107 protein-coding genes, 1 tRNA gene and 1 pseudogene (1 of these 109 only partly in view) are annotated in these 114,128 nt (G+C 68.1%); 62 read left to right on the forward strand and 47 right to left on the reverse strand.

Features of this window, described 5'->3' with window-relative positions; genetic code table 11:
* Window positions 1–126 precede the first annotated feature (126 nt).
* The 6 genes from M3330_RS11020 to M3330_RS11045 all read left to right on the forward strand — a co-directional run bounded on the left by M3330_RS11020 (window position 127) and on the right by M3330_RS11045 (window position 5,243).
* Complete coding sequence (locus M3330_RS11020; protein ID WP_024102643.1) at window positions 127–660, forward strand: hypothetical protein; 534 nt, start codon at window positions 127–129, stop codon at window positions 658–660.
* Window positions 661–924: 264 nt separating this feature from the next.
* The gene (locus M3330_RS11025) at window positions 925–1,623 is read left to right on the forward strand and encodes a TMEM165/GDT1 family protein (protein ID WP_255028734.1); all 699 of its coding nucleotides are present in this window, start codon (window positions 925–927) and stop codon (window positions 1,621–1,623) included.
* A gap of 78 nt (window positions 1,624–1,701) precedes the next feature.
* Entirely contained in the window at window positions 1,702–2,205 is a 504-nt protein-coding gene (locus M3330_RS11030; protein WP_255028735.1) for a MarR family winged helix-turn-helix transcriptional regulator, read from the forward strand.
* Entirely contained in the window at window positions 2,202–3,449 is a 1,248-nt protein-coding gene (locus M3330_RS11035; RefSeq protein WP_219129781.1) for an MFS transporter, read from the forward strand. The genes M3330_RS11030 and M3330_RS11035 overlap by 4 nt, the downstream gene beginning before the upstream one ends.
* A gap of 130 nt (window positions 3,450–3,579) precedes the next feature.
* A complete protein-coding gene (locus M3330_RS11040) occupies window positions 3,580–4,347 on the forward strand; it encodes an SDR family NAD(P)-dependent oxidoreductase (RefSeq protein ID WP_006553390.1) in 768 nt (255 codons plus the stop codon).
* 86 nt (window positions 4,348–4,433) lie between these two features.
* Window positions 4,434–5,243, forward strand: a complete 810-nt coding sequence (locus M3330_RS11045) for an alpha/beta hydrolase (protein ID WP_255028736.1) — start codon at window positions 4,434–4,436, stop codon at window positions 5,241–5,243.
* Here M3330_RS11045 and M3330_RS11050 read toward each other — a convergent pair.
* Window positions 5,227–5,547 carry an IclR family transcriptional regulator C-terminal domain-containing protein gene (locus M3330_RS11050; RefSeq protein ID WP_255028737.1) on the reverse strand — a complete coding sequence of 107 codons (321 nt, stop codon included), beginning with the start codon at window positions 5,545–5,547 and terminating at the stop codon, window positions 5,227–5,229. The two genes, M3330_RS11045 and M3330_RS11050, sit on opposite strands and share 17 nt — an antisense overlap.
* 19 nt (window positions 5,548–5,566) lie before the next feature.
* The gene (locus M3330_RS11055; RefSeq protein ID WP_219130411.1) at window positions 5,567–7,144 is read right to left on the reverse strand and encodes a TM0106 family RecB-like putative nuclease; all 1,578 of its coding nucleotides are present in this window, start codon (window positions 7,142–7,144) and stop codon (window positions 5,567–5,569) included.
* Window positions 7,145–7,293: 149 nt separating this feature from the next.
* On the opposite strand from M3330_RS11055, the gene M3330_RS11060 reads away from it, so the two are divergent.
* The 5 genes from M3330_RS11060 to M3330_RS11080 are packed head-to-tail and all read left to right on the forward strand — an operon-like array spanning window position 7,294 to window position 10,684.
* Window positions 7,294–7,977 (forward strand): DUF6474 family protein, encoded by a 684-nt coding sequence (locus tag M3330_RS11060; RefSeq protein ID WP_219129779.1) that lies wholly within the window; start codon window positions 7,294–7,296, stop codon window positions 7,975–7,977.
* Window positions 7,978–8,012: 35 nt separating this feature from the next.
* Window positions 8,013–8,504 (forward strand): hypothetical protein, encoded by a 492-nt coding sequence (locus M3330_RS11065; protein ID WP_024102630.1) that lies wholly within the window; start codon window positions 8,013–8,015, stop codon window positions 8,502–8,504.
* 34 nt (window positions 8,505–8,538) lie between these two features.
* Window positions 8,539–9,210, forward strand: coding sequence for a YcnI family protein (locus M3330_RS11070; protein WP_006553374.1), 672 nt, complete (start codon window positions 8,539–8,541; stop codon window positions 9,208–9,210).
* Window positions 9,207–9,740 (forward strand): copper resistance CopC family protein, encoded by a 534-nt coding sequence (locus M3330_RS11075; RefSeq protein WP_064256882.1) that lies wholly within the window; start codon window positions 9,207–9,209, stop codon window positions 9,738–9,740. The genes M3330_RS11070 and M3330_RS11075 overlap by 4 nt, the downstream gene beginning before the upstream one ends.
* 5 nt (window positions 9,741–9,745) lie before the next feature.
* Complete coding sequence (locus M3330_RS11080; RefSeq protein WP_064060569.1) at window positions 9,746–10,684, forward strand: copper resistance D family protein; 939 nt, start codon at window positions 9,746–9,748, stop codon at window positions 10,682–10,684.
* 4 nt (window positions 10,685–10,688) lie between these two features.
* On the opposite strand, the gene M3330_RS11085 is transcribed toward M3330_RS11080, so the two are convergent.
* The 7 genes from M3330_RS11085 to M3330_RS11115 all read right to left on the reverse strand — a co-directional run bounded on the left by M3330_RS11085 (window position 10,689) and on the right by M3330_RS11115 (window position 18,737).
* Window positions 10,689–11,327, reverse strand: coding sequence for a UdgX family uracil-DNA binding protein (locus M3330_RS11085; protein WP_255028738.1), 639 nt, complete (start codon window positions 11,325–11,327; stop codon window positions 10,689–10,691).
* Between the two features lie 19 nt (window positions 11,328–11,346).
* Window positions 11,347–14,529 (reverse strand): carboxyl transferase domain-containing protein, encoded by a 3,183-nt coding sequence (locus M3330_RS11090; RefSeq protein ID WP_255028739.1) that lies wholly within the window; start codon window positions 14,527–14,529, stop codon window positions 11,347–11,349.
* 72 nt (window positions 14,530–14,601) lie between these two features.
* The gene (locus M3330_RS11095) at window positions 14,602–15,354 is read right to left on the reverse strand and encodes an ABC transporter permease (RefSeq protein WP_255028740.1); all 753 of its coding nucleotides are present in this window, start codon (window positions 15,352–15,354) and stop codon (window positions 14,602–14,604) included.
* A gap of 37 nt (window positions 15,355–15,391) precedes the next feature.
* Window positions 15,392–15,976, reverse strand: a complete 585-nt coding sequence (gene idi, locus M3330_RS11100) for an isopentenyl-diphosphate Delta-isomerase (protein WP_255028741.1) — start codon at window positions 15,974–15,976, stop codon at window positions 15,392–15,394.
* A gap of 52 nt (window positions 15,977–16,028) precedes the next feature.
* Entirely contained in the window at window positions 16,029–16,997 is a 969-nt protein-coding gene (locus M3330_RS11105) for a phytoene/squalene synthase family protein (protein ID WP_255028742.1), read from the reverse strand.
* Window positions 16,990–18,609 carry a phytoene desaturase family protein gene (crtI, locus tag M3330_RS11110; protein WP_231781315.1) on the reverse strand — a complete coding sequence of 540 codons (1,620 nt, stop codon included), beginning with the start codon at window positions 18,607–18,609 and terminating at the stop codon, window positions 16,990–16,992. The genes M3330_RS11105 and crtI overlap by 8 nt, the downstream gene beginning before the upstream one ends.
* The gene (locus M3330_RS11115) at window positions 18,606–18,737 is read right to left on the reverse strand and encodes a hypothetical protein (RefSeq protein ID WP_255028743.1); all 132 of its coding nucleotides are present in this window, start codon (window positions 18,735–18,737) and stop codon (window positions 18,606–18,608) included. Before M3330_RS11115 ends, crtI begins: the two co-directional genes overlap by 4 nt.
* 177 nt (window positions 18,738–18,914) lie before the next feature.
* On the opposite strand from M3330_RS11115, the gene M3330_RS11120 reads away from it, so the two are divergent.
* Window positions 18,915–19,688, forward strand: coding sequence for a DUF427 domain-containing protein (locus M3330_RS11120; protein WP_019290393.1), 774 nt, complete (start codon window positions 18,915–18,917; stop codon window positions 19,686–19,688).
* The gene (locus M3330_RS11125) at window positions 19,685–21,106 is read left to right on the forward strand and encodes a DHA2 family efflux MFS transporter permease subunit (RefSeq protein WP_064256889.1); all 1,422 of its coding nucleotides are present in this window, start codon (window positions 19,685–19,687) and stop codon (window positions 21,104–21,106) included. Before M3330_RS11120 ends, M3330_RS11125 begins: the two co-directional genes overlap by 4 nt.
* A gap of 7 nt (window positions 21,107–21,113) precedes the next feature.
* Here the strand turns inward: M3330_RS11125 and M3330_RS11130 are convergent, their stop codons facing one another.
* Both M3330_RS11130 and M3330_RS11135 read right to left on the reverse strand, forming a co-directional pair.
* Window positions 21,114–23,654 carry a bifunctional lysylphosphatidylglycerol flippase/synthetase MprF gene (locus M3330_RS11130; protein ID WP_255028744.1) on the reverse strand — a complete coding sequence of 847 codons (2,541 nt, stop codon included), beginning with the start codon at window positions 23,652–23,654 and terminating at the stop codon, window positions 21,114–21,116.
* Window positions 23,621–24,940 carry an alpha/beta hydrolase family protein gene (locus M3330_RS11135; RefSeq protein WP_255028745.1) on the reverse strand — a complete coding sequence of 440 codons (1,320 nt, stop codon included), beginning with the start codon at window positions 24,938–24,940 and terminating at the stop codon, window positions 23,621–23,623. Before M3330_RS11135 ends, M3330_RS11130 begins: the two co-directional genes overlap by 34 nt.
* Before the next feature lie 166 nt (window positions 24,941–25,106).
* Here M3330_RS11135 and M3330_RS11140 point away from each other — a divergent pair, with 166 nt between their 5' ends.
* Window positions 25,107–25,247, forward strand: a complete 141-nt coding sequence (locus tag M3330_RS11140; RefSeq protein ID WP_255028746.1) for a hypothetical protein — start codon at window positions 25,107–25,109, stop codon at window positions 25,245–25,247.
* A gap of 7 nt (window positions 25,248–25,254) precedes the next feature.
* The gene (locus M3330_RS11145; RefSeq protein ID WP_024102617.1) at window positions 25,255–25,398 is read left to right on the forward strand and encodes a hypothetical protein; all 144 of its coding nucleotides are present in this window, start codon (window positions 25,255–25,257) and stop codon (window positions 25,396–25,398) included.
* On the opposite strand, the gene M3330_RS11150 is transcribed toward M3330_RS11145, so the two are convergent.
* The 3 genes from M3330_RS11150 to M3330_RS11160 all read right to left on the reverse strand — a co-directional run bounded on the left by M3330_RS11150 (window position 25,367) and on the right by M3330_RS11160 (window position 28,146).
* Window positions 25,367–26,920 carry a succinic semialdehyde dehydrogenase gene (locus M3330_RS11150; RefSeq protein ID WP_255028747.1) on the reverse strand — a complete coding sequence of 518 codons (1,554 nt, stop codon included), beginning with the start codon at window positions 26,918–26,920 and terminating at the stop codon, window positions 25,367–25,369. The genes M3330_RS11145 and M3330_RS11150 overlap by 32 nt on opposite strands.
* Window positions 26,921–26,985: 65 nt before the next feature.
* Entirely contained in the window at window positions 26,986–27,717 is a 732-nt protein-coding gene (locus M3330_RS11155; protein WP_255028748.1) for a GAF and ANTAR domain-containing protein, read from the reverse strand.
* A gap of 159 nt (window positions 27,718–27,876) precedes the next feature.
* The gene (locus M3330_RS11160; RefSeq protein ID WP_033097880.1) at window positions 27,877–28,146 is read right to left on the reverse strand and encodes a hypothetical protein; all 270 of its coding nucleotides are present in this window, start codon (window positions 28,144–28,146) and stop codon (window positions 27,877–27,879) included.
* 43 nt (window positions 28,147–28,189) lie between these two features.
* Here M3330_RS11160 and M3330_RS11165 point away from each other — a divergent pair, with 43 nt between their 5' ends.
* Window positions 28,190–28,327, forward strand: a complete 138-nt coding sequence (locus M3330_RS11165) for a hypothetical protein (protein ID WP_198162542.1) — start codon at window positions 28,190–28,192, stop codon at window positions 28,325–28,327.
* Between the two features lie 33 nt (window positions 28,328–28,360).
* Here M3330_RS11165 and M3330_RS11170 read toward each other — a convergent pair whose 3' ends face one another.
* On the reverse strand, window positions 28,361–28,987 hold the full coding sequence (locus M3330_RS11170; protein WP_255028749.1) for an SRPBCC family protein: 627 nt from the start codon (window positions 28,985–28,987) through the stop codon (window positions 28,361–28,363).
* Complete coding sequence (locus M3330_RS11175; protein ID WP_006553358.1) at window positions 28,984–29,367, reverse strand: helix-turn-helix transcriptional regulator; 384 nt, start codon at window positions 29,365–29,367, stop codon at window positions 28,984–28,986. The genes M3330_RS11170 and M3330_RS11175 overlap by 4 nt, the downstream gene beginning before the upstream one ends.
* Before the next feature lie 67 nt (window positions 29,368–29,434).
* On the opposite strand from M3330_RS11175, the gene M3330_RS11180 reads away from it, so the two are divergent.
* From M3330_RS11180 to rraA, 3 genes are read left to right on the forward strand one after another with little or no spacing between them, the layout of a single operon-like run.
* A complete protein-coding gene (locus tag M3330_RS11180; protein ID WP_006553357.1) occupies window positions 29,435–31,279 on the forward strand; it encodes a long-chain fatty acid--CoA ligase in 1,845 nt (614 codons plus the stop codon).
* Window positions 31,280–31,297: 18 nt separating this feature from the next.
* Window positions 31,298–31,681 carry a DUF5313 family protein gene (locus M3330_RS11185; RefSeq protein WP_006553356.1) on the forward strand — a complete coding sequence of 128 codons (384 nt, stop codon included), beginning with the start codon at window positions 31,298–31,300 and terminating at the stop codon, window positions 31,679–31,681.
* A gap of 47 nt (window positions 31,682–31,728) precedes the next feature.
* The gene (gene rraA / locus M3330_RS11190) at window positions 31,729–32,217 is read left to right on the forward strand and encodes a ribonuclease E activity regulator RraA (protein WP_006553355.1); all 489 of its coding nucleotides are present in this window, start codon (window positions 31,729–31,731) and stop codon (window positions 32,215–32,217) included.
* A gap of 25 nt (window positions 32,218–32,242) precedes the next feature.
* On the opposite strand, the gene M3330_RS11195 is transcribed toward rraA, so the two are convergent.
* On the reverse strand, window positions 32,243–32,464 hold the full coding sequence (locus tag M3330_RS11195; RefSeq protein WP_006553353.1) for an RNA-binding S4 domain-containing protein: 222 nt from the start codon (window positions 32,462–32,464) through the stop codon (window positions 32,243–32,245).
* 28 nt (window positions 32,465–32,492) lie between these two features.
* Here M3330_RS11195 and M3330_RS11200 point away from each other — a divergent pair, with 28 nt between their 5' ends.
* The 5 genes from M3330_RS11200 to M3330_RS11220 all read left to right on the forward strand — a co-directional run bounded on the left by M3330_RS11200 (window position 32,493) and on the right by M3330_RS11220 (window position 38,556).
* Window positions 32,493–33,848 carry a deoxyribodipyrimidine photo-lyase gene (locus M3330_RS11200; RefSeq protein WP_039583606.1) on the forward strand — a complete coding sequence of 452 codons (1,356 nt, stop codon included), beginning with the start codon at window positions 32,493–32,495 and terminating at the stop codon, window positions 33,846–33,848.
* Window positions 33,849–34,156: 308 nt separating this feature from the next.
* Complete coding sequence (locus M3330_RS11205) at window positions 34,157–35,521, forward strand: TIGR01777 family oxidoreductase (protein WP_006553351.1); 1,365 nt, start codon at window positions 34,157–34,159, stop codon at window positions 35,519–35,521.
* Window positions 35,518–36,981, forward strand: a complete 1,464-nt coding sequence (locus M3330_RS11210) for an SDR family oxidoreductase (RefSeq protein ID WP_064853056.1) — start codon at window positions 35,518–35,520, stop codon at window positions 36,979–36,981. Before M3330_RS11205 ends, M3330_RS11210 begins: the two co-directional genes overlap by 4 nt.
* Before the next feature lie 100 nt (window positions 36,982–37,081).
* Window positions 37,082–37,537 carry a hypothetical protein gene (locus M3330_RS11215; RefSeq protein WP_039583527.1) on the forward strand — a complete coding sequence of 152 codons (456 nt, stop codon included), beginning with the start codon at window positions 37,082–37,084 and terminating at the stop codon, window positions 37,535–37,537.
* On the forward strand, window positions 37,510–38,556 hold the full coding sequence (locus tag M3330_RS11220; RefSeq protein WP_219129769.1) for a DDE-type integrase/transposase/recombinase: 1,047 nt from the start codon (window positions 37,510–37,512) through the stop codon (window positions 38,554–38,556). Before M3330_RS11215 ends, M3330_RS11220 begins: the two co-directional genes overlap by 28 nt.
* Before the next feature lie 118 nt (window positions 38,557–38,674).
* Here the strand turns inward: M3330_RS11220 and M3330_RS11225 are convergent, their stop codons facing one another.
* Both M3330_RS11225 and M3330_RS11230 read right to left on the reverse strand, forming a co-directional pair.
* A complete protein-coding gene (locus M3330_RS11225) occupies window positions 38,675–39,265 on the reverse strand; it encodes a lipocalin family protein (RefSeq protein WP_019290406.1) in 591 nt (196 codons plus the stop codon).
* Window positions 39,266–39,295: 30 nt separating this feature from the next.
* Complete coding sequence (locus M3330_RS11230) at window positions 39,296–39,967, reverse strand: fasciclin domain-containing protein (RefSeq protein ID WP_019290407.1); 672 nt, start codon at window positions 39,965–39,967, stop codon at window positions 39,296–39,298.
* 482 nt (window positions 39,968–40,449) lie between these two features.
* Here M3330_RS11230 and M3330_RS11235 point away from each other — a divergent pair, with 482 nt between their 5' ends.
* From M3330_RS11235 to M3330_RS11245, 3 genes are all read left to right on the forward strand, one after another.
* The gene (locus tag M3330_RS11235) at window positions 40,450–41,073 is read left to right on the forward strand and encodes a DUF1365 family protein (RefSeq protein WP_006553346.1); all 624 of its coding nucleotides are present in this window, start codon (window positions 40,450–40,452) and stop codon (window positions 41,071–41,073) included.
* 77 nt (window positions 41,074–41,150) lie between these two features.
* Complete coding sequence (locus M3330_RS11240; protein WP_024102602.1) at window positions 41,151–41,723, forward strand: sigma-70 family RNA polymerase sigma factor; 573 nt, start codon at window positions 41,151–41,153, stop codon at window positions 41,721–41,723.
* The gene (locus tag M3330_RS11245; protein ID WP_255028750.1) at window positions 41,716–42,534 is read left to right on the forward strand and encodes an anti-sigma factor; all 819 of its coding nucleotides are present in this window, start codon (window positions 41,716–41,718) and stop codon (window positions 42,532–42,534) included. Before M3330_RS11240 ends, M3330_RS11245 begins: the two co-directional genes overlap by 8 nt.
* A gap of 22 nt (window positions 42,535–42,556) precedes the next feature.
* Here M3330_RS11245 and M3330_RS11250 read toward each other — a convergent pair whose 3' ends face one another.
* Complete coding sequence (locus M3330_RS11250; protein ID WP_255028751.1) at window positions 42,557–43,333, reverse strand: putative protein N(5)-glutamine methyltransferase; 777 nt, start codon at window positions 43,331–43,333, stop codon at window positions 42,557–42,559.
* 292 nt (window positions 43,334–43,625) lie between these two features.
* Between M3330_RS11250 and M3330_RS11255 the strand changes: the two genes are divergently transcribed.
* From M3330_RS11255 to M3330_RS11265, 3 genes are all read left to right on the forward strand, one after another.
* Window positions 43,626–45,740 carry an MMPL family transporter gene (locus tag M3330_RS11255; RefSeq protein WP_197481820.1) on the forward strand — a complete coding sequence of 705 codons (2,115 nt, stop codon included), beginning with the start codon at window positions 43,626–43,628 and terminating at the stop codon, window positions 45,738–45,740.
* Between the two features lie 172 nt (window positions 45,741–45,912).
* Window positions 45,913–49,203, forward strand: a complete 3,291-nt coding sequence (gene lysX, locus M3330_RS11260) for a bifunctional lysylphosphatidylglycerol synthetase/lysine--tRNA ligase LysX (RefSeq protein ID WP_247849663.1) — start codon at window positions 45,913–45,915, stop codon at window positions 49,201–49,203.
* 44 nt (window positions 49,204–49,247) lie between these two features.
* Window positions 49,248–49,847 carry a histidine phosphatase family protein gene (locus tag M3330_RS11265; RefSeq protein ID WP_019290415.1) on the forward strand — a complete coding sequence of 200 codons (600 nt, stop codon included), beginning with the start codon at window positions 49,248–49,250 and terminating at the stop codon, window positions 49,845–49,847.
* A gap of 56 nt (window positions 49,848–49,903) precedes the next feature.
* Here the strand turns inward: M3330_RS11265 and M3330_RS11270 are convergent, their stop codons facing one another.
* Entirely contained in the window at window positions 49,904–50,386 is a 483-nt protein-coding gene (locus M3330_RS11270) for a nuclear transport factor 2 family protein (protein ID WP_033098119.1), read from the reverse strand.
* 179 nt (window positions 50,387–50,565) lie between these two features.
* On the opposite strand from M3330_RS11270, the gene M3330_RS11275 reads away from it, so the two are divergent.
* On the forward strand, window positions 50,566–51,207 hold the full coding sequence (locus M3330_RS11275; protein WP_255028752.1) for an MSMEG_1061 family FMN-dependent PPOX-type flavoprotein: 642 nt from the start codon (window positions 50,566–50,568) through the stop codon (window positions 51,205–51,207).
* Between the two features lie 36 nt (window positions 51,208–51,243).
* Window positions 51,244–52,155 (forward strand): SDR family NAD(P)-dependent oxidoreductase, encoded by a 912-nt coding sequence (locus tag M3330_RS11280; protein WP_255028753.1) that lies wholly within the window; start codon window positions 51,244–51,246, stop codon window positions 52,153–52,155.
* Window positions 52,156–52,158: 3 nt separating this feature from the next.
* On the opposite strand, the gene M3330_RS11285 is transcribed toward M3330_RS11280, so the two are convergent.
* Window positions 52,159–52,947: a cutinase family protein gene (locus M3330_RS11285; protein WP_232333418.1), complete on the reverse strand. Its 789-nt coding sequence runs from the start codon at window positions 52,945–52,947 to the stop codon at window positions 52,159–52,161.
* A 254-nt stretch (window positions 52,948–53,201) separates the two neighbouring features.
* Window positions 53,202–53,972 (reverse strand): hypothetical protein, encoded by a 771-nt coding sequence (locus M3330_RS11290; RefSeq protein ID WP_231913191.1) that lies wholly within the window; start codon window positions 53,970–53,972, stop codon window positions 53,202–53,204.
* A 189-nt stretch (window positions 53,973–54,161) separates the two neighbouring features.
* Here M3330_RS11290 and M3330_RS11295 point away from each other — a divergent pair, with 189 nt between their 5' ends.
* A complete protein-coding gene (locus M3330_RS11295; protein WP_255028897.1) occupies window positions 54,162–54,644 on the forward strand; it encodes a DoxX family protein in 483 nt (160 codons plus the stop codon).
* 78 nt (window positions 54,645–54,722) lie between these two features.
* Here M3330_RS11295 and M3330_RS11300 read toward each other — a convergent pair whose 3' ends face one another.
* From M3330_RS11300 to M3330_RS11310, 3 genes are all read right to left on the reverse strand, one after another.
* Complete coding sequence (locus tag M3330_RS11300) at window positions 54,723–56,174, reverse strand: glutamate synthase subunit beta (protein ID WP_024102591.1); 1,452 nt, start codon at window positions 56,172–56,174, stop codon at window positions 54,723–54,725.
* Window positions 56,167–60,762, reverse strand: coding sequence for a glutamate synthase large subunit (gene gltB / locus M3330_RS11305; RefSeq protein ID WP_255028754.1), 4,596 nt, complete (start codon window positions 60,760–60,762; stop codon window positions 56,167–56,169). The genes M3330_RS11300 and gltB overlap by 8 nt, the downstream gene beginning before the upstream one ends.
* Before the next feature lie 300 nt (window positions 60,763–61,062).
* On the reverse strand, window positions 61,063–61,623 hold the full coding sequence (locus M3330_RS11310; protein ID WP_006553330.1) for a TetR/AcrR family transcriptional regulator: 561 nt from the start codon (window positions 61,621–61,623) through the stop codon (window positions 61,063–61,065).
* A 68-nt stretch (window positions 61,624–61,691) separates the two neighbouring features.
* Here M3330_RS11310 and M3330_RS11315 point away from each other — a divergent pair, with 68 nt between their 5' ends.
* From M3330_RS11315 to M3330_RS11340, 6 genes are all read left to right on the forward strand, one after another.
* On the forward strand, window positions 61,692–62,720 hold the full coding sequence (locus M3330_RS11315; RefSeq protein ID WP_200359146.1) for an FAD-dependent monooxygenase: 1,029 nt from the start codon (window positions 61,692–61,694) through the stop codon (window positions 62,718–62,720).
* Between the two features lie 94 nt (window positions 62,721–62,814).
* Complete coding sequence (locus M3330_RS11320) at window positions 62,815–63,132, forward strand: type VII secretion target (RefSeq protein WP_255028755.1); 318 nt, start codon at window positions 62,815–62,817, stop codon at window positions 63,130–63,132.
* The gene (locus M3330_RS11325) at window positions 63,133–65,499 is read left to right on the forward strand and encodes a hypothetical protein (protein ID WP_255028756.1); all 2,367 of its coding nucleotides are present in this window, start codon (window positions 63,133–63,135) and stop codon (window positions 65,497–65,499) included.
* A 53-nt stretch (window positions 65,500–65,552) separates the two neighbouring features.
* Complete coding sequence (locus tag M3330_RS11330; protein ID WP_024102586.1) at window positions 65,553–66,299, forward strand: hypothetical protein; 747 nt, start codon at window positions 65,553–65,555, stop codon at window positions 66,297–66,299.
* A 157-nt stretch (window positions 66,300–66,456) separates the two neighbouring features.
* Window positions 66,457–67,098, forward strand: coding sequence for a hypothetical protein (locus M3330_RS11335; protein ID WP_024102585.1), 642 nt, complete (start codon window positions 66,457–66,459; stop codon window positions 67,096–67,098).
* A gap of 13 nt (window positions 67,099–67,111) precedes the next feature.
* Window positions 67,112–67,411 carry a YbaB/EbfC family nucleoid-associated protein gene (locus tag M3330_RS11340; RefSeq protein WP_255028757.1) on the forward strand — a complete coding sequence of 100 codons (300 nt, stop codon included), beginning with the start codon at window positions 67,112–67,114 and terminating at the stop codon, window positions 67,409–67,411.
* A 122-nt stretch (window positions 67,412–67,533) separates the two neighbouring features.
* Here the strand turns inward: M3330_RS11340 and M3330_RS11345 are convergent, their stop codons facing one another.
* From M3330_RS11345 to M3330_RS11360, 4 genes are all read right to left on the reverse strand, one after another.
* Window positions 67,534–69,651, reverse strand: coding sequence for a catalase (locus M3330_RS11345; RefSeq protein ID WP_019290428.1), 2,118 nt, complete (start codon window positions 69,649–69,651; stop codon window positions 67,534–67,536).
* A gap of 97 nt (window positions 69,652–69,748) precedes the next feature.
* Window positions 69,749–70,405, reverse strand: coding sequence for a superoxide dismutase family protein (locus M3330_RS11350; RefSeq protein ID WP_024102583.1), 657 nt, complete (start codon window positions 70,403–70,405; stop codon window positions 69,749–69,751).
* Window positions 70,406–70,491: 86 nt separating this feature from the next.
* Window positions 70,492–71,238 carry a Clp protease N-terminal domain-containing protein gene (locus M3330_RS11355; RefSeq protein WP_024102582.1) on the reverse strand — a complete coding sequence of 249 codons (747 nt, stop codon included), beginning with the start codon at window positions 71,236–71,238 and terminating at the stop codon, window positions 70,492–70,494.
* A gap of 49 nt (window positions 71,239–71,287) precedes the next feature.
* Complete coding sequence (locus M3330_RS11360) at window positions 71,288–72,709, reverse strand: wax ester/triacylglycerol synthase domain-containing protein (protein ID WP_041803930.1); 1,422 nt, start codon at window positions 72,707–72,709, stop codon at window positions 71,288–71,290.
* Between the two features lie 219 nt (window positions 72,710–72,928).
* Here M3330_RS11360 and M3330_RS11365 point away from each other — a divergent pair, with 219 nt between their 5' ends.
* The 7 genes from M3330_RS11365 (at window position 72,929) to M3330_RS11395 (ending at window position 81,012) form a co-directional block, all read left to right on the forward strand.
* Window positions 72,929–73,984, forward strand: coding sequence for an ABC transporter substrate-binding protein (locus M3330_RS11365; RefSeq protein WP_024102580.1), 1,056 nt, complete (start codon window positions 72,929–72,931; stop codon window positions 73,982–73,984).
* Window positions 73,985–74,004: 20 nt separating this feature from the next.
* Window positions 74,005–75,408 (forward strand): LLM class flavin-dependent oxidoreductase, encoded by a 1,404-nt coding sequence (locus M3330_RS11370; protein ID WP_024102579.1) that lies wholly within the window; start codon window positions 74,005–74,007, stop codon window positions 75,406–75,408.
* A gap of 25 nt (window positions 75,409–75,433) precedes the next feature.
* Window positions 75,434–76,321, forward strand: a complete 888-nt coding sequence (locus M3330_RS11375) for an ABC transporter permease (RefSeq protein WP_024102578.1) — start codon at window positions 75,434–75,436, stop codon at window positions 76,319–76,321.
* Complete coding sequence (locus tag M3330_RS11380; protein ID WP_019290435.1) at window positions 76,297–77,019, forward strand: ABC transporter ATP-binding protein; 723 nt, start codon at window positions 76,297–76,299, stop codon at window positions 77,017–77,019. Before M3330_RS11375 ends, M3330_RS11380 begins: the two co-directional genes overlap by 25 nt.
* A gap of 123 nt (window positions 77,020–77,142) precedes the next feature.
* The gene (locus M3330_RS11385; RefSeq protein ID WP_019290436.1) at window positions 77,143–77,859 is read left to right on the forward strand and encodes an SOS response-associated peptidase; all 717 of its coding nucleotides are present in this window, start codon (window positions 77,143–77,145) and stop codon (window positions 77,857–77,859) included.
* A gap of 67 nt (window positions 77,860–77,926) precedes the next feature.
* Window positions 77,927–79,186, forward strand: coding sequence for a glycosyltransferase 87 family protein (locus tag M3330_RS11390; protein WP_255028758.1), 1,260 nt, complete (start codon window positions 77,927–77,929; stop codon window positions 79,184–79,186).
* 164 nt (window positions 79,187–79,350) lie between these two features.
* The gene (locus tag M3330_RS11395; RefSeq protein WP_255028759.1) at window positions 79,351–81,012 is read left to right on the forward strand and encodes a catalase; all 1,662 of its coding nucleotides are present in this window, start codon (window positions 79,351–79,353) and stop codon (window positions 81,010–81,012) included.
* A 74-nt stretch (window positions 81,013–81,086) separates the two neighbouring features.
* Here the strand turns inward: M3330_RS11395 and M3330_RS11400 are convergent, their stop codons facing one another.
* From M3330_RS11400 to M3330_RS11435, 8 genes and pseudogenes are all read right to left on the reverse strand, one after another.
* A complete protein-coding gene (locus tag M3330_RS11400) occupies window positions 81,087–82,085 on the reverse strand; it encodes an MDR family oxidoreductase (RefSeq protein WP_019290439.1) in 999 nt (332 codons plus the stop codon).
* Between the two features lie 45 nt (window positions 82,086–82,130).
* Window positions 82,131–84,413: a cation-translocating P-type ATPase gene (locus M3330_RS11405; RefSeq protein WP_200359132.1), complete on the reverse strand. Its 2,283-nt coding sequence runs from the start codon at window positions 84,411–84,413 to the stop codon at window positions 82,131–82,133.
* A gap of 26 nt (window positions 84,414–84,439) precedes the next feature.
* Window positions 84,440–85,417 (reverse strand): hypothetical protein, encoded by a 978-nt coding sequence (locus M3330_RS11410; protein ID WP_255028760.1) that lies wholly within the window; start codon window positions 85,415–85,417, stop codon window positions 84,440–84,442.
* Entirely contained in the window at window positions 85,414–85,620 is a 207-nt protein-coding gene (locus M3330_RS11415) for a heavy-metal-associated domain-containing protein (protein ID WP_016691112.1), read from the reverse strand. Before M3330_RS11415 ends, M3330_RS11410 begins: the two co-directional genes overlap by 4 nt.
* Window positions 85,621–85,660: 40 nt before the next feature.
* Window positions 85,661–86,008, reverse strand: a complete 348-nt coding sequence (locus M3330_RS11420) for a metal-sensitive transcriptional regulator (RefSeq protein WP_006553308.1) — start codon at window positions 86,006–86,008, stop codon at window positions 85,661–85,663.
* Window positions 86,009–86,255: 247 nt separating this feature from the next.
* Window positions 86,256–86,461: pseudogene (locus tag M3330_RS11425) on the reverse strand (hypothetical protein).
* A 185-nt stretch (window positions 86,462–86,646) separates the two neighbouring features.
* Window positions 86,647–87,351 (reverse strand): methyltransferase domain-containing protein, encoded by a 705-nt coding sequence (locus M3330_RS11430; protein ID WP_255028761.1) that lies wholly within the window; start codon window positions 87,349–87,351, stop codon window positions 86,647–86,649.
* A 129-nt stretch (window positions 87,352–87,480) separates the two neighbouring features.
* Window positions 87,481–87,563 (reverse strand) — tRNA-Leu (locus tag M3330_RS11435).
* A gap of 202 nt (window positions 87,564–87,765) precedes the next feature.
* Here M3330_RS11435 and M3330_RS11440 point away from each other — a divergent pair.
* From M3330_RS11440 to pknB, 7 genes are all read left to right on the forward strand, one after another.
* Entirely contained in the window at window positions 87,766–89,088 is a 1,323-nt protein-coding gene (locus M3330_RS11440; RefSeq protein ID WP_217579338.1) for a DUF3662 and FHA domain-containing protein, read from the forward strand.
* Between the two features lie 154 nt (window positions 89,089–89,242).
* Window positions 89,243–89,704 carry an FHA domain-containing protein gene (locus M3330_RS11445; RefSeq protein WP_006550946.1) on the forward strand — a complete coding sequence of 154 codons (462 nt, stop codon included), beginning with the start codon at window positions 89,243–89,245 and terminating at the stop codon, window positions 89,702–89,704.
* Entirely contained in the window at window positions 89,701–91,230 is a 1,530-nt protein-coding gene (locus tag M3330_RS11450) for a PP2C family serine/threonine-protein phosphatase (protein ID WP_006550945.1), read from the forward strand. Before M3330_RS11445 ends, M3330_RS11450 begins: the two co-directional genes overlap by 4 nt.
* A complete protein-coding gene (locus M3330_RS11455; RefSeq protein WP_006550944.1) occupies window positions 91,230–92,678 on the forward strand; it encodes an FtsW/RodA/SpoVE family cell cycle protein in 1,449 nt (482 codons plus the stop codon). The genes M3330_RS11450 and M3330_RS11455 overlap by 1 nt, the downstream gene beginning before the upstream one ends.
* Window positions 92,675–94,159, forward strand: a complete 1,485-nt coding sequence (locus M3330_RS11460) for a penicillin-binding protein 2 (protein ID WP_006550943.1) — start codon at window positions 92,675–92,677, stop codon at window positions 94,157–94,159. The genes M3330_RS11455 and M3330_RS11460 overlap by 4 nt, the downstream gene beginning before the upstream one ends.
* 1 nt (window position 94,160) lies before the next feature.
* Window positions 94,161–95,726, forward strand: coding sequence for a serine/threonine-protein kinase (locus tag M3330_RS11465; RefSeq protein WP_024102565.1), 1,566 nt, complete (start codon window positions 94,161–94,163; stop codon window positions 95,724–95,726).
* The gene (gene pknB, locus M3330_RS11470) at window positions 95,723–97,627 is read left to right on the forward strand and encodes a Stk1 family PASTA domain-containing Ser/Thr kinase (RefSeq protein WP_231412465.1); all 1,905 of its coding nucleotides are present in this window, start codon (window positions 95,723–95,725) and stop codon (window positions 97,625–97,627) included. The genes M3330_RS11465 and pknB overlap by 4 nt, the downstream gene beginning before the upstream one ends.
* A 66-nt stretch (window positions 97,628–97,693) precedes the next feature.
* Here pknB and M3330_RS11475 read toward each other — a convergent pair whose 3' ends face one another.
* Window positions 97,694–98,356 carry an aminodeoxychorismate/anthranilate synthase component II gene (locus tag M3330_RS11475; protein ID WP_006550940.1) on the reverse strand — a complete coding sequence of 221 codons (663 nt, stop codon included), beginning with the start codon at window positions 98,354–98,356 and terminating at the stop codon, window positions 97,694–97,696.
* A gap of 232 nt (window positions 98,357–98,588) precedes the next feature.
* Window positions 98,589–99,314 carry a DUF881 domain-containing protein gene (locus tag M3330_RS11480; RefSeq protein ID WP_039584449.1) on the reverse strand — a complete coding sequence of 242 codons (726 nt, stop codon included), beginning with the start codon at window positions 99,312–99,314 and terminating at the stop codon, window positions 98,589–98,591.
* 103 nt (window positions 99,315–99,417) lie between these two features.
* On the opposite strand from M3330_RS11480, the gene crgA reads away from it, so the two are divergent.
* Together crgA and M3330_RS11490 are read left to right on the forward strand one after the other, a co-directional pair.
* Entirely contained in the window at window positions 99,418–99,681 is a 264-nt protein-coding gene (gene crgA / locus M3330_RS11485; RefSeq protein ID WP_006550938.1) for a cell division protein CrgA, read from the forward strand.
* Window positions 99,682–99,787: 106 nt separating this feature from the next.
* Window positions 99,788–100,246 carry a PH domain-containing protein gene (locus M3330_RS11490; RefSeq protein WP_039584447.1) on the forward strand — a complete coding sequence of 153 codons (459 nt, stop codon included), beginning with the start codon at window positions 99,788–99,790 and terminating at the stop codon, window positions 100,244–100,246.
* On the opposite strand, the gene M3330_RS11495 is transcribed toward M3330_RS11490, so the two are convergent.
* Entirely contained in the window at window positions 100,231–101,157 is a 927-nt protein-coding gene (locus M3330_RS11495; RefSeq protein WP_006550936.1) for a rhomboid family intramembrane serine protease, read from the reverse strand. The genes M3330_RS11490 and M3330_RS11495 overlap by 16 nt on opposite strands.
* A 10-nt stretch (window positions 101,158–101,167) precedes the next feature.
* Window positions 101,168–101,695, reverse strand: coding sequence for a peptidylprolyl isomerase (locus M3330_RS11500; RefSeq protein ID WP_024102562.1), 528 nt, complete (start codon window positions 101,693–101,695; stop codon window positions 101,168–101,170).
* Between the two features lie 101 nt (window positions 101,696–101,796).
* Here M3330_RS11500 and M3330_RS11505 point away from each other — a divergent pair, with 101 nt between their 5' ends.
* Entirely contained in the window at window positions 101,797–102,261 is a 465-nt protein-coding gene (locus M3330_RS11505; RefSeq protein ID WP_006550934.1) for a hypothetical protein, read from the forward strand.
* Between the two features lie 354 nt (window positions 102,262–102,615).
* On the forward strand, window positions 102,616–104,571 hold the full coding sequence (locus M3330_RS11510) for an acyl-CoA dehydrogenase family protein (RefSeq protein WP_255028762.1): 1,956 nt from the start codon (window positions 102,616–102,618) through the stop codon (window positions 104,569–104,571).
* A 73-nt stretch (window positions 104,572–104,644) separates the two neighbouring features.
* Here the strand turns inward: M3330_RS11510 and M3330_RS11515 are convergent, their stop codons facing one another.
* Window positions 104,645–105,937: a lipase family protein gene (locus M3330_RS11515; RefSeq protein ID WP_039584445.1), complete on the reverse strand. Its 1,293-nt coding sequence runs from the start codon at window positions 105,935–105,937 to the stop codon at window positions 104,645–104,647.
* Between the two features lie 215 nt (window positions 105,938–106,152).
* Here M3330_RS11515 and M3330_RS11520 point away from each other — a divergent pair, with 215 nt between their 5' ends.
* Window positions 106,153–107,259: a hypothetical protein gene (locus tag M3330_RS11520; protein WP_006550931.1), complete on the forward strand. Its 1,107-nt coding sequence runs from the start codon at window positions 106,153–106,155 to the stop codon at window positions 107,257–107,259.
* A gap of 28 nt (window positions 107,260–107,287) precedes the next feature.
* Here the strand turns inward: M3330_RS11520 and M3330_RS11525 are convergent, their stop codons facing one another.
* From M3330_RS11525 to M3330_RS11540, 4 genes are all read right to left on the reverse strand, one after another.
* Entirely contained in the window at window positions 107,288–108,265 is a 978-nt protein-coding gene (locus M3330_RS11525; protein WP_006550930.1) for a R2-like ligand-binding oxidase, read from the reverse strand.
* A 45-nt stretch (window positions 108,266–108,310) separates the two neighbouring features.
* Window positions 108,311–109,486 carry a Dyp-type peroxidase gene (locus M3330_RS11530; RefSeq protein ID WP_019290457.1) on the reverse strand — a complete coding sequence of 392 codons (1,176 nt, stop codon included), beginning with the start codon at window positions 109,484–109,486 and terminating at the stop codon, window positions 108,311–108,313.
* The gene (locus tag M3330_RS11535) at window positions 109,479–109,985 is read right to left on the reverse strand and encodes a copper chaperone PCu(A)C (RefSeq protein ID WP_019290458.1); all 507 of its coding nucleotides are present in this window, start codon (window positions 109,983–109,985) and stop codon (window positions 109,479–109,481) included. Before M3330_RS11535 ends, M3330_RS11530 begins: the two co-directional genes overlap by 8 nt.
* A 77-nt stretch (window positions 109,986–110,062) precedes the next feature.
* Window positions 110,063–110,563: a hypothetical protein gene (locus M3330_RS11540; RefSeq protein WP_019290459.1), complete on the reverse strand. Its 501-nt coding sequence runs from the start codon at window positions 110,561–110,563 to the stop codon at window positions 110,063–110,065.
* 142 nt (window positions 110,564–110,705) lie between these two features.
* On the opposite strand from M3330_RS11540, the gene M3330_RS11545 reads away from it, so the two are divergent.
* The 4 genes from M3330_RS11545 to M3330_RS11560 form a co-directional block, all read left to right on the forward strand.
* Window positions 110,706–111,836: an FtsX-like permease family protein gene (locus M3330_RS11545; protein ID WP_255028763.1), complete on the forward strand. Its 1,131-nt coding sequence runs from the start codon at window positions 110,706–110,708 to the stop codon at window positions 111,834–111,836.
* Window positions 111,833–112,513, forward strand: a complete 681-nt coding sequence (locus M3330_RS11550; protein ID WP_006550926.1) for an ABC transporter ATP-binding protein — start codon at window positions 111,833–111,835, stop codon at window positions 112,511–112,513. The genes M3330_RS11545 and M3330_RS11550 overlap by 4 nt, the downstream gene beginning before the upstream one ends.
* Window positions 112,514–112,544: 31 nt before the next feature.
* Entirely contained in the window at window positions 112,545–113,117 is a 573-nt protein-coding gene (locus tag M3330_RS11555; protein ID WP_006550925.1) for a TetR/AcrR family transcriptional regulator, read from the forward strand.
* 350 nt (window positions 113,118–113,467) lie between these two features.
* On the forward strand, window positions 113,468–114,128 hold the 5' portion of the coding sequence (locus M3330_RS11560) for an IS256-like element IS1164 family transposase (RefSeq protein ID WP_255026428.1). The gene runs 584 nt beyond the window's last position; 661 of the gene's 1,245 nt are visible here — the first part of the coding sequence; its start codon is at window positions 113,468–113,470; its stop codon lies off the right edge, out of view.

Below are 114,128 nucleotides of genomic sequence, written 5' to 3' on the forward strand. Positions count from 1 at the left end.
ATCCGCCGCAGCAATTGCCGAGGCGGATAGCAAGAGGTGTAGCGGCAGTGCTGGCACTCGACACCTCTTGTGTGCCGACGAAGAAAACGGGCATTCTCCCCTTACCGACCGAGAGGGAGGAGTGGGATGAACGCCGAGGAACACAGCCGCATCGAGCTGTCCGCATTCCAGTCCGCCGGGTCGCTTCGAGGTTTCGTCGTCTCGGGCAGATGGCCCGCGACCACCCGCGAATGGGCCCAGGTGCTGGCGATGACGGTGCGGATCGCGTCGCTGCCGGGACTGCTGCCCACCTCGACGGTCTTCGGGGTCAAAGAAGAACTGCCCGACGACCCCGAGCCCGGAACCGTGGGCCTCGTGGTCGCCGAAGGTCCGGTGCTCGGCGAGCGTGCCGTGCAGCCCGGACGGTTCGCCGAGCATCAGCCGCCGGCACTGATCATGCTGCATCCGCCGTCGGAGACGACGCCGTCACTGCCGGAGAACGCCGGCGCCGCCTCGGGCTGCGTGCTGCTCCCCGGGATCCCACATCTCGGGCTCGAGCATCGCGCCGCGTGGGTCGAGGCCGAACCGGACGGCACGGTGACGGCACTGGTCAGCAAGGTGGGAGTGGATCCGGGCAACGACCCCGACACCGCGATTCTGGCTATGCTGCTCGCTTCGTGAGGGCGCCCTGAAAACGAGAGTTCGGTTCTCCGAAAGTTAGCATTGCCTTTACAGAATTCGGTTCGCCGGGCTAACGTTGTCGTCGGCGAAGGGGAGTAGCCCCCAATCGCAGGGTCGACATACTGGCGGCGCCCGACAACGGCACTGCCCGGCCCCGCGGACCGGATCATCCTCCGGTGGGCGAGACCTTCGGCCGCTGGTCGCACCGTGCGTCCGGCGTCCGGAGGAAGCCCCGTTTCCTCCATACGAAAGGAGGAAACGCATATGTGGTCCGCGCTCGTCCTGTCCTTCGCAGTCGTCTTCGTCGCCGAACTCGGCGACAAATCCCAGCTCATGGCGATGACCTTCGCCCTGCGGTATCGCTGGTGGGTCGTCCTGTCGGGGATCCTGTTCGCGACCACCGCGGTGCACCTCGTGTCAGTGGCTGTCGGGCACTATCTGGGTGTCGCGATCCCCGCGACCGCCATCTCCATCGTCGGCGGCATCGCCTTCCTGATCTTCGGCGCGTGGACGCTGCGCGGCGACTCCCTCGACGACGACGAGCAGTCCAAGGCCGGACGCGTGGCGCGCTCCGCCTTCCTCGCCGTGACCTCCGCGTTCCTCCTCGCCGAGCTCGGCGACAAGACGATGCTCGCGACCATCACGCTCGCGACCGACAACAACTGGGCCGGGGTGTGGATCGGGTCCACCGTCGGCATGGTCGCCGCCGACGCGCTGGCCATCGTCATCGGTGCCGTGCTCGGCCGGCACCTTCCCGACAACGCCATCCGTTACGGCGCCGCCGCGTTGTTCTTCGGCTTCGGCGCGTGGATGCTCGGCGACGGCCTGTTCCCGGCGACCGGCGTCGTCGGACCGATCGCCGGCGCGGTGGCCCTGCTGCTGTCCGTCGCCGCGATGGTGGTCGTCCGCCGGCGCGCCCGCCGTGTCACGGAGGACGAGGCCCCGGCGCTCATGCGTCCCTGATCACCGTTCCGAACAGTGTCTTTCCACTCTGCACAGGAGTATGCTTGCCGATAGGCAAATAAATTCGGAGGTGGTTCCATGTCTGAACTCACGGACAGCACCCCTCGATCCGAAACTCCTCCGTTCGACGCGGAAGACGTCCATCGTCTGCGTATCGCGATCGGACGGATCTCCCGCCGCATGGGCATGTTCGCCTCGGAGGAAGGGCTGACGCGTTCGCAGTCGACCCTCCTCACGACCGTCGCCCGCCACGCGACGATCGGAGTCCGCGACCTCGCGGAGATCGAAGGGCTCAACCCCACCATGTGTTCGCGCATGGTGGGCAAACTCGAAGACGCCGGGTTGCTCACCCGGTCCCCCGACACCGACGACAAGCGTGTCGTCCGCGTCCACATCACTCCCGCCGGTGCCGCACTCTCGGCGGAACTGCGCGACCGCCGCACCGCCCTGTTCGCCCGTCACCTCACCGAACTGAGCGACCGGCACCTCGAAGCTCTGCACGACGCACTGCCCGCCCTCGAGGCACTCTCGCAGCGCGTCGCCGATTCACCGCGCCCCTCCGCCGGGAGGGGTCGCCCGTGACAATGCTCGCCGACATCAGAGGACAGACCTTCGCCGCCCTGCGCGGCCCCAACTTCCGCCTCTACATCAGCGGCCAGGCCGTCTCGCTCATCGGCACGTGGATGCAGACGGTCGCGCAGTCGTGGCTCGTCCTGCAGCTCACCGGCTCCGCGACCGCCATCGGCATCGTGCTCGCACTGCAGACCGTGCCGATGCTGCTGCTCGGCCCCTACGGCGGCGTGGTCGCCGACCGCTCCGACAAACGCCGGCTCATGATCGGGTTGCAGACCCTCATGGGTGTGCAGGCCCTGATCCTGGGGCTGCTCGTCGTCACCGACACGATCGCCCTGTGGCACGTCTACGTCCTGGCGGTCGCGCTCGGCCTCAACCAGTGCTTCGAGAACCCCACCCGACAGTCGTTCATGCTCGAACTGGTCGGTCCGGAGGATCTGCGGAACGCCGTGAGCCTGCAGTCGGTCCTCGCCTCGTGCTCCCGCATGATCGGCCCGGCCGTCGCCGGCCTGGTCATCGCCGCGGGCGGACTCGGCGTGTGCTTCCTGCTCAACGCCGCGAGCTTCGTTGCCGTCGTCACCTCCTTGCTGCGACTCGACGTCTCCCGGCTCCAGCGCTCCCCCGCCGCCGCCCGCGCGAAGGGACAGCTGCGTGAGGGTTTCGCCTACGTCCGCAGCACGCCCGACCTGGCCGTCCCGCTGTCGATGATGGCGCTCGTCGGATGTCTGGCCTTCGAGTTCCAGGTGGTTCTGCCGGTCTTGGCCGACCACACCTTCGCTGCCGGTGCCGGGGCCTACGGCTTCCTCACCGCCGCGATGGGCGCCGGATCGGTGGTGGGGGGCCTCGCCGTCGCCACCTGGGGTCGCACCGGAACCCGGCCGCTGATCCTCACCTCCCTCGCGTTCGGCATCGCCATGGCGGTCGCCGCCGCGGCCCCGAACCTGACCACGCTCATCGTGCTCATGGTGATCGTGGGCGCACTGAGCGTGACGTTCACGTCCACCACCAACAGTTCGCTGCAACTCGCCTCCGCGCCGACGATGCGCGGACGGGTGATGGCCCTGTGGTCGGTCGCCTTCCTCGGCTCCACGGCCATCGGCGGTCCCATCGCCGGATGGGTCTGCGAGCAGTGGGGTGGCCGGGCCGGATTGCTGCTCGGTGCCGTCGCGTGTCTCGTCGCCGCGGCGATGGGAGTCGTCGCACTGCGCCGCCGGACCGCGACCCCCGCGGAACCCGCGGCCGTGACCGGTTAGGGTTCGTGACGAACGACACTCACACGCCGTAGGGCTCTGTGAGAGAACCCGACGGAGTCGGACTCGGTGCCAACGAGCCCGAACCCGTCGGGTTCACGCAGCCCTCGGCTCGGGACAGGAGATACGAACAGTGGAGATTCAGGGATCCGCCGCACTGGTGACCGGCGCCGCATCCGGTCTCGGCGCCGCAACCGCACGCCGTCTCGCCGACGCCGGAGCCACCGTCTTCGGCCTCGACCTGCAGCAGTCCATCGACCGCGTCGGCGATGCCGCACCCGCGGGTGTCACGCTCCTCGCCACCGACGTGACCAGCGGCGACGAGGTGCAGGCCGCCGTCGACCGCATCGTCGAGTCGGGTGTTCCGCTGCGCATCGTCGTCAACTGCGCCGGTGTCGGCTGGGCCGGCCGCATCCTGTCGAAGAACGGCCCGCACGACCTCGAGCTGTTCCGCACGGTCATCACCGTCAACCTGCTCGGCACCTTCAACGTCATGCGCCTCGCGGCCGACGCGATCTCCAAGACCGAGACGGTCGACGAGTCGGGTCAGCGCGGCGTCGTCATCAACACCGCCTCGGTGGCGGCGTTCGAGGGCCAGATCGGTCAGATCGCGTACTCCGCGTCGAAGGGTGGCGTGCACGGCATGACCGTCCCCGCCGCACGCGACCTCGCGCAGTTCGGCATCCGCGTCAACACCATCGCCCCCGGCATCGTCGACACCCCGATGCTCGCCGGTGTCACCGAGGAGTACCGCAAGGGCCTCGAGGCCGGTGTGCCGTTCCCGTCGCGGCTCGCCCAGCCCGCCGAGTACGCGCAGCTCGCGCAGATGATCGTCGAGCACGACTACCTCAACGGTGAGACCATCCGCATGGACGGCGCGCTGCGCATGGCGCCGCGGTAACCCTTCCTCCGGTAACCCCGCCTCTTCCGTGCGCGTTTCCGGCAGTTCCGGCTGCCGGGAACGCGCACATGCGTTAGACCGGACCCATGCGGATCGTTCTCGCCGTGGTGCTCGTCGTCGCGCTCGTCGGCGTCGCCGGGTGGGCGCTGCAACGACGCCTGATCTACCTGCCCGACAGCTCCACTCCCCCGCCCGCCGCGACCGTCCTGCCCGGTGCCGAGGACGTCGTGCTCACCACCGACGACGGTCTCGAACTCGAGGCCTGGTTCGTGCCCGGTCGCGCCCCCGACGGCCCCGGAGCCGACTTCACCGTTCTCCTCGCTCCAGGTAACGGCGGCAACCGACTCGGCCGCGTCGACACCGCCGCCGACCTCGCCGCGGCGGGTTTCTCGACGCTCCTGTTCGACTACCGCGGGTACGGCGGCAATCCCGGCTCCCCCACTGAGGAGGGTCTCGCCGCCGACGCCCGCGCGGCCCTCGAGCATCTCCGTTCACGCGGCGACGTCGACCCCGCCCGGGTGCTGTACTTCGGGGAGAGCCTCGGCTGCGCCGTGGTCACCGCGCTCGCCGTCGACGAACCTCCCGCCGGGATGCTGCTGCGCTCGCCGTTCACCGATCTCGCCGCCGTGGCCCGGCACCACTATCCCTTCGTGCCCGCCGCACTGTTGAAGGACGAGTTCCCCGTCGCCGAACTCGTCGGCCACATCGACGTGCCGATCACGGTCGTCTACGGCACCGCCGACAGCATCGTCCCGCCGGCCCAGAGCTCGGCAGTCGCCGATGCCGCCCGATGGCTGCACGAGCGGGTCGAGCTCGACGGTCTCGAACACAACGATCCGCCGATGTTCGGCGCGCCCGTGGTGGACGCACTGATCCGGCTCAGAGCAGGCCTGTGAGCCTGGCGGAGCCGTCGACGAGGAATCTCACCAGATCGGGATCGGGTTGCACCTTCGCGGCCGACCCGTGCAGGTACAGGCCGCCGACGACGAAGGACGACGAGTCGCGGATCGGGACGGCCAGCGCCGCCCTGCCCAGCCGGGTCTCCTGGCACTCCTTCGCGTAACCGGACGAGATGATGTCGCGCAGCTCCCGCGCCAGCGACTCGCGCTCGCACATCGTGAACTCGGTGAGCCGGCGAAACTCGGCGTCCGGTGCCGCCCCCGGGGCATGTGTGCCGGCATCAGCTTGCCGCCGAACCACGCGCGTGTCACGACCTGCGCTACAGGTCCTCGATGAACGGGATGTCGAGCACCGCGCGATCACTCATCCACTCGCGCAGGACCTTCGTGGCGATCACGTCGTCCTCGTTGTACTCGAGCAACCGCACACGCTGCGCCGGATCGGGCTCGCCCGCCATGCCCACGGCCTCGCGGTACCAGCTCATCGACGCCTCACCCCCGGCCTCGGCGTCACGCCAGTGATGCCCCGCGATCGGTGCGATCTTCTTCAGCCCCTTGCCGTTCGGACACACGAACTGGTCGGTGACGGCCTGGAAGATGTCGACCCACTCGTTCGAACCGATGAACGCCTTGACCTCCGCGAGCTCCGGCACACCCGGGAAGCCGTGGAACCGCCGCGCCGACGACAGCAACCACTTGTCCTCCGCCGACCGCGAATAGCAGTAGGCCGCAAAAGTCTTCCCACGACGTTCGGCCGCGCGCCGCTGGTCCGACAGCCAGCGCCAGAACTCGGCGAACGAGCGTGCCTCGTCGTCGGTCGGCACGGGCTCCCACGTCGCGAACGGGATGTACTCGGAGGACGATCTCGAATTGAGCAGCGTGCCCCACAGATAGGCGCCGTGCTCGTGGTAGCTCTCCATGTCGATGTCGACCTCGACGTCGGCGCGGTGGACGTGCACGTGCCGGTAGCGACGCACGAGCGGCGCACCGGCGATCCACGCCCGCGCCGTGACGATCGCGTCCTCGAACGAACCCTGCGGCCACGCTTCCGGTTCCCCGCCCTCCCACCGGGCGAGGCCGTCGATGGTGTGCACCTCGAGTTCGCGCAGCACGGCGGCACGTTGCCCCGGCGCGACGAGCGACACATCCCGGGTGACGGTGAGTTGGGCGCGGCAGCGGTCCCACCACGGGCAGGTCTTGCACTCACCGATCTGCGACGGCGCCGTCGGAGTGAGACCCCGCGCGATCTCGAGTCGGTCCGCCAGGCGGGCGTCGTAGTCGTCGAGGATCTGGTCGAGATCGTGCACGAGGATGCAGTCGCCGCCGTAGCCGATCGCGCCGGCGACCTTCGCGGGGCTCGCGAGTCCGTGACGTTCGAGCATCCGGTACAGGTGCGCGAGGCGCATCTGGTCGCGCACCTGACTGCGCACCTTGCGGGTCTCGTCGACAGCGGGTGCCCACGCGAACAGATCGGTGGTGAGCGCGCCGTGTCCGGGATCGGTGACCTTGTGGTTGACGACGATCACCGGGATGTAGCCGCCGTGTTCGGCGTCGCGCAGCAGGATCTCCGAGCGGCCGCGGCGTCCGGTGTCGGGTTCGCTCGGCAGCACCGCACCCCAGATGCGGTCGGCGCCCGCGCGGCACGCGTCGAGTGTGCGCTCGGCGCGCTGCGACATCGGTCCTTCGGGGGCGACGGGCACCCACCCGTCCGGGTCGGCGTCGAACAGCGTCTGGCGGATCGCCTCGCGATGCGCAGCCGCCGCCTCCTGGCGTTGCCGCGCACCCGGATTCTCGGGTGCATCTGCGAGTTCGTCGGGGAAGGTGGCGTCGAGATAGACCCGGTGGCGGCACCTCGTCAGCGCAGCGGCCTCGAGGGAGACGGCTGTGCGCTGTGACACTCCGCGTCGGGGCCGCGGTAGTTCTCCGGTTGCGTCCACGACATTCCAGGGTATTCCCTGCACAGGCGACGGCTCGCAGCAGCACCGTCACGTTAGGCTGACGCGGGGCGCCGGAGCGTCGTGTCGTACCGAATGGAGGGTGCTGTTCGATGGGGTTGTTCACACGGAAGCGTCGCGCGACTCGCAGGGCGGAAGCGAAGGCGCTGAGGACCAAGGCGAAGATCGAGGCCAGACTGGTCGCGAAGAATCGGCTCGAGAACGACCGGCGGGCAGCGAAGGCCAAGGCGAAGATCGACAAGAAACTCGCGAAGTCGCAGGTCAAGCTCGACCAGGAACTCGCGAGGTCGCAAGCCAAGGTCGAGAAGGAACAGATCGCGACCCTCAAGGCACAGAAGAAGGCCGCCGAGAACCAGGGGCTCACTGCGGCGAAGGTGCGCCGTTATCTCGGCGTCGCGCGTCTGCTCGCGCCGGTGCTCGTCCCGATCGTCTACCAGGCCGTGACGGCGCTGCGCGGTCAGCTCGACTCGCGTCGCGCGCAGCAGCTCGGGGTGCCGATCGAGGAACTGGGTTCGTTCACCGGTCACGGTGCCCGGCTCAGTGCCCGCATCGCGGGTGCGGAGCAGTCGCTCGCGAAGGTCGAGCAGCGCAACCCCAAGGACGCGGAGACGCAGAAGTTCGCCACCGCGACCCGCGAACGCCTCACCGATCTGACCGCCGCCGTGCAGACGGCCGAGCAGATGCCGGCCGCGCGCCGGAAGTCGGCACACACGGCGATCTCGTCGGAACTCGACGGCATCGAAGCGGATCTGCTCGCGCGCCTCGGCGTGCGCTGACACGGCCTGCACATCAGGAACGAGCACGACCGACAGTGACCAGGTATCCGACCGTTCTCGGCACCACCGCGGGCATCGCCACCGCGGTGCTGGCGGTGGCCGCCCACGGCGCCGCCGGCGGTGGTGTGCCGACGGGACCGGTCGCGGTACTGCTGGTCGCGGTCGCGGCGATCGTCGGGATCCTCGGCGCGCACCAGCCGTCGCTGTCCCCGCTCGTGCTCCTCGCCGGTGGGCAGGCGGCCACGCACGTCGCGCTCACCGTGCTGGTGCCCGGTCACGAACACCTGTCGGTGTCCATGCTGGGCGCCCACATGCTCGCCGTCGCCGTGTGCGCGGTGCTGCTCACCGCCGCGGCCCACGTGTACGCGGCGTGCGGCACCGCGCTGCGGGTCGTGCTGCTGCGCGGCCCCCGGGTCGCCGCGCCCGCCGTGCTCGCCCCGACCTCGTCGACCGACCGGCTCGTGTGGGGACGTGCACCCCCGGCCATCTCGCGGAGAGGACCACCGCTCGCCACGGCTGCGCTGTGACGATCGATCCTCCAACCACGAGAAAGACCCATACATGTTCGAGTTCTCCCGTCGCGCCCTCGTGGGCGCGACAGCAACCGCTGCGCTGATGGTCGCGGGCGCCGGCATCGCTTCGGCCCACGTCACCGTCGTCGCACCCGGAGCCGAGCAGGGCGGTTACACCGTCCTGACCTTCCGGGTCCCCACCGAGTCCGAGACCGCCGGCACGACCGCCCTCACCGTCGAGCTTCCGGGGCTGCGCTCGGCGCGCACCGAGCCGCTGCCCGGCTGGACGGCGACCGTCGAGAAGGATCCCGAGTCGCAGCTCGCGACCTCCGTGACGTGGACCGCCGAACCGGACGTGCAGGTCGGGCCGGGACAGTTCCAGCAGTTCGTCCTGTCCGTCGGGCCGCTGCCCGAGGAGGACGAGATCGCCTTCCCCGCGATCCAGACCTACAGCGACGGCGAGGTCGTGGCGTGGGACGAGATCACGACCGGCGACGAGGAACCCGAACGTCCTGCCCCCAGCCTGACCCTCGCGGCGAGCAGCGGCGACGGGCACGGCGGCAGTGGTGACGCCCACGCCACCGAGACCGAGCAGACCGCCGGCGCGTCGGAGGACACCACCGACAGCACCGCGCGGTGGCTCGGCGGTATCGGCCTGGTGCTCGGTGCGCTCGGCGCCGCACTCGGCCTCGGCGCCGTGATCCGGGGGCGGCGAGCATGAAGCGCATCCTCGTTCTCCTCACCGCGTTGATCGCGGCGCTGACCCTGTCCGTCGGTTCCGCAGCCGCCCACTCGGTGGTGCTGTCGAGCTCGCCCGAGGACGGCGAGCAGATCGCCGAGGCACCCGATCGGGTGACCGTGACGTTCAACGAGAACCTGCAGGAGCAGTTCGCGGCTCTGACCGTCGTCGGGCCGGACGGCAACCTGTGGTCGAAGAGCGACCCGATCATCGAGGGTGCGAACGCATCCGTCGAACTAGACGGTCTCGGCCCCGTGGGCGAGTACACGATCGCCTACCGGGTGACCTCCGCCGACGGACATCCCATCAGCGGAACCCGCACCTTCACGCTCACCCAGGAGGGAACCGGCACGCCCGGTGAAGCGGCGTCCGGTGACACCGCGACCGGCGAGACCGGCGCGGAGTCGGGTGAGAGCGACAGCAGCGGACCTGCCGTGTGGTGGTTCGTCGTCGCAGGTGTCGTCGTGGTCGCCGCAGGTCTCGCCTTCGCGCTGCGCAAGCCGAAGGCCTGACCCGCATGATCCCGGAACGCCGGCAGTGGCTCGTCGTGGCCGCTGCCGGCGTTGCCTTCGGAACCGTCGCGGGCATCGCCGTGGCCGGTTCCCTCGCCCTGCCCGCCCCCTCGAGTTCGGTGCGGGCGATCGGGCTGTGTGTCGGCTCGACCGTGCTCGGACTCGCGGTCCTGGCCGTGATGGTGCAGCGGCAACGCCGTCCCGCGGTTTCCTCCGACACGCTGTGGCGGACGATCGCCACGCTCGGCGGTGTCTGGCTCGTGCTCGCGAGCATCGACCTCGCCTGGGCCGCGTCCACCGCGGCCGATGTTCCCGCCGCGGACCTGGACGTGGGGCGGTTCGGGCAGTTCGTCGGCACCACCACGGGACGCGTGGATGCGGCGGCATGGGTGTGCATCGCCGCGATCGTCGTCGTCGCCGCTGTGGCGTACCGCCGGTCGGCGGCGTGGTCCACCCTGCCGGTGCTCGTCGCCGCGGCGCTCGCGTTGATCGCCCGGCCAGTCACCGGCCACATGGCGCAGCAACCGCTGGGGTCGCTGTTCAACGCCGTGCATGTGCTCGCGGCCGCGGTGTGGTTCGGGGTGCTCGTGGCGCTGGCCGTCACCGTGCGGGGCCGCGGAGCGTGGGCGGAACTGCTGCCGCGCTACTCGCAGCTGGCCCTGCGGTGCGTGGTGGCGTTGGTGATCACGGGCGTGGTCGACGCGGCGGTACGGCTCGGCTCGGTCTCCGCGCTGCTGGGCACCGGCTACGGACGCGTCGTGCTCGCGAAGGCAATCGTGCTGTGCGCCCTGCTGGGGCTCGCGTGGAACTGGCGGCGCAACTGGCTCCCCGCTGCCGCGTCCCACCGTCTCCCGGAGGAGGAGTCGCTGCGCAACGCCGTCCTCGAGGTGTGCGCGATGTCGGTGGCGCTCGGGCTCGCGGCCGGATTGGCGACCACCGGCTGAGCCGTCACAACGTGGCCGCTCGTTCCAGGTCCTGCACGAACGAGCGGAACATGTCGTCGCGCTGCGATTTCGCCCGCAACACCGCCGACGGGTGCACGGTGACGACCACCGCCGGATCGCACGACCCGCACAGCTCCTCGGGCAGGTGCAGGACCTCCCCGCGGTGCTGTGTGAGCTTGAAGTCCTTACCGAGCAGCGACTGCGCGGCCGTGGCTCCGAGGCACACCACCACGTCGGGGCGGACGGCGTCGAGTTCGGCCTCGAGCCACGGCCGGCACGCCGCGACCTGCCCACCCGACGGTTTCTTGTGGATGCGTCTGCGGCCGTTGGCGGACCGGTCGAAGCGGAAATGCTTGACGGCGTTGGTCACGTACACCGTCCCGCGATCGATGCCCGCGCGTTCGAGGGCCTTGTCGAACAGGTGCCCCGAGGGCCCGACGAACGGTTCTCCCGCGAGGTCCTCCTCGTTGCCCGGTTGTTCGCCGACGAAGAGCATGCGTGCGTCGCGCACCCCTGCCCCGAAGACCGTCCGCTCGGCGGCCTTGTAGAGATCGCATCCCCGGCATCCCGCGGACGCGGCGGCGAGTTCGGCGAGGTCGCGGCTGTCGGGTACGTACTCCTGTGCGCCGGGATAGGTCACCATGGCTGTCGCATACCCGGCTTCACCGAGGTTGCACCAGTCGCTCGATCCAGGCGCGGCTGTCGGCGGGGTCGATGACGTCGTCGAGTTCGAAGCTCGTCGCCGCTTGCAGGGCCTTGCCCTGCTGGTAGGCGAGGGCGACGAGCCGGCCGAACAGTTCCTCGCGCTCCCGGGGTGTCTCCGCGGCGTCGAGTTCCTTGCGGAATCCGAGACGCACGGCCCCTTCGAGTCCCATTCCGCCGATCTCCCCCGTCGGCCACGCGACGGTGAATTCGGGTGCGTGGAAAGATCCGCCGGCCATCGCCATCGCGCCGAGGCCGTAGCCCTTGCGGAGGATGATCATGCCGAACGGGACCGTCAGGCGTGCGCCGGCGACGAAGAAGCGCCCGAAGCGGCGCACGGTGGCGTCCTTCTCCGATTCCGGTCCGACCATGAATCCCGGTGTGTCGCACAGACTCACCACGGGCAGCCGGTGCGATTCGCACAGTTCCAGGAAGTCCGTGGCCTTGTCGGCGGCCTCGGCATCGATCGCCCCACCGAGGTGGGCGCTGCTGTTGGCGAGCACGCCGTAGGAGGCGCCTTCGACGCGCATCAGAGCGGTGACGATGCCGACGCCGTAGTCCGGGCGCAGTTCGAGCACCGATCCGAGGTCGGCGATCGCGTCGATCGCCGACCGCACGTCGTAGGCGCGGAGACGGTTCTCCGGCACCACATGTCGCGCGAGACGCGGATCGGGTGCCTGCCGGTCCTCGTGCGGCGCGGTGAAGTACGCGAGATATCGCCGGGCGACGTCCACGGCGTGCGCCTCGTCGCGCGCCGCGACGTGCACGACGCCGTTGCGGCGTTGCACGTCGATCGGCCCGATGTCCTCGGGGCGGTGCACGCCGAGTCCTCCGCCCTCGATCATCGCGGGGCCGCCCATGCCGATGTTGGCGTCGGGGGTCGCGATGAGCACGTCGCACACCCCGGCGAGCGCGGCGTTGCCCGCGAAGCAGCGGCCGGAGACGACCGCGACGGTGGGCACGCGTCCGCGCAGCGACGCCATCGAGCGGAAGGTGGGCAGGTCGAGGCCCGCACCGGAACCGGCGTCGACGTCCCCGGGTCGCCCGCCACCCCCCTCGGCGAACAGCACGAGCGGCACCCGCCGCCGGGCGGCGAGTTCGAGCAGCCGATCGGTCTTGCGGTGGTTGTTGCGGCCCTGGGTACCTGCGAGGACGGTGTAGTCGTAGGACATCACGACCACCTCGGCCCCGCCGATCCGTGCGGTGCCACCGACAAGTCCGTCCGCCGGGGTGTTCGCGATCAGGTCCTCCTCGCTGCGGCGGCCGCGCTGGGCGGCGAGGACGAGCGGTCCGTATTCGACGAAGCTACCGTCATCGACGAGGTCGGCGATGTTCTCGCGCGCCGTGCGCCGGCCCCGCCCGTGCCGCTTCGCCACGATCTCGGGCCGCGCCGCATCGGTGGTGACCTCGTGCCTGCGGCGGATCTCGTCGAGGTCGGCACGGTCGGCGTCGAGGTCGGCCGCGGCGATGTCGTCCGTCGCGGTGTCCGTGTCGAGCACGCGGACCACCGCGAGCACGGTGCCCGGCTCGACGGTGCGTCCCGGCTCGACGAGCACACGTTCGACCACGGCACTGCCCGGTGCCCGGATCTCGTGCTGCATCTTCATCGCATCGAGCACGGCGAGCGGCGCACCGGCCGGAACGGTGTCGCCCGCGCGAGCGATCTCCACGACCGTGCCGACCATCTCGGCGTGCACCGCCTGTTCGTCGGCGCGCAGATCCGTGTACTCCACCGGTGCGGTCGGGGCGGTGTCGACGAAATCCGCGAGCCGCTCCCCCAGCCACGTAGTGCGGACATTGCCGGACCGGAACTCCTTGTCGTCCAGTATCTTCTGCAGGAGGTCGCGGTTGGTGCCGACACCGTCGACGATGAACTCGCCGAGTGCCGTCGACGCCTTGCGCAGCACGGCCGCGCGATCGCCGGAACGCACGTACGCGACGACCTTGGCGAGCAGCGAGTCGTAACGTCCGGTCACCTCGAGGCCGGGCCGGCCGTGGGTGTCGACGCGGATGCCCGGTCCGGTGGGTGGCGTGAACGCGGTGAGCGTCCCGGCTGTGGGCAGGGCGATCCCGTCGGCGCGCGGCGTCTCGGCGTTGACGCGCACCTGCACCGCGATGCCCTGCGCCGCCGCAGGACGTCCGCCGATCTTCTTGCCGTCGAAAGTGATTCCTTTCGGGAGACCGAGTTCGTCGAATCCCGTCCCGCGAGCGACCGCGAGCTGGGTCGCCACGAGGTCGACTCCGGTCACCTCCTCGGTGACGGTGTGCTCCACCTGGATCCGGGGGTTGACCTCGAGAAACACGAAACCGTCGTCGTGGACGAGGAATTCGACGGTGGACAGCCCGTGGCACCCGACCTGCCCGATCAGCCGGACCGCCGCGCCGTGCAGCGCCTCCCGCAGGGCGTCGGACAGGTCGGGCGCGGGTGCGATCTCCACGAGCTTCTGGTGCCGGCGCTGCACGCTGCAGTCGCGATCGCCCAACGCCACCGCGCGGGTACCCGACCCCGACTCGGCGGCCACGACCTGCACCTCGACGTGGCGGGCACGCTCGACGAGCACCTCGGCGTACAGCCGGTCGTCGTCGAAGGCGGCGTGTGCTTCGGCGGCGGCGAGCCGGAGCGCCTCGTCGAGATCGGCGGCATCGCGGACCACGCGCATGCCGCGACCCCCACCACCCGACAGTGCCTTGACGACGATCCCGCCCGGACGGTCGCGCAGGAAGGCCCGCACGGACTCCGGATCCGTCGTCTCGACGGCAGCGGTCACCGGGATGCCGAGTTCCTCCGCCACCGAGCGGGCGGCCCGCTTGTCGCCGAGGACGCGCAGTGCTTCCGGGGACGGCCCGACGAAGGTGAGCCCGGCGTCCGCGCAGGCCTGCGCGAAGGCGGCGTTCTCGCTGAGGAATCCGTAACCGGGATGCACGAGCGTGCATCCGGTCGCTCGGGCGACCCCGATGATCGCCCCGGGGTCGAGATAGGCCGAGGGACCGGACTCCGGTAGGGCCTCGGCTCGCGTGGCGGCGCGGACGTGCGGAGCGTCGGCGTCGTCCGCGGCGTGGACGGCGACGGTGTCGAGTCCGAGGTCCCCGGCCGTGCGGACGACACGCAACGCGATCTCACCCCGGTTGGCTACGAGCAACATCGACGATCCTTCCCTCGGCAGCGGTTGTATCAACTCCTACTCCGGTCGGCACCCGCACCGCAGACCGCCGTCTCACGCAACGACCACGGGACGGTGGCGCAGGGCGCGACCGAGACCGAGCGCCATCAGCACGGACGTGATCGACGCCGTCGCCATGATCGCGGCGAGCACGACCACCTGGAACCGTCCGGCCTCCACCGGCGACAACCCGCCGAAGATCGCGCCGACGAACGCCCCGGGCAGCGTCACCAGACCGGTCGTCTTCGTCTGGTCGGTCGACGGGATCATCGCCGCGTGCACGGCGAAGCGTGCGGGTGAGAGTGTCGCCTGCCGCATCGTCGCGCCGAGTGCGAGCCAGCCCTCCACCTCGGGCCAATGGCCGTCGACGGTTTCGTGGAAGCGGCGACCGGCGAGGGCCGCGACCGTCATCGTGTTGCCGATGATGATGCCGCCGAGCGCGAGCGCGTAACGCGGGGTGGCCTCCACCGCGCCGGTCGCGAAGACGACACCCGCCGAGACGAGCACGCCGGTCAGCATCGCGGCGGCCGTCACCCCGCGCACGACGGCCTCGCTCCCGATGCGTCGGCAGGCCGTCCACCACGCGACGGTGAACATCACGACGAGCACCACCGCGACCCACCGGGCGTCGGTGATGACGCCGGAGAGCACGACGCTGATGAGCGCGAGTTGCACCGCGCCGCGGGCGATGGCACCGACGGGCGCGAATCGGTGCGGTACCCGGAACGCCCACAGCACCGCCGACGAGATCACGGCGAGGGCGAGGATGCCGATGATCGTGGGGATCAGGACGGTCGGGTCGATCACAGGGTCGACGTTAACGTCCCGGTCGCCGGGTGAGGCCCTATCGTCGCTCGGGCGCGGCGTGCGGCAGATCCGCGGTGGACGCCACGGGCCAGTGCAGCGGATCGGGGCCGAGCGTGCGGAGCTGCTCCACCTGCTCGCGGCACCACACCGACACCTCACGGCGTCCCTCGACGACGTCCTCGGAGAACTCCGTCCAGTCGGCCCATTCGGTGTCGTGCACCTCCGACGGTTCGGGGATGGGCGCCGGCCCGTCGTAGAGCACGCGGAAGACCGGGCAGATCTCGTTCTCGACGATGCCGTTGTCCATCACCGCCCGGTAGCGGAAGGACGGCAGGACGACCTCGATGTCGTGCACGTCGAGCCCGAGTTCCTGACGCAGCCGGCGGCGCACGGCCTCGATGAGCGGCTCGTCGGGCGCCGGATGACCGCAGCAGCTGTTCGTCAGGACACCGGGGAAGGTCGACTTGTCCAGGGCGCGCCGGGTGAGCAGAACGTTGCCGTGGTGGTCGAAGACGTACGACGAGAAGGCGAGGTGCAGCGGGGTGTCGGTGGTGTGCACCGTGGCCTTCGGCTCGATCCCGACCGCGCGGCCTGCGTCGTCGAGCAGCACGACCTGTTCCATGTGATGTCCTGTTCTGTATTCGTGTCCGAATGCCGGCTCGGCCGGTCGGGCCTCACCGGCCGAGCGGCGCGGTGGGCATCCCCAGTCTCGACCGTGAACGCAGCGTGGTCCAACCGGCCGAGGCCAGCCGCGGTGCCGCCACCGACAACCGCCGGCGCCGCGACACGCGTGCGCGCTGGTGGAGTACCCGGTATCCGCTCTCCTCGACCACCCGCAGGATGTCGCCGTAGAGGACGAAGGCGGTCCGCATCGCGGGACGCACCTTCGGGTCGAGCAGGTCGATGCCCGGTTCGGCCACACGGTAGATCGAGCGGGTGTGCGCGATCAGGTGCGCGAGGGCGCGTTCGAACCGCACGTCGCGCTGTCCGGTCCGGCGGCAGTGCCACAGCAGGTCCTCGTCCACGTCGAAGGCGGCGAGGATGTCGGTGGGCAGGTAGATGCGGTCGCGGTCGAGGTCCTCACCCATGTCGCGGATGAAGTTGGTGAGCTGGAAGGCCTCACCGAGTGCGGCGGCGGGAGCCTCGGCCTGTTCGCGTTCGCCCTCGATCCCGAGGATGGGCAGCATCTGCAGCCCGATGACGGCGGCCGAGCCGTACATGTACTCCGACAGTTCGTCCATCGTGCGGTACCGCGACCGGAACAGTTCGGTGCCGGGGATGTCCATCCGCATCGACCGCAGGAAGGCGTAGTAGTACTCGTGCGGGATGTCGTACCGCTGCGTGGTGTCGACGAGGGCCCGCAGCACGAGACCGAATTCGTCGTAGGTCGGCGGCCTGCCCCCGAGCGCGTCGGACAGACGGCGTTCGAGCGCGTCGAGAACCGGTGCCGCGTCGACCGGTTTCACGTCGACGATGTCGTCGACCATCCGCGCGAAACCGTAGAGGGCGTGCACCCCGGCCCGTTTGGACGCCGGGAAGATGCGGGTCGCGAGGAAGTAGGTCTTGCCATGGCGCCGGTTGAGCTCACGGCACAGTCGATACGCCTCGTGCAGATCGGGATCGATCCCGTCGAGTTCACCCATGGGCAACCGCACCTGCTTCCATCGGAATCGACATCGTCGTGAGCCCGGCAGTCGCGCCACCGGAGATACGTTCTGCGGCAAGACGTCCGGAGATGATCACGGTCGGGACGCCGACACCCGGCGTGGTACCCGACCCGGCGAGGACGACATTGTCGACGCCGTGCACGAGGTTCGGGCGGCGGAAGGGCCCTGTCTGCCGGAACAGGTGCGCCGCCGAGAAGGGGCTGCCGTCGAGCATGCCCTTGTCGGCCCAGGTCCGCGGGGTGTCGATGTGGTCGACTCGCATCGAACTCGCGAGTCCCCGATAGCCGCGTTGCTCGAGGACCTGCTGGATCTCCCGCATGTACGGCCTGCCGAGTCGGCCCCAATCGAGGGGTGCGGCAGCGAGATTCGGGCACGGCGCCAGCACCGAGACCGGTTCGCACTCGACACCGCCGCGCACGACCCGCAGGGACGGATCGGTCACGGCAGGTCGCGTGATGAGCAGGGACGGATCGGCCATCAACCGGCCGCGGCCGCGCGGGGCGGTGATCCGCGCGAAGGTCTCCGCCCACTCCTCACCGAAATCGATGGTGTGGTGGGACTCCGGCCAGGCCTGCGTCACCTCGGTGGGTACCGTGCCGTGGAAGACGACGGCCGAGGGCGACGCGACGGTGGCGCTGCGGGCGCGGCGGCGCGGCGGGACCCCGGCGCGCAGCAGCAGGTCGTCGACCACGGGCAGGTCCACGGTGAGGACGACGGCGTCGGCGGCGAACTCCCGGCCGTCCGCGGAACGCACGCTCTTCGCGCGGCCGCCGTCGACGCGGAGTTCCGACACCTCGACCCCGGTGTGCACGGTGCCGCCGTTGCGGACGAGCGCATCGACCATCGCGGCGGCGATGGTGGACATGCCGCCCTTCGGAAAGTAGACGCCGAGCGAGGTGTCCATGTGGGCGATGGCGCCGTAGACCGCCAGGGCCGTCGACGGTGCGGTGCCCGCGTACAGGGCCTGGAAGGTGAAGATTCGCCGGAGCCGGTCGTCCCGGATGAACGACCCGACGCGCGATCCGAGCCGGCCGAAGCCGCCGAGCCGGACGAGGTTGGCGGTGTCGCGCAGCGCCGCGGGTGTCGACACGAGGTCGAGCGGCGAATCGAAGTTGGAGTCGATGTAGCGGTCGAACTCGGCGTCGAAGATCGACGCGAGCCAGCGGCGCAGCCGCCGATATCCGCCGGCCTCCTCGGAACCGCACACGCGCGCGATCTCGGCGGTCATCTCGTCCGGATCGGAGTACACGTTCAGGGCGGTGCCGTCGGCGAAGCGCGCGTGGTAGCCGGGTGCGAGCGGGGTGAGGTCGAGCGCCGGGATGGTCGAGTCGAAGGATTCCCCGACTGCCGCGAGCGCGTCGGCGATGAGGTTCGGCATCGTCAGCACACTGGCGCCGTTGTCGATGTCGTAGAGATGCCGCCCGTCCTCGAACACCGGGTACGTTCCCACGCGACCACCGACCGTGTTCTCGCGTTCGAGGACGGTGACGCGCTTGCCGGCACCGGTGAGGTGGAGCGCCGCGGACAGTCCCGCGAGGCCCGCACCCACCACGACGACGGACTCGACGGAGCCGCCGACCGACCTCACGCCTTGCCTACCTGCGTGCGCGGGGTCGTCTGCTCGGTGCGCGTGCGCGCTTCCATGAACAGCTGGAGGAAACCCACGGACGGGTGCGGGTGCCGATTCTCGTTCTGCCGGGCTTCGTAGTTGGGCATGATCGGTCTTCCTCTGGTCGTCGCCTGAGCGGCGTGGGCGTGCGTAGTGGTTCGTGTCGGTCGGTTCGGGTGACGGCCCTCACGCCGTCTCTCCCCGTATTCGGAGCCCGTCGTCGAGCGGATGGGTCGGGTCTGCGGATTCGTCCCGGCCCTGGACGGGCGCGATACGGTCGAGGTATGGCTGCCCGCAAGACCGCTGTGCTCCGACGGCCGTCGGAGACCGACGACTACCTCTACGAACCCGTCGATCGCAGGATCAGAGGTGAGTGGTTCGGCCGGACGGTGGTCGACAGCACCCGGGCCGTGCTGGTGTGGGCACCCGGCAAGCCCGTTCCGTTCTATGCCTTCCCCCGCGAGGACGTCCGGCTCGACCTGATCGCGGCCTCCCTGTCACCGAGCCGCTCCCGGCAGGATGTCTGGCAGTGGTACGACATCGTCGTCCGCGACCATCGGGCCTATTCACCGGTCTGCCAGCTCGACGTCGACGGTCTCGACGACCGTCTCGTCTTCCAGTGGTTCCGGTGGGGCGAGACCGGGCCGGGCGACGACGTCGACGAGGGCGAACGGTGGTTCGAGGAGGAGACCGAAGTGTTCACCCATCCACGCGATCCCTATCACCGCGTCGACGCCCTGCGCAGCTCCCGGCACGTGCGGGTGACCATCGGCGACGTCGTGGTCGCCGAGACCCGCAACCCCGTACTCGTGTTCGAGACCGGCCTCCCGACCCGCTACTACCTCCCTCCCGAGGACGTCGACTTCTCGGTGCTCGAGGAATCCGAGTGGCGGACGAGCTGCCCCTACAAGGGCGTCGCCCGATACTGGTCGTTCTCCGGCACACCGCCTGCCGAGAACGTCGCATGGTCGTATCCCGAGCCGTTCCCCGGCATGGAGCCCATCGAGGGATACGTGTGCTTCTACGACGACGCCGCGGAGATCACGGTCGAGGAGTGAGTGCGTCGGCTGCGGGACGCAGCGCTGCCCCGATCCCCGAGCCGCGGGCCTGGCGCGCACTGGCGGCCCTGTGCGTGGGTCTGTTCATCACCCTGCTCGACCAATCGCTCGTCGCGGTGTCGCTGCCGCGTATCCGCGAGGATCTGGACGCGAGCATCAACCAGGTGGTGTGGGTGTCGGCGGCCTATCTGCTGACCTTCGCGGTGCCGCTGCTGGTCACCGGTCGTCTCGGCGACCGTTTCGGTCAGCGCAACGTCTACCTGGTGGGCATGGCGATCTTCACGGCCGCGGCCTTCGCGTGCTCGATGGCTCCGACGATCGAGTGGCTGATCGCGCTGCGTGCGGTGCAGGGGCTCGGCGGGTCGCTGATCAACCCGCAACCGCTGAGCATCATCCACCGGATCTTCGCGCACGACCGGCGCGGTGCGGCCACCGGTGTGTGGAGCGCGGTGGCCAGCTCGGCGGGTCTGTTCGGGCCCGTCCTCGGTGGGGTGCTCGTCGGTACCGGTGGGTGGCGGTGGGTCTTCTTCGTCTACATCCCGCTGGGCCTGATCTCTCTGGTGATGGTCGCGCGGTACGTGCCGAAACTGCCGACCGGGGCGCGTCGCATCGACGTGCTGAGCGCCGTCGTCTCGCTGGTCGCGGTCACCGGCGTGATCTTCTCCCTGCAGCAGGGTCCCGATGTCGGCTGGACCGTGTGGGTGTGGGTCGTCCTCGGTATCGGGATCGTGGCGTTCGGGATGTTCGTGCGTCTGCAGCGGACCGCGGTGGCCCGCGGCACCGAGGCGCTGGCCCCGCTCGGGTTGTTTACCCGCCGCAACTTCACCCTCGGGGTGACCGCCGTGGCGACGCTGGGTTTCACGGTCTACGCCGTGAACCTGCCGATCATGCTCTACCTGCAGGTGGGTCAGGGACTGTCCGCGCAGGTCGCAGGTCTGATGCTGGTACCGATGGGCGTGATCTCGGTGATCATGGCGCCCTTGATCGGGCGGGTCACCGATCGGGTCGCGCCGGGCCGGATCTCCCGGATCGGTTTCTCCGCGATGATCGCGGCGATGCTGTCGTTCGGTGTGGCGATGCATCTCGAGGCCACCGTCGGCTGGCTCCTGATCCCGATCGTGCTGCTCGGTTTCGCGAACTCGTTGTGCTGGGCCCCGAACTCGACGATCGCGTTGCGCGACCTGCCCGGTGACCTCGTAGGCGCCGGATCGGGTGTGTACAACACCGCCCGGCAGGTCGGTGCGGTACTCGGTGCGGCCGCCCTCGGTGCGGTGATGCAGATGGGTGAGGGGACGCTCGGGTTCGGTGCCGCGATGGGCAATGCGGTGTTGCTCCCGGTGGTCTTCCTCCTGGTGGGACTGGTGGCGGTCTCCCGTTTCCGAGAGAGTTCCACCGTCACCAGCGCAACGGGTGCGTGAGCAACCGTCATCGGCGCAGCAGGTGCGTGACCAGGCGTCCGCCTTCCTCCAGGGACATGTGGGGAAGATAGGCACGACCGACCGCGATCCCGATGGTCGGCAGCGCCGCCGGGTCCGGGAACACCATGTACAGCGGGCGGTAACGGGGCTGGAACTTCGCCTTGAACGCCAGCAGCGAGCGGAATCCGTATACCGGTTCGAGCGTGCGGCCGAGCAGATCGAGCAGGGCGTCGAGGGCTCCTCGGTCGAGTCCGGACCCACCGTCCATACTCGCGAGGGGCGCCCCCGACAAGCTCAGGAATTCGAGGCCCTCGTCGGCGGCGGACCGTGCCGCGGACGCGATGAGGAATTCCATGGCCGGCCGGAAGCCGTCCGAACGTCGCCACATGAAGTCCAGCGTCAGCCCGACCACCTTCCCGTCCCGGTGGACCGGCATCCACGACGTGATCGCATGGACGTGGTCGTTCGCGTCGACCGCGAGAAGCAACCGGACTTCGGGATCGCGCAGTTCGGCGACTCCTCCGAGCGTGAACCCCATCTCGGGCAGTCCCTTGTCGGCCACCCATTCCTCGGAGATGTCGACGATCTGCTCGGTCACCGACAGGGGCGCGGCGGCGAAGGTCGTCCATCGCGCTTCGATCCCGTCCTTGGCAGCACGGTTGAGGGCGGTGCGGACGTCCTGGAACTTCTTGCCCTTGAAGGCGAGGTCCGCGAGATCGACGACGGTCTCCTCACCCACCTGCAAACAGGTCCAACCGTGGTCCCGGGCGATCGTCGCCGTCTCCTCGCCCACCGAGTACAGGCACGGTGTCCATCCGTTGCCGAGGCAGTACGCCGCGAACTCGTCGATCGTCTCGGTCATCGAGGCGCGCTCACCGATCGGATCCGTCGCCGTCAGGGCGACACCCGAGTGGACCCGATACGCCACGGCGTGCCTGCCGTCGGTGCCGAACCAGTACCGATTCCCCGCCCAGGTGGTCATCCACGACATCGATCCGCCGCCCGGGTCGTGCAGGAGTTCTCGCACCCGCTGCTCGTCGCCGAGGTCGACCCCGGCAGGGGGCACGAGGAAGCTGCGCCACAGGAGCACGCAGAAGGCGACCCAGACGATCACGCCGATCCACTCGAACAACAGGGTGGCGGCGGTGTCGAGGGGCATCACGGGAGGCTCGAAGAGCTGGAGGTAGACCGGTGGAAGGAGCCGGCGCGGCGCGTCGCGGAGCAAGGTGCCGATGCCGGGATCACGATCGAACCCGTCCGCCACCAGCGTGCCCACCACCACGTACGTCACGAGCGCGATGCCTGCGGCGGCTGCGGTTCCGGCCCATACCCGGCGATAGGTTCCCTGCGGTGCACGGACATCGAACAGGGTGCGGGTCAGCAGTAACAGGGCGAGCACGGAGACCAGCGCGAGGAGTGGCGCGAGTTCCATGGATACGGAGCTGTGCCGGTGGATTCCGTACAACAGGGAGCGGGTCTCGTCCTGTTCGGTCACGCGGACGATCGTGCTCGCGGCGGCCACGACGATCAGCACGATGTGTCCTCCGACCGAGAGGAACCATGCTGCCCGCCGCCCTCGACGCAGCCCTTCGGCACCGATCAGCAGCAGTACCGACGGCATGAGATTCGCGACGAGCGGACCTGCACCGGAGAGCCGAAGGGCCTGTTGCCCTTTCCGGCACTCGTCGTGCAGCGCGGGATCGGCACACACCTCGACGAGTTCTCGCGGGGTGTAGGGAACCTGCTCGAACAGCTCGCGTAGCGCGGACAGCGGTCCGATCGAGTGTGGGGAGAGCGCCGCGAAGATCGGGCCGAGCACGCTCGCTGCGACCACGAGCGCGACGAGCGTGCGGCGCTCCCGGATGGTGCCGCCGAGCACAGGACGGCGCACACCGCGTCCGAACAGGAGCGGGCCGGCGAGCAACCCGGCCAGCGCGACGGTCACCCTGTTCACGTCCTGCAGGTGTCCGGCGAACAAGGCTGCGGTCACCAGGAAAACCAGCAGGAGTGTCCGGATGCGGCGACGCCACAGGGTGCCCATCGCGGTGGTGGAGGCGAGCAGGACGCCGAGCACCCACGCCAGCGGGTCCTCGGTGAGGTGGGTGTGCAGCTCCCTGCCCCACAGGTTCGGCACCAGGGAGGCGACCTGAGCAACGAGCAATGCGAGTGCCGCGCCCAGGCCCTGTGAGACGAGCGCGGCGAGCGTGAACTTGCGACTGCCGATGCGACGTTCGACCGGCACCGCGACGGCGAGGATCGCAATGCTTCCGAGCACATACTCACCGGGACCGGAGGCGAACAACCCTGAAGTCCACAGTGTCCACAGGTGGCCGTCGGTGATATTCGGGATCCCGAGCGACATCTCGGATGCCGTTGCGTGCGACGGCCCGTTCCTCACAGAACCGGTGACGACCGCCAGGAACCAGGTCAGCACGAGCAGTCCGCACGAGACGGGCGCCCGGAGCACCACCGTCCCGGTGCGGGACATCAGCACCCCCGCCCCTGTGCGGCGCATCAGTTGCCGAGCCCGAGCCGTTGTGCGAGCCATGGCAACTCCTTCTCGAGCCCTGCGGACCACAGGGCGAAGCTGTGTGTGCCCGGCAGTTCGGTGAGGTGGACGTCCATCCCCGCGCTCCGAGCCAACGAAGCGAGTTGTTCCACCCCGGCACGGTATTCGGAATCGTCGAGTCCCACCACGAAAGCACCGGCGGAATCGGGATACCGATTGCGTGCGAGCAGGTCGGCAGGATTGTTGCGCGCGAATGCTTCCGCATCACCACCGAACACGTCCCGGATCGTCGACGCCCGGTCACCGATGGTCGGCTCGGCCTGTCCCGACATGTCCAGAAAGGTCGGGTAGACATCTGGCCGGGTGGTCGCGAGTTGCAGTGCGCACGTTCCGCCGTACGAGAGTCCGCCCACGGCCCGTGCCCGTGGGTCGTCGTCGACCTGCAGGTCGTCCCGTACCCACGCCGGAACGTCGACGGCCAGATAGGTCGCCACGTTGCCGAGATGCGAGTCGGCGCACAACGGGTTGTCGAACTGACCTCCGGTGCCGTCCGCGAGCACGACGACCGGCGCCAGGCCGTGATGCTGCGCGGCATAGGCGTCCATGGTGGACGGGAGATGTCCGCCCACGAGCCAGTCCTCCGGACTGCCGGGCTGTCCGGCGAGCAGTACCAGCACCGGCAGTTCCGGTCGTGGATCCGAGAAGTAGGCCGGCGGGAGGTAGACGCGGGCTTCCCGCGCCCGGAATCCGGAGACTGTTCCGGGAATCGTCACAGAGGTGACCGCACCGGTCGCAGGCAGATCGTCCGACGCCGACCAGTCCTCCACCGGCACGGTCTGCGATGCCCGGAGGGAGGGGTCGTCGAAGGGGACGGTCCGGTAGTCGCTGATTCCGAGAACAGTCCGAACGGTGGGATAGGCGTCGTAGACCGCGTCGATCCGGCCCGCGGCGGAGATCACGACGAGTACCGCAGACACCACGAGTGCCGTCGCGACGAGTGGTCGGGCCCGGTCGCGACGTCGCACGAACCATCGTCCGATCAATAGGGAGACGGCGAGCAGTGCCGTTGCCGCCCACCCGTACACCGCCCACGGCAGACGATCCGGGAACGGTTTCCACACCTTCTCGATCAGGAGCGCGGCTACCACCGTCGAGCCGAAGGCGGCGGTTACTGCGAGGGGTACTCCGTGTGCGAACCACACCCGGTAGCGGCGGAGGAGCAACACGATCAGACCGATGACCGTGAGGATCGCGAACACCGCGGTCGCCGTGGGGGTGGTGAGCGGTATTCCCAGCACTCCGTTCACCATCCTGGTCGAGGACATGGCGATCAGTATGCGCGGCCTTACACCCACCTGTCCGACATCACCGTCGAGACCATCGCAGAACAAGCGGAGGTTTCTCCACGCACGCGCTGATCGCCGCTACGGCGGCCGGTGCGGTGCTGTTCGTCGCGGTGGAACGACGCGTCGCCGAACCCGCGATCGGCTGGTGCTCCTGTCGACCTTCGGCGCGGACACCCCGATCTGGGTGCTGGGCTGCTGGTTCGCCGTGCTCGGCATCGGATTCGGCACGTCCATGCAGCTTCTCGTGCTGATCGTGCAGAATTCCGGTTCTCGAGGCGTAGAATGACGCGCTCGTGCCGATCTACCTGTACATCGCGCCGCTCGTGGTGGTCGCCGGGGTCCTGCTGTGCCTCGTCGTCGAGAAACCCCTCGCGACCACCATCGCGTGGAAGAGCGATCCGGCTCCTAGCGACCCGGCAGCCACTGCATCGACTTGACGAAGGGGGCGAGCACCTTCGCCCACACCCGCCGCGGAAGTCCGCGCGGGCCGTCGAGATTGAGCAGGCGCGTCGTCGCGATCGTCTGCGCCTCGGTGTACTTGTACAGGCCCTCCGCGCCGTGGCGGCGTCCCATGCCGGAGATGCCCATACCGCCCATCGGTGCGTCGGTGCTGCCCCATGCCGGGGCGTATCCCTCGTCGACGTTCACCGTGCCGGCACGCACCCGCGCGGCGATGGCCTCGCCCTGCGCCTTCGTCGCGCCCCACACCGATGCGTTGAGCCCGTACTCGGTGTCGTTGGCCTCGCGGATCGCTTCTTCGACATTCTCCACCGGATAGATCGACACCACCGGGCCGAACGTCTCGTTCCGGTAGCACTCGGCGTCCTCGGGCACGTCGGTGAGCACGGTGGGTTCGAAGAACAGCGGTCCGAGGTCGGGCCGCGTCTTCCCGCCTGCGACGACGGTCGCGCCCTTGGCGACGGCGTCCTCGATGTGCCGGGTCACCGTCTTGATCTGGCTCTCGCTGATGAGGCAGCCCATCTCGGTACCGAAGTCGTAGTCGGGACCGAGCGACATCTCGCGCACCCGTGCCCCGAACATCCGGATGAACTCGGGGGCGATCGACTTCTCGACGTAGATCCGCTCGATCGAGATGCACAGCTGCCCGGAGTTCGAGAAGCATGCCCGCACGGCGGCGTCGGTGACCTCGCGCAGGTTCACCCCGGAGGTGACGATCATGGGGTTCTTGCCGCCGAGTTCGGCGGAGAACCCGATCAGGCGCCGGCCGGCCTGCTCGGCGAGCAGACGTCCCGTCTCCGACGAACCCGTGAACATCAGGTAGTCGGTGCTCTCGACGATCGCGGTGCCCACCACGGTGCCGGGACCGGTGACCACGGCGAAGACGTCGCGGGGGACCCCGGCCTCGTAGAGGAGTTCGACGACGGCGAGCGCGCAGTAGGGCGTCTGGCTGTCGGGCTTGAGCACCACGCTGTTGCCGGCGAGCAGGGCGGGGATCGCGTCGGAGACGGCCAGCGTCATCGGGTAGTTCCACGGCGCGATCACGCCGACGACGCCCTTGGGATGGTGCAGGACGGTGGTCTTCGTCAGGACCGGCAGCATGCCCGTGGCCTTGCGGGGGCGCAGGAGCTTCGGTGCGACGCGCGCGTAGAACCGCGCGGTCATCGAGATGTCGAGCACCTCTTCCTGCGCGGAGACACGGGACTTGCCGGTCTCGGCCTGCGCCATGTCCATGAGCTGCTCGCGTCGGGACAGCACGAGCTCGCGGTAGCGGTGCATGATCGCGGCGCGCTTCTCGACGGGCAGCTTCGCCCACGCGACCTGCGCGGTGCGGGCCCGGTCGATCGCGGCCTTCGCGTCATCGGCCGTGCCGACCGGCACGGTGGCCAGCTCCCGGCCGGTGAACGCCTCGACGACGGGGCGGGTGGTCCGCTCGGCGGCGTCGGGGATCGCGATGAGGTCGGCAAGACGCTGGAAGGTCGCAGCGCTCGGAGCTGGCATGTTGCACCCCTACCGGTGAGTAGTACTTGCAGTTTCACTAAACCTACCCGGGTGCGTGTGTGCTGTCACACAGGCGTGGAATCGAGGCCCGTCTCCCGATCGTCGCGTCGCTCGGGACCTGCTTCGACGATCCCCTGAGCGACCTCCGCGAGAGGGACGTTGCTGTCCTGCGAGAGCCGGCGCAACAGTTCGAAGGCCGCAACGGCATCGATACCGAAACGCTCCATGATCATGCCCTTGGCCTGCCCGATGATGTCGCGGGTCGCCAGGGCGGACGCGAACTGTCCCCGACTGCGCGCCGCGCTCATCGCCATCGCGGCATGAGCGGCCAGGACCTCGGCGGTCGCCTCCGCCGGAGGACCGAACGCCTCGGCTTTCGCAGAGAACATGTTCAGCGCTCCCATGCTCTCCTGATCGAGATACAGCTGGAACGACAAGGCACTGAGCACACCCGCGTCCACCGCGGCCTTCGCGAAACGCGGCCAGCGGGTCTCCGTCCGCAGGTCTTCGGAGCGCACCACGAGATATTTGAAGCTCGCATCGAGGCACGGACCTTCCCCGAACTGTTCCTGGACGTCGTCGAGATGCTCGGCGAGTTCCGACGTCGCGGCGAGAGAGCGGAAATGCTTCCTTCCGGTCACGATGAGGACGTCGGCGCAGTCGGCCCCCTCCACCAGTTCGACCGCGGCCGCGGTCACGCCGCGCAGGGTCTCGTCGAGATCGGCCGGATGGTAGAAGCCGCGAGCGAGCTGGGCCATACGCCGCCCGAGATCGCCCGCTTCCGACGCACGTGTCATGGGTTCATCCCTTCTCCATCGAGTTCGTAACCCCGCGGATCCGCCGACCGTATTGCCCGACTCAGCGAGCTCTACACCGCCGTCCTCCTCATCGGAACACGACCTCTTCCATTTCTACCCCGATAGTCTGGACTGATGGATCCGCCGGTGACCCGGTATCTACCCCGCGATGGTCACAATCCGGCCTACGGGGTGGCCGGAACCGGCCCCACCGACGTCGTGTGGTTCTTCGAGGTCCAGATGCGTCTGGACCTGTTGTGGACCGATCCGTACATGCACTCGCTCTTCGAACGCCTCGCCACCTGTTCGCGCGCCGTCTGTTTCCAGCGCCGCGGTTTCGGGCTCTCCGATCCCGTCGACCACGTGCCCACGATCGAACAGCAGGCCGAGGACGTCCTCGCCGTCATGGACGCCGAGCAGATCCGGCACGCCACCCTCATCGAGGATCGGCCCGATCGCCCAGGAAGCCGGCGTGGGAACCCTGGTGCTCTCGCACATGGTCCCGGGCAATCGGCCCGATTCCACCTGGGAAGGATGCGGCGCCGGATTCGCCGGGCGCCTCGTCATCGGCCACGACCTCGACGTGATCGGCGTCGGAGCCCCGGCCTGACCCCGTGCGTCGGAGACGCAGCGTGAGCCCGTTCTATTCGCCCGTGTAGAACGCACTCGTCCGCTCGGCGGCTGCGCGTGCCTGTTCGGGGTCCTCGCCCGCGGCGATGTCGGCCTCGCACCAGCCTTCGCTGCTGTCGCGGACGAACTGCAGACCTTCCTCGGACATCGACCAGGTCTCGAATTCCTTCGGGTCCACCGTTTCTCCCGATTCGATGTGCAGTCCGAGTCCGAGAAGCGCCTGGTCCCAGCCGATACCGACTGCGCCCGGACCGTACTGCTCCCAGTGCTCGTCGGGGTGGGCGATGTGCGTCAGTTCCAGGCGCGCCCGGTCTCCCGGTTCGGGCAGGACCGACACCTCGATCCAGCTCACGTGACCAGCGAATTCCCAGGTGGCCCTGAACGTCCGGGGCGGTTCGCAGGTGAGGACCTCACCGCCGGCGTTGCCCTGGAGCTGGTACCGGCCACCGACCTCGAGGTTGCCCTCGACGGGCAGGAACCAGCGGGGGATGCGCTGCGGGTCGGTGCACGCCTCCCACAGGTCCTCGGCGCTCGTGCGGTAGCTGCGCGAGATCGTGACAACCTTGGCCTCGTGGCCCTCGACGGTGCGACGACCGACCGTGCGGCGACTCGTCTCGTTGCTCGTGATCACGTTCTTCATGAGGATTTCCTTCTCTCGTCGGAAGCAGGGAGCGCGGGCGGGACGGCGTCGCGGCTCCGCCGCTCACGCTTGCCGCGCGCGATCTCGGTCTCCAGGGCGTCCAGCGCCGCGAATACCGGCGTATGCAGACCCGCGAGCCAGTCCTCGAGTTCGACGAGGACCTCGGGATCGAGTTCGTAGTAGCGGCGGGTGCCGTCCTTGTGGACGGCGGCGAACCGCTGGTCGCGCAGGATCTTGAGATGTTGCGAGACCGCCGGCTGGGAGATCGAGAACTCCCGGCCGATCGCCGCGACGATTTCACCGGCCACCTGCGGACCGCCCGCGAGCAGTTCGAGAATGCGGCGGCGAACCGGATCTGCGAGGACCTCGAACCCGTGCATGAACCAATTATATAAGTTCCTACTTATATTCACCAGAAGGACGGTTCCGCTACCTAGACTTCGACATATGACGACAACGACGCGCGTCTCCGAGGAAAAGGTCGACCGAGCGGTCATCGACGAACGGGCCCCCTCGGTCGCCCGCCTGTTGCTCGATCGAGTGGCCGCCACACCCGACGCCGAGGCCTTCCGCTACCCCGACGGGAAGGACGGCTGGACGTCGGTCACCTGGGAACAGACCGGGGATCGGGTACGACTGCTCGCGGCCGGCTTGATCTCCCTGGGTATCGAGGCCGAGGACCGCGTGGCCCTCGCGTCGTCCACCCGCTACGAATGGGTGCTCGGCGACCTCGCCGTCATGTGCGCGGGCGCCGCGACCACCACCGTCTACCCCACCACCCACGCCGACGACGTCGCGTTCATCGTCGCCGACTCCGGCAGCCGGATCGTCATCGCCGAGGACGCCGGGCAGGTCGAGAAGCTCGTGAGCCACCGCAGCGATCTGCCCGAGGTGGCGAAGGTCGTGGTCGTCGAGGGCACCGGCGACGGTGATTGGGTCATCAATTTCGACGAGCTCGCCGACCTGGGCCGTGGCCTGCTCGCCGAGGACTCCGGAGCGGTGCTCAACCGCATCCACAGCATCAGGGCCGAGCACCTGGCCACCCTCATCTACACCTCGGGTACCACCGGCAAGCCGAAGGGCGTGCGCCTGCCGCACTCGGCGTGGACCTACGAGGCCGCCGCCATCGACGCGCTGCACATGCTCAGCTCCGACGACCTGCAGTATCTGTGGCTGCCGCTGTCGCACGTCTTCGGCAAGGTGCTGCTCACCCTCCCTCTGCAGATCGGCTTCCCCACCGCGGTGGACGGACGTGTCGACAAGATCGTCGAGAACCTCGCGGTGGTCCGCCCGACCTTCATGGGTGCGGCCCCGCGCATCTTCGAGAAGGCCCACGCGCGCGTCGAGGGAATGATGGAGGAGGAAGGCGGCGCCAAGAAGAAGATCTTCGACTGGGCCGTAGGCGTGGGCCGGAAGGTGTCGAAGGCGAAGCAGGCCGGCAGGTCGCCCGGACTGCTGGACAAACTGCAGCACGGCCTCGCCGACAAGCTGGTCTTCTCCACCATCCGCGAACGCTTCGGCGGTCACCTGCGGTTCTTCATCTCCGGTTCGGCGGCGCTCAACCCCGAGGTCGGCGAATGGTTCGACGCCGTCGGCATCCCCGTCCTCGAGGGTTACGGACTCACCGAGACCTCTGCCGCGACGTTCGTCAACCGTCCCTACGCCAACCGCATCGGCACGGTCGGCTGGCCCGTCCCGGGCACGGAGGTCCGCATCGCGGAGGACGGCGAGGTGCTCGTCCGCGGCCCCGGTGTGATGACCGGCTACCACAACCGGCCCGACGCGACCGCCGAGTCGCTCTCCGACGACGGATGGTTCCACACCGGCGACATCGGCAGCCTCGACGACGAGGGCTACCTGCGCATCACCGACCGCAAGAAGGACATGTTCAAGACGTCGCAGGGCAAGTACGTCGCCCCGTCGTCGCTGGCAGCGACCTTCAAAGGCATGTGCCCGTACGCGTCGGAGATCGTCGTCTACGGCGAGGGCAAGCCCTACTGCGTGGCGCTGGTGGCGCTCGATCCGGAATCCGTCGGCGAGTGGGCGAACAAGAACGGTGTGAGCGGATCGTTCGAGGACATCGCACGGCACGACAAGACCCACGATCTGATCTCCGGATACATCGACGAGCTGAACCTGCAGCTCAACCGGTGGGAGCAGATCAAGAAGTTCACGATCATCGAGCGTGAACTGTCGGTCGAATCGGGTGATCTGACGCCGAGCATGAAGCTGCGCAGGAAGGTCGTCGTCGACAACTTCGCCGACAGGCTGGCAGGCCTCTACGAAAGGTGACGGCCTATCCTGGGTCTCATGATGAGTAGTGCACGACCGAATTTCCTGCAGCGGATCGGCTACATGTTCGGTCGCGCGCTACCGCCCGAGATGCGGGAGTGGGTACGCGACGACGTCCTGGGCCCCGGCGGAACACGCCGCTACCTGCTGCGATGGAACCTGCCGATCATCCCGCTGCTCCTGCTGTTCCTGCTGATCCCGGGGCCGGTGTGGATCCCGATCGCGATGATGCTGTTGCTGCTGCTGCCATGGGTCTACTTCTCGGTGGCGTTGATGCCCATCTGGCAGCGGCACCGCCTCCAGCAGCACGGTCTCGATCCGGAACTGCTCAGCGCGAAGGCACGCGCCCGCGCCGCCCGCGAACGAGAGGACTACGAACGCCGTTTCGGTCGCGCGTCCTGACCGGACCTCCCACGGTGCGGGGCAGCGTGTCCGCTTATCCTCGCACCATGAGTGACACCCCTGCCTTCACAGCCACAGCAGACCTCGCCGACGAGATCGGCCCGGACATCCGCAGCTGCGACACGCAGTTCATCCAGTTCGGCGGCCGCACCGAGTTCGTCGGCCCCATCACCACCATCCGCTGCTTCCAGGACAACCTGCTCGTCAAGCAGACCCTCTCCGAGCCGGGCAACGGCGGCGTGCTCGTCGTCGACGGCGGTGGCAGCATCCACACCGCGCTCGTCGGTGACATCATCGCCGGTCGCGGTGTCGACAACGGCTGGGCCGGGGTCATCGTCAACGGCGCGGTCCGCGACTCCGCCATCCTGCGCACACTCGACATCGGCATCAAGGCCCTCGGCACCAACCCGCGCAAGAGCACCCAGACCGGCTCCGGCGAGAAGAACGTGCCCGTCGAGATCGGCGGCGTGACGTTCAACCCGGGCGAGATCGTCTACAGCGACTCCGACGGCGTCGTCGTCCGCGTCGAGAACTGATCAGCCGAGCGCGCGGGTCGACCCGCTATTCGTGCGCGACCCGCGCGCTCGCCCCGGCGATCTCCACCACGTCGCCCACCTTCAGCTGACGGCCGCGACGCACCTCCACCTCACCGTTGACCGACACCAGGCCGTCGGCGATCACTTCCTTGGCCTCCGCACCCGACTCGATGAGGCTTGCGAGCTTGAGGAACTGACCGAGCCGGATCGACTCGTCACGGATCGGTACATCGAATGCGTCGGACATGGCACCCATTGTCCCCGACACTGGATCCATGGCCCGCCCCAGCATCATCTGGTTCCGTCGTGATCTCCGACTGAACGATCTGCCCACCCTGCTCTCGGCCACCGAGGCCGCCGACGACGTCCTCGCCCTGTTCGTCCTCGACGACGCACTGCTCCGCCCGTCCGGTGCCCGCCGGCGCGACTTCCTCATGGGATGCCTGCAAGCCCTCGACCGGGATCTCGGCGGGCGCCTGCTCGTCGTCCAGGGAGACCCGATGATGCTGGTGCCGCAAGTCGCCGCCGAGTTCGATGCGGCCGCGGTCCACATCAGTTCCGACCACGGTCCCTACGGCACGCGACGCGACCGAGCAGTCGCCGAAGCGCTCGGCGACGTCCCACTGGTGGCCACCGGCTCGCCGTATGCCGTCACGCCGGGCCGCATAACGAAACCCGACGGCACTGCATACAAGGTGTTCTCGGCCTTCCGCCGCGCCTGGAACGACCACGGATGGCACACACCCGCGGCAACCGGACCGGACACCGCCGACTGGGTCGACCCGAGCGGCTGCTCCACACGCGTGCCGATTCCCGAAGCCGGCGACGAACCCACACCTCCCCCCGGAGAGGCGGCCGCACTGGAGCGATGGCGCGAATTCCTCGACGACGGTCTCGAACGGTACGCCACCGACCGTGACCGGCCGGCCTACGACGGCACGAGCGGCCTGTCGCCCTATCTGAAGTTCGGCTGCATCCATCCGCGGACCCTGCTGCACGACATGAGGAACCGGTCGGACGAGGGGGCCGTCACCTTCCGCAGCGAACTGGCGTGGCGCGACTTCTACGCCGACGTCCTGTTCCAGCGGCCCGAGACCGCCCGGACCAACTACAACAGCGACTTCGACGCCATCACCTACGATTCCGGACCCGACGCCGACGCCCTGTTCGCCGCGTGGTGCGAGGGCCGCACGGGATTCCCGATCGTGGACGCCGGGATGCGGCAGCTCCTCGCAGAGGGCGTCATGCACAACCGGGTGCGGATGATCGTCGCGTCGTTCCTGACGAAGGACCTGCACCTGCCGTGGTGGCGTGGGGCGCGACATTTCATGAAGCATCTGGTGGACGGCGATCTGGCCTCCAACCAACACAATTGGCAGTGGACGGCGGGCAGCGGCACCGACGCCGCTCCCTACTTCCGGGTGTTCAATCCGACCCGGCAGGGCGAGAAGTTCGATCCGACGGGTGAATACGTACGCAGATGGGTACCCGAACTGCGGAGCATCGACGGTGCTCGTGTGCACAGCCTGCCCGACGGCCCTCCGGACGGATACCCGGAACCGGTCGTCGATCACGCACACGAACGCCGCGTCGCTCTGGACAGATACGAGCGGATTCGCTCACCCCGATGAAGAAGACGGCGAAACGACCCATCCGGTCGTGGCGGTGCTCCGAACAACTTCTGGACGGACAACCTGTTCGCCGTACACCCAACGAAAGGACATCGCAGTGCGCGCTCTCGTCGAGGCAGCTTTCATGGCCATCCACAACCCGCTCGTCGACGCATACACCTTTCTGATCAGCGTCCTTCCTGCTTGAGTGGATACGGTGCAGGAGTCCGCCCCGGCGCCGTCACCACCGGGCGCCCCGGCGCCGTCACCACCGGGCGCCCCGGCGCCGTCACCACCGGGTGAGCATCACTGCAAACAGGAGGTAGGGCATGGGCATCGAATTCTCGAGCGTCGTCGACGCACCGCGTGACGAGGTGTTCGACTGGCACTCCCGGCCCGGCGCCATCCTCCGCCTGATCCCGCCCTGGCAGCCGATGAACGTCGTCGCCGAGGCCGACTCCCTCGAATCCGGTACGGCCGTCCTCGGTCTCCCCGGCGGTCTGCGCTGGATCTCCCGGCACAGACCCGAGGATTACGACCCGCCAGCACGTTTCGTGGACGAACTCTCCCACGACGGCCTGTTGTCGCGCCCCGCCACCGTCATCGGCTCGTGGCGCCACGAACACCGCTTCGACGTCGTCGACGAATTCCGCACCCGCGTCACCGATCGCGTCGACACGCCGGTACCGGGCTGTTTCCTCACCCAGACCTTCCGTTACCGGCACCGCCAGCTCGCCGACGATCTCGCGAGCCACCGCTGGTCGCACGCGCAGGGCATCCGACCCGGGACGGTCGCGGTGACCGGATCGAGCGGACTCGTGGGTACTGCCCTGACGGCCTTCCTGTCCACGGGTGGCTACCAGGTAGTCCGCCTGGTGCGCCGGAAACCGCAGCGCACCGACGAACGATGCTGGGACCCTCAGGATCCGGCGCCCGACCTACTCGAAGGCGTCGACGCCGTCGTCCACCTCGCGGGCGCGTCGATCGCGGGACGGTTCACCGACTCCCACAAGGCCGCGATCCGCGACAGCCGCATCGAACCGACACGCCGACTCGCCGAACTCGCCGCGACCACACCCAACGGTCCCGCAACCTTCGTCTCCGCGTCCGCGATCGGCCTCTACGGTTACGACCGAGGAGACACACCGCTCGACGAGAACGCATCACGTGGAACGGGTTTCCTCGCCGACGTCGTCTCCGATTGGGAGGCCGCGGCACATCCCGCGGAGAAGAAGGGCATGCGGGTCGTGCACGTGCGCACCGGCATCGTCCAGACACCCCGCGGCGGAACGCTCCAGTTGATGCGGCCGCTGTTCGCGAGCGGTCTCGGTGGCCGGATCGGCGACGGCCGGCAGTGGTTCTCCTGGATCGACATCGACGACCTCCTCGAGGTCTACCACCGTGCCCTCACCGACCCCGGCCTGACCGGACCGGTGAACGCCGTTGCACCGCAGCCGGTGCGCAACGAGGAGTACACCCGGGTACTGGCGTCGGTGCTGCACCGGCCCGCGCTGCTGCCCGTCCCCGGTTTCGGCCCCCGGTTGCTGCTCGGCGACGAGGGTGCACGCGAGGTCGCCCAGGCCGATCAGTTCGTCGTCCCGAAGGCGCTGATCGACGCCGGGCACCGGTTCCGGCGTCCCGATCTCGAAGCGTCGCTGCGCCACCAACTCGGCCACATCCTGGAGGAACCGTGAGCGGAAAGCGTGTCCTGGTCACCGGAGCGACCGGCTACATCGGTGGCCGGCTCGCTCCGCGCCTGCTCGAGGCGGGTTACCGGGTACGGGTGCTCGCGCGCAGCCCCGACAAATTGCGCGACGTGCCGTGGGCCGACGACGTCGAGATCGTCCGTGGCGACCTCGACGACGCCGAATCGCTGCGCGCGGCATGCCGCGACATCGACGTCGTGTACTACCTGGTGCATTCGATGGGTGGTCGCGACGAGTTCGTCGACGCGGAGAAGCGAGCGGCGCAGAACGTCGCCGACGCGGCACGCGACCACGGCGTCTCCCGCATCGTGTACCTCGGTGGGCTGCACCCGGAGTCGGGTGATCTCTCACCGCACCTGTATTCACGGGCCCAGGTCGGACGTATCCTGACGGATTCCGGTGTTCCGACGCTCGTGCTGCAGGCCGGCGTCGTGATCGGTTCGGGTTCGGCGTCGTTCGAGATGATCCGGCATCTGAGCAACCGGCTCCCCGTCATGACGACCCCACGCTGGGTGAACAACCGGATCCAGCCCATCGCGGTGCGCGACGTCCTGCACTATCTGCTCGCTGCCGCAGATGCACCCCTCCCCCGCAGTGGCACCTACGACATCGGTGGGCCCGACGTCCTGCGGTACGGCGAGATGATGCAGCAGTACTCGGAGGTCGCCGGTCTGACGAAACGCCGGATCCTCGTCCTGCCCGTCCTCACACCGAAGCTCGCCGGTTTGTGGATCGGTCTGGTCACGCCGATTCCTCCGCCTCTCGGTCGCGCGCTCCTCGAATCGCTGTCGACCGACGCGGTAATGCGCAACCATGACGTCGACTCGATCATCCCCCCACCGGAATCCGGCCTCACCGGCTACCGCGACGCGGTCCGGCTCGCCCTCGGCCGTATCGAACGGGGAGAGGTCGAGACGACGTGGACGAACGCATCACCGGTCGGCGCACCCGCCGATCCGCTTCCGTCCGACCCGGACTGGGCCGGCGAGGTCGTCTTCACCGACGAGCGGTCACTCGAGTCGGATTCATCCCAGGAGAAGGTGTTCGCCGTCGTCGAGAGCATCGGCGGCGAGAACGGTTGGTATTCCTTCCCGTTGGCGTGGACCATCCGCGGCTGGCTCGACCGGTTCGTCGGCGGCGTCGGACTCCACCGCGGTCGCCGCGACCCGAAAACCCTGCATACCGGTGACGCCCTGGACTTCTGGCGCGTCGAACGGATCGAACGTCCGACGCTGCTGCGCCTGCGCGCGGAGATGCGGGCACCCGGCGGAGCGTGGCTCGAGTGGCGGGTCGATCCGCTGGAGTCGGGCCGGTCGCGCGTGCACCAGCGGGCGATCTTCTTCCCGCGCGGAGTCGCCGGTCGTCTCTACTGGTACGCGCTGGTTCCCTTCCACGGCATCATCTTCCGCGGCATGCTCGAGAACATCGCGGGCACCGCCGGCCGCTAGAGCGATCCGCTACGTTGTTCGCCATCCGCTGCAGCAATTCGCTGGTTGTCAGGATGTTCGTGAGACACCTGGCAATCAGCGCGGGGATCGGAGCACACCAATGATCGACATCCCTGTTGGGCGGACCCGCACCGGCAAACGCGCGTTCTCCATCGCCTACAAGATCGAGTTCCTACGGCAGTGGGACCAATGCATCGAAGTCGGTGCCAAGACCCGCCTACTGCGCGAGACCAACCTCGACTACGCCACCATCGCACGTTGGATCCACGCCCGGGATTCGGGAGACTTGGAAGCGTCGATGGTGACCGCAGCAGACAAGTCGAGGGACCGAGTGGACAGTCGAGACCGTGCGGAGCTGGCCAAACTCCGCAAAGAGAACGAACGCCTCCGCGAGAAGGTCGCCCAGGGCGACGCCGCCGTGGAAATCCTGGGAAAAGCATTCGAGCTCTTGCAAGGGATCACCAAGAGCTCGACCGACGAGGACCCGCAGATCCCGCCGTCGTTGATGAGTGCCCGCGAGTACGCGCAATGGCTCGAACGCCGAGGACTGTCCTGACCGACACCGTCACCGCGTTGGCCGCAGCCGGCGTGCCGATCGTGCGTGGCTGCGCATTGCTGGGGATCCCCCGGGCCCGCTACTACCGGGAGGTGCGCGGGTATCGGCACTATCGGCCGGTGTCCGATCCGATCCGGCAGCGGGACCGGCACCAGCCGGCCGCGTTGTCACCGGCCGAGAAGGACACCATCGTCGAGGTGATCCTCGCCGAGGGGAACACCCATCTGTCTGTGTGCCAACTGTATTGGCGGTCCTTCGATGAAGGGCTGGTGGAGTGTTCCCAGTCGAGTTTCTATCGAGTGGCGCACTCGCAGAACCTGGTCGGGGACCGACGCCGCAGCCGCAGCGGCGGCCCGGGATCGGGGATCAGCCGCCGCAAACCGGTCGTTCCGGCTCCGGCGGTGGGCACATTGTGGTCGTGGGACATCACTGTGCTCAAGGGGCCACGCACCCAGGACCGGTATCTGCTGTATCTGGTGATCGATGTGTATTCGCGGTTCCCGGTGGCCTGGCGCATCGAGTACGCCGAGACCGCCGCTGCGGCGGTGGAAATGTTCACCGAAGCGTTCACCGCGTTCGGGGCACCGACGGTGCTGCACGCCGACAACGGGGCCTCGATGCGCTCGACCGCACTGCTCGATGCGCTCGACGAGCAGCAGGTCCTGCCCTCGTACTCACGGCCGCGGGTCAGTGACGACAATCCGTTTTCCGAGTCGTTGTTCAAAACCATCAAGTACGACCTGTCGTGTCCGCACCGGTTCGACAGCATCGACCATGCCCGGCGGTGGACCGAGGAATTCATGACCCGATACGCCCTCGAACACCGCCACAGTGGGTTGGGTCGACACACCCCCGCGTCGGTGTTCCTCGGCACCGCCGTCGAGGAACACCGACGCCGGCAGGACCGACTCGACCGGATCCATGCCCGGCACCCGCAGCGGTTCCAGCGCCGGCCGCTGGCACCACCACTACCTCGACCGACCGGAATCAACATCACCCATCTGTCTCAGACAGGTTGACAACTTCCGAATTGCTGTAGCGGATGGCGAACTCGCGAGCGGATGTTTTCGGGACGACGGATCTGGGTGGTGTGCGGATCTTCCTCGGGATCCGCACACCACCACGATCGACCGAGAGTTACACGGCGCAGAGCGGTTTGATGTCCTGCAGTCCCTCGGTGGTGGGCGAGGTGAGCATCAGGCACGAGTTGTACCCGCTCGCCTCGACGACGTTCCGGATCTCGCGCCACGCGTCGTCGCTGACGACGGGCGAACGCGACAGCACGAATCCGGAGATGCGCGTCGGGTCACCGACGACTGCCCACGAGTAATCGTTCGCGAGGTACGTGACGATGTAGTTGCTCGGTCCGTCGAGCGAATCCTGGAAGGGTACCCCCGGAAAAGACACATGCAGTGCGGCAGTGTCGTTCACGCGGGCGTTCCCGATGATCCCGCGACGATCGCCGGTGAACGTGGTGCACGAGTTCTCCACGCGCACGTTGCGTTCGTCGAGCAGCGTGTAGAACGCCGTCGTGTCGCGAGCGCAGTCGATGTTGTAGGGAGCCGGATTGGCGGCGAGCTGATACCACTGCCCCACATACCGGTTCACGTCGAGCTCGGGAACCGGAGTGAGCGGCGCTGCGGCGGCGGGCGTGGCGAACAGGAGCGCGCCTGCGGCGGCGATGAACGCCGCCGCAAGCCCCCGAACGCCGTGTCGGGATCTACGCATGCCTTCTACCTTTCCGTCGTCCGGTATCGGTTACTGCTGGGGCATGAGAACGCCGTCGATCAGGTACACGGTGGCGTTCTCGGTCTCGATGCCACCGCAGATCACGTTGGCGTCGTTGACGGTCCACATCTCACCCTCGCCGGCGACCTCGACGGTGCCGCCCTGGACGGTGGTCTGCGTGCCGGCGATATCGGCCGGGGTCAGCTCACCGGGAACCACGTGGTAGGTGAGGATGTCGGTCAGTAGAGCCGAATCCGTCTGCAGCGTCTGGACGGTCTCCGGCGGCAGAGCGGCGAACGCGTCGTCGACCGGCGCGAAGACGGTGAACTCGCCATCGTTGAGCGTCTCGACCAGGTTGACGTCGGGGTTGAGCTGGCCGGACAGGGCCTGCGTGAGAGTGGTCAGGATCGGCACGTTTCCGGCGGCCTCGGCGACAGGCTGGTTCGCGAGTTCCTCGACGGACGACGGGCCGGTAGGGTTCGCGGCGACATAATCGGCGCAGCCCGGTCCGACGGGGCCGGCAGCGGGGGTTGCGGTACCGGTTGCAGCCGTAGTGGTTTCCTGCATTGTCTCCTGGGTGGTCTCCATCGTGGTGGTGTCGGTGGTGTCCGTGCCCGAATCATCCGAACACGCCGCGACACCCAGCAGGGACATCGCACCGATTCCGACGACGGCCAGGCTCTTGCGCGCAGTGATGTTCATGACTGTGGTTCCCTTCGTAGGCCGTGGCCGGAAACGGCCACGTCGATCAGGTGTGTCACCGGTCATTCGAACCTCGGGTCGGCCCGGATGGGTCGGATCGAGAGATTTTTTTTCGGATCGGTATCCGGTGTTCGACCCATCCGTATTGCGGTCGGCTCCGAATGCAGGTCATGGACGACGTCGAGGATCTCCGACCGGCTCACGTATTCGTGTTGCCCGGTGGGCGTCCGGTCGGCACCACACCGCTGCGTCCGTGGCATCTGTCGCAGTTGCACATGCGTCGGAGGACACCCGGACCGATCCGCGGATGGCGCAGAGCCGGACGACGGCGGCGGGAGACCGGGGCGTGAACACGCGCTGGCATCCCCTGCCCGGAGCCGGGCACTTCCTCCTCACCGACCCGCGCTGGTGGGCCGACACCACAGCCGATTTCCTCACGTGCACACTGTCGGGGAAACCGACCCCGTGCCCCGGAGACGACCATGCATCCTGACCTTCCCCGCGCAGTCGCGATGATCGGCGACGACGTCGAGTTCCCGGGTGGCCGGGAGGCGGTCGTGCCGGCGATCTACCGGACCTTCGTCCGCCACGCGCAGGGCTCGGCCGAGCGCCCCTCGCTCGAGTACCGCGGCTTCAGCTGGGTCATGGATGTCGACGAATCGATGCCTTCGTCCTGGTGGTTGCGCACGCTGATGCGGTTCGAGCCGTGGGACCACTTCGTCGCGAGCGATTCGGACACCTTCCGCGGGCGGGTCGAGGATCAGCTCGTGGCCGACGGGGTGCGGGTTCCGGTCGGGCGCATCACTGCGCTGCTGAACATCCGGCGCCTCGGTCTCGGATCGGATCCGCTGAACCTGTTCTGGTGTCACGATCCGAGCGGTTCCCTGGCCTGCGTGGTCGCGGAGATCCATTCGCGCCGGAACGGACGGCACTGTTACACGCTGCGCTCGGACGAGATCGACATCATCACCCGGGCCGGCGACACGTTCGCGGTCTCGGTCGCCCTGCGGCGACCCGGCGTCCCGGTGTTCACCGCGACCGTCAGCGGCGAACGGCTGCCGGCCGATCTCACGACTGTTCTACGTGCTCGGATGTGGATGGGGTGACGCTCGTGGTCGACACGGTTGCCTTGAGTGGAGGGAATGTCCAGGCTAGGCTTTCCCTCGATGAGCGGACTGAGCCGATGACCGGCGTCGGAGGCCATACCGATACCCTCGGCGAACTGCTCGGGCGGGTGGCCCGGCAAGACCCTACGGCGTTCGCCGAACTGTACGACGCGACGCGTTCCCGAGTCTTCGGCATGGTGCTGCGGGTCCTGCGGGATCCCGGTTACAGCGAGGAGACCACCCAGGAGGTCTACCTCCAGGTATGGAGGTCGGCCGACAAGTACGACCCGCGTCAGGGTTCCGCTCTGTCGTGGATCATCACGCTCGCCCATCGGCGTGCCGTCGACCGGGTCCGCAGCGAACAGTCCGGAGCCGACCGCGAGTCGCAGTACGGTTCGACGAATGTCGACGCGGCTTTCGACTCGGTGAGCGAGGAGGTAGCGCAGCGCGACGATCGCCGCCGGGTGAACGAGTGTCTGGGTTCGCTCACCGAACTGCAGCGACGCTCGGTCGAGCTCGCCTACTACAGAGGCTTTACGTATACCGAAGTGGCAGAAGAACTTTCGTCCCCGTTGCCGACGGTCAAGTCGCGCATCCGGGACGGCCTGAAACGACTGAAGAATTGTCTGGGGGTGACTGTGGATGGCTGACGAGGCGAACGATTCCTCGCACGATCTGCTCGACATGGCACCCGTCTTCGCATTGGATGCCGTCACGCCCGACGAACGTCGAGAGCTTGCCGAGCGACTCGCGGAAGCAGACCCGGAGGCGGCCGAACGGTTCGGCGTCGAGGTCCGCGAGGTCCGCGAGACCCTCGCAGCGATGTCGGCCGGTACCGCGACCGAGCCGCCGCCCGAACTCCGGGTGCGACTTCTCGATCTGGTCCACGCCGAACTCACCGCGAAGACGCCCGCCGAGAAGACGCACACGGAACGACCCGGTGAGCCGGAGGCGACCGAGGCACCTCGGGCGGAGGACGATCACCCTCCCCCGCCCGTCTCCCTCGACGAGCGCCGCCAGGCCCGACAGCGGAACTTCCTGCTCGCCGCGGCAGCGGCCGTGATCGTCGCGATCGGCGGCGTCGTGGTGGCCGGTCAATGGCAGAACACGTCCGAGCCGGGCACGGGCGAGCGGGTCTTCGCCGCCGAGGACGTACGGACCTCGTCGGGCGAGCTCGACGGTGGCGGCACCGCGACCGTGGTGTTCTCCAAGGAGGAGGACGCCGGCGTGCTGGTGATGAACAACGTCGCCCCGCCGGCCGAGGGCAGCGTCTACCAGATGTGGCTGGTCGGGCCCGAGGGAATGGAGCCCGCAGGCACGATGACACCCGACGACGTCGCGCCGTCGACGACCGCGGTGCTCGAGGACATCTCGGGTGCCACCGCGCTCGCCTTCAGCGTGGAACCGACGGGCGGGTCGACCCAGCCGACCGCGATCTTCGCTCAGCTGCCGCTCGACTGACATGTTCGCGGCAGCGAGCACGTCATCGGCGGGTGCCGATGACGACGGTCGCGTCGGCTTCCTCGAAACCCCGCGTGTCGGCGTCGAGTCCGGCCCGGGTCATGAGGTCGCGCACGACGGGTGCCTGCGACGCGGCCGACTCGACGAGCAGCGACCCACCGTCGGTGAGCCACCGACCCGCGTCGGCGACGAGCCGACGGTGGACGTCCAGTCCGTCGGGTCCGCCGTCCAGTGCATGTCGCGGCTCGCTGTAGCGCGCCTCCCGCGGCATCGACGCGATCGCCCCCGACGGCACGTAGGGCGCGTTGGCGACGAGCACGTCGACGCGACCGCGCAGCGTGCCCGGCAGGGCGTCGAACAGATCGCCGACGAACACCCGGTGGGGCGGCAGGTTCAGGCGGGCACACGCGGTGGCGACGGGATCGATGTCGGCCGCGTAGACCTCGCAGGCCTCGACGGCGGTGGCGAGCGTGGCACCGACGGCACCGCACCCGCAGCACATGTCGACGATCACGGCGCCGGGCCGCGCGAGTTCGATCGCGCAGTCCACCAGGTACTCGGTGCGGCGACGGGAGACGAACACCCCCTCTCGCACCGCGATGCGCCTGCCGTGGAAGAAGACCTGTCCCAGTACGTGTTCGAGGGGTTCTCCGCCGGCCCGCCGCGCGATGAGCCGCTCCAGATCCGAGGGTGTGGGAGCGGCTTCGACGAGCAGCTGCGCCTCCTCCTCGGCAAACACGCACCCGGCCGCTCGCAGTGCGGAGACAACGTCGGCGTGGGTCCGGTGGGCGGAGACCATGCGGAACCCTACCGCGCGCTCATCCGGCGAATCTCTCCGTTTCCCGGGGCGGGGGCCGGCTCACACCCCGTGAAGGGGTGGAATCTCCCGATCATGGGTATTCCGCGGGCTGTCACGAGGAGCGCTGTGGGAACGAACGATCTCGTGCAGGAGCCTGCGCAGGGTCGCCGGGTCCGAGACCGCGACCGGAGAGTCGCCACCGGTCGCGTCGTCGCGCTCGAGTTCGATCACACGCCGGTAGGCGTCCACGCCCCCGCGTGGGTCGACATATCCGTTCACGCCAGGAGGAATCTTGAGCACTGCTACCGCGCCCCCACGTAGAACCGGCCGATGGCGGTGGCTGCTACCCGCCCTGTTGCTCATCGCGTGGCTCGTGGCCGCCGGTGGCGGCGGCCCGTTCGCAGGCAAGCTCAGCGAGGTCGCCTCCAACGACGCGAGCACCTTCCTCCCGGCATCGGCCGAATCCACCCGCGCGGACGAGCTGTACGCGCAGTTCGACGAGAGCGAGTTCATCCCCGCGATCGTCGTCGCCGAACGCGACGGTGGGATCACCGACGAGGACCTCGCCTTCCTCGCCACCGAATCGGCCGGACCGCCGCCGATCCCGTCCGAGGACGGCGCAGCGGCGCAGATGATCGTGCCGCTCGACGCCTCCGGGGAGGTCCAGGAGGCCGTCGAGGAACTCCGGACGGCCCTCGAAGGCGCACCGGACGGCCTGACCGTCTACGTCACCGGCCCCGCCGGGCAGGCCGCCGACCTGTCGTCGGCCTTCGGCGGCATCGACGGACTGCTCCTGCTCGTCGCGGGCGGTGTCGTCCTCGTCATCCTCGTGGTGGTCTACCGCAGCCCGATCCTGCCGTTCGTCGTCATCATCTCGGCGCTGTTCGCACTCGCCCTCGCGAGCCTGCTGATCTATGTGCTCGCCGACGCCGGAGCGATCGCGCTCAACGGCCAGAGCCAGGGCATCATGTTCATCCTCGTGTTCGGCGCCGCCACCGACTACGCGCTGCTGCTGGTCTCCCGGTACCGCGAGGAACTGCGACTGCAGCAGGACAAGTACGCCGCGATGCGCAGCGCGCTCCGCGGCTCGATCGAGCCGATCGCGGCGTCGGCCGGCACCGTCATCCTCGGTGTGCTGTGCCTACTGCTGTCGGACCTGAACTCCAACCGCGGTCTCGGCCCGGTGGCCGCCATCGGCATCGCGACGTCGTTCCTCGCGTCGCTCACCTTCCTGCCCGCAGTGCTCGTGCTGCTCGGCCGCGTCGCGTTCTGGCCCACCCGCCCGGTCTACGACCCGAACGCCGACGCCGACGACATGCAGAAGTCCCACAAGGTGTGGGGCCGGGTGGCCGACTTCGTCGGGTCGAAGCCGCGTCCCATCTGGATCGTGTGCAGCCTCGTGCTCGTCGCCTTCGCCCTGCTGGCACCGCAGTTCAAGGCGAGCGGTGTCGCGTCCTCGGATCTGTTCCTCCTGCAAACCGATTCGAAGTCCGGCCAGGAGGTGCTCGGTGAGCACTTCGACGCCGGCACCGGTTCGCCCAGCATCGTCGTCGCCCGCGAAGGCGCGCTCGAGGGTGTCGTCGGCGCCACCGAGGGCGTCGAGGGCGTGACGACCGTCCAGCCCGTCCCCGGCCCCGACGGCGCGCCGCGCGTGGTCGACGGACTGGTCGCGGTGCAGGCGACGCTCTCGGATCCCGCCGACTCCCTCGCCGCCGAGGAGACCGTCGAACGCATCCGCGAGGCGGTGCACGCCGTGCCCGGGGCCGAGGCACTCGTCGGCGGACCCACGGCCGTCGACCTCGACACGAAGGACACCGCGACCCGCGACCGCACCGTCATCATCCCGGTTGTGACGCTCGTGGTGCTGCTGGTGCTCATCGCGTTGCTGCGGGCGGTCGTCGCACCGATCCTGCTGATGCTCACCGTGATCGTCTCGTTCGCGGCGACCCTCGGTGTCTCGTCGCTCGTGTTCAACCACCTGTTCGGTTTCCCGGGCGCCGACCCGGTGGTGCCTCTGTTCGGGTTCGTCTTCCTCGTGGCGCTGGGTATCGACTACAACATCTTCCTCATGACCCGCGTCCGCGAGGAGACGAAGAAGGTCGGTACCCGTGCGGGCACCCTGCGGGCGCTGACCGTCACCGGTGGTGTCATCACGTCCGCCGGCGTGGTGCTCGCGGCCACGTTCTCGGCGCTGGCGGTGATCCCACTGCTGTTCCTGGCTCAGCTGGCGTTCATCGTCGCCTTCGGTGTCCTGCTCGACGCGCTGCTCGTGCGGTCGCTGGTGGTGCCGGCCCTGACGATCGACATCGGCAAGAAGATCTGGTGGCCGAGCAAGCTGGCGCGGGCCGAACCGTCCGAGCCGGACGCCACCGAGGACGTCGCGACCGCGGGAGCGCCGCGCTCATGAGCGCGCTGAGCGCGCAGTGCTACTGACACGCGCATGAGCGGATGAGAGCGGCCGCGGGACCGGGCATGTGATCCGGTCCCGCGGCCGTTCGTCCCACGGCTGCCGCGTTTGCCCGTTACCGTTCTATTCCATGTCTGCGGATTCCGCCGCTCCTGTCGAGCGCCCGCGTCCGGTGGAGGACGCCCGACCGCCCTCCCGGCCGTCGCTGACCGACCGTGTCGGTGGACGTCTGTCCGCCGTACCGCACATCTTCGGCCTGATCCTGGGCATCTACGCGGTCGTGGTCGCATTGTGGTCGATCTCCCCGACCCTGCGTTACTGGATCCACGCCCCGCGCGAATATCTCGACGAGTACTACTTCGACGCCCCCGACACGAGCCTGTCGTTCGCGCTCGTCCTCGGCCTGCTCGCCGGTGCGATCGCCGGCCGAAAACGCATCGCGTGGTGGATCCTGACGATCTACCTCGGCGGATTCTCCATCACCAATCTCGTGATGAGTATCGTCGAGCGCGACCCGAACCACCTCGTCGCGTTGGTCGTCCATCTGCTGATCGTCGCGCTCCTGCTGCTGTCCTATCCCGAGTTCTACACGCGCGTGCGGCGCGGAAACGCCTGGGCCGCACTCGGTGTGCTCGTGGGTGGTCTGGTCGTCGCGACGCTCATCGGCTGGGGCCTGGTGGAACTGTTCCCTGGCACCCTGCCCGCTACCGACCGGTTCCTGTGGGCGCTCAACCGCGTCACCGCGCTGACGTTCATCGACAACGACCAGTTCGGTGGCCGCCCGAACGGGCTGGTCAACACGATCCTCGGCCTCCTCGGCGCCCTCGCCGTGCTCGCGGCGGTCGTGGTGCTGTTCCGTTCACAGCGAGCGAGCAACGCGCTCACCGGCAGTGACGAATCGGCCATCCGCGGTCTGCTCGCCCAGAGCGACGATTCGCTCGGCTACTTCGCGACCCGCCGCGACAAGGCCGTGGTGTTCGCCCCCAGCGGCAAGGCCGCGGTGACCTACCGCGTCGAACTCGGCGTGTGCCTCGCGAGCGGTGATCCGATCGGCAACCCCGAAGCGTGGCCGCACGCCATCGACGAATGGCTCGACCTCGCCCGCGCCTATGGGTGGACACCCGCGGTGATGGGGGCGAGCGAGGACGGTGCGACGGCCTACCACCGTGCGGGTCTGAACGCGCTGCAGCTCGGCGACGAGGCCGTCCTGCTCACCCGCGACTTCAGTCTCACCGGACGCGACATGCGACCGGTGCGGCAGGCCGTCAACCGCGCCCGCAAACACGGTGTGACCGCGCGGATCATGCGTCACCGCGAACTGTCACCCATCGAGCTGTCGGCGGCGATCCAGCGCGCCGAGGCCTGGCGCGACACCGAAAACGAGCGCGGTTTCTCGATGGCCCTCGGCCGGCTCGGCGACCCGCTCGACGGCGACTGCCTGCTCGTCGAAGCGGTCGCGGACGGCAAGGTCGTCGCGATGCTCTCGCTCGTGCCCTGGGGATCGGACGGCGTGTCACTCGACCTCATGCGCCGCGACCCGCAGGCCCCCAACGGCGTCGTCGAACTCATGGTCTCCGAGCTCGCCTCACGCGGTGCCGAATTCGACGTCGAGCGGATCTCGTTGAACTTCGCGGTCTTCCGGTCGGTCTTCGAGGAGGGCGCGCGGATCGGTGCCGGCCCGATCCTGCGGTTGTGGCGGTCGATCCTGCTGTTCTTCTCACGGTGGTGGCAGCTCGAGGCGTTGTACCGGTCCAACGTCAAGTACCACCCCGAATGGGTGCCCCGCTTCCTGTGTTTCCGCGACAACCGGCTCATCCCGCGCGTCGCGCTCGCGTCGGCGATCGCCGAGGGCTTCCTCACCCTCCCCACCTTCGGTCGTCGGAACACCCAGCAGCACACGGGAACACACTCGGCGTTCCCCGAGGACCAGGTGGCCGCGGCAGAACTGCACGACGACGGCAGCGCACCCGACGTCGAGCTTGCCGACGGCACGCCCGCCGTCTCGCACGGACGTCGCCGCCCCGAACAGGTCCAGGTGCGGATGAACACCCTGCAGCGGATCGTCGAGCACGGTGTCGATCCCTATCCGGTCGCGCATCCCCCGACCCACACGGCCGCCGAGGCCCGGGCCGCGAAGTCCGGCACCCCGGTGACCGTGGCGGGACGCCTGCTGCGCATCCGCAACTTCGGCGGTGTGCTGTTCGCGGTGCTGCGCGACTGGTCGGGCGACATCCAGATCCTCATCGACCGGCAACGGGTTGCCGGACAACGCTTCCTGTTCGACCTCGGTGACCTCGTCGAGGTGTCGGGCGAGGTGGGACGCAGCCGCACCGGCGAGATCTCGGTGCTCGCCGACTCGTGGCGCATCGACGGCAAGTGCCTGCATCCGCTGCCCGACAAGTACCACGGCCTCGTCGACCCGGAAGCCCGCGTGCGGCAACGCTATCTGCATCTCGCGATCGACCGCGGGGCACGCGACCACCTCGCGGCACGCAGCGCGGTGGTGCGGTCGCTACGCGACGAACTGCAGGCGCGCGGCTATCTCGAGGTGGAGACCCCCATCCTGCAGTCGGTGCACGGCGGCGCGAACGCCGCACCGTTCATCACGCACATCAACGCCTACGACGCCGATCTGTACCTGCGGATCGCCCCCGAGCTGTATCTGAAGCGGTTGTGCGTCGCGGGCATGGCGAAGGTCTTCGAGATCGGCCGGGTGTTCCGCAACGAGGGTGCGGATTTCAAGCACAACCCGGAGTTCACGATCCTCGAGGCATACGAGGCGCACAGCGACTACGAGAAGATGCGGGTGGTCGCACGCGAGTTGATCCAGGCAGCGGCCCGCGCGGCACACGGACGCGAGATCATCCTGCGGCCCGGACCCGACGGTATCCCGGTCGAGATCGACATCTCCGGCGAGTGGCCCGTCAAGACCTTCCACGACGCGATCTCCGAGGCGCTCGGGACATTCGTCGATGCGCAGACCCCCGTCGACGTCCTGCGACGCCTGTGCGACGAACACGAGATCCCCTACAACCCGGCCTGGGACGCCGGCGCCACCGCGCAGGAGATGTACGAGCACCTCGTCGAATCGAAGACGGAGTTCCCCACCTTCTACACCGACTTCCCGACCTCGGTGTCGCCGTTGACCCGGCCGCACCCCCGCAAGCCGGGTGTCGCGGCGAAGTGGGACCTGGTGGCCTGGGGTGTCGAGCTGGGGACCGCCTACAGCGAGCTCACCGATCCGCTCGACCAGCGTGCTCGCCTCACGGAGCAGTCGCTGCTCGCCGCGGGCGGTGACGAGGAGGCGATGGAACTCGACGAGGAGTTCCTCGAAGCACTCGAATACGCGATGCCTCCCACCGGCGGCCTCGGTATGGGTGTCGACCGGATCGTGATGCTCGTACTCGGAGGGAGCATCCGCGAGTCGCTGGCGTTCCCGTTCACGAAGCCGCGGCGCTCCTGACGGGTGGTTTCACGTGAAACCGCTCCACCTGGCATCGTGAGGTCGTGCAGCTACTCCTGATCCGTCACGCCGAGCCGAACAACGCCCGCGCCGAGACCGGGGGCGCCGACCCGCCGCTCACGGAGGCCGGTCGTCTCCAGGCGTCGCGGTTGCCGGACGCGCTGTCCCCCTACAACATCACCCGCCTGTTCTCGAGCCCGCAGTTGCGGGCCCTGCAGACGGCCGAGCCGGTCGCGGAACGACGCGGGCTCGACGTGGAGAAGATGGAGGACATCGCCGAGTACGACTACGGCCACGACCACTACTTCACGATCGACGCCGCGAAGGACGTCGCACCGGCCGCCTACAAGCGCATCCTGGCAGGTCACCTGCCCGATTTCGTGGACGGGGACGCCTTCCGCACGCGGGTGCTGCGAGGGATCGACCACGTGGTGGACACGTGCGACCACGCCGAGACCGTGGCGCTGTTCGCCCACGGTGGGGTCGTGAACATCGTGCTGCAGCACCTGCTCGAGCTGCCCCGGCCGCTGATGTTCCCCATCGAGTACGCGTCGGTGACGCGCATCCTCGTCTCACGCAGCGGCGCGCGCCGCGTCGCGTCGATCAACGAGACCGGGCACGTACGCGACACCCTGCGCGTGTGAGCGCCCCGGGAGCCGGCCGCGGGTGAGCCCCCAGCGCCCACCCGCGAGTCGTGGGTTCAGCGCCGTGCGCTCGCGAGGAGGTCACGGGCGGCGGTGCTGCCGTCGAGCAACCGCGACGTGCGGCGCACGATCTTCCAGCTGCCGTCGATCCGGGCGAGTTCGAAACGATTGGCGCTCACCCGCCACACCCGGAACGAATCCGAATCGGCGTTGCGGCGCAGCAGCAGGGAGTGGCAGGTCGCGACGGCGGTGTCGCCGCCGACCCGGATGTGCACCGGGTCGAGCAGATGACCGCAGCCCTCCTCGATGTAGTCCTGGTGCGGTCGGGTGCGCACCATCTTCATGATGGCGTCGCGACCCTCCATCAGGCGGATGTCGACGTCGTAGACGGCGTCCTCGGCCCACAGTTCCCCCACCGCCTCGGCGTCACCGGCGTCGACGGCCGGGCCGTAGGCCGTGAGGACCTCGTGGATCGCAGCCTTGTCCTCGAGGAGCTGTACGCGTTCGAGGAGGGAGGCCAGCAGGGCGGAGTCGGTCATCTCGATCCTTCCGGGCGGGGGCGTCGCCACCCGTTCTACCGGGGTCCGGAGTCCTGCCTCCCGGGTCGTCCCGGTGACCGGAAGCAATCGACTGTGCAGCCCCTGACCAGGGCATGACACGGACGCCGACATGATCTTCCCGTGCAGGATTGATACGGTCACCGCCGGAGGTGCACCGGATGGATGCGGACAGGATCGACGAACTCGTACAGAGCGGGATACGGACACAGGACGAGCTCGAGGCCGTCCTGGGCATTCCGCACCCGGCGATCGTCGACAAGGCGCGACCACACCTGACGCCGCTCATCAGGCATTTCCTGTCGCTGGCGCGGTTCTTCACGATCGCCACCGCCGACGCCGTCGGCAACTGCGACTGCTCGCCGCGCGGCGACATCGAGTCGGCGGTGCTCGTCCTCGACGACCACACGATCGCGCTGCCCGACCGGCCCGGCAATCGCCGCGCCGACTCGTACCGGAACATCCTCGAGAACCCTCACGTCGGGCTGCTGTTCTTCGTCCCCGGCGACGAGGAGGTGCTGCGGATCAACGGCCGCGCCACGCTGTCGACCGACCCCGACCTGCTCGGGAAGCTGTCGCTGCAGAACAAGCCGGCGCAGCTCGCTGTGATCGTGCAGATCGACGAGGTCTTCCTGCACTGCGCGCGGGCGTTGCTCCGCGCCAAGCTGTGGGATCCGTCGACCTATCCCGACCGTGCGGCGGTCCCCTCGATGCGCGACATGCACGCCGAACTCCACTCGATCGAGATCCCGGCCGACGCCGAGCCGGGCAAACGCGAGCTCTACCGCGAGTTCCTGTACTGACCGGACCACACGCGGCGAGTGCGTCACGATGGTGGGGTGACCTCTCGGATCGCCCAGATACGCCGCTGGCGCGCCGGCGCTGCACTACGCAGCCGCCTGCGCGACCTGACCGGCGCCCTCGTCGTCGTCACCGGTGGTGGTAGCGGGATCGGCCGGGCCTCGGCGATCGCCTTCGCCGCCGAAGGTGCCATCGTCGTCGTGGCAGACAAGGATCTCGACAGCGCCCGCGAGACGGTGGCGCTCGTGAACGTCCCGGCTCCCGGTGCCGGAGGTTCCGAGGCCGTCTTCGGCGGCGCCGCTCACGCCTACGAACTCGACGTCTCCGACGAACAGCAGGTCCGGAAGTTCGCGCAGACCGTTCGCGAGCGGCACGGCGTCGCCGACGTGCTCGTCAACAACGCGGGCATCGGTGTCATCGGTGCCTTCGCCGACACTCCGCAGAGCGTCTTCCAGAACGTGATGGACGTGAACTTCTGGGGAGTGGTCTACGGCTGCCGCGCCTTCACGGAGCAGATGATCGAGGCCGGCACGGGCGGGCAGATCGTCAACGTCTCGTCGGCCGCGGCGTACATGCCGCAACGCAACCTCGCCGCCTACACGACGAGCAAGGCCGGGGTGTTCATGCTGTCGGAGTGCCTGCGCGCCGAACTGCTCGAACACGGGATCGGCGTGACCGTCGTGTGTCCCGACCTGGTGGACACCAACCTCACCCGGGCGACGGAGTACGTCGCGCCGAACAAGGAACTACGAGCAGCACGACGCACCCGCACCCTCGCGATGTACCGGCGCCTGCACATCGCGCCGGATAAGGTGGCCAAGGCGATCGTCGGGGCGGTCCGTCACAACAAGCCTGTGGTGACGGTCGCCCCGGGCGCGAAGGTCCGCAAGTGGCTGATGCGCTTCGCGCCCCGTGTCATGCGTGTGGGCGCACGATTCGACATCGATTGATGGTCAGGCCTTCGAGGCGATCCAGTCGTGCAGCCACCGCGTGGCCGTCGTTCCGCGACCGTCGACCACGTAGTTCGAGTAGTCCTGGTGGATCTGCGACTCGTAGAAGGTTCGGATCTTCTGCTCGCGCAGCTCGTTCGCCTCGGGCGTGAGCTGTAGCTGCAGCATCGGGATGCCCCCGGCGGTCATGATGTCGTCGTAGAGCGCCGTCGCCTCGTCGCGGTAGTTCTCGAGTTGCTCGAACGGGCTGCCCGCCGAGATCGCGAGGAAGCCGGCCAGTCGCGTGACGAAGTCCTCCGGCGGCGTCGAGCAGTAGAGGTCGCCCACCGCGCAGATGGTGCGCACGTTGGGCGTTACGAATCCGAAGCCTCCCGCGCGGGCACCTCCCGCACCGGTGCCGGCGACGGGCGGACCGACGAACGGGTCGAGTTCGGAGCGGCGCGGATCGGACAGCAGACCCACCGCGACGAGGCGGTGCGGACCGATCACTCCCAGCCCGGTGCCGATCTCGGCGGCGAGATCGCCTGCGGCATCGGCACCCTGGCTGTAGCCGACGAGGGCGAAGTTCGTGAGGGGGCACCGCTCGGCGGTGGCCGCGATGATGCCGCGCGCGTTGTCGACGGCGCGATTGCGGGAGGCCGCGTACACGTCGCCCTCCCACGGAAAGGCCGTGGCGGGATACGCGACGTAGTCGACGCGGGCCCCGGCGGGAAGATTGGACGTGACCTGGGCGAGCATGCCGTTCCCACGGCCGGGGTCGGGGGTGTTCGAGGTCTCCCATGTTCCAGGCACAGCGACCACGTTCAGAGTCGGACATCCGGGCGGATTGGCTTGCGCCGCAGGCATTGCGGCGAATACTGCTGCACATGCCGCCACTGCGGCCACCGTTGCCGCCCACACTCTTCTCATAGCCATGTCCCCGCCCCGCTACTGTCCTGGTGCCGCGTCCCTCCCCGGCAGTATCGAGTAGAAGGATGACATATTCGTGAACCGGATGTGATGTATCCGAGTCCGGAACGTTGTCGGGAAACGACGGGGCCGGCGGATCAACCGCGGACGACGGTCACCTGTCCCCCACCGATGTTCGTCACGAAGACGTTGCCCGTCCCGTAGTCGACCGCCGTTCCCGGAACCGGCCGCTCGACGACGCTCCCTTCGGCGGTCGAGGCGGGTTCCGCGACGACGATGTCGGGCCCGAAAAGGTTTGTCACATAGATGTTTCCGCTGAACGGATCGGTGACCACCGCGCCCGGCGGAGGCGGTGGCGGGGCCGGGAGCTCCGCCGGCGCGACGGCACGGTCGACGACCGTGACACCGCCCGTACCGACATTCGTGACGAAGACGCCGTCGGTTCCCGCGTCGAGGATCAGCTCCGGCATCCCGGGGAGCGGAGCCTGTGCAGGCCCCGCAACGGGCTCGGGCGTGACCTCCGTCCGGTGCACCGTGACCGCACCGGTACCGACATTGGTGACGGCGACGTTGCCGAGCCCGCCGTCGACCCGCATCTCCACGAGCGCGGTGGACACCTCGGTGCGTCCCGGGACACGCCCCTCGGGATGCGTGACGGTCACGGCGCCGGGACCCACGTTGGTGATGCATGCGTTGCCGACGCCGCCCTGGAGTCCGAGCAGGCGGGGACCGTCGAATCCGAAAACCGGTGGGACGGGCTCGGCGCCGTCGATCGTCACGAGCCCGCCACCGTTGCGGATGCACGCGTCCGCAGGGTCCGCGGTCGCGGCCGGAGCCGCCGCGACGGCAGCCACGACGGCACCCGCACCCATCACGACCGTCGCCAGTGCCCGTCTCGTAGCCGTCATGCGCAGAACCATAACGGGTGCGACGCCCGGCGACACGGAAATATCACAAGCGCAGCGCGTCCGGTGGTCCCTGTCGAGCGGATTTCTGTGGATCCACCCCCGGAAAGCAGGGGCAGCTCCACCGAAACCCGAGGAACGATGACCAAGCACCCCGCATGTAAGGGTAGGCATGCTTTACTTCCGCACGTGATGAACTCAGTGCGCCATTGGCCGGACCGCTTCGGCGATCATGCCGTCGCCGCCTTCCGCATCGTCGTCGGTTTCCTGTTCCTCTGCCACGGCACCACGAGCCTGTGGGCGTGGCCGGCGGAACCCAACGGCGGAACCACCGCACAACTCGGCGCATGGCCCGGCTGGTGGGGTGCGATCATCCAGGTCGTGTGCGGCACCGCCCTGATCGTCGGTCTCGGTACCCGGCTCGCGGCCTTCCTCGGCTCCGGATCGATGGCGTACGCCTACTTCTGGGGTCACCAGGCCGACGGCGCACTGCCCATCCAGAACGACGGTGAATCCGCCGCGCTGTTCTGCTGGGCGATGTTCGTCCTGATCTTCCTCGGCTCCGGATCGTGGGCCGTGGATCGCCTCCTCGCGCGGCGGCGCGAGGAGGCCACACCCGAACCGGCGCCGGCCACCGCAACCGACACCGATCCCGCGTCGCTCGTCGACGCCTGACCCCACCCACGAACGCCGCCCCCCGAACGCCACTGGGCCGCACACCTTCCGGTGTGCGGCCCAGTGGTCGTACCTCGTTCAGCGCTGCGGCATCGTGGTGGTCGCGATCGGCGCCGGCAACGCCGTCTCACCCTCGAGGAAGCGGTCCACCGCAGCGGCGCACGCGCGACCCTCGGCGATCGCCCAGACGATGAGCGACTGTCCGCGACCCATGTCGCCGGCGACGAAGACACCGTCGACGTTGGTGGACCACTCCGACGAACGGGCGACGTTGCCACGCTGGTCGAAGTCGACCCCGAGATCGGTGAGCAGACCCGGCTTCTCGGCACCGGTGAAGCCCATCGCGAGCAGCACCAGATCGGCCTCGAGTTCGAAGTCGCTGCCTTCGACCTTCTCGAAGCGACCGTCGACCATCTGCACCTCGTGCGCCTTCAGCGCGGTGACCTTGCCGTCCTTGCCGATGAATTCCTCGGTGTTGACGGAGAAGACGCGCTCGCCGCCCTCCTCGTGCGCCGACGAGACGCGGTACATGAGGGGGTAGGTCGGCCACGGGGTGGACTCGGCGCGCTGCTCCGGCGGCCGCGGCATGATCTCGAACTGGTGGACGCTTTCCGCACCCTGACGGTGCGAGGTGCCCAGGCAGTCGGCGCCGGTGTCGCCACCGCCGATGATGACGACCTTCTTACCCTCGGCCGTGATGGTCGGGGCCGGCAGATCGCCGAGTTGCACGCGGTTGGCGATCGGCAGGAACTCCATCGCCTGGTGGATGCCGTCGAGCTCGCGTCCGGGGATCTGCAGGTCGCGGGCGACGGTCGCGCCGCCGGCGAGCACCACGGCGTCGAACTGCTCGCGCAGCTCATCGGCGGTGATGTCGACACCCACGTTCACGCCCGGCTTGAAGACGGTGCCCTCGGCCTCCATCTGCGCGAGACGGCGGTCGATGAAGCGCTTCTCCATCTTGAACTCGGGGATGCCGTAACGGAGAAGACCACCGATGCGGTCGGCCCGCTCGAACACCGTCACCGAGTGACCGGCACGCGTGAGCTGCTGTGCCGCAGCGAGACCGGCAGGCCCGGAGCCGACTACCGCGACCTTGTGGCCGGTGAGCTTCGACGGCGGAACCGGCTTGACGCGGCCGTCGTCGAAGGCCTTCTCGACCAGCTCGACCTCGACCTGCTTGATGGTCACCGGGTCCTGGTTGATGCCGAGCACGCACGACGCCTCACAGGGCGCCGGGCAGAGCCGGCCGGTGAACTCGGGGAAGTTGTTCGTGGCGTGGAGGCGCTCGATCCCGTCCTCCCACTTACCCTTGTAGGCGAGGTCGTTCCACTCGGGGATGAGATTCCCGAGCGGGCAACCGTTGTGGCAAAAGGGGATACCGCAGTCCATGCAACGGCTTGCCTGGGTCCGGAGGGTGTCGAGCGGGAACGGCTCGTAGACCTCCTTCCAGTCGAGGAGTCGCAGCGGGACAGGCCGGCGGACCGGCGTCTCGCGGGAACCGTGCTTGAGGAAACCGGTGGGATCAGCCACGAGCAGCCTCCATGATCGCCTCGTCCACGTTCGCACCACGGATGGTGGCGTCCTTGATAGCCATGAGTACCTTCTTGTAATCGCGAGGCATGACCTTCGCGAAGTGGCTGACCTGTTGTGACCAGTCGGCCAGGATGCGGGCTGCGACCTCGGAGCCCGTTTCGTCACGATGCCGTTCGACGGCGCCCTTGAGCCACGCGAAGTCCTCGCCCTCGAGATCCTCGAGGTCGACCAGCTCGGTGTTCAGGTTGTTCTCGAAGTCCTTGTCCGGGTTGTACACGAACGCGACGCCACCGGACATGCCCGCACCGAAGTTGCGGCCGGTCTTGCCGAGGATGACGACCTTGCCACCCGTCATGTACTCGCAGCCGTGGTCGCCGACGCCTTCGACGACGGCCGTGGCTCCGGAGTTGCGGACCGCGAAGCGCTCACCCGCGATGCCACGGATGAGGACCTCACCCGAGGTGGCACCGAACAGGATGACGTTGCCGGCGATGATGTTGTCCTCGGGCACGAAACCCTCGGCCGCATTGTGCGGCGGGCGCACGATGATGCGACCACCCGACAGGCCCTTGCCGACGAAGTCGTTCGCGTCGCCGTTGAGCCGCATCGTGATGCCGCGCGGGACGAACGCACCGAAGCTGTTGCCGGCCGAACCTGCGAAGGTGATGTCGATCGTGTTGTCCGGCAACCCTTCCGCACCGTACTTCTTGGTGAGCTCGTGGCCGAGCATCGTGCCGACGGTGCGGTTGACGTTGGTGATCGGAGTGTCGAACGAGACCGACGTACCCGACTCGAGAGCGGGCTGCGCTTTCGCGATCAGCTCGTTGTCGAGTGCCTTGTCGAGAGCGTGGTACTGCTCCTTGGTGCAGTGCATGTCCTGCTCCCCGAAGATCGGGGAGGTGACCTTCTCGAGCAGCGGCGACAGGTCGAGCTTCGACGCGCGGTAGTGCTCGACGGCCTTGCGGGTGTCGAGGACGTCCACCTGGCCGATGGCCTCGTCGAGACTGCGGAAACCGAGTTCGGCGAGGTACTCGCGCACCTCTTCGGCGATGTACAGCATGAAGTTCTCGACGAACTCCGGCTTGCCGGTGAACCGCTTGCGCAGCACCGGGTTCTGCGTCGCGACACCCACGGGGCAGGTGTCGAGGTGGCACACACGCATCATGATGCAGCCCGAGACCACGAGCGGCGCGGTCGCGAAACCGTACTCCTCGGCGCCGAGGAGAGCGGCGACCACGACGTCGCGGCCGGTCTTCATCTGGCCGTCGACCTGCACGACGATGCGGTCGCGCAGACCGTTGAGCATCAGCGTCTGCTGGGTCTCGGCGAGACCGATCTCCCAGGGAGCACCCGCGTGCTTGAGGGAGGTCAGCGGCGACGCGCCGGTACCACCGTCGTGACCCGAGATGAGCACGACGTCGGCGTGTGCCTTCGACACACCCGCGGCGACCGTGCCGACACCGAGCTCGGAGACCAGCTTCACGTGGATGCGGGCCTTCGGGTTGGCGTTCTTCAGGTCGTGGATCAGCTGCGCGAGATCCTCGATCGAGTAGATGTCGTGGTGCGGCGGCGGCGAGATCAGGCCGACGCCGGGCGTCGAACCACGGACCTCGGCGACCCACGGGTACACCTTGTGCGGCGGCAGCTGGCCGCCCTCACCGGGCTTAGCGCCCTGCGCCATCTTGATCTGGATGTCGGTGCAGTTGCTCAGGTAGTGCGCGGTCACACCGAAGCGACCCGAGGCGACCTGCTTGATCGCCGAGCGCCGCCAGTCGCCGTTCTCGTCCGGGGTGAAACGGCTCGGATGCTCGCCGCCCTCACCGGAGTTCGAGCGGCCACCGAGACGGTTCATCGCGATCGCGAGGGTCTCGTGCGCCTCGGCCGAGATGGAGCCGTAGCTCATCGCACCGGTCGAGAAGCGCTTGACGATCTCGCTCGCCGGCTCGACCTCGTCGAGCGGCACCGGCGGGCGCACGCCCTTCTTGAACTCGAACAGACCGCGCAGCGACGCGAGTCGCTCCGACTGGTCGTCGACGAGCTTCGTGTACTCCTTGAAGATCGAGTACTGGCCGGTGCGGGTCGCGTGCTGGAGCTTGAACACCGTGTCCGGGTTGAACAGGTGGTACTCGCCCTCACGACGCCACTGGTACTCGCCACCCACCTCGAGCTCGCGGTGCGCGCGCTCGGACTGGCGGTCGAGGAAGGCCGCGCGGTGACGGGCCGCGACGTCCGCGGCGATCTCGTCGAGACCGACACCGCCGAGCTGCGACTGCAGACCGGTGAAGTACTCGTCGACGAGTTCCTGCGACAGGCCGATGACCTGGAACAGCTGCGCACCGGTGTAGGAGGCGAGCGTGGAGATGCCCATCTTGGACATCACCTTGAGCACGCCCTTCGAGGCCGCCTTGATGTAGTTGGCGATGGCCTTGTCGAGGGTCATGCCCTCGGGCAGGTCGCCGTTCTGCAACAGCTCGTCGATGCTCTCGAACGCCATGTACGGGTTGACCACGGCCGCACCGAAACCGCACAGGGCGGCGATGTGGTGGACCTCGCGGGCGTCGCCGGCCTCGACGAGCAGACCGACCTTGGTGCGGGTCTTCTCGCGGACGAGGTGGTGGTGCACCGCGGAGGTGAGCAGCAGCGACGGGATCGGCGCCAGCTTCTCGTCGGACTCGCGGTCGGACAGCACGATCAGGCGTGCGCCCTTCTCGATGGCCTGCGAGACCTGCTCGCGGATCGAGGCGAGGGCGCGACGCAGACCCTCACCGCCCTCCGCGACCGGGTACAGGCCGCGGATGATGACGCTGTTGAAGCCGGGGAACTGCTTCTCGTCGTTGACGTGGATGAGCTTCTGCAGGTCGTCGTTGTCGATGACCGGCGCACCGATGAGAATCTGCCGGCACGACGCCTCGGTCGGGTTCAGCAGGTCGCCCTCGGGGCCGAGCATGCCGCCCATGCTGGTGACGATCTCCTCGCGGATCGCGTCGAGCGGCGGGTTGGTGACCTGGGCGAACAGCTGCGAGAAGAAGTCGAACAGCTGACGCGGACGCGACGACAGCACGGCGATCGGCGTGTCGGTGCCCATCGAGCCGAGCGCCTCGGCTCCGGAGGCCGCCATCGGCTTGACGAGGAGGTCGACCTCTTCGCGGGTGTAGCCGAATACCTGCTGCCGCAGCACGACACGCTCGTGCGACATGTAGGTGTACTTGCTCTCGGGCAGATCCTCGAGACGGGTGACGCCGCCTGCGACCCACTCCTCGTAGGGATGCTCGGCGGCGAGCTCGCGCTTGATCTCCTCGTCCTCGACGATGCGGCCCTTGGCCGTGTCGACGAGGAACATGCGGCCCGGCTGCAGGCGACGCTTGCTGACGATCTTCTCGGTGGGGATGTCGAGCACACCCACCTCGGAGGCCATGACGACGAGGCCGTCGTCGGTGACCCAGGCACGCGAGGGGCGCAGGCCGTTGCGGTCGAGCACGGCGCCGATGACGGTGCCATCGGTGAAGCACACCGAGGCCGGTCCGTCCCACGGCTCCATGAGGGCCGCGTGGTACTCGTAGAACGCGCGACGGGCCGGATCCATCGAGTCGTGGCGCTCCCACGCCTCGGGGATCATCATGAGCACGGCGTGCGGCAGGCTGCGACCACCGAGGTGCAGCAGTTCGAGCACCTCGTCGAAACGCGCGGTGTCGGACGCACCCGGCGTGCAGACCGGGAAGATCTTCTCGAGCTTGTCGCGACCGCCGAAGACCTCGGTGTCGATGAGTGCCTCACGGGCGCGCATCCAGTTGGCATTGCCCGTGACGGTGTTGATCTCGCCGTTGTGCGCCACGCGGCGGAAGGGATGCGCGAGCGGCCACGACGGGAACGTGTTGGTGGAGAACCGCGAGTGCACGAGACCGAGGGCCGAGACGACGCGCTCGTCCTGCAGGTCGCGGTAGAAGCCCTTCATCTGGGGCGTGGTGAGCATGCCCTTGTAGACGAAGGTCGACGCCGACAGGCTCGGGAAGTAGACGGTCTCGCTGCCGGGACCGTCCTCGCCCGCGCCGTGGTGGCCGAGCTCGTGCTCGGTGCGCTTGCGCACGACGTACGCGCGGCGCTCGAGCTCGAGGCCGGTGAGCGCGCGGGCGCCGGAGGCGATGAAGATCTGCCGGAAGGTGGGCATGGCGTCCTTGGCCATGGAACCCAGCTCGGACTCGTCGATCGGCACCTCGCGCCAGCCGAGGACCTCGAGGCCCTCTTCGGCGACGATGCGGTCGACCTCGGCGGCCGCGGCGTCGGCCTTGGCGGTGTCCTTGGGCAGGAACGCGATACCGGTCGCGTATGCGCCCTCGGCGGGAAGATCGAAGTCGACGACCTCACGGAAGTAGGCGTCGGGGACCTGGATCAGGATGCCGGCGCCGTCGCCGGTGTTCTGTTCCGCTCCCGCTGCACCGCGGTGTTCGAGATTCACCAGGGCGGTGATCGCCTTCTCCACGATGTCGCGACTGCGACGACCGTGCATGTCGACGACGAACGCGACGCCACAGGAGTCGTGCTCGTTCGCCGGGTGGTAGAGCCCTCGAGGCCCGGGGAGATGAGTCATACCTAGCCTTCGTTGATGCGATAGCACCGACGACCAGCAGCGCTGATGGCCATCTACTGCCGTAGACGGGTATCGGCCGGGTGCCCGATACCTTCGACATCGCCAGTATCCGCTCATCCGCGACGGTGCGGGTGCCTTTTCGGCAGCGCGAGCGTGGACCCGGCGACCGGTGGGACGTCGTGGTCCCACCGTCTTCGAAACGAACGATATGCCAGGTGGCGGGGGGTAATGCAAGCAAGCCTGCCCTATTCTTCCGCCCACCTGCGGAAACGCAGCCGTAACGCACCGGAATCGCGGGCGTCACCCTGCCGTGGAAAGCAGCATTCGCACCATTCGGGACACGCCGTCGCGCGGGTCCGGCCCGTCGTCCTGCGAGGTGCAGCGATGCAGGATCAGTCCGTCCAGGTAGTCGATGAGAACCCGCGCGGCGGTGGCGGAATCGTCGACGCCGAGGCCCGCGAGCACGGTCCCGATCCATCCGCGCAGTTCGCTGCGGCGGGTTTCGACCCCGGCACGCAGTTCGGGCGTCGCCATCGCCTCGACGAACATCGCGAAGCGTGCGCGGGTCCGCACGAGGTCGTCCCCCGTCACGAACATCACATATCCGTGCGCCAGGTCTTCGAGCTCACGTGCGTCCCCCGGCAACGCGGCGCCGATCGCCTCGAGCTGGACCCGGTCCCGCTCGAGGAGCCTGTCGAGCACCCCTTCGACGAGAGCCTGGCGGGTGCGGAAGTAGTTCGACGTGGAGCCGGCCGGCACACCGGCGATGGCATCCACGCGGCGGTGGGTGAGGGCGCGCAATCCTTCGGTCCCCACGAGTTCGATTGCGGCGTCGAGGACGGTGGCGCGTTTGTCGGTCACGAGAGACATTCTACGAGGATCACTACAGGGGTAGTGACTGTTCACTACACACGTAGTACCGTCATGACATGACCGTGAAGCCAGGCAGTGCGGCGATCCTCGGCGGCGGAATCGGAGGGCTCACCGCCGCGAACGCCCTCCTCCGCCACGGATGGCACATCGACGTGTTCGAACGATCTCCGGAGCCTCCGCGCACCGGCACCGCGCTCGGGATGTGGCCTCCTGCCCTGGCCGCACTCGAAGTTGCCGGCGTCGGCGGACGGGTGGAACAACTCGGCGTGACACAGCGCTCCGCGACGCTCAGACGCTGGGACGGTGTGGTGCTCGCCCACGTCGGGGACCTTCGCCGGGCCCCGGTCATGGTTTCCCGGCCCGCCCTCCTCGACATCCTGCTGTCCGGCCTCCCCGACCACATCGTGAAGTTCGACGCCCCCGCGCCACCGCTCACGGCCCTCGCCGGATACGACGTGATGATCGGCGCGGACGGAATCGGCAGTGCGGTACGTGACGAGGTGTTCGGTCCGGCCTACCGGCCCGTGCACACCGGGTACGGAGCGTGGCGCGGCTGGGTCGGCGGCTCCACCACGAACCATGGAGAAACCTGGGGTCCCGGCGCGCTCTTCGGAATCACCGACCGCGACGGCGACCTCACCAACTGGTTCGCCGCCGTCCGCACCACCGAAGGCACCGGCGGCACCCTCGACGACCTGTACGGCCGCTTCCACGACTGGCACCCCGGCGTACGCGACATCCTCGGCCGCCTCGACCCCGACGACGTCATGTACCACGACCTGTACGAATCCCCCCGCCTCCCGTCGTACGTCCGCGGCAACACCGCACTGATCGGCGACGCGGCGCATGCGATGGCACCGAACCTCGGCCGCGGCGCATGCGAAGCAATCGTCGACGCCACGACACTCGCGACGCTGTTGTCCGAGCATCCGGTACCGATCGCTCTGCAGCGCTATGACCGTGCCCGTCGACGCCGCACCCAGCTCCTCGTGCCCGCGTCACGGGCGGTCGCCAGGATCGCGACCGCGTCCCGGCTGACATCTCTCCGCGACTCCTCCATCACAGCATTCGGCCGCATCGCCTGAAACGTTCCGAAAATCACCCGGTCGAGGGAACCGATCGTCACGCTGCTGCGTCCAACCCTGATTGAACGTCTGCCGGACAGGAGTTGGTGAGCTGATGTCAGCGCTGAAGGTCGACCCGGACTCGTTGAAGAGCCTGGCCCATGCCCTGGAGGGAGAAGCCGAGACCATCTACGCTTTGGAACCGTCCGCGGCGCTCGGGTCGGTAGCGGGCGCGATGCCATCCTCAGCGGTCGGTGGGGTCGCCGGACACGCGGGAGCACCACTCGACACCGCCTACCGCGCTATGGCCAACTGCCTGCGACGCATGGCCGAGGCCACCGAAGCGGCCGCACGGAACTACGAGGTGGCCGAGGAGGAATTCAGCCGCCAACTCGCGGCCGTCGGATCCGACTTCGAAGGAACGGCCCCGTAGGTGTTGTCTCCTTCCGCGATCCGCTCGCTCGATCCGGCTGCGCTCACCACGGCTGCCGACGCGGTCGAGTCCGCAAACAACACATTCCGGGAGTCGACCCACCGCGTCGACCGGAATGTGGACTCCGCATTCGGTGGATGGGACGGTGAAGGCGGGGCGGCCGCCGCGGCACGTGCGTGGAGTGACCGGGTGGCCGGCCAAGGCATCAGCCGCGCTGTCGACGAGCAGGTCGACGCCCTCCGCGACGCCGCAAACACGCTCATTCCCGCCCGCGCCACCGTCGTCGGAATCGTCGACAACGCGGTTGCAGCCGGCTTCACCGTCCACGACGACGCGCGGGTCGAGGCACCCCGAACCCACACGGGCGACGCGCAGACCGACCTCGTCGTGCAAGCGGGTCTCGACGACACCGCCATGAACTTCGAGGTCCAACTGAAATCGGCGGTGCGCACATTCGACGAACTGGATCGAGACGCCGCCGTCCGACTCGAGCAGGTCAGCATCCGGCTCTCCACGTTCGGCGGTGAATTCCGTTCCCAGAACACACATTCCATCGATGCTCCGGACGGTGCTGCCGACGCTGCGCTCCTAGCATCCGGGGCTGCACGCGATACCGATCTCGAACGCATCGGACGCACCCTGTCGCTACCGTCGGGTGCGAGCATCGAGTACCTCGACGCCTTCTACAACAGCCTCGACGAGGACGAACTGGCGAACCTGCACGAGACGTACAAGACATGGGAAGCCGAAGGCAACCCCGACGCGGCGCGCTGGGCCGACGGTCTCGGCAACGGTCTGCTCATCCTGTCGAATCCCGAATACGGCGGGTCGTGGGAGTCGGTGCCGCAGGACATCCGAGACACCATTCGATACGGCTACGAACCCGACCCGAACGCCGAGCACCCCGGTGAACCACTGGACCGGCTGGATCGACTCGGCGCGATACTCGGCGAGGCCAACCCTCAGTATCGACCCGGAACCGAGATGGGCATCGAGATGAGCCGGGTCGCCGGATATATGGCGGGCATCCCCACCTACGCCGATCCCCACATCATTCCCACCCCCGACCCTTCCTATTACGACCACACGGCAAGCACATTCCTCGACATCGCCACCCGGAACACCGACACGTCGTATCACCTGCTCACCGGCACCGACGTCGACGGCAGCCCTGCGGACTTCAGTAGGGACGAGGTGCTCGTTCCGCTGCTCACCCGCGAATGGGCCGACGACGGAGCAACTCTGGCCGGCCTTACGGATTGGATCGCTGCCGACGCGTTGCCCGCCGACCCGGGTGACCCCGTCGCAGTAATCCGAGCCGAACGTGCGGGCGAGGCAGCATTCGGTTTGGCCGAGGTGTTGTCTGCGCCGGAATCGGAGTGGAACTCCGACAACAACTTCAACCGTTTCCTCCATATGCCGGGTGCCTTCCGGGAGGAAACCGACCTGACCATAGGTGAAGTCAATCCTGTTGCTGTCCGTTCCTTCGCGACCGCCCTGTCACCGTTCGTCGGCGACATGGTCGGTTCCGTCGACGACGCCACCGCCACCAGCGGCTTCGGTGAACTCGGCCCCGTCCCGGCGACGCGCGTATTCACCCTCATGAACACCGACCCTGCGGCAGGTGCCCTTCTCAACGGTGCAGCAATCGCGCAGGCCACCGATTTCGACCGCCGGTTCGCTCTCGAACAACTCGACGGTGTGAACAAGTACAGCTACGGAACGTATTCGGGCCGGTTGCAAAGCCTCGTCGAGGTCGGTTTGAGCAGCACCTACGAGAACGAGAAGCTGGTCGAGCAGGCGGCGATCGACAACCGGAACCAGTCCAGAGCAGACGCGTATGCCGTGGCCCAAACCCTCGTCACCGGTGCGGTGACGGCGTTGCCGGGTGGCGTGGTCACGGGTCCGCTCGTGTACTCGACAGGGGTTTTGTTGCAATCCGAAATCGTCGATGCTGAAGGGCAATACGTGGGGCATCCGTCGGGGGTCGAGGGGTTCGATTCCGAAATGTATCTGACGGAGACGGGCGCCGAAAATACTCGGAGATACAACATGCTCAATGCGTTGGTCGACGCCGGAAGAGTGGATCCAGCGGACATGCCCTTCAGCCAGGCAGAGGGTCACACTATCCCTGAACGCACCAAAGCCGATGAACACGTCCTGACGAATCAAGCTGCCAGCATCATTTCGGAAAACGGGATCGATTACGGGTCCCAGGACATGTATCTCGGATCTGCCTCGAACGGAGCGGGCGACCTCCGAAATATCGTCTATGCAGACCAGAGGGACGGCACCGACGGATTTCGCGATGTGCTCGTAAACGATGTTGTTCCGGCCGGAGGAGAAAGGTGGAACTACGGCGCATGACAACAACGTGCCCGCGGGGGAACCGGAAACTCGTTACCACTCTAGTCGTTTTCATGCTTGTCGCATGCACGTCGGAAACCGAGCCGGCACCGCAGCAATCCCCTTCCCTTCCCGTAGACGCGAGCGAATACCAAGCGCCGGAGCAGGTTCGCAACGCGACCTACGTCTGGTCGGCGGAGCCCGGAATTGATCTGCTGGATAACCGTGGAAAATTGATCCGGGCATCGCACGAATCGATGATGATCGCATTCTACGGAGGTATCGAAACAACCTACCCAGGATTCAGCAATGCGATCGATCCCAGGTATGCGCGCAGGATAAATACCATCGCTACGCGCGCGCTAGTGGGCACGATCCGAGCGCACCTTCTTCAGGTGCATCAGACAGAAAAGGGTTTCAACGCGACCGTCTGCATTCAGCCCTCACACTATGCAGTGCGAAGAGACGACGGCCAGTATCACACTGTGCATGGCTCGGCCATCGAAGAGAGAGTCGAGTTCAACCACCCCACCGCTGAGGATCGCGACCTCGCCCGGGTCCGACCCAACGTCCCACCGAGCACCACTCCCCGCCCGCCATCTCCTCCCATCGCCGACGCGACTCACCAATGGTCCGCGCCGACGGAGGACGTCTTCGCGGGCACCGAGTGGTTGATCAGTTTCGGCGCAGATCTCGGCGATGCCAAGAAACGTTGCGAAGAGTGGGGACGCAGCATCGAGCCGGGGGTGCCCGATGACGGGGCCGAGTTTCTCGTCTCCCCCACCCCACCCGAAACCCTGCCCGCCTACCCGGGCTGGTGAGCACATGAACCGAATTATTTGCGCTGCAATAGCATTCCTTGTCGGATCATCCCTACTTGCAAGCTGCACACCCGATCGAGCGCCGGCACCGGTTGCGCCCCAGACCATCATCACCGCCGAGTACGAACCACCCGGACAGGTCCGAAGTTCCACCTTCGTGTGGTCCGCAGAACCGGGAATCGACCTTGCGGATCAACGCAGCATCCTCACCCGAGCCGCGTACGAATCCATGATCATCGCCCACTACGGCGGACTCGATACCACCTATCCCGGGTTCGCCGGAGCACTCGTCCCTTCCTACGCACGCAAAGTCCCAACTGCGCTGGAAACATCCCTCGTCGGAACATTTCAGGCGCACATCCTCCAGGTGCTCGATACGGCGGCTGGGTTCAAAGCAACCGTGTGCACCCAATGGTCGAAGGTGGGCATCAGGGTCCGAGACGGCGACTATCGCATCAACCAATTTTCCGGGCAGGAGGAATTTGTCGAGTTCACCCGTGACACCGAGGAACATCGGCTCGAAGGGCAACTCCACAGGCACGACCCGGAACCACCGACACCAAGCGATCAGTACCTGACTTCTCTCCCCACCACCGAGCACCAATGGTCCGCTCCTACGGAAGATCTGTTCACCGATACCGGACTCAGAATCGACTTCGGGGGCGACTTGGGCGAAACGATGTATCGATGCGAAGCATGGGGTCGCAGCATCGAACCCAGCTTGCCGCCCTACAGAAGTTCCGAAACCATCATCTCCCCCACCCCACCCGAAACCCTCCCCGCCTACCCGGGCTGGTGAGAAAGGAACCGTGTTGACGTATCCAGAAGAACTCTCCATCGCCGTCAGGCGTGTGCAGGACACGATCGAACGGATAGTAGGCAACGGATCGGTCCACGACATCCGTATCAGCGTCACCCCGACCGGCCGCATCGTCGCCCTCGAGATCCCGCCCGAGGCGTACAACTGGTCGCCGGACGTGCTCGCGACTCGCATTACCGCCGCCCACGACCTCGCATCCGCGGACGCCGACGAGCAGGCCCGCTACGCGCGCGCCGAGTTGGCCGACGACCCGCGTATCCGGCGCATCGTCTCGAGGATCGGGCAGCGCTGACCTCGAGGTGAACGGCCCGTAAATAACAACTGGCCGCAGCGATAAGAATCAGCTGCGGCCAGAGGTAACGAAAGAATAACTTGGGGCACCCGAAACCGTAAGCCCGTCTCAGGTGAGGTCTGTCACAAAGTGTCTCGTTGCCACACCCGGTGGGTACCGAGCAGATCGAGCACCTGCGTAACCGCCGTCTGGGGATCGTCCGCGACGACGACACCCGGTGCCGCCAGACCCTCGAGTGCCGCAGCTCCCGGACCCCACGCCGCCAGCGTTTTCTGGTGGCGGAACGTCTCGTCCACGAGGATCTGCACCCTCTTATCTGCGGGTGCAGCGGCCAGAATGACCGCGTCGAACTCGATCGAGCGGGCCGTGAGGAAGGTGCGCGAGATCGGCACGACTCCCCCGAGCATCCCGCCGTGCGGGGCGACGACCAGCGGGACGCAGTCGGCCGCGTCCACGGCCTGCACGGCCGCGAGCACCTGATCGACGTCGGTGGTGTCGTCGGCGACGATGCCGATCAACCGGCCCTGCACGGGCCACGTCTTGCCGACCTGCGCCAGCGCGGGGCTCTGCGGGAGATCGGAGACCTCGACGGTCGGCTTCGGAGCGGGCAGACCGAGACCGGCCGCCACCTTCTCGCACAACCCGGTGTCGATGTTCGCCAGGATCTGCAGCTGCCGCTCCTTGATGGACTGCTCGTAGCACTTGCCCAGCTCGAAGGTGTAGGCGTAGGCCACGTGGTCCTGCTCTATCTCCGACAGGCTCAGGTAGAACTGGCGGACCTGCGTGTAGTGGTCGTCGAACGACCGGGAGACCTCACGCTCCTTCTTCGCCGCCGGTACCTCCACCGGCAGGTCGACGAAGGCACCCTCGGTGACACCGGCCATGAACGGGCATCCCGCGTCGAGCGAGTTCGGCTTGTACGGAGCGACACCGGTGTGGACGGCGTGCTGATGGAAGCCGTCGCGGAACATGTCGTTGACGGGTGCGTGCGGACGATTGATCGGGATCTGCCCGAAGTTCGGTCCGCCGAGTCGCGTCAGCTGGGTGTCGAGGTACGAGAACAGGCGGCCCTGCAGCAGCGGATCGTCGGTGACGTCGATGCCGGGGACGAGATGGCCCGGGTGGAAGGCGACCTGCTCGGTCTCGGCGAAGAAATTGGTGGGGTTGGCATTGAGGACCATCGTGCCGATGATCTGCACGGGCGCGAGTTCCTCGGGGACGATCTTGGTGGGATCGAGCAGGTCGATGCCTTCGAAGACCTGCTCCGGGGTGTCCGGGAAGACCTGTACACCGAGATCCCATTCGGGGTAGGCACCGGCCTCGATCGCGTCGGCGAGGTCGCGGCGGTGGAAGTCGGGATCGAAGCCGTTGATGAGCTGGGCTTCCTCCCACACCAGCGAATGCACGCCGAGCCGCGGCTTCCAGTGGAACTTCACCAGCGCGGTATCACCCTCGGCGTTGACCACACGGAAGGTGTGGACGCCGAAGCCCTCCATCATGCGGTAGGAGCGCGGGATGCCGCGGTCGGACATGTTCCACATCGTGTGCGCCGTGGCCTCGGTGTGGAGCGAGACGAAATCCCAGAACGTGTCGTGAGCGCTCTGTGCCTGCGGGATCTCGCGATCCGGGTGCGGTTTGGCCGCGTGGACGACGTCCGGGAACTTGATGGCGTCCTGGATGAAGAACACCGGGATGTTGTTGCCGACGAGGTCGAAAGTGCCTTCCTCGGTGTAGAACTTCGTCGCGAAGCCACGAGTGTCGCGCACCGTGTCGGCCGAGCCACGGGAACCGAGCACCGTCGAGAACCGCACGAACACCGGTGTCTCCACGTCCTTCTGGAGGAACTGGGCACGCGTGATCGAGCTTGCGGCACCCGTCGCGCGGAAGACGCCGTGGGCACCGGCGCCACGGGCGTGCACCACGCGCTCCGGGATGCGTTCGTGGTCGAAGTGGGTGATCTTCTCGCGGAAGTGATGATCCTGCAACAGGATCGGCCCGCGCCGACCGGCCTTGAGCGAGTGGTCGGTATCCGTCAGCCGCGCCCCCTGAGCCGTCGTCAGGTACTCGCCCTGCTGGGCACGGCCGCGCGGCAGATCCGCGGGAGTGCCGGTGGCCGTCCTGACCTCGGGCTCCGCCTGATCGGGCTTGGGCTCGGGCGGAGTCGTGGGCGTCGTGGGTTCCTCCACGGGTGGCACGGTGGACGAGGGAACACCGGGGATCTTCGGGGTGTCGGCGGGCATGGGAACTCCGATTCGTGTTCTGTCGTCGGGGCTGGACACGTCTTTTCCACGGCTACCCGGAAGGACGGCAGCCAAACGCGGCGGCGGGGCCGTCGGGTCAGAGGTCCTCGTCGATGCAGGCGAGCCGGTCGCCGGCCTGTCCGGCCTCACCCGGTGCGGTCTTGGTGTGCTGTGCGTGGAGCACCACCGAGTTGGCTTCGCCGTCGCGGAACTCCCAGTCGACGGTCGTGGACGCCTCGGCGTTGCCCTGCGCGTCGGTGGTGATGTCGAGCCAGATCTCGTTCTGCGGATTGGCGTAGGCGGGATCGGTGGACGGGGAGTCGGGGTTCGCCGCCGGGTCGACCCGGTTCTGGTAGTGCGGCCCCGAATCGGACGGGTTCGGCCCGCACGGCCGGGTGTGGACGTGCGCCCCGAAGTCCCGATCGGGTTGCAGACCCATCACCCTGAGGGTGACGGTGGTCCGGCCGTTCTCCTCTTCGGATTCGACGTCGAAGGTCGCGCCGACCGGCACGGCCGCTTCGTCGTAGGTGAAGGCATTGTCGTCGTCGCCTCCCTCGTTCGGGAGCCCGAAGGCGTCGCCACTCATCCCGGGCAGCGGCGTGGGCATGGAATCGGTGGTGGTGGTCGTGAGCGAAGTGGGTGGGGTCTCGACGGTGGTCTCGGTGTCGGTGGACGAGTCGTCGCTGCTGCACCCGGCAGCCACGAGCGTGGCGACGGAGAAGCCCGCGACGAGACATGCGTGACGTGTGTTCATGACTTCGACGTACCCCGAGGGGGCCGTCGGCGAACCTGGCCGCAGGGGACGTGCCCGCGCCGGGGGCGCGCAGGTCCTGCCCGGTGCTACGACCCGGCCTCGCCGTCCTCGGCCTTCTGTGCCTCGACGATCGCGGCGAGATCCTCCGCGACCTTCTTCTCCACGGCGCTCTTGTTCACGCCGGCCGCCGAGAGCACGCCGTCGCCGTTCTCGAGTTCGAGGAGCGCGAGGAGGATGTGCTCGGTGCCGATGTAGTTGTGCCCGAGTCGCAGGGCTTCGCGGAAGGTCAGCTCGAGGGCCTTGCGGGCACCCGCGTCGTACGGGATGAGTTCGGGGACGTCGCTCGACGGTTCGGGGAGCGTCGCCACGGCGGCCGAGCGCAGCGCCGCGAAGTCGACATCCTGGGCCGCGAGTGCGCGGGCGGCGAGCGACTCGGTGTCGACGATCAGACCGAGAATCAGATGGACGGGCGTGATCTCGGGGCTTCCCGTGGCACGCGCTTCGTTCATCGACGCCATCACGGTGTTCTGCGCGCGCGGGGTGAATCGCGAGAACCCCTGCTCGGGGTCGAGGTCGTTGTCGCTCCTCGAGACGAACCGTTTCTGGGCTGCCTGCTTGGACACGCCCATGCTCTGCCCGATCTCCGACCACGACTTGCCGGACCGGCGGGCCTGATCGACGAAGTGGCCGATCAGGTGATCGGCAACCTCACCGAGGTGGTCGGCCGCGATGACGGCATCGGAGAGTTGTTCGAGCGGATCGTCGTGGACCTTTTTGATCGCATCGATGAGGTCGTCGAGCCGGATGGGATGGGACGGCCGAATGGGTTCCATGCGTCAACTCTAAGTTGACGCATGGTTTTCGTCAACCTTGGGTTGACGATCAGGTTTGCGCGGTCGCCGTAGCGGAGAGCGAGACCTCGATGCGCGTGCCCTCGCCTCCCACCGCGAGCACGTCGCCGAAGCCCTCCACCAGCGACTCGACGAGGACGGGCAGGTCGGGGACCGCGGCGGAGTCTGCGTTGATTCCGATGCAGCAGTGGCTCGTGTGCGACATCAGCGTGATATTGACGGCCGAGCCGACGGTGGGAGCGAACGGGTAGTACCTCAGCACCTCCGCCCCGGCCATGTACAGCGGGATCGGGGAACCCGGGACGTTCGACGCGAGAAAGTCGATGTGCTCGAGGATCCCACCCAGCACACCGGCCGGGAGCACGTTCAGCACACCCGCGATGGCGGACGAGAGCGGCACGGCCGGTTCGTCCCGCCACGACCGGACGATCCGGTCCACCCGGTGCATCGACGCGACCGGATCGGCGACATCGAGGGGAAGAGCGAACCGCGCCAGGGTGATCCGGTTTCCTCCGATCGCGTCACTCTCGCGCCGGAGACTGATCGGCAGCGTCGCCCTCAGTTCGGCGACCTGCGCGCCGTGCCGGGAATGGTAGTGCTTCAGCCCCAACAGGATTCCGGCCAGGAAAGCGTCGTTGAGCGAGGAGTCCGCTGCCCGTCCGGCCTGCCGCAGAGCGTCGAGCGGCAGATCGAGGGCTGCGACCTCCCGGACGGTGCTGCGGCCGATCATCACCGGGGAGAGCGTCGTGAACACCGGTTGCACGAACCGGGCCGTCGAGCGGGCCGTGTCCACCACGCTGCGCAGCGCCGCGACCGGATTCGTCACCGACCTCAGACCGGAACGCACGAGCCACGGCACACCCCTCTCCACCATCTCGCCGGCCGTCGAGAGGTACCAACCCACGGAATCGGCGAGGGCCGACGCCGGAGCCGAGGTCGGCGGATCCTCGGGCAGTGGCCCGCGGTCGGTACCGTCGCGCTCGAAGTCGACCATCTCGTTCGCGATCTGAATGCCGCCGATGCCGTCGGTGAGCGAGTGGTGCACCTTGAGAACGATCGCGGCGCGACCGTCGGCGAGGCCGTCGACGATCGTCGCCTCCCAGAGGGGACGGTCCTTGTCGAAGGCCGACATCGCCGCGGCGCGCACGAGCGGGAGCACGGCGTCCAGTCCCCCGGGATGCGGGAGCGCGATGCGCCGCAGATGCCAGGACAGGTCGAAGTCGGGGTCGTCCACCCATCGCGGTGGGGTCCGCCCGAACGGGGATTCGACGAGCTTGCGGCGGAAGCTCGGCACCGCACGTGTTCCGCGCTCCATCATCCGGACGAAGCGCTCCTGGTCGGGTGACCGGTCGAGCAGAGCCACCGCGACGATCGTGGACCGCAGGACGGGGTCCTTCTCCATCCGCCACGACATCAGATCCGGCTGCGACATGTGCCGACCGTCCGCACCCATGCGCACCACCTCCCGCCTCCGGTTCTCCTCGCACGGTAACCGCCGCGATGTGCGGATACCGGCGATATCGGCCCGCGAACAGCACCGATGGGCCGGATCGAGGACCTTTCGCTCATGCTGACGCAAACCCTGGTCCCCCGCCGACGGATCGCACAGGATCGGTGACGACTTCGACGCCGTCGAAGTTCGCTCCCCATCGCCAGTACCGTGAGGAAGTCCATGCCCCGTCTACGTCGTGCCGGATCGACGGCCGTCATCGCGCTCCTTCTGACCGCGGTCGCGGCATGTAGCTCCGGTTCCTCGGGCGACGGCCTCGCTTCCGACAGCGCGCTGCCCACGGAGATCCCGGCGGGCACCAAGCTCGTCATCGCCGACCAGGGTGAACGACAGCTGTCCCTCCTCACCGGTTCCGGACAACTCGACGCCCTGCCGTTCGAGTACGAGTTCGCGACCTTCCAGGGCGCGCCCGCGATCCTCGAGGCCTTCCGCGCCGACGCGGTCGACGTCGCGTGGGCCGGCGAGATCATGACCGTCCAGTCGCTGGTCGCCGGTGACGACGTGCAGGTCGTCGCGGCCATGCAGACGAACAACAGCCTCAACATGGGCATCGCCCCGAACGCTTCGGACATCACGACGCTCGCAGACCTGAAGGGCAAGCGCATCGGCTACGCCGAGGGCACCTCGCAGCAGGCCTTCGTACTCCGCGGTCTCGACAAGGCAGGCCTGTCGGTCGACGAAGTCGAGCTCGTGTCGATGTCGCTGCCGGATTTCCCGGATGCACTGCGCTCCAACCAGATCGACGCCGCTCCGATGAGCGAGCCGGTCTTCTCCCGGTACATGCAGACCCCGGGTGCGACGTCGCTGCCGCGCCCCGAGATCGAGGACCTCAGCGAAGGCATCTCGTACCTCTACTCGAGCAAGAAGGCCCTGTCCGACCCGGCTACCGCCGCAGCGGTCCGCGCCTACGTCACCGCGTACATCACGTCCGTCGACTGGGCCGACAACAACCGCGACGCGTACATCGACACCTACTTCGTGAAGAGCCAGGGCCTGACGGCCGAGGCCGGCGAGCGCATCCTCGACACCTCCGGGATCACCACCTTCCCGCACCTCGACGAGGAGCTCATCGCGACCCAGCAGCACACCATCGACGTCATCGATGCCGCCGGTGAACTGCCCGAGCCCGTCGACGCCGCCGACGCCTTCGATCTGCGCTTCGACGAGGTCGTCACCGAAGCGGTCGCCGAGACCGGCGCCTCCCACACCCGCAGCTGACCTTCCGAGGGGAATCCGACATGACGAACCGCCAACTCAACCTCAACGCCTTCATCTACCCGACCGGCCACCACGAGGCCTCGTGGCGCCATTCCGGCAGCGTGCCCGAGCGTCTCTACGACGTCACCTACTTCCAGGAACTCGCCCGCCTCGCGGAGAGCGCGAAACTCGACGCGGTGTTCTTCGCCGACGGTCCGGCTCTGCGCACCGAGGTGAAATACCGTCCGGACTACGGCCTCGAACCGATCACCACGCTGGTCGCGATGGCCACGGTCACCACGCATCTCGGGCTGATCGCCACGGCGTCGACCACCTACTACGAGCCCTACAACCTCGCCCGGTTGTTCTCCTCGCTCGATCACATCTCCGGTGGCCGCGCCGCCTGGAACATCGTCACCACCGCGACCGACGCAGCGGCAGCGAACTTCGGGTACACCGAACACCCCGACGTGCACGAACGATACGCCCGGGCACGCGAATTCGTCGACGTCGCGATCAAGCTGTGGGATTCGTGGGAGGACGACGCACTCGTCCTCGACAAGACCGCCGGCGTCTACGCCGACCCGGACAAGATCCACCGCATCGACGTCGAGGGGGACTACGTCAAGGTGCGCGGCCCGTTCGGTTCGGCCCGCTCGCCGCAAGGGCGCCCGGTGCTCGTGCAGGCCGGATCCTCCAACGACGGCCGCGATTTCGCGTCGACCTACGCCGAGGCGATCTTCACCGCGCACCAGCGCATCGAGGACGCCCAGGCCTTCTACACCGACATCAAGACCCGCGCAGCAGCATTCGGACGCAACCCCGATCACGTGAAGATCCTTCCCGGCCTGAGCCCGTTCATCGGCGCAACCGAGGCCGAAGCGAAGGAACTGCATCGCGAGTTCAACGAACTCACCATCGTCGAATACGGTCTCGGGCAGCTCCAGAAGATGGGCCGCATCGACGTGTCCCGGCTCGAGTTGGACGAGAAGGTGCCGGTCGAATTGTTCGCCGGCGCAGGCGACATCACCGACAACAACAACAGCCGCCGCCTGGTCTTCGCGAAGATCGTCGAGCGCGAACAGCCGACCCTGCGTCAGCTGCTGCACAAGCTCGCCGGCGCACGCGGCCACAACGTCGTCGCGGGCACGCCGGTGCAGATCGCCGACATCATCGAGGAGTGGTTCACCAACGGCGCCGCCGACGGCTTCAACATCATGCCGCCGCAGAACCCGCAGGGCCTTGAGGCGTTCGCTTCCCAGGTGGTGCCGATCCTGCAGGAGCGCAGCCTGTTCCGGACCGAGTACACCGGCACCACCCTGCGCGACCACTACGGCTTGCCGCGTCCGGAGAGCCAGTACGCACACGAACTCGCCCTGTCCGGTGCCACCGGTGATTTCGCACCGGGCGGCGCCACCGGCGACTTCGCACTGTCCGGCGTCTGATCGAACCGACGAAAGGACTGGAGCCATGAGCGTCTCCGTCGAACCCCGGCGTTTCGGCAGTGGCCTGGCCGGTGACGCCGACACCGACCAGAAGCCCGACTCCGGCGCGACGGCCGACCTGTCGCCGCGCACGACCCGCAGCCGCCTCGCTCCCGGCAAGCCGATCAAGTTCGGCCTGGCGATCGGCCCGGCGCTGTTGCTGGTGGCATGGATCGTCACCTCGGCCACCGGGGTACTCGATCCGAAGACCCTCTCGGCGCCGTGGACGGTCGTCACCACCGCATGGGAACTGATCGGCGACGGGCGACTGCAGTCGAACCTGTGGACCTCCGTCCAGCGCGCCCTGATCGGCGGGGTCATCGGCGTCGTCCTCGGACTGGTGCTCGCACTGGCCGCCGGCCTGTCGCGCATCGGTGAGGCGCTGATCGACGGACCGGTGCAGATCAAGCGCTCCATCCCCACCCTGGCGTTGATGCCGCTGGCGATCCTGTGGTTCGGCATCGGCGAGGAGATGAAGATCCTGCTCATCGCCCTGTCGGTCTTCGTCCCCGTCTACATCAACACCTACTCGGCGCTGCGCGGCATCGACGCCCGCTACGTCGAACTGGCCGAGACGCTGGATCTGTCCCGCGCCCAGTTCGTCCGGCGCATCGCCCTGCCGGGGGCGCTGCCCGGTTTCTTCACCGGCCTGCGCCTGGCGGTGACCATCTCGTGGCTGGCCCTGGTGGTCGTCGAGCAGGTCAACGCTTCGAGCGGTATCGGCTACCTGATGTACCAGGCCCGCAATTACGGCATGACCGAGATCATCATCGTCGGACTGGTGGTCTACGCGATCCTCGGATTCGGCAGCGACCTGCTGGTCCGTGCGGCAGAGAGGAAGGCGCTGGCATGGCGCAGGACGATCGGCAACTGACCGTACGCACCCGGGGACTGAGCCGCGGCTTCGACGGACGTGCGGTGCTGAACAACATCGACCTCGAGATCGCCCCCGGCGAGTTCGTGGCACTGCTCGGCCGCAGCGGCTCGGGCAAGAGCACCCTGTTGCGTGCCCTGGCCGAACTCGACCACGGCGTGCCCGGTTCTGGCACCCTCGAGGTGCCGCAGAAGCGGGCGGTGGTCTTCCAGGACTCGCGACTGCTGCCCTGGGCGCGGGTGCTCGACAACGTGATCCTCGGCCTCGACGGCGACGACGCCGCCGAGCGCGGCCGCACGGCCCTGGCGGAGGTCGGGCTCGCCGGACGCGAGAAGGCCTGGCCCACCGAGCTGTCCGGGGGTGAACAGCAGCGGGTGTCGCTGGCGCGGTCGCTCGTGCGCGAACCCGAACTGTTGCTCGCCGACGAACCGTTCGGTGCCCTCGACGCACTGACGAAGATCAGGATGCACGGACTGCTGCAGGAACTGTGCGCCAAGCACCGGCCCGCGGTCCTGCTCGTCACCCACGACGTGGACGAGGCTATCGCTCTCGCCGACCGCGTGCTCGTGCTCGACCACGGCTCGTTCGCCGTCGAACTGACCATCGACCTGCCGCATCCGCGAGCCGATCACGTCGTCGAGATCGCGGAGTACCGCCGCACCCTGCTCGAGGCACTGGGGGTCGAGGTCGCCGTCTGAGCGATCCACGCTGTCTCCGATGGAGCGACCCCCCGCTCCGTCTCCGTCCGAGCGATCCGCTCCGGAGCGATCGATGAGAGAGAATCGAATCGTCGCTCCGAAGTCGCCGACGGGAGATGCATCGTGTGTGGACGCTATGCCAGCACCAGTACCCGTGGGGATCTGCTCGCGGCCTACGACGCCGTCGAGGCAGTGGGTGAGGAACTGCCCCCGTCGTACAACATCGCCCCCACCCAGCGCGTGAACGTCGTGCTCGAGCGGGCGCCACGCGAGGACCCGGATGCCGAGCCGATCCGCATCGTGTCCTCGCAGATCAAGTGGGGGCTCGTGCCGTTCTGGGCGAAGGACCCGAAGATCGGGTCGCGGATGATCAACGCCCGGTCCGAGACCATCACCCAGAAGCCGGCCTTCAAGGCGGCCGCGGCGAAGCGGCGGTGCGTGCTGCCGGCCGACGGATACTACGAGTGGATGAAGGGTGAGGACGGGAAGAAGATCCCGTTCTTCCTGCACGCGGACGGGCCGATCTCGATGGCCGGGCTCTACGAGCTGTGGCCGGACCCGGAGCTGCCGGAGGACCATCCCGACCGCTGGTTGTGGACGTGCACCGTGCTGACCCGTCCGGCGACCGACGCCGCCGGGCACATCCACGAACGGTCGCCGGTGATCCTGCCCGACACCTTCGTCGATCCGTGGCTCGATCCCGACCTGAAGAACCGCGACGACGTCGACGCCCTGCTGAATTCGATTCCCGAACCGACCCTCGAACCGTACGAGGTGAGCACGGCGGTCAATTCGCCGCGGAACAACAACCCCGACCTGCTGCGTCCTGTCGATTCGTGATATTTCGGCCGTATGGCGTTCCCCACGTCGGACCGGAACGAATATCGGAATTGACTAAAGTTGCCGGGTGCGACAATCACGGCTGACTCCGACCGGTTCGACGACGCCTCCGTTCCTCACCGGATCTCGCGGTACCGCCGTCGCGGTGATCGCGTCGCTCGTCTCCGCGGGTGTGCTCATCGCGATCCTCGTCAGAAGCGAACTCATCGACTTCCTGGTCTACCGGATGGGCGCGCGGGTCCTGCTCGACGGCGCCGACATCTACGGGCAGATGCCTCCGGTGACCGATGACTTCGCGTTGCCGTTCACCTACCCGCCGCTGTCGGCGATGCTCTTCGCTCCCCTGGCGCTGATCCCCGTGACGTTCGGCAAGATCGTCTTCACCCTCGTCTCGGTCGCCGCGCTCGTCGTCACCCTGCGGGTCGTGCTGGACCGGCTCCGTCCGGACTTCGAGGCGCGGACGGCGTGGATCGTCACCGCGGTCGCGGTCGCCGGAGCACTGTTGCTCGAACCCGTGCGTGAGACGATCTCGTTCGGGCAGATCAACCTCGTCCTGATGGCGCTCGTCGCCCTCGACGTCCTGGTGAAGACCCCGAAGTGGCCGCGCGGAATGCTGATCGGACTGGCCGCCGCCGTCAAGCTCACGCCCATCGCGTTCCTGCTGCTGTTCCTGCTGCGGCGCGACCGGCGGACCAGTGCCATCATCATCGCGTCGACCTTCGGGTTCACCGCCCTCGCATTCGCCGTGATGCCCGCGACCTCCGCGAAGTACTGGCTGGACACCCTGCCCGACACCGGCCGGATCGGCGCGGCGTACTTCGCCACCAACCAGTCCTTCAAGGCCGTGATCTCCCGCTTCGGGCCGCCCGAACTCATGGCTTCCGTGCTGTGGCTGCTGGCCGTCGCGGTGATGCTGCTGGTCGCGGTGGTGGCCATCCGCCGTGCCCTCGAGCAGGGCGATCTCGTGCTCGCCCTGTTCGCGAACGCGACGGCCGTGCTGCTGGCGTCGCCGGTGTCGTGGTCGCACCACTGGGTGTGGGTCGCGCCGGCACTGCTGGCCCTCGCACTAGCGGCGGGGCGCGCAACCGATGCGCAGAGACTCACTGCGATCGCCGTCGGCGTCGCGCTCGTTTTCCTGATCGGCCCGCACCACCTGTTCCCCACGGGAGGCGATCTCGAACTCGGCTGGGCCGCATGGCAGCACCTGCTCGGCACGCTCTACGTCACGGCCGGATTCGGATTCCTGCTCTGGCTCGCCTTCGGTCGGCGGACCGATCCGGACTCCGCCTCACCGAAACAACTGCCGAACGCGGAGACCGCGAGTTGATCGTGTAGACGGTGCGCCGGTTGTCGGGCATCCGGGTTGTTGTTCGCGAAAGGCCGACGAGAACCCGGAAAGAACGTAATAGTGAGAGGATGTCGCCCCCGCACAGGACGGTCGACAACTCGATTACGAGAAAGCCCATCAACTGCATCCGAGGGGAGAACACCGTGACCGATGTTTCGTCGCAGGGCCCGGCCCGGAGAGACGACCGACGTGTGTTGACGAACCGCCAGGGCCATCCCGTATACGACAACCAGAATCAGAGGACGGTGGGCCCACGCGGACCCGCGACGCTGGAGAACTATCAGTTCCTCGAAAAGATCAGCCATTTCGATCGAGAACGCATTCCGGAAAGAGTGGTGCACGCGCGCGGTTTCGTCGCCTACGGATATTTCGAAGCCACCGGGAAATGGGGCGATGAACCCATCACGAACTACACGCGCGCGAAACTCTTCGCCGAGCCGGGGAAGCGGACCGACGTCGCCATCCGGCTCTCCACGGTCATCGGTGGACGCGACTCGTCGGAAACCGCCCGCGATCCGCGAGGTTTCGCGGTCAAGTTCTACACCGAGGACGGTAACTGGGATCTTGTCGGAAACAACCTCGCGGTCTTCTTCATTCGCGACGCGATCAAGTTCCCCGACGTCATCCATTCGCTGAAGCCCGACCCCGTCACTTTCCGGCAGGAACCCGCACGCATCTTCGACTTCATGTCGCAGACCCCCGAAGCAATGCACATGCTGGTGAATCTGTTCAGTCCCCGGGGCATTCCGGCCAACTACCGGACTCAGCAGGGCTTCGGGGTCAACACCTACAAGTGGGTCAACGCCGAGGGCGTGACACACCTCGTGAAATACCATTGGATTCCGAAGATCGGTGTCAAGAGCCTGACCGAGGAGGACGCGGCGGCCATTCAGGCGCACGATCTCGGGCATGCCAGCAAGGACATGTACGAGGCCATCGAGCGCGGTGACCATCCCGAATGGGAACTGCGCGTACAGATGATGAGCGACGACGACCATCCGGAGTTGAACTTCGACCCCCTGGACGACACGAAGGTCTGGCCGGAGAACGAATTCCCCGCCATGCCGGTCGGCAGGATGGTGATCGACCGCAACGTCGAGAACCACTTCCTCGAGAACGAACAGATCTCCTTCGGCACCGGCGTCCTCGTCGACGGACTCGACTTTTCCGACGACAAGATGCTCGTAGGACGCACGTTCTCCTATTCCGACACGCAGCGTTACCGGGTGGGTCCCAATTACCTGCAACTTCCGGTCAACTCGGCGAAGAACGCCCACGTGGCCACCAATCAGCAGGGCGGACCGATGGCATACGGCGTCGACGATGTCGGCGACAACCCGCACGTGAACTACGAACCGTCCATCACCGGCGGTCTGCGCGAGGCCGAGTTCCCGACCCACGACGAGCAGGGGCCGGAGATCCGGGGTCGTCTCACGCGCAAACGTATTCCGCGTACCAACGACTACGAGCAGGCCGGTCAGCGCTACCAGCTCATGGAGCAGTGGGAGAAGGACGACCTGGTGAAGAACCTCGTCGACGGTATCGGTCAGGCCGTCCGCGACGTGCAGGAGCGGATGGTGTGGCACTTCTTCATGTGCGACGACGAGCTCGGACAACGCGTCGGCGACGGACTCGGTATCAGTGCCGACGACGTACGGGATCTACCTCCGTTGCAGAGCCAGACCCTCGACGAGGACGAACTGCAACGCGCAGCGAATCTCGGCAAGAACGGTCCCCGTGATGTGACCGGATTACAGATGACGCATTGCGTGCCCAACGAGCGCGAGGTCCACGCGTCCTCGTAGCGTCCGTCCGTCTCGGCCCGGTGGGCAGTCACTTGTCGAAGTGGCTGCCCACCGGTCGTTCTCCGGAACCGTTCTCAGGCGGTGACGTCGACGACCACCCGGCCGCGCACCTTGCCCGCGAGGATCTCCTCGGCGAGTCGTGGGACGTCCGAGAGCGGTTCGACCCGCGACAGCGAATCCAGGGTGCTCGCAGGCAGATCGCGGGCGAGACGATCCCATGCCGACCGGCGCAGCGGAGCCGGCGCCATCACCGAGTCGACGCCCAGCAAGGCGACGCCGCGCAGGATGTGCGGCATCACCGTGGCATCGGGCATCGACGGCGACTCCGTGAGACCGCACGCGGCGACGGCACCGCCGTAGCGGATCTGCGACAGTACGTTCACGAGCGTCGAACCGCCCACCGCGTCCACCGCGGCATCCCAGCGTTCCTTGCCCAGGGGCCGGCCCTTGCCCTGCAGTTCGGCGCGGTCGACGAACGACGACGCACCGAGTTCGCTCAGGAAGTCGTGGGTCTCGGGACGGCCGGTCGCGGCGACGACCGTGTGTCCCGCGGCAGCGGCGAGGGCGACGGCGATCGACCCGACGCCACCGGCCGCGCCGGTGACGAGCAGTTCCGCGTCCGATGCGATCCCGTACCGCTCGAGCGCGTCGAGGCACAGGGCGGACGTGTAGCCGGCGGTGCCGATGGCCATGGCGTCGCGGGTGGAGAAGGCGTCGGGGATGCGCACGAGCCATTCGGGCTTCACACGCTGGCGCCGGGTGTACCCGCCAGACTGGGTCTCGGACAGACCCCAGCCGTTGACGACGACGCGGTCGCCGGGCTTCCAGTCGGGATTGCTGCTCTCGAGGACGGTCCCGGCGAGATCGGCGCCGGCGACCAGCGGGGTGCGTCGCGCCATCTTCTGCGGTCCCGCGACCACGAGACCATCCTTGTAGTTCAGCGAGGAGTACTCGACCTCGACGAGGACGTCGTGGTCGGGAAGGTCGGTGTCGGTCAGTTCGCGGAACTGTGCCACCTGGCCGTCGTCGGTGTCGTCGACGACCAGGGCACGGAAGGAGGACTGCTGTGTCATGGATCCGATCCTGACAGGCCGTCCTCCTCCCTGCAGCCGAAGCGGTCAGGCCGCGTGTGCGCGGAACCGTCGCAGTCGCAGGCTGTTGGAGACCACGAAGACCGACGAGAACGCCATCGCGGCACCGGCGAGCATCGGGTTCAGCAGGCCCGCGGCCGCCAGCGGCAGTGCCGCGACGTTGTATGCGAACGCCCAGAACAGGTTGCCCTTGATCGTCGTCAGCGTCCGGCGCGACAACCGGATGGCGTCGACCGCGACCATGAGGTCGCCGCGGACCAACGTCAGGTCGCTCGCCTCGATCGCGACGTCGGTGCCCGTGCCCATCGCCAGGCCCAGGTCGGCGCGGGCGAGCGCCGCGGCGTCGTTGACACCGTCGCCGACCATCGCGACCACCGCGCCTTCGCGCTGGAGTCGCTCGACCACGTCGACCTTGTCGGTGGGCAGCACGTCGGCGATCACGTCGGCCTCGTCGATGCCGACCTCGGCCGCCACGGTGTGCGCGACGGAGGCGTTGTCGCCGGTGAGCAGGATCGGACGCAGGCCGAGTTCCCGCAGTTCGGCGACGGCCTTCGCGGAGGTCGGCTTGACTGCGTCCGCCACGACGACGATGCCGCGGGCCTTTCCGTTCCAGCCGACGGCGATGGCCGTGCCACCGGACTTCTGGGCCTGCTCGAACGCCTGCTGCAGCTTCTCGGAGAGGTGCTGCGACCAGTCGGCCAGCAGCTTCGGGCGTCCCACCAGCACCGCGCGGCTGGTGTCGCCCTCGACGAGCACTCCCTGGACACCGAGACCCTCGACGTTCGTGAAGTCCTCGACCTGGGGCAGGCCGCCGAACCTGTCCGCAGCAGCATCGCTGACGGCACGTGCGATCGGGTGTTCCGACGCCGACTCGAGTGCCCCGGCGTACCGCAGCACCTCGTCGGCGTTCTCACCGTCGTCGGCGACGACCTCGCGCAGGGTCATCCGGCCGGTGGTGACCGTGCCGGTCTTGTCGAGGACCACGGTGTCGACCGAGCGGGTCGATTCGAGGACCTCGGGGCCCTTGATGAGGATGCCGAGCTGAGCGCCGCGACCGGTACCGACCATCAGCGCGGTCGGGGTGGCCAGGCCGAGAGCGCAGGGGCAGGCGATGATCAGCACGGCGACCGCCGCGGTGAAGGCCGCCGCGGGCCCGTTGCCGGTGCCGAGCCAGAAACCGAGGGTGCCGGCCGCGATCAGCAGGACGATCGGCACGAAGATGCCGGAGATCCGGTCGGCCAGACGCTGCACCTGGGCCTTGCCGTTCTGGGCGTCCTCCACCAGCTTCGCCATCTGCGCGAGCTGGGTGTCGGAGCCCACGCGGGTCGCGCGCACCACAAGTCGTCCACCCACGTCGACCGTGCCGCCCACGACACTGTCGCCCACACCGACCTCGACGGGAACGGACTCACCGGTCAGCATCGACGCGTCGACCGCCGACGTGCCCCGTTCGATCACACCGTCGGTGGCGATCTTCTCGCCCGGGCGCACGACGAACAGATCTCCGACCGCCAACTGCTCCAACGGAATTCGGGTCTCGGTGGTCCCGTCCGGTCCGAGGACCGCGACGTCCTTGGCTCCGAGTTCGAGCAGGGCACGCAAGGCGGCGCCGGCACGTCGCTTCGACCGTTGCTCGAAGTAGCGCCCGGCGAGGATGAACGTCGTGACACCGGCCGCGGCCTCGAGATAGATGTTGCCGCTGCCGTCGCCCCGCGCGATGGTGAACTCGAACGGGTGGACCATCCCCGGTTCACCCGCCGTGCCCCAGAACAGGGCGTAGACCGACCACCCTAGGGCGGCAAGGGTTCCCAGCGACACGAGCGTGTCCATGGTGGACGTGCCATGACGCAGGTTGATCCACGCCGCCCGGTGGAACGGCCACGCACCCCACACCACGACCGGCGCGGCGAGGGTGAGCGAAAGCCACTGCCAGTTGGTGAACTGCAGGGCCGGGATCATCGCCATCGCGATCACCGGCACCGTCAGGATCGCCGAAACGACGAGCCGGTGACGAAGCGGCGCAACGGGATCGGATTCGGGCACGTCACCGGTCCGGCCGGTCGCCTGCGCGGACGGCGGCGGCAGTGCGGCGCCGTAGCCGGCCTGCTCGACGACCGTGACGAGATCCTCGGGTGTCACGTCGTCGGGGTAGCTGACCTTCGCCTTCTCCGTGGCGTAGTTGACGGTCGCGGTGACGCCGTCGAGCTTGTTGAGCTTGCGCTCGATGCGATTGGCGCAGGATGCGCAGGTCATGCCGGTGATGGCGAGCTCGATCGATTCGGCGGCGACCGGCTGACTCTGCGTGGTCATGTGCGTCTCCTCGGAAGAATGGGCCGTCAGCGGCCGGAATGGCTGTGGTCACCGTGTGCGCCGGACCCCGGCTGCACCTCGCCGGTGCCTCCGGCGGTGAGGGTGAAGGCCGCGGTGCGAACCACTCCGTCGTGCTGGAAGTCGAGATAGAGGTGATAGGTGCCGGCACTCGGGACGGAGGTGTGGAAGACGACCTCGGGACCGGGTCGTGTGGTGCCGTCGCCGGGTGTCCCGTCCGGGTGGACGTGGAGATAGGCGAGGTCGCCGCCGCGCAGTGCCACCAGGTGTCCGTAGGCACCGAGATAGGGCTGCAGGTCGGTGAGCGGCCGTCCGTCCTTGCTCACGGTGAGGGTGAGCATCGCGTCACCACCCGACGACAGGTCGCCGTCGAGGGTGACCTCGTAGCCGTCGACGGTCGCGGTGCGGTTATCGGCTTCCTTTGGGGAAGGGACGAATTCGCCCGCCACCGCGAGGTCGGTGCCCAGCGTGAGCGCCTCTCCCCCGGTGGGAGTGAAGTCGGTGAAGACCCGCCACGTGCCGGGCGTGAGGTCGACGTCGACGGACCAGATGCCGGTGTTCTCGTCGAGCACGGGATGGACGTGCTGGAAACCGGTGAAGTCGCGGCGCACGGCGATCAGGTGCAGCTCTTTGTCGTGGGTGACGTCGAAGTCGGTCACCGGCGCGCCGTCGGGACCGTGGATCGCGAATGTCAGGTTCCTGTCCTCACCCGACTCGAGATTCTTCTCGGCGAGCGCGAGGGTATAACCGTTCCGATACGTCATCAGACCTCCCGGGATGTCTTCCACAGCAGGTGTTTCCGCGGCAGGTGTTTCCGCGGCACTGCCGGTGGCGGTGTCTTCACCGTGACCGGCGTCGTGGGCGCTCACGGCCGGATCCTCGGTCTGCTCTTCCACCGGGCCGACGGTCGCGCCGACGAGCAGCGCGATACCGAAAACTGCGGCTACGGCGGCGACGAAGCCGGTGAGCTTGGCCGGGGTGTTCATGCGAGGCTGTAACCGGCCTCCTCGACGGCGGCCGCGACGGCGGCATCGTCGAGGGACTCGGCGCTCGTGACGGTGACGGCACCGGTGGCAAGATCGACCTCGACGTTCTCGACGCCCGGGATCTCCTGGACCTCTTCGGTGACCGACGCGACGCAGTGCTGGCAGGTCATGCCGGTGACGGTGTAGGTGCTGGTCTGGCTCATGGGAACTCCTCGGATACGGGTCGTGAACGGGTCGGGACGATCAGGAGCGGACGAGTCGCGCAATGGCGTCGCTGGCTTCCTTCAACTTGAGGTCGGCTTCGTCGCCGCCGGCGCGCACGGCACCGGCCACGCAATGCGCCATGTGTTCGTCGAGCAGACCGAGCGCGACGGCTTCGAGGGCCTTCTTCATCGCCGCGATCTGCGTGAGGATGTCGATGCAGTACTTCTCTTCCTCGACCATCCGCTGCAGGCCGCGGGCCTGCCCCTCGATGCGACGCAGTCGCTTGAGGTAGTCGGCCTTGGTGTTGTTGGCGATATAGCTGTGCTGATGCGCGTCGTCGTGGGCGACGGCATCGGCGTGCACCGTCTCGCTCGGGGTATTCGGCATCGGAGTCGTCCTTGTCGCGTCGGTCGTCCTGCCGGATACCATACCCCCCTAGGGTATGTACGGCAACCGACCGGATGCTTAGACTATTTGCGCAGGTAGAGGCGCATGACACCGCGATGGACACAAGAGTCGGCCCCGCATTCCTCGAGAATGCGGGGCCGATCCGAAGAGGTTCCGCAGGCCGGTGGACGAGACGCCCGAGCGCCTCACGAGGCGGTCGAGCGCCTCGTCGATTCGTCGCGGGACGTCACGGCACGTGCATCATCTTCCCGGCGAGGGTGAACAGCCGGCGGGAGAGCCGGATGACAGGGATACCCAGTGGGATCAGCAGGATCGTCACGCACAACACCGCACCCAGGAGCATCACCACGGCGGCGACGATCCCCAGAACGGTGCCGAGCAGGGCGGTGAGAAGTCGAGCACGACATTCAGTAGGCCACTCAGAGCACGCATGACGACCTCCTACCCCCATCTCCCATTGTGCGCCGGTCTCGCGCTGTATCTCACCGGACCGCAACTCGCCGGCGCGCACGGCAATCGACGGACACGAGTACCCACCGGAGTGCCGGTACCGCGGAGTTGGTCGAGTGAGTAGCCGGATCGGGAAGGGCGCGGCCACCTTGCGCCCTTCCTTTCGCTCAGGGAAACCCGGTGCGGCGGCACACCAGCATGTGGTGGGCGCCCTTCTGGAATCGGTAGTCGACCTCCACGACCTCACCGTCGATGCCGTGTTCCCGGAGATCGGTGAGCAGTTCGTCCAGGTAGGGGTAGAGGACCGAGGTTCCGGACTCCACGAGCGGGAAGATGCGCAGTTCGTCCCGGGCGACACGCATCAGTTCCCGGATCGCGTCGAGGTGGAAGGTGCGGTCGAGTCGGTCGGCGTAGCTGAACAGCAGGTGCGAACTGAGCACGAGATCGAATGCCGCATCGGGGAACGGCAGAGACGGCAACCACCCGGCGACATATCGGTGCGGATGCCGACGGATGTCCTCGGCGAAATCCCGGACCGCCTGCCGCCGCACCCGTGCGTGTTCGTCGGGGTCGGCGAAGAACGTCCAGTCGTAGTTCTCGGCGTGGTCCCGGATGTACCGGTTCCCGCGCTCGGCCTCAGCAGCGGCAACGACGGTGAGGTGCTCAGCGTCGGAGTCGGAGTAGGCCGTGTCGCAGGCCGTCACGTCACCACCGAGGCGGTTCACCACGGCGGTGAAGCCCGCCGCGCCGGCCGGGCAGTCCAGGATCCTCCGCGACAGATCGTCGTCGGAGAGGTCGAACATCGACCGGTACTCGTCCAGGGAGCGCGAGCTGATGAGGATCGCGCCGATATCTGCCGTGTTGGGAGTCACCGGGCCATCACCGCCCCAGTAAAGCACGGCCGAAAAGGCATCGGATCGGGGCCGGACAAACGAAAACGAGGTCACGATCTCCGAAGAGTTCGTGACCTCGTCCGTCGCAGTTCGTGGAACTGCACACTGTGGGCGAAGGGGGACTTGAACCCCCACGTCCCGAAGGACACTGGCACCTGAAGCCAGCGCGTCTGCCATTCCGCCACTCGCCCGAGCAACGCCGAAAACAGTAACACACACCGGAGCCGAACAACTATTCGCCTGGTCAGAGGGCCGCGAACACTTCCGGCTCGATCGCCGAGCACATCCGGGCGAGACGTGCCGCATACCGCAGGGTCGAATCCGGGGAAAAGTGGATACCATGCAGTGACGAGATCTGCATTGCGACACGCTGAGTACGGAAAGGGGGTCGCCATGGGCATCGCCCAGCGCTTCGAGCGCAAACTCCAGGCCGCGATCGGCGACGCTTTCGCCCGCGTGTTCGGCGGCGGCGTCGTGCCCCAGGAAGTCGAGGCGGCGCTGCAGCAGGAGGCAACGGACGGCGTCCGACAGCTCGATCGGGGCCACATGCTCGCCCCCAATCACTACGTCATCACGATCAGCGAAACCGATCACGACGCCCTCGCAGCGGATCGGGACTTGACTGTGAAGGCATTCTCCCGTCACCTTGAGGACTTCATCCGAGAACAGGGATGGCAGACATACGGTGAGATCCAAGTCGTCTTCGAGTCGTCGTCGGCACTGCACACCGGGCAGTTCCGGACTCGCGGCTCGGTAGATCCCGATGCGGGGCGCTCAGCGACGCGTGCTCCGTCACCGCGGAACCCGCAGAACCGCCCACCCGTGACCTCTGAACCAGGAGCTGGCCCAATGACGCAGAACCCCGGCTACGACCCCAGCCGTGACCCCGCCGAGGCGGAACCGCAGTACGCACGCAACGGTCACGCGCACGTCGGCCAGGAGCAGCGCTACAACCAGGGCTACGGCAACGCCGGCTACGACCAGGCTCCCGGCGGTTACGACCAGCAGGGCGGTTACGACCAGCAGGGCGGTTACGACCAGCAGGCGTACGGCCAGGCCTACAGCGAGCAGGACTACCAGCAGGGCGGCTACGACCAGGGTGGCTACGACCAGCAGGCCTACGGCGCTCGAGGCGCCCAACCGCAGGCGTACGGCCAGGACTACCCGCAGCAGGGCGGGTACGACCAGCAGGCGTACGGCCAGCAGGGTTACGCACAGCCCGGTTACGACCAGGCCTACCAGGACCAGGGCTACCAGCAGGGCGGCTACGACCAGCAGGCCTACGGCCAGCAGAGCTACGCACAGCCGGGTTACGACCAGCAGTACGGCGCGCAGCAGGGCGGTTACGACCAGGGCTACGCCGCCGCGGCCCCCGGCTACGACCAGGGTTACCAGCAGGCCGGCTACCAGTCCCCCGCCGCCGGTCGGGTGCTGACCGCGACGCTCCAGCTCGAGGACGGCAGCGGCCGCTACTACCAGCTCCGCGAGGGCAGCAACATCATCGGCCGCGGCCAGGACGCACAGTTCCGCTTGCCCGACACCGGCGTCTCGCGTCGCCACATCGACATCCGCTGGGACGGTCAGGTCGCGATGCTCTCCGATCTCGGGTCGACGAACGGCACGACGGTCAACGGCGCCTCGGTGCAGGACTGGCAGCTCGCCGATGGTGACGTGATTCGCGCCGGGCACTCCGAAATCCTCGTGCGCATCCTCTGATCAGCCGGTATCGAAGGACCCACCGGACCCGTTCATACCGTCCGACGCGTGTGACAGCGCGTCGGACGCTGCATGGAGTCGTCCGGTGTCCGTATTGTGAGTGACCGCACGACCTGGAACACGACCGGTCGACTACCCCGAAGGAGGATGCACCGTGCAGGGGCTGATTCTGCAGCTGACCCGAGCGGGATTCCTCCTCCTGCTGTGGTTGTTCGTATGGGCGGTGTTGCGCACGCTCCGGTCCGACATCTACGCCGGTGCCGCGCGACCGCTCCCGCGTTACTCGCCCAAGCAGTCGGTGCTGCCGACGCTGAGCCGTAACAAGACCGCCAAGTACCTGGTGGTCACGCAGGGCGCGCTGGCCGGCACGAGGATCACGCTCGGCACCCAGCCGGTTCTGATCGGCCGTGCCGACGACTCCACACTCGTGCTGACCGACGACTACGCATCCACGCGCCACGCACGCCTGTCGCCACGAGGTTCCGACTGGTACGTCGAAGACCTGGGGTCGACGAACGGCACGTATCTCGACCGCGCGAAGGTCACCACCGCTGTCCGTGTCCCGCTCGGAACCCCGGTCCGGGTGGGCAAGACCGTGATCGAGCTCCGCCCGTGACCCTCGTACTCCGATATGCCGCCCGCAGCGATCGCGGCCTCGTGCGCTCCAACAACGAGGACTCCGTCTACGCCGGTGCCCGCCTGCTCGCCCTCGCCGACGGCATGGGCGGCCACGCGGCCGGTGAGGTCGCCTCACAGCTGATGATCGCGGCGCTCGCCCACCTCGACGACGACGAGCCGGGCGGCGACCTCCTCGGTAAGCTCGCCGCGGCCGTCCGCGAAGGCAACGCCTCCATCGCCGACCAGGTCGAGGAAGAGCCCGAACTCGACGGCATGGGCACGACGCTCACGGCCATCCTCTTCGCAGGCAGCAAACTCGGACTCGCCCACATCGGCGATTCCCGCGCCTATCTGCTGCGCGACGACCAGCTCACCCAGATCACCCGCGACGACACCTTCGTGCAGTCGCTCGTGGACGAGGGCCGCATCACCCCCGAGCAGGCGCACACGCACCCGCAACGGTCGTTGATCATGCGCGCCCTGACGGGCAGCGAGGTCGAACCGACCCTCACCGTGCGCGAGGCCCGCGCCGGCGACCGCTATCTGGTGTGCTCCGACGGCCTGTCCGACGTCGTCAGCGACGAGACGATCGCCGACACCATGCGGCAGGGCACGCACGACGAGTGCGCCGACCGGCTCATCGAGCTGGCGCTGCGCAGCGGCGGCCCCGACAACGTCACCGTGGTCGTCGCCGACGTGATCGATCTCGACTACGGCCAGTCGCATCCCATCGTCGCCGGAGCGGCATCCGCGGACGACGACGAGGACACTCCCCCGCCGAACACCGCAGCGGGTCGCGCCGCCGCAATGCGGCCACCGCGCGCCACCCCGAAGCGGGTCATCAACAAGGCCCCGGAACCGGCGCCGAAGAAGAAGCGCAGCCGCCTGTGGTGGCCGGTCGCCGCCGTCGTGATCATCGCGGTGCTGGTCGGTGGCCTGTTCGTCGGCCGCCAGCTGATCCGCAACAACTACTACGTCGGCGCCGACGACGGTCGCGTGACCGTGCTGCGCGGTATCCCCGGCGACGTCTTCGGTTACTCGCTGCAGGAGGCCGCGCGCGTCGGGTGCGTCACCGACGAGGGCGACCTCACGCTCGTCGATCCGAACAGCGCGTCGTGCCGGGTCATGCTCGTCGACGACCTGTGGCCCGCCGCTCGCGAGCAGGTCCGTGCCGGGCTTCCGTCGGGGTCGCTCGACGACACCCGCGAGCAGATGCAGCGGCTCGCCGAACTGGACCTGCTGCCGGTGTGCACCCCGGAGGAACCCGAGCCCGCTCCCGCACCGGCCCCCGGCCCGGGAGAGCCGACGCCGACGCCCGGACCGAACGGCACCCCGCCCACCGAGACACCCACGGTGCAGCCGCCGGCGTCCGGTGAGCCGCAGCCGGGCCAACCGGCACCGGCCTCCCAGCCCGGCGAACTGCTTCCCGGCGAGCCGACTCCCGGCGAACCCGCTCCGAACACGGAGCCGGCTCCCGAGCCCGCGCCCCAGATCCCCGGTCAGAACTGCAGGGTGGGCGCCTGATGTCGGTGTCCCATGGTGTGGGGGACTTCCCGAGCCCTCCGGGAGGTTTCGCCCCGGCGCCCGTCCAGTCGACCCGGCGCAACACCGAACTGGCCCTGATCGTCGCGGCCATCGGTGTCACGACGGTGTCGCTCATGCTCGTCGAGGTCTCGATGGAGCAGGCGCTGACCCTCGACCTGCTCAAGTACGGGGTGACCTTCGCTGCGCTGTTCCTCGCCGCGCACCTCGCGGTCCGGCGCTTCGCGAAGTACGCCGATCCCCTGCTGTTGCCGATAGTCGCGCTGCTCAACGGTCTCGGACTCGTGCTCATCCACCGGCTCGACCTGTCCGATCAGGAGAACGCCCGTTACATGGGCCTGCCGCCGCCGTCGCCCGATGCGACGCAGCAGGTGCTGTGGACGGCGCTCGGCATCGCGCTGTTCATCGTCGTGCTCGTGTTCCTGCACGACTACCGTCTGCTCGCGCGGTTCAGCTACACGCTCGGTCTCATCGGCCTGATCGCACTCGCGATCCCGGCCCTGCTGCCGAGCAGGTTCTCCGAGGTCAACGGCGCCAAGATCTGGATCCGGCTGCCCGGTTTCAGCATCCAGCCCGGCGAGTTCGCGAAGATCCTGCTGATCATCTTCTTCGCATCGGTCCTGGTGGCGAAGCGCGACCTGTTCACCACCGCAGGCAAGCACTTCCTGGGGATGGACTTCCCCCGCGCCCGCGATCTCGGCCCGATCCTGGCGGCCTGGATCATCTCGATCGGTGTGATGGTCTTCGAGAAGGACCTCGGCACGTCGCTGCTGCTGTTCACCACCGTGCTGGTGATGCTCTACATCGCGACCGAACGTGTCGGCTGGCTGATCATCGGATTCTCGTTGCTCGCCGTCGGCTTCTACGCGGCGTACCAGATGTTCGGTCACGTGCGGGTGCGCGTGGAGACCTGGCTCGATCCGCTCGCCGACTACAACAACACCGGCTACCAGATCTCCCAGTCGCTGTTCGGTCTCGCGACCGGCGGGGTCGCCGGCACCGGTCTGGGCAGCGGGCGGCCGGGGCAGGTGCCGTTCGCGAAGACCGACTTCATCGTCGCCGCGATCGGTGAGGAACTCGGCCTGATCGGCCTGGCCGCCATCCTGCTGTTGTTCCTGATCCTCGTCGTCCGCGGCATGCGCACGGCGCTGGCGGTGCGCGACAGCTTCGGCAAGCTGCTCGCCGCCGGCCTGTCGTTCACCCTCGCCGTCCAGCTGTTCGTGGTGGTCGGCGGTGTCACGAAGTTGATCCCCCTGACCGGCCTGACCACACCGTTCGTGTCCTACGGTGGTTCGTCGCTGCTCGCAAACTATCTGCTCCTGGCTCTGTTGATGAAGATCTCGCACGCTGCCCGCCAACCCGCGATCCCCCGTAAGAAGGCGCCCACGCCGATCGCCGAGGCCAAGACGGAAATGATGGGGCGCGAATGAACGGTCCGCTCCGCAAGGTCGCGATGGCCGTGATGTTCATGGTCGTCGCGCTGCTCGCAAACGCCACCTACGTGCAGGTCATCAAGGCCGACGATCTCCGTACCGATCCGCGCAACTCGCGTGTGCTGATCGACGAGTACTCCCGTCAGCGCGGACAGATCGTCGCGGCCGGTCAGGCTCTCGCGGTGTCGGTGCCCACCGACAGCCGCTACAAGTACCTGCGCGAATACCCGGCGCCGCCGACCCAGCCGATGAGCCCGCTGGCCTACGCGCCAGTGACCGGCTTCTACTCGATGCAATACGGCAGCACCGGACTCGAACGGTCCGAGGATTCGCTGCTCAACGGTTCCGACAACCTGCTGTTCGGACGTCGACTGTTCGACCTGGTGTCGGGCCGCAACCCACGCGGCGGAAACGTCGTGTCCACGATCGATCCGGTCGTTCAGCAGGTGGCCTACGACGAGCTGACCTCGAAGGGTTACACGGGCTCGGTGGTCGCGATCGAACCGAGCACCGGCAGGATCCTCGGGATGGTGAGCACGCCGAGTTACGACCCCAACCGGTTGTCGGGACACGACGGCGCCGCGACCTCGCAGGCCTGGGACGAGCTCAACGCCGATCCCGAGAAGCCGATGCTCAACCGCGCGATCTCCCAGACCTACCCTCCGGGCTCGACCTTCAAGGTCGTCGTGACGGCGGCCGCGCTCGAGAACGGCGTCACCCCCGACACGCAGTTCACCGCAGCGCCGCAGATCACCCTGCCCGACACCGCGACGACCCTCGAGAACTACGGCGGGGCCGCGTGCGGCGACGCATCGACGGTGACGCTGCGGGAGGCGTTCGCGCGGTCGTGCAACACGGCCTTCGTCGAGATGGGCATCGACGACGGACGCGAGGCCCTGGTCTCGCAGGCGGAGAAGCTCGGCATCGGCGAGACCCTCGACGTCCCGCTGCCCGTCGCGGCGAGCACCGTCGGCCCCATCCCGGACGGCGCGGCACTCGGCCAGTCGAGCATCGGCCAGCGGGATGTGGCCCTCACTCCGTTGCAGAACGCGTCGATCGCCGCGACCATCGCCAACGGCGGGGTGCGCATGAAGCCGTATCTCGTCGACCGTCGGCAGGGGCCCGACCTGACGGTGCTCGAGGAGACCAAGCCCGAATCGCTGGGCCAGGCGATCTCGCCGGAGGTCTCGGCGACCCTCACCGACCTGATGATCGGTGCCGAGAACAACGCCGGCGGTGGCGGTGCCATCCAGGGTGTGCAGATCGCGTCGAAGACGGGCACCGCGGAACACGGCAACGATCCGCGGAACACCCCGCCGCACACCTGGTACATCGCATTCGCACCTGCACAACAACCCCGCATCGCCGTCGCGGTGATCGTGGAGGACGGCGGCGACCGAGCACTCGCCGCGACCGGCGGTTCGGTGGCCGCCCCGATCGGACGGGCCGTCATCTCGGCCGGATTACAGGGAGGCTGACATGGCTCTGAGCAGCGGCGCCATGATCGCCGACCGTTACCGTCTCCAGCGACTCATCGCGACCGGCGGAATGGGTCAGGTGTGGGAAGGACTCGACACCCGGCTCGACCGGCGGGTCGCGGTGAAGGTCCTCAAGGCCGAGTTGTCCGGCGACGAGGACTTCCTCGCCCGGTTCCGTTTCGAGGCCCGCACCACCGCCCAGCTCAACCATCCCGGCATCGCCGGGGTGTTCGACTACGGCGAGACCACCGACGCCGAGGGCCAGTCCATCGCCTATCTCGTGATGGAACTCGTACACGGCGAACCGCTCAACGCCGTCCTGTCGCGGCTCGGACGCCTGTCGCTGCCGCACGCGCTCGACATGCTCGAGCAGACCGGACGCGCCCTGCAGGCGGCCCACAACGCCGGCGTGGTGCACCGCGACGTCAAGCCCGGCAACATCCTCATCACCCCGACGGGCCAGGTGAAGATCACCGACTTCGGTATCGCGAAGGCAGTCGACGCCTCCCCGGTCACCCGCACCGGCATGGTGATGGGCACCGCACAGTACATCGCTCCCGAGCAGGCACTGGGTCAGGAGGCGACGTCCGCGAGCGACGTGTACTCGCTGGCCGTCGTCGGCTACGAGGTGCTGTCGGGACGCCGTCCGTTCCTCGGCGACAGCGTCGTGACCGTCGCGATGAAGCATGTCCAGGAGACCCCGGCGCCGCTGCCGACGGATCTTCCGCCCGAGGTGCGCGAACTCATCGAGATCGCGATGTCGAAGGACCCGGCCTACCGCTATTCGAACGGTGGCGAATTCGCCAACGCCGTCGCTGCGGTGCGGTCCGGACGGCCCGTGCCCCCGCCCGGCAACGTGCCGCCGGTGACCAGCGCCAACCGCGTGCTTCCGCCCGGCGTGCCCGGCACGACGGCCCACACTTCTTCGACCCGTGCCCTGCACCCGACGCAGTACGACCAGACGGCCTATTCGTCGGTTCCCCGCTCGGCTCAGCCGCCGACCGCCGGCCGTCCGCCGGTGGCAGGTCCGCCGACTACGGGAGTGCCCGCCGACGATGACGGACGACGGTCCCCGAGTCCCACAGCGCTGGCCTGGGCCGCAGGTGCGGCAGTGGTGCTCGCCCTCGTGACGCTGGGAATCGTGCTGTTGGGTGGCGACGACGAGGAGACCCCGCGCGCTCCGTCTCCGACGACGCAACTCACCACGACCCGCGCGACCACCACGACGACCCGTCCGCCGCTGACCACCACGACGACGTTCGTGCCGCTGCCGCCGCCCGTCGAGACGGAGACCTTCACGCCTCCTCCGACCACGACGACGACGCAGCCGCCGACGACCACGGTGGAGCCGACGACCGAGCCGACCACGACGCAACCGCCCACCACCACGACCGCCCCGACCACGACGACGACCACCACCACAGCGGAGGACACGGGTGGCGGCGACGGCGGCACGGGCGGCGCGGAGGGTAACGGCGACGACGAGACCGACCCCGAGGCCGCCGGTGGAGGGGACGACAATTCATCCGAAACCAGCAACGGTACGAACAACCAAGGAACGTCATGACCACACCCCGCAAGCTCTCCTCCCGCTACGAGCTGGGTGAGATCCTCGGCTTCGGCGGTATGTCCGAGGTGCACCTCGCGCGGGATCTGCGGCTCGGCCGGGATGTGGCCATCAAGGTGTTGCGCGCCGACCTCGCACGCGACCCCACGTTCTACCTGCGCTTTCGGCGCGAAGCGCAGAATGCCGCTGCGCTGAACCATCCGGCGATCGTCGCCGTCTACGACACCGGTGAGGCCGAGACCGAGGCCGGGCCGCTCCCGTACATCGTCATGGAGTACGTCGAGGGCGACACGCTGCGCGACATCGTGCGCGCCGACGGGCCGATGACCCCCAAGCGGGCGATGGAGATCATCGCCGACGTGTGCGCGGCCCTGGACTTCAGCCACCGCAACATGATCGTGCACCGCGACGTGAAGCCGGCCAACGTCATGATCAACAAGGCCGGCGCGGTGAAGGTCATGGACTTCGGCATCGCCCGGGCCATCTCCGACGCCGCGAGCCCGATGACGCAGACCGCCGCGGTGATCGGCACCGCACAGTACCTCTCCCCGGAGCAGGCGCGCGGTGAACAGGTCGACGCCCGGTCCGACGTGTACTCGGTGGGCTGCGTCCTGTTCGAGATCCTCACCGGCGAGCCCCCCTTCAAAGGCGACTCGCCCGTCGCGGTGGCCTACCAGCACGTGCGGGAGGATCCGCCGCTGCCGTCATCGGTGAATTCGTCGGTGCCGCCCGAGCTCGACTCGGTGATCCTCAAGGCGATGGCGAAGAACCCCGCGAACCGCTACCAGTCGGCCGCGGAGATGCGCAGCGACCTGATCCGCGTGCTGAGCGGGCAGCGTCCGAGTGCGCCGATGGTGATGACCGACGAGGACCGCACGACGCTGATCGACTCCGTCGACAACAACACGGGGCGGCACAGCCGCGTCGCGGCCGCCGGTGCCGCCGGGGCACCCGCCGAGGATTCCGGCGGCGGCTCAGTTCTCAAAAAGGTGCTGCTCGGCATCGCCGCGCTCGCCGTGGTCGGTATCGTCGGCGTCTTCCTGTGGTCGCTCGGACCCGGTTCGACGGCCGCCCAGGTCACGGTGCCCGACGTCCGCAACGTCTCCGCCGAGCTCGCCGAGAGCCAGCTGCAGAACGCCGGCTTCCGGGTCTCGATCCAGCAGAAGAGCGATCCGGTCGTCGCGAACGGCAACGTCATCAACACCCGTCCCGTGCCCGGGAGCCAGGCCGAGGAGGGTTCGACCGTCACCCTCGAGGTCTCGACAGGACCGGAACAGGTGCAGATCCCGCGGCTCGAAGGCATGACGCAGGAACGCGCAGCCCAGGAGCTGTCCGCCGCCGGTCTCCGGCTCGACCCCAACGTCGGACGTGCTCCGTCGAATGCCGACGACGAGGACCTCGTCGTCGACCAGAGCCCCGGTGCGGGAGCCAGCGTCGACCGCGACAGCCCCATCACCATCACTTTGGGATCCGGCCCCGAACTGGTGCGCGTCCCCAACGTCGTGGGCCAAACCGTCGAGGTGGCGAGCGACAACATCGAGGGTGCCGGTTTCGAGGTCGTCGTCGAGAACATCGACTCCAGCGAGACCGAGGGCACCGTCGTCTCGACGAGTCCGGCCGGTGGCGCCTCCACCGAACAGGGGTCGACGGTGACGGTGCGGGTGTCCAACGGCGACCGCATCGAGATGCCCGTCGTCACCAACCGGTCGGTGTCGGATGCACTCGCCGCTCTGCGCGGCGCCGGCTGGACGGGCAACGCCTCTCAGCTCCAGCAGACGCGTGAGGCGACACTCGATGTCGATCTCGTCGGCACCGTGATCACGCAGGCCCAGCCGCCGGGTTCGGAGATCTCGAAAAACCAGCCCCTCACCGTGGGCGTCGGTGTGCTCGGCATCCGCTGAACGAGCTTTCGACGAAAGGCGCCGATCCTCGAAGGACCGGCGCCTTTCTCGTCGGAAATGGGTGCGTCAGGCGGCTCCGCCGTCGAGCGCGCGTGCCATCTGCGCCTCGAGGCGCGCGACGAGCGTCTCGTCCGGTGCCTCGCCGCAGGCCGCGAGCCAGTTCGCGAGCATGCGGTGACCGCCCTGGGTGAGCACCGATTCGGGGTGGAACTGCACACCGTGGATCGGCAGCTCGGCGTGACGCAGGGCCATGACGATGCCGGTCTCCGTGTGGCCGGTGGGCTCGAGTTCGGCGGGCATCGTCTCGGGCAGCACGGTCAGCGAGTGGTAGCGGGTCGCGGTGAACGGATCGGGCAGGCCCGCGAGCACACCGGCACCATTGTGACGAACCAGGCTGGTCTTGCCGTGCAGCAGCTCGGGGGCGCGATCGACGGTCGCGCCGAACGCGACACCGATGGACTGGTGGCCGAGGCACACACCGAGCAGCGGAGTGCTGCTGTCGGCACATGCCTTGACCAGATCGATGCTCGCCCCGGCGCGTTCGGGTGTGCCCGGCCCTGGGCTGAGGAGGATGCCGTCGTACTCCTTCGCGACCCGCGCGAGAGCACCCGGTGCGGTGAGCCGCTCGTCATCGTTGCGCCACACGTCGGCCGTCGTTCCGAGCTGCCCCAGATACTGGACCAGGTTGAAGACGAAGCTGTCGTAGTTGTCGACGACGAGAATGCGCATGAGACGAGGGTACTCAGTGGCCGGTAGAGGGCGACCCGCCCGGTGGCCGGTAGAGGGCGACCCGCCCGGTGGCCGGTAGAGGGCGACCCGCCCGGTGGCCGGTAGAGGGCGACCCGCCCGGTGGCCGGTAGAGGGCGACCCGCCCGGTGGCCGGCAGAGGGCGACCCGCCCGGTGGCCGGCAGAGGGCGACCCGCCCGGTGGCCCGATTCGGACAGTGCTCCCGGGCACCGCTCAGCGCGCGGACGAACTACCGGTGTAGGCGGGGACCGACAGATCCTCCGACGCCTGCTGCGTGTAGCCGAGTTGATAGCGGGCCGCGTACTGCTTGTAGATGCGGATACCGGGCTCGGCGTCGAGCGCGGCCTGCAGCCGTGCCGGGTCGCCGAGCGCGGTGACGACATAGGGCGGTGAGTAGGTGCGTCCGTGCAGCAGCAGCGTGTTGCCGATGCAGCGTGGCGCCGACGTCGCGACGATCCGCTGATCCTGCATGGCCACGGCCTCGGCACCGCCGGCCCACATCGCGTTGAGCACGCTCTGCACGTCCTGCTGGTGCACGACGAGATCGTCGGGTGAGGCACCGGACGGATAGCGTCCGTTGGCGTCGCGGGGTGCGTCGGTGAGAGTGACGGTCACACCCGGACCGCGGCGGGCCACGAGTCCGGCCGGGTCCTCGATCGCGGACAGGTCGTCGAGCACCGCGGCGACGTCCTCGTCGTTCACCGCGGCACGGTCCTGGAGTTCGTCGATGCGGGTAGTGAGATCGTCTCGGGTGGCGGCCAGTTCGTCGGCCTTCTCCTGCGCGGCCCGGACCAGATCGGACAGTCGCGGGGAGTCGCCGGCGCGCAGTTCGTCGCCTTCGGACACTCCGCGAGTGGTACCCACGAGCAGACCGGCCACGAGGCAGACGGCGAGGGTCGCGACACCCCACACGGGCGCGCGCAGTCGTCGTTCCGACACGTCGTACCTCCGATCCTGGCCTTACGTTAGCGTGATCTCAACAGGTAGTTGACCGACCACTCCATCCGTGTACGACGGGTGGAGACGTGAGAACGAGGACACCATGCCCAAGTCGAAGGTTCGCAAGAAGGACGTCTCCGCGACCCGGACGGTGAGCCGCACACCGGTGAAGGTCAAGGGCACGCCGTCGAGCACGTTGTACGTGACGGTGATGCTCGCCCTGATGGTCATCGGGTTGCTGTGGCTGATCGTCTACTACCTCGCGGCCGAGCAGATCACATGGATGAACGATCTCGGTGCCTGGAACTTCCTGATCGGTTTCGGGTTCATGGTGGTCGGTCTGATCATGACGATGAACTGGCGCTGACCTCCACCCCGCTCGGGTTACACCGATGTTATTCATCCCCACCTGGGGATAACACTGTGCACAACCGGTGAGAGGTCCCCGGGGAACGGATCGGAAGAGGACGCAGATGCCCGACGAGACACCGCTGCGGTGGGCGACGCCGCCCGCCGCGATAGCGGCGTTGTCGGCCGCCGGTATCGCCTTGGCCGTGACCGCCGCGGTTGCGGTTCCCGACGCGGCCGGTCGCGTACTGGTGGGTTTCGCGGCGGTGCTCGTCCTCGTGATGGTCGCGCTCGCGCTGCGGCAGCGTCCGCGTCTCGAAGTGCTTCCCGGAGGAACGGGGATCGCGACGATGCGGTTGACGGGTCGTCGCGAGTTCCCGCGCGCGGCCCTGCACCGCGTGCGGATCGTCGAGTACACGCGCTTCGGGCGGCGCGTGCCGATGCTCGAGATCGACACGATCGACCCCGCGACCGGCACGGAGAACCTGATGATCTTCGGCCGGTGGGATCTGGGCACCGACCCGCGGAAGGTGCACGCCGCGCTGGCCATGCGCGATCTCGCGCCCGATCAGACACCCAGTTGATCGCGTAGCCGCACGACGGCGAGCACGATCGCGACCAGCGTCACCGCGACGACCGCGACCAGCGCGATCCATCCGGTGCGCACGATGCGGTCCCGGTCGGTGCCGGCACCGAGATACTGCGGGGCGTAGAGCAGGGCCGCTGTCGCGGCGGCACCGGCGACGAGACCGCCCAGGTGACCCCACAGGGAGATGCCCGGGACGGTGATGCTGATGATCACGTTGAGGCCGACGATGGTCAGCACGGGTGCCGGGCTGCGACGCAGGCGCAGCAGGATGACGGCCTGCGCGCCGAGCAGACCGAAGACCGCTCCCGACGCTCCGGCGGTGACCGCTCCGGTCTCCATGAACATCACTGCGGCGGACCCGCCGAGGATCGACACGAGGTAGACCGAGAGGTACCGGGCGCGTCCGAGCACGAGTTCGGTGTCGCGTCCGATCACCCACAGGGCGAACATGTTGACGGCCAGATGGAGCAGGCCGAAGTGCAGGAATCCGCTGCCGAGGATCCGGATGTACTCGCCGTGCGCGGCGATGATGGGCGGCCACAACGCCCAGTCGAGGAACAGCGCCGAGCCCTGCTCGTTGGTCATCACGCTGCCCGACTGCGCGGCGGTGATGCCGAAGACGAGCACATTCAGCGCGATGAGCACGTACGTCACGATCGGCGAGGGCCGATCGGAACGGACGGGCGCGCCGGCGATGGTGCGGGCCTGCGGTGTCGACCGTTCGGCCGCGGCGACGCAGTCGACGCAGTGCTGACCGACCGAGGCGGGACGCAGGCACTCGGGGCACGCGGGCCGGCCGCATCGGGAGCAGGCGAGAAGGGTCGGGCGGTCGGGATGGCGAACGCACCGCGGCTGGGGTTGCGGGCCACCACCCTCGGCCGCGGAGCCCCAGCCGGGGTTCGTCATGGGAACTCTCTCAAGAGATGGTGATGCTGTTGATCACGACGTCGTCGACCGGGCGATCGGCGCGGTCGGTGGCGGTGGTCGCGATCGCGTCGACGACCTTCTTCGACTCGGCGTCGACGACCTCACCGAAGATGGTGTGGCGACGGTTGAGGTGCGGGGTCGGGCCGACGGTGATGAAGAACTGCGAGCCGTTGGTGCCCGGGCCGGCGTTCGCCATCGCGAGCAGGTAGCCGCGGTCGAACTGCAGCTCGGGGTGGAACTCGTCGGCGAACTGGTAGCCCGGGCCGCCGCGGCCGGTGCCGGTGGGGTCGCCACCCTGGATCATGAAGCCGTCGATGACGCGGTGGAAGACCGCGCCGTCGTAGAACGGACCGCTGGTCTCGCCCTTGGCGTTCTGGGTCTTGTACTCCTTGGTGCCCTGAGCCAGGCCGACGAAGTTCTCGACGGTCTTCGGCGCGTGGTTGCCGAAAAGCGCAATCGCGATGTCGCCGCGGTTCGTGTGGAGCGTGGCCGTTGCTGTCTGATGCGGTGAAGTCACCCCACCATGGTGCCATTGCCCGCTTCCCGGGCAGGACAGGCGGCGCGGGACACGCTCTCCGGTCACGACCACAGGTCCGGGCGGTATGGAAGAGTGGACGCATGAGCAAGCTGATTCATGCCGAGACCGACGACGTGTGGCTTCCGGCATTCGTGCGACGTCACGACGAATCCGGCAATCTCGCGGGTGCTCTCCGCGTGGCCGGCGAGGGCGCGGTAGCTCTCGCGCAGGGCTCGAGTGCGGCCGGACTGTTCGCAGCACGCAAGGGTCTGGACGTCGCGGGCGAACTGCTCTCGGTGGCCCGGCGGGCCGCGGCCGAGCGGTGTGCCGCGAAGTCGTCCTCTCGTCCGGAGCGCACGGGCAGGCGGTTCGGTCTCGTCGTCGCCGGCGCGGTTGCCGTCGTGGCCGCAGGCGGGGTCGTGTTCTACCGGCGACGACGGCCGGATCACCCTCCGATCGCTCCGGAACCGCCGCGCGTGCGGCCCGCGGAGTCCGCGGCGACGACGACCGACGAGGCCGCCTCGACGCCGGTCTCCCCCGAGTCCACCGACACCTCGGAGGCCTGATCGCCGTCCGCGGTGCCGAATTCTCGTTCCGCCGATCGGATCTCGCGGTCGACGATGAGGCACGCCGCGAAGTAGAGCGCGCCGAGGAAAGTGAGCAGGACGGGGACGAAGGCCAGGAATTCCATGGCCACCTCCGTTCCGATCCGCGATGGGGATCGGCGAGTGACGGGCGGGGCACGTCGTCGGTGACTATTCGAGCGTAGGCGCGTCCGGGAGTACCCGCACGTCCCCGACGACTTCCGCGGTAGTGATCTAGTTCACATCCGACTGCTTCATGATCGACTCGGCCGAACCTGTGATAAGAGGCACATCCGGGTGCATACTCACCAGTAGGCACGCGACCCGGAGGCAGTCATGGCAGAGAGCGCCGATGCCCGAACCCCACAGGTCACCGAGCGGCAGGCTCGTGAAGTAGCGGAGCAGGCGCGCGAATCCGAGTGGAACAAGCCGTCCTTCGCGAAGGAACTGTTCCTCGGACGGCTCACCCTCGACCTCGTCCACCCCTTCCCGCGACCGACACCCGACGAGGACTCCCGTACCGAGGAGTTCCTCGCACGCCTGCGCGCCGCGTGCAGTTCGATGGACGGCAGCCGCATCGAACGCGACGCGCGGATACCCGACGAATACGTCCGCGAGCTGGCCGAACTCGGCTGCTTCGGCATGAAGATCCCGCAGGAGTACGGCGGCCTCGGGCTGTCGCAGGTCGCCTACAACCGGGCCCTGACGGTCGTCGCCTGCGTGCATCCCAGCATCGGCGCGCTGCTGTCGGCCCATCAGTCGATCGGTGTGCCGGAACCGCTCGAGCTCGCCGGCACCCCTGAGCAGAAGCAGCGCTTCCTGCCGCGATGCGCGCGCGGCGCCATCTCGGCTTTCCTGCTCACCGAGCCCGACGTCGGGTCCGACCCCGCCCGACTCGCGTCCACCGCCATCCCGGTCGAGGACGGCAGCGCCTACGAACTCGAGGGCGTCAAGCTGTGGACGACCAACGGGGTGGTCGCCGAACTGCTCGTCGTCATGGCCCGCGTACCGGAGAGCGAGGGCCATCGCGGCGGGATCTCCGCCTTCGTCGTGGAAGCGGATTCACCCGGCATCACCGTCGAACGCCGCAACTCCTTCATGGGCCTGCGCGGCATCGAGAACGGCGTGACCCGGCTGCACAAGGTGCGGGTTCCGAAGGAGAACCTCATCGGACGTGAGGGCGATGGGCTGAAGATCGCGTTGACGACGCTCAACGCCGGTCGCCTCGCCATCCCCGCGATGTGCTCGGGTGCCGGCAAGTGGGCGCTGAAGATCGCCCGCGAATGGTCGTCGGAGCGGGTGCAGTGGGGCAAGCCGGTCGGTGAGCACGAGGCCGTCGCCGCGAAGATCTCGTTCATCGCCGCGACCACCTACGCACTCGAGTCCGTCGTCGAACTGTCGGGCCAGATGAACGACGAACAGCGCAACGACATCCGCATCGAGGCGGCACTGGCGAAGTTGTGGGCGAGCGAGATGGGATGCCTCATCGCCGACGAACTCGTGCAGATCCGCGGCGGACGCGGCTACGAGACCGCCGAGTCGCTGGCGGCGCGCGGCGAACGGGCCGTTCCCGCAGAGCAACTCGTCCGCGACCTGCGGATCAACCGCATCTTCGAGGGGTCGAGCGAGATCATGCGTCTCCTCGTCGCCCGCGAGGCGGTCGACGCCCACCTGCGCGCAGCCGGCGAACTCGCCGACCCCGATTCGACGGGCAAGGAGAAGGCGCAGGCCGCGGTACGGGCGAGCGGGTTCTACGCCCGATGGCTCCCGAAACTCGTCACCGGCAAGGGACAGCTACCGCGGACCTACAACGAATTCGGTTTTCTGGCAACACATCTGAGGTACATCGAACGCAGCTCGCGCAAGCTCGCCCGCTCGACCTTCTACGGGATGGCCCGCTGGCAGGCCGGACTCGAGAAGCGGGAGAACTTCCTCGGACGGATCGTCGACATCGGAGCCGAGCTGTTCGCCGCGACCGCCGTGTGCGTGCGCGCCGAACGGCAACGCGTCGACGGGAACCCGGGAGCCGACACGGCCTTCGAACTGGCCGACGCGTTCTGCAAGCAGTCGCGGCTGCGCGTGGAGAAGTTGTTCGACGCCCTGTGGACGAACACCGACGCCGAGGATCGTCGCACCGCGGCCGGCGTTCTCGAGGGCAGATACGAGTGGCTCGAGCGCGGTGTGCTCGATCCGAGCGAGGGCACCGGTCCGTGGATCTCCCGCTGGGAACCGGGCCCGTCGACCGAGACGAACGTCGCGCGCCGGATCATCGACACCCGTCACTCGGTGTAGACCCCGCACACGAATCCGGCCCGCACCCCCGGAAGGGAGTGCGGGCCGGATCGATTGCGGATTCGAAGGAGCGTCAGAAGGCTCCACAGTTCGACGGTGCGGGCTCACCGCGCAGTCGCGCTTCGATGTACGCGACGGAGTCGGGCAGTCCGCCGATCATGGGCACCGCATGGTTGATGATGAAGCCGGGCAGGATCGGCGGCGTCGTGTTGGGCAGGAACTGCACCGTCGCGCCCTGATCGCACCAGTCCAGCGCCAGCTGACGGCCCTGACCGTAGGGGACCGTGTCGTCCTGCGTGCCGTGCTGGAGGAGGACGGGCACGGCAGGCGTGCGGTTGCCGATGCGCTGCTCCGCGAGGATCTTCTGGACCTGGGGCAGGCGGTCGAGCACGACATCGAGGGGCTCACCCGTGCGGGTGTAGTCGCCGGTGCGCTGGAATGCGAAATTCGCCACCGTCTCCGGGACGCACTGGTTCGCCACGGCCGCGAGCATCTTGCGGCCGCGATCACTGATCTCGGCGTCGATCTCGTCGCGGATCTCCGGGTAGGCGTCGGCCAGACCGTTGATCGTGTACCCGATGGCACCGGTGAGCAGCGTGCCGTCGATCTGCTTCAACGTGGCCACGAGGTCGGCGGGCGGAGCACCCACGTAGGCGCCGACGAGGTTCAGTTCGGGGGCGTACTCGGGTGCGAGCTCGGCCGCAGCGCCCGACGCACCGCCGCCCTGCGAGTAACCGAAGAGGCCGACCGGGCTGTTCTCGGTCACCGACGCGTTCTCGAGCTTCAGCGCCGCGCGCACCGAGTCGAGCACCGCGTGGGCTTCGGCGGCGCGGTTCACGTAGGTGTGGTGCCCCGGCGTACCGAGACCGTCGTAGTCGGTGACGACCACGGCGATGCCGCGCAGCAGCAGCGCGTTGATCGACAGCACCTCGTACTCGGTGAAGAAGTCGAGGGGCGGATTATAGTTGACGAGCGCGCCGAGATTGCGGGACGGCGCGCACTGGTCACCCTGACCGTGGGTACCGACGGCCAGCGCGACGAGCGGCCGGTCGCCGGGACCGTTCCACGGCGTCGACGGCTCGATGTAGGTGCCGCTCACCGCGTCGGGTACGCCTTTGGCGTCGTTGCTGCGGTACAGCAGCTTGGTGCCCTGACCCGGGAAGATGCCGTCGGCGACCGGTGCGCGCAATGCCAGATCGGACGGTGCCGTGCGCAGGACGTCGCCGGGAGCACCCGTCGGCAGTGGGTCGGGCGGGAGATAGAAGTCCGTCTCGGCTCCCGCTGTCGCCGCGGTTCCGAGAATTCCGCCGGCAAGGACGGTCGTCGTCACCGCCGCGGCCATCCACTTCCGAGCGCGCCCCACCATGTTGTTCCTCCACCTGGATCCACCGGAACCGTGTGTCCCTCGTCACGGCGGTACGGACTGTAACACGTACTTACCGGAAAGTAAGGTCGGCACTTCCCTCCCTGTCTGCCACAATCGTTCTTCGCGCCCGAAGCGGTGCATTTGTCCGGCGCACCCGGAGCGAGTCGGGTCCTCGGCAGCACGACGGACGAGCAGCCTCTCGAGGAAGGGAAGACATGGCAATCGGTGTCGGCCTCCGGATCGGGCGAGTCGTGTCCACGGCGGTCATCGCATCCAACGAACCCGGCACTCCCGACCCTGTCGTCCTCGCCCGCGACTCCGTCCTGCACGTCGACCACGACGGCAACACGTCGCTCGGCAGCGTGGCGCACGGGGACGAAGCACGCACGATCGCGGGCTTCCTCACGCGGGTCGGCGACGCCTCGGGCATCACCGCGAGCGACGGTCGCATGTACCGCGCCGAGGACGCGATGGCCACCGCCATCCACTGCCTGTTGCGGGAGTGCCACCCGTTGCCGACCTTCGGCGGCATGGACCGGGACAGCGACCCCGGCTACGCCGCCACCTACCCGTCGCACTGGGATCCGGACACCATCGCGACCTTGCGTGCCGCCCTGGACTACGCGAATCTGCGGCACGTGGATCTCGTGTCCGACGCGCAGGCGGCCGCCGCCTGGTACGCCTCCGAGATCTCCGAGACCCCTGGCCAACTCGTGGGGGTCTTCCATCTCGACGACGGCGGCTCGACCGTCACCCTCGTACGCTCGGGCGTGCCCGCCGGCAAGGCCTACCGCACCCCCGCCCAGGGCGCACCGTCCCCGGCAGCCCAACTCGCCACGGCCCTCGGATCGTTCGGCTGGATACCGGACAATCTCGAGGCCGTCGTCGTCATGGGCGACGGTCTCGTCGCACGAGATCGCACCCACATCCAGGAGATCGCGAACAGCCTCGCCACGAAGCTCACGGTGCGCAGCCTCGTCGGGCCGGGCCCGGAACAGACGGCGGCGCTCGGCGCCGCGATCCTCGCGGCCGGATTCACGCCGGCACGCGAGACCAACAAGACCCGGATCGGACTTCCACCTTCCTACGACGAAACCGACGTACTCACCGGCGGTTTCGCTCGGCTGCGCGAACTCGAGGAGAGACGTCTCGGGGCCGAGAGCACCGCCGAGAACCGCGGAGCCGCGAGGAAGGAGGCCACACCCGTTCCGGTGCTCACCACGGGCACCGCAGACGAGAACACCGGCAACACGAGAACGGTCGTCATCGGGGTGGTCGCCGTTCTCGTGCTGATCGCGATCCTCGCCGGCATGCTGCTCTGATCGATCTCCTGTCTCCGATCGACCCTGCTCAGTCCGCCGGGGTGCGGTCGGGAGCCGGAACCGCAGCGAGCGCGGCGGCGTCCTCGTCCCCGAAACGGTCCTCGAGCACGGCGGGAGCGAAATCGAGATCGATCTCCTCCAGCGGGCGTCCGCGCGCGGATTCTATTGCGCCGAGCCGTCTCTGTGCCCGGTCGGCCGCATAGGAGATGAACTCGTCGTTGTCGAGACCGTAGGGCTGTTCGTCGAACTGCTCGTTCTGCCACTGGATCATTCCGGTCGCGAGGGGAAGCAACTCCTCCATCCGCTGCAACACGACGTTCCAGTTCGAGTCGTCCGCTGCCACATGCCGTCGGCAGGTGAACGTGCCCCAGGCCATGTGCCGGCGCTCGTCGGAGCCGATCCGCCGGATGATCTCCTGCATGCCCGGCAGGATCCCGTACTTGGTGCACACCTTCTGCCACGCGTAGTAGCCCGTCAGCGCGAGACTGCCCTCGATGACGTGGTTGTAGGTGACACTCGCGCGGACCTGATTGGCCGGGGACGGATCTCGATCGAGCACGCGCAGGCTGTGCGGCAGTTCCTCGTAGAACAGCCGCCGGTAGTAGGGATTCTCGGCAACGAACGGGTGCAGGTCGGATGTCAGTCCCACGGTGTCCATCCAGCGACGGAACACCTGCACGTGCTTGGCCTCCTCGTAGCAGAACTGGGTCAGGTACATCTCGTCACCCAACCGGCCCTCCGCTTCCATGGCGCGGAGGAACGGAAGGATGTCCTGTGTGACGGCCTCCTCGCCGGCGACGAACAACGCGACCAGATAGGTCGAACTGCGGCGTTGTTCCGAGTTGAGCGACGCCCAGTCCTCGGCGTCGTGGGAGAAGTCGATGTCCATCGGATCCCAGTGCGCTGCGTTGCCCTTCGCGAAGAGCCGGAGCGGGAAGGCGTCCCAGTTCAGGCCGCCTTCCCGCAGCGACGCGAAACCCTGACGCAACTGTGTAATCTCGGTCACACCCTCGAGGCTAGACCTCGATTCCGCATACGTCGCGGTCTTGTCTCAGTCACCCAGCAAGGTGTCGCCGGGATACCCCTTCGGACCGAATCCCGGAGGGACGAGAAAGACCGCCGACCCGATCGGCGTGATCCACGGATTCAGCGCGTCGTGCTCGGCGAGGCGCTGCTGCACCGGGACGAACTGACGGTCCACGTCCACCTGGTAGGTGGCGAACAGCAATCCGGCGCCGTCCTGGTCGTCGTAGTTGTAACCCCGTCGCAGGAACTGCTCGTCGCCGGTGCGGGGACGTGCCCGCGCGACGTGCGATTCCGGCGGGATCACCGGGATACCGAACCGGTCGGTGGCCTCGAAGTCGGCGTCGTCGTGTTCCTCCGAACCCGTCAGCGGAGCACCGTTCGACAGTCGCCGGCCGACGGCGAGTTCCCGAGCGGGACGGTCCAGCTCGTCCCAGGTGTCGAGTTCCATGCGGATCCGGCGTAACACGAGCGAGGTGCCACCGGCCATCCACGGCGGGTCACCCGGATTCCACACCTGCCGGTCGAAGTCCGGGCTGTGCGGCGCGGGATTGACGGTGCCGTCTACCTGCCCCATGAGGTTGCGCATGGTCGTCCCGTCGGGTCGCGTGCCGGCCGCACGCCGGAACCCTCGCTGGATCCAGCGGACCGTCGCCACCGATCGCACACTCCTGGTGAGTGTGCGGACCGCGTGCGAGACGGTCACCGGGTCGTCGGCGCAGACCTGCAACAGCAGGTCGCCGCTGGACCATCGTTCCTCGAGCCGGTCGATCGGGAAGGCCGGCAGCGGCTTCAGCCACGCGGGTCGTCGGTCGGTCAGGCCCGCGGCGTCGAAGACCGCGGGACCGTAGCCGACCGTGACCGTCAGCCGGGCCGGGTCGACGGCGAGTTCGGGTTCGGTGTCGCCCAGCGCCGGCGTCCCGGTGGTGAGTCGCCGCGAATCCTCGGCCCACACCCGCATGATCCCGACGAGCCCGTCACGATCGACACCCTCGGCGAGGTCCAGTGCCACGAACGACGCGAAGGACTGCGCGGGGGTGTCGATACCGGCCTGATGGGTGCCGTGGATCTCCACGGTCCGCGCGCCGATCGGTTCGGAGATGCGGGACGCGACCGCCGTCCCACCTCCGACCGCGCCGAGTCCTGCTGCACCCAGCGCGGCGACACCGCCCCCGAGCAGGGTGCGTCGAGTGAACCTAGCCATCGTGGGTTGCCCCGTCGTGGGACGGCACGTACTCCTCCTGTGCCCCGGCGAAGTCGCGGACCTGGGCCGTGAACTCCTCGGTCGATCCGTCCGCGAACTCGAGTGTGAAGGTCACCGTGTTCCCGGGTCGCAGAGGCTCCACGAGGTCCATGAGCATGAGGTGGTCGCCGCCGGGCGCGAGGCTGTGCACGGTGTCCGCGGGGATGACGAGCCCGTCCCCCATCTCCTGCATCACCATCGAGGCGCCGCCGGACGACACCATCTCGTGCAGTTCCGTGGTGGCGGATGCAGGACTGGACGCGCCGACGATGTGCACGTCACTGCTGCCGGTGTTCTCGATCTCGGCGAAGGCACCGGTCATCCCGGTGTCGGATGCCTTGACCCAGGCTTCGGACACGACGACGGCCTCGGCCGAGTCGGTGGTGCCGGTGTCGGAACCGCAGGCGGCGGCGAGCAGGGCCGTTGCGGCGATCGCAGTGCCGAACATGGTCTTCTTCATGATTCTCCGTAAGTGTCGGTGCCTCTGCGGGCACACGGAACGAGCGGTCGCCGGCGGCGGCGACCGAGAAGGTTGACCTAGCGGAGAACAACGGGAGGTGCGCGGCTGCCGGTTCCGCCGACGAGTAGTACGCCGGGACCGATATCGGGGCGGTGGATCGTCGGGACAGGTTCGGCGACGGCCACGGGCAGCGTGCGGTACGTCTCGGGAACGATCCGGCGCAGCGCTGCGAGTGCTGCTTCGCAGCCCTTCTCGGCACCCCGTACCAATACTGCGGCGAGGAGGACGGCAACCGCGTGGGCGGACATCATTCCGGATCCCGGTGTGTGCAGGTGACCGTCGTGGAGTCCCAGCACGAGGTGGCCGGCGACCTGCCCGAGGACGAGGACGAGCGGCACCGGAAGCCTGGTTTCGCCGGTGAGGACTCCGACAGCGAAGGCAAGCCCGAGGAGGAACACCAGGGCGTCCTGGTGGGGAATCGCTCCGCCGGCGAAGGCGTGCGCGGCGATGCTCAGTGCGGCCGAGATTCCGCTCACGAAGACCGCGCGCATGCGCATCACGGTGTTCACCTCGGCCATGAAGTCAGAATACTTCCCTCACCTGCGATTACTACCCCATGTAGTAACTATCACCGAATATAACGACAGAGCGTCGGTAAGATATCGACGTGCCGTCGAGAAGATTGGGCACATACCCGGTCCAGCCCACGAAGGACTCCACATGTTTCTTGCCATGCGCGAACTATGGTTCGCGCGCACCCGCTTCCTGTTGATGGGCGCCGTCGTCGCGCTCATCTCGATCCTCATGGTGATCCTGTCCGGTCTGTCGTCCGGTCTCGTCGTCGACGGCGTCTCCGCACTGCAGCGCACACCGGTGCAGGCATTCGCCTTCGCCGAAGGAACCAAGGCCGACTCCGCATTCTCCCGATCCGTGGTCACGGAAGACCAGGCCGACACCTGGCGTGCCCGCCCGGACGTCGCTCGCGCCGAACTGTTCGGCAACACCATCGTCAACGCGAAAACCGAGAGCGGGGTCCCCGTGGACCTCACACTCTTCGGCATCCGGCCGGGCTCGTTCCTCGAACCCTCGGTCTCCGAGGGGGCACCGCTCGGTGGTGACACCGATGTCGTCCTCAGCGACAGCGCCCGCGCCACCGGCGTCGAACTCGGCGACACGATCGTCGTCGATCGTCTCGGTACCCGGTTGGACGTCGTCGGGTTCACCTCCGACAAGCGCACCTTCGGTCACGTCGACGTCGCCTACCTTCCCCTGAGCACCTGGCAGGAGATCCACGCCGGTGTCCGGCTCGGTGAACAGGTCCCTCCGAGCGCGTACACCGAAGCCAGTGTGGTCGCGATCGAGGGTGTGGACGGAGCACTGCCCGATCTCACCGCGGGTGACGCAGCAGCCGGTACGACAGCGAAGACCCTGGAGAAATCGTTCGATTCCTCCCCCGGCTACAGCGCCGAGATGATGACGATGTCGATGATCACCGCCTTCCTCTACGCGATCTCAGCCCTCGTCGTAGGAGCGTTCTTCACGATCTGGACCGTGCAGCGCAGCCGTGAGATCGCCGTCCTCCGCGCCATGGGCGCCTCCACCGGATTCCTCCTGCGCGACGCCCTCCTGCAGGCCGTGATCGTGCTCGTCGGCTCGGTCGCCTTCGGTGTGCTCGTCGGTCTCGGACTCGGGTCGGGCCTCGAGGGCAGCGGCATGCCTTTCGTCCTCGAATCCGGCCCCGTCGCTCGAGGTGCCGTTCTGCTCGTCGTCCTCGGCCTGCTCGGCGCCGCCCTCGCCGTGGTCCGCATCGTCCGTGTCGATCCGCTCGCTGCCCTGGGAGAGAACAGATGACCGTCACCACCTCCACCGGCCTCGCACTGTCCGACGTCTGCCTGTCCTTCGGCGACGGCGACAGCACGGTCCACGCCCTCGATCACGTCGACCTGGGCGTCGAGCCGGGTGAACTGGTCGCCGTCGTCGGGCCGTCCGGTGCCGGCAAATCGAGTCTGCTGGCGGTCGCCGGTGGCCTCGGCCGACCCACTTCCGGCACCGTGAGTGTCGACGGTATCGAGGTGACCGCACTCGACCCGCGGGCGACCGCGAAGCTGCGCCGAGAGCGGGTCGGGTTCGTATTCCAGTCCGGCAATCTCCTCCCCGCCCTGACCGCACGCGATCAACTGCTCCTCGTCGAGAAGATCGCCGGACGCCCCGGACGGAACCCTGACGAGCTGCTCGCCTCGGTGGGTATGGAGCACCGCGCCCAGCGGCGACCCGGGCAGCTCTCGGGCGGTGAGCGTCAACGTGTCGGCATCGCGCGGGCCCTGATGGCCGAACCGTCGTTGTTGCTCGTCGACGAACCCACCGCCGCCCTCGATCGGAAACGCAGCCACGAGGTCGTCGAACTGCTGGCACGGGAAACCCACACCAGTGGAGTGGCTACGATCATGGTCACCCACGACCACGAAATCCTGCGGCACTGCGACCGCGTGCTCGAAATGGTCGACGGAAGACTTCGACCACACGACTGAACGGTCGACAGCCGAACGAGGAGGGCCGGCGGTGCCGAAAATTTCCGCAGCGACGGTCGCGGAGCACCGCGCAGCGCAGCGCCGTGCCCTCCTCGACGCGGCGCTCGAACTCCTCGCCGAGAAACCGGAACAGGCACCCTCGCTCGGCGACGTGGCGCGTCGTGCGGGTCTGGCCCGGTCGAGCGTCTACAACTACTTCGATTCGCGGGACGACCTGCTGCACGCGGTCGTCGTCGACATGTTCCCGCGCTGGAACACGCGCGTGATCGAGGCGATGGAGAAGGTGTCCGATCCGACGGAGCGGGTGCTGACGTACATCGACGTCAATCTGCAGCTGGTCGCCGAGGGAGAGCACGCGATCGTCGGTGCTCTCGCCGCTTTCACCCCTCAGGCGTTCAGTGACGAGAGCATGCACGCCATGCATCAGGACCTCGTCCTCCCCCTCGTCGAGTCGCTGCGGGTCCTCGGAGTCGCGGATCCCGAACTCGATGCCGAGCTCGTCACCGCGCTCGTGCACAAGGGAACGGAATTGATCGAATCCGGCCGCAAGCTCGAGGAGGTGCGCTCCTCGATCCGCAGGGTTCTCACCACCGCGCTCTCCTGATGTTTCACGTGAAACGGACCGTCGATCCGGGACCGTTCACGATCACCTCGGGGTGACAAGCTCCCGGAGCGGGTCACCACCGTCGACGAACAGGCGCGCATCCGGCCGTGTCGCCGCCGCGATCCGCTCCAGAGCGACCCTGCCGGCTTCGGGGGCCGACCGTCGAGTGCACCGACCCTGATCCAGCACACGTAGGTGCGGCTCCAGCGGCAGCGCCGCGGGTTGCGTCCATCAGGATGGTGTACGAGCCGGATCGGATCCGATGACCGGCGTGTCGTAACCGGACGAAAGACGGTCACCGCGTGATTCTTCGAGAGAGCTACCAACTCGACTCGACGAAAGAGCACGCGATGACCACTGCCCACGATATCGACCTCCGCCAGCTTGTCGAAGACCGACTCACCGGCGCCAGCCCCGACCTGCTGCGCGAGCTGCTGACGATGTTCATCCACGCCCTGATGGGCGCCGAGGCCGACGCCCTGTGCGGCGCCGACTACGGCCAACGCTCCGACGAACGCGTCAACGTTCGCAACGGCTACCGGCACCGCGACTTCGACACCCGCGTCGGCACCCTCGACGTGGCCATCCCCAAGCTGCGGTCCGGCTCGTACTTCCCGGACTGGCTGCTGCAACGGCGCAAGCGGGCCGAACGAGCCCTGACCTCGGTTGTTGCGACCTGCTACCTGCTCGGGGTCTCGACCCGGCGGATGGAGAAACTCGTCGATACCCTCGGGATCACCTCGCTGTCGAAGTCGCAGGTCTCGGTGATGGCGAAAGACCTCGACACCCAGGTCGAGGCCTTCCGGAACCGACCCCTCGATGCGGGCCCGTACACGTTCGTCGCCGCCGACGCCCTGGTCCTCAAGGTCCGCGAGAACGGACGGGTGGTGAACGTGCACGCCCTGGTCGCGGTCGGGGTCAACGCCGACGGCTACCGCGAGATCCTGGGGCTGGACGTCACCTCCGCCGAGGACGGCGCCGGCTGGCTGACCTTCTTCCGCGGGTTGGTCG

The sequence above is a fragment of the Rhodococcus sp. GA1 genome, assembly GCF_024321955.1.
Lineage (GTDB): Bacteria > Actinomycetota > Actinomycetes > Mycobacteriales > Mycobacteriaceae > Rhodococcus > Rhodococcus pyridinivorans.

Excerpts from the sequence above, each read along its gene's own strand:
- M3330_RS11020 (WP_024102643.1), top strand. The coding sequence starts at position 127 with ATGAACGCCGAGGAACACAGCCGCATCGAGCTGTCCGCATTCCAGTCC.
- M3330_RS11025 (WP_255028734.1), top strand. The coding sequence starts at position 925 with ATGTGGTCCGCGCTCGTCCTGTCCTTCGCAGTCGTCTTCGTCGCCGAA.
- M3330_RS11030 (WP_255028735.1), top strand. The coding sequence starts at position 1,702 with ATGTCTGAACTCACGGACAGCACCCCTCGATCCGAAACTCCTCCGTTC.
- M3330_RS11045 (WP_255028736.1), top strand. The coding sequence starts at position 4,434 with ATGCGGATCGTTCTCGCCGTGGTGCTCGTCGTCGCGCTCGTCGGCGTC.
- M3330_RS11060 (WP_219129779.1), top strand. The coding sequence starts at position 7,294 with ATGGGGTTGTTCACACGGAAGCGTCGCGCGACTCGCAGGGCGGAAGCG.
- M3330_RS11070 (WP_006553374.1), top strand. The coding sequence starts at position 8,539 with ATGTTCGAGTTCTCCCGTCGCGCCCTCGTGGGCGCGACAGCAACCGCT.
- M3330_RS11075 (WP_064256882.1), top strand. The coding sequence starts at position 9,207 with ATGAAGCGCATCCTCGTTCTCCTCACCGCGTTGATCGCGGCGCTGACC.
- M3330_RS11080 (WP_064060569.1), top strand. The coding sequence starts at position 9,746 with ATGATCCCGGAACGCCGGCAGTGGCTCGTCGTGGCCGCTGCCGGCGTT.
- M3330_RS11085 (WP_255028738.1), bottom strand. The coding sequence starts at position 11,327 with ATGGTGACCTATCCCGGCGCACAGGAGTACGTACCCGACAGCCGCGAC.
- M3330_RS11090 (WP_255028739.1), bottom strand. The coding sequence starts at position 14,529 with ATGTTGCTCGTAGCCAACCGGGGTGAGATCGCGTTGCGTGTCGTCCGC.
- idi (WP_255028741.1), bottom strand. The coding sequence starts at position 15,976 with ATGGAACAGGTCGTGCTGCTCGACGACGCAGGCCGCGCGGTCGGGATC.
- M3330_RS11105 (WP_255028742.1), bottom strand. The coding sequence starts at position 16,997 with ATGGGTGAACTCGACGGGATCGATCCCGATCTGCACGAGGCGTATCGA.
- M3330_RS11115 (WP_255028743.1), bottom strand. The coding sequence starts at position 18,737 with ATGCCCAACTACGAAGCCCGGCAGAACGAGAATCGGCACCCGCACCCG.
- M3330_RS11120 (WP_019290393.1), top strand. The coding sequence starts at position 18,915 with ATGGCTGCCCGCAAGACCGCTGTGCTCCGACGGCCGTCGGAGACCGAC.
- M3330_RS11130 (WP_255028744.1), bottom strand. The coding sequence starts at position 23,654 with ATGGCTCGCACAACGGCTCGGGCTCGGCAACTGATGCGCCGCACAGGG.
- M3330_RS11135 (WP_255028745.1), bottom strand. The coding sequence starts at position 24,940 with ATGTCCTCGACCAGGATGGTGAACGGAGTGCTGGGAATACCGCTCACC.
- M3330_RS11150 (WP_255028747.1), bottom strand. The coding sequence starts at position 26,920 with ATGCCAGCTCCGAGCGCTGCGACCTTCCAGCGTCTTGCCGACCTCATC.
- M3330_RS11155 (WP_255028748.1), bottom strand. The coding sequence starts at position 27,717 with ATGACACGTGCGTCGGAAGCGGGCGATCTCGGGCGGCGTATGGCCCAG.
- M3330_RS11170 (WP_255028749.1), bottom strand. The coding sequence starts at position 28,987 with ATGAAGAACGTGATCACGAGCAACGAGACGAGTCGCCGCACGGTCGGT.
- M3330_RS11175 (WP_006553358.1), bottom strand. The coding sequence starts at position 29,367 with ATGCACGGGTTCGAGGTCCTCGCAGATCCGGTTCGCCGCCGCATTCTC.
- M3330_RS11180 (WP_006553357.1), top strand. The coding sequence starts at position 29,435 with ATGACGACAACGACGCGCGTCTCCGAGGAAAAGGTCGACCGAGCGGTC.
- M3330_RS11185 (WP_006553356.1), top strand. The coding sequence starts at position 31,298 with ATGATGAGTAGTGCACGACCGAATTTCCTGCAGCGGATCGGCTACATG.
- rraA (WP_006553355.1), top strand. The coding sequence starts at position 31,729 with ATGAGTGACACCCCTGCCTTCACAGCCACAGCAGACCTCGCCGACGAG.
- M3330_RS11195 (WP_006553353.1), bottom strand. The coding sequence starts at position 32,464 with ATGTCCGACGCATTCGATGTACCGATCCGTGACGAGTCGATCCGGCTC.
- M3330_RS11200 (WP_039583606.1), top strand. The coding sequence starts at position 32,493 with ATGGCCCGCCCCAGCATCATCTGGTTCCGTCGTGATCTCCGACTGAAC.
- M3330_RS11205 (WP_006553351.1), top strand. The coding sequence starts at position 34,157 with ATGGGCATCGAATTCTCGAGCGTCGTCGACGCACCGCGTGACGAGGTG.
- M3330_RS11215 (WP_039583527.1), top strand. The coding sequence starts at position 37,082 with ATGATCGACATCCCTGTTGGGCGGACCCGCACCGGCAAACGCGCGTTC.
- M3330_RS11220 (WP_219129769.1), top strand. The coding sequence starts at position 37,510 with ATGGCTCGAACGCCGAGGACTGTCCTGACCGACACCGTCACCGCGTTG.
- M3330_RS11225 (WP_019290406.1), bottom strand. The coding sequence starts at position 39,265 with ATGCGTAGATCCCGACACGGCGTTCGGGGGCTTGCGGCGGCGTTCATC.
- M3330_RS11230 (WP_019290407.1), bottom strand. The coding sequence starts at position 39,967 with ATGAACATCACTGCGCGCAAGAGCCTGGCCGTCGTCGGAATCGGTGCG.
- M3330_RS11235 (WP_006553346.1), top strand. The coding sequence starts at position 40,450 with ATGCATCCTGACCTTCCCCGCGCAGTCGCGATGATCGGCGACGACGTC.
- M3330_RS11240 (WP_024102602.1), top strand. The coding sequence starts at position 41,151 with ATGACCGGCGTCGGAGGCCATACCGATACCCTCGGCGAACTGCTCGGG.
- M3330_RS11245 (WP_255028750.1), top strand. The coding sequence starts at position 41,716 with ATGGCTGACGAGGCGAACGATTCCTCGCACGATCTGCTCGACATGGCA.
- M3330_RS11250 (WP_255028751.1), bottom strand. The coding sequence starts at position 43,333 with ATGGTCTCCGCCCACCGGACCCACGCCGACGTTGTCTCCGCACTGCGA.
- M3330_RS11270 (WP_033098119.1), bottom strand. The coding sequence starts at position 50,386 with ATGACCGACTCCGCCCTGCTGGCCTCCCTCCTCGAACGCGTACAGCTC.
- M3330_RS11275 (WP_255028752.1), top strand. The coding sequence starts at position 50,566 with ATGGATGCGGACAGGATCGACGAACTCGTACAGAGCGGGATACGGACA.
- M3330_RS11290 (WP_231913191.1), bottom strand. The coding sequence starts at position 53,972 with ATGACGGCTACGAGACGGGCACTGGCGACGGTCGTGATGGGTGCGGGT.
- M3330_RS11295 (WP_255028897.1), top strand. The coding sequence starts at position 54,162 with ATGAACTCAGTGCGCCATTGGCCGGACCGCTTCGGCGATCATGCCGTC.
- gltB (WP_255028754.1), bottom strand. The coding sequence starts at position 60,762 with ATGACTCATCTCCCCGGGCCTCGAGGGCTCTACCACCCGGCGAACGAG.
- M3330_RS11315 (WP_200359146.1), top strand. The coding sequence starts at position 61,692 with ATGACCGTGAAGCCAGGCAGTGCGGCGATCCTCGGCGGCGGAATCGGA.
- M3330_RS11320 (WP_255028755.1), top strand. The coding sequence starts at position 62,815 with ATGTCAGCGCTGAAGGTCGACCCGGACTCGTTGAAGAGCCTGGCCCAT.
- M3330_RS11330 (WP_024102586.1), top strand. The coding sequence starts at position 65,553 with ATGCTTGTCGCATGCACGTCGGAAACCGAGCCGGCACCGCAGCAATCC.
- M3330_RS11345 (WP_019290428.1), bottom strand. The coding sequence starts at position 69,651 with ATGCCCGCCGACACCCCGAAGATCCCCGGTGTTCCCTCGTCCACCGTG.
- M3330_RS11350 (WP_024102583.1), bottom strand. The coding sequence starts at position 70,405 with ATGAACACACGTCACGCATGTCTCGTCGCGGGCTTCTCCGTCGCCACG.
- M3330_RS11355 (WP_024102582.1), bottom strand. The coding sequence starts at position 71,238 with ATGGAACCCATTCGGCCGTCCCATCCCATCCGGCTCGACGACCTCATC.
- M3330_RS11360 (WP_041803930.1), bottom strand. The coding sequence starts at position 72,709 with ATGGGTGCGGACGGTCGGCACATGTCGCAGCCGGATCTGATGTCGTGG.
- M3330_RS11365 (WP_024102580.1), top strand. The coding sequence starts at position 72,929 with ATGCCCCGTCTACGTCGTGCCGGATCGACGGCCGTCATCGCGCTCCTT.
- M3330_RS11370 (WP_024102579.1), top strand. The coding sequence starts at position 74,005 with ATGACGAACCGCCAACTCAACCTCAACGCCTTCATCTACCCGACCGGC.
- M3330_RS11375 (WP_024102578.1), top strand. The coding sequence starts at position 75,434 with ATGAGCGTCTCCGTCGAACCCCGGCGTTTCGGCAGTGGCCTGGCCGGT.
- M3330_RS11380 (WP_019290435.1), top strand. The coding sequence starts at position 76,297 with ATGGCGCAGGACGATCGGCAACTGACCGTACGCACCCGGGGACTGAGC.
- M3330_RS11400 (WP_019290439.1), bottom strand. The coding sequence starts at position 82,085 with ATGACACAGCAGTCCTCCTTCCGTGCCCTGGTCGTCGACGACACCGAC.
- M3330_RS11405 (WP_200359132.1), bottom strand. The coding sequence starts at position 84,413 with ATGACCACGCAGAGTCAGCCGGTCGCCGCCGAATCGATCGAGCTCGCC.
- M3330_RS11410 (WP_255028760.1), bottom strand. The coding sequence starts at position 85,417 with ATGAACACCCCGGCCAAGCTCACCGGCTTCGTCGCCGCCGTAGCCGCA.
- M3330_RS11415 (WP_016691112.1), bottom strand. The coding sequence starts at position 85,620 with ATGAGCCAGACCAGCACCTACACCGTCACCGGCATGACCTGCCAGCAC.
- M3330_RS11420 (WP_006553308.1), bottom strand. The coding sequence starts at position 86,008 with ATGCCGAATACCCCGAGCGAGACGGTGCACGCCGATGCCGTCGCCCAC.
- M3330_RS11440 (WP_217579338.1), top strand. The coding sequence starts at position 87,766 with ATGGGCATCGCCCAGCGCTTCGAGCGCAAACTCCAGGCCGCGATCGGC.
- M3330_RS11455 (WP_006550944.1), top strand. The coding sequence starts at position 91,230 with ATGTCGGTGTCCCATGGTGTGGGGGACTTCCCGAGCCCTCCGGGAGGT.
- M3330_RS11460 (WP_006550943.1), top strand. The coding sequence starts at position 92,675 with ATGAACGGTCCGCTCCGCAAGGTCGCGATGGCCGTGATGTTCATGGTC.
- M3330_RS11465 (WP_024102565.1), top strand. The coding sequence starts at position 94,161 with ATGGCTCTGAGCAGCGGCGCCATGATCGCCGACCGTTACCGTCTCCAG.
- pknB (WP_231412465.1), top strand. The coding sequence starts at position 95,723 with ATGACCACACCCCGCAAGCTCTCCTCCCGCTACGAGCTGGGTGAGATC.
- M3330_RS11475 (WP_006550940.1), bottom strand. The coding sequence starts at position 98,356 with ATGCGCATTCTCGTCGTCGACAACTACGACAGCTTCGTCTTCAACCTG.
- crgA (WP_006550938.1), top strand. The coding sequence starts at position 99,418 with ATGCCCAAGTCGAAGGTTCGCAAGAAGGACGTCTCCGCGACCCGGACG.
- M3330_RS11490 (WP_039584447.1), top strand. The coding sequence starts at position 99,788 with ATGCCCGACGAGACACCGCTGCGGTGGGCGACGCCGCCCGCCGCGATA.
- M3330_RS11495 (WP_006550936.1), bottom strand. The coding sequence starts at position 101,157 with ATGACGAACCCCGGCTGGGGCTCCGCGGCCGAGGGTGGTGGCCCGCAA.
- M3330_RS11505 (WP_006550934.1), top strand. The coding sequence starts at position 101,797 with ATGAGCAAGCTGATTCATGCCGAGACCGACGACGTGTGGCTTCCGGCA.
- M3330_RS11510 (WP_255028762.1), top strand. The coding sequence starts at position 102,616 with ATGGCAGAGAGCGCCGATGCCCGAACCCCACAGGTCACCGAGCGGCAG.
- M3330_RS11515 (WP_039584445.1), bottom strand. The coding sequence starts at position 105,937 with ATGGTGGGGCGCGCTCGGAAGTGGATGGCCGCGGCGGTGACGACGACC.
- M3330_RS11520 (WP_006550931.1), top strand. The coding sequence starts at position 106,153 with ATGGCAATCGGTGTCGGCCTCCGGATCGGGCGAGTCGTGTCCACGGCG.
- M3330_RS11530 (WP_019290457.1), bottom strand. The coding sequence starts at position 109,486 with ATGGCTAGGTTCACTCGACGCACCCTGCTCGGGGGCGGTGTCGCCGCG.
- M3330_RS11535 (WP_019290458.1), bottom strand. The coding sequence starts at position 109,985 with ATGAAGAAGACCATGTTCGGCACTGCGATCGCCGCAACGGCCCTGCTC.
- M3330_RS11540 (WP_019290459.1), bottom strand. The coding sequence starts at position 110,563 with ATGGCCGAGGTGAACACCGTGATGCGCATGCGCGCGGTCTTCGTGAGC.
- M3330_RS11545 (WP_255028763.1), top strand. The coding sequence starts at position 110,706 with ATGTTTCTTGCCATGCGCGAACTATGGTTCGCGCGCACCCGCTTCCTG.
- M3330_RS11550 (WP_006550926.1), top strand. The coding sequence starts at position 111,833 with ATGACCGTCACCACCTCCACCGGCCTCGCACTGTCCGACGTCTGCCTG.